The 115343-nt window shown below is 72.5% G+C and carries 95 protein-coding genes and 1 pseudogene (2 of these 96 cut by a window edge); 45 read left to right on the top strand and 51 right to left on the bottom strand.

Going from position 1 to position 115343, the window contains the following annotated elements:
* Window positions 1-827, top strand: the 3' portion of a protein-coding gene (locus tag FLL47_RS27935; RefSeq protein ID WP_246158721.1) for a glycoside hydrolase family protein. Its footprint begins 214 nt before the window's first position; the window shows 827 of its 1041 coding nt (coding positions 215-1041); its start codon lies off the left edge, out of view; the stop codon is at window positions 825-827.
* Between the two features lie 7 nt (window positions 828-834).
* On the opposite strand, the gene FLL47_RS27930 is transcribed toward FLL47_RS27935, so the two are convergent.
* The 6 genes from FLL47_RS27930 to FLL47_RS27905 form a co-directional block, all read right to left on the bottom strand.
* Window positions 835-1122: a DUF3040 domain-containing protein gene (locus FLL47_RS27930; protein ID WP_144123885.1), complete on the bottom strand. Its 288-nt coding sequence runs from the start codon at window positions 1120-1122 to the stop codon at window positions 835-837.
* 141 nt (window positions 1123-1263) lie between these two features.
* Entirely contained in the window at window positions 1264-1863 is a 600-nt protein-coding gene (locus FLL47_RS27925; RefSeq protein WP_144123883.1) for a phosphoribosylanthranilate isomerase, read from the bottom strand.
* Window positions 1864-1875: 12 nt separating this feature from the next.
* A complete protein-coding gene (locus FLL47_RS27920; RefSeq protein ID WP_144123881.1) occupies window positions 1876-2706 on the bottom strand; it encodes an alpha/beta fold hydrolase in 831 nt (276 codons plus the stop codon).
* 136 nt (window positions 2707-2842) lie between these two features.
* Window positions 2843-3682, bottom strand: coding sequence for an ABC transporter permease (locus FLL47_RS27915; protein ID WP_144123879.1), 840 nt, complete (start codon window positions 3680-3682; stop codon window positions 2843-2845).
* Between the two features lie 9 nt (window positions 3683-3691).
* The gene (gene modA, locus FLL47_RS27910; RefSeq protein WP_144123877.1) at window positions 3692-4474 is read right to left on the bottom strand and encodes a molybdate ABC transporter substrate-binding protein; all 783 of its coding nucleotides are present in this window, start codon (window positions 4472-4474) and stop codon (window positions 3692-3694) included.
* 166 nt (window positions 4475-4640) lie between these two features.
* Window positions 4641-6005 carry a metal-dependent hydrolase family protein gene (locus FLL47_RS27905; RefSeq protein WP_144123875.1) on the bottom strand — a complete coding sequence of 455 codons (1365 nt, stop codon included), beginning with the start codon at window positions 6003-6005 and terminating at the stop codon, window positions 4641-4643.
* A gap of 118 nt (window positions 6006-6123) precedes the next feature.
* Here FLL47_RS27905 and FLL47_RS27900 point away from each other — a divergent pair, with 118 nt between their 5' ends.
* Together FLL47_RS27900 and FLL47_RS27895 are read left to right on the top strand one after the other, a co-directional pair.
* Window positions 6124-6546 (top strand): DUF4259 domain-containing protein, encoded by a 423-nt coding sequence (locus FLL47_RS27900; RefSeq protein ID WP_144123873.1) that lies wholly within the window; start codon window positions 6124-6126, stop codon window positions 6544-6546.
* 35 nt (window positions 6547-6581) lie between these two features.
* On the top strand, window positions 6582-7475 hold the full coding sequence (locus FLL47_RS27895; protein ID WP_144123871.1) for a phosphotransferase family protein: 894 nt from the start codon (window positions 6582-6584) through the stop codon (window positions 7473-7475).
* A 74-nt stretch (window positions 7476-7549) separates the two neighbouring features.
* On the opposite strand, the gene FLL47_RS27890 is transcribed toward FLL47_RS27895, so the two are convergent.
* Complete coding sequence (locus FLL47_RS27890; RefSeq protein ID WP_144124053.1) at window positions 7550-8779, bottom strand: SGNH/GDSL hydrolase family protein; 1230 nt, start codon at window positions 8777-8779, stop codon at window positions 7550-7552.
* A gap of 183 nt (window positions 8780-8962) precedes the next feature.
* Between FLL47_RS27890 and hemC the strand changes: the two genes are divergently transcribed.
* Complete coding sequence (gene hemC, locus FLL47_RS27885) at window positions 8963-9886, top strand: hydroxymethylbilane synthase (protein WP_222106226.1); 924 nt, start codon at window positions 8963-8965, stop codon at window positions 9884-9886.
* Between the two features lies 1 nt (window position 9887).
* On the opposite strand, the gene FLL47_RS27880 is transcribed toward hemC, so the two are convergent.
* The 7 genes from FLL47_RS27880 to FLL47_RS27850 form a co-directional block, all read right to left on the bottom strand.
* Window positions 9888-10751 carry a HEAT repeat domain-containing protein gene (locus FLL47_RS27880; RefSeq protein ID WP_186315944.1) on the bottom strand — a complete coding sequence of 288 codons (864 nt, stop codon included), beginning with the start codon at window positions 10749-10751 and terminating at the stop codon, window positions 9888-9890.
* A gap of 42 nt (window positions 10752-10793) precedes the next feature.
* Window positions 10794-11366, bottom strand: coding sequence for a kinase (locus FLL47_RS27875; RefSeq protein ID WP_144123865.1), 573 nt, complete (start codon window positions 11364-11366; stop codon window positions 10794-10796).
* On the bottom strand, window positions 11363-11944 hold the full coding sequence (locus FLL47_RS27870; protein ID WP_144123863.1) for a dihydrofolate reductase family protein: 582 nt from the start codon (window positions 11942-11944) through the stop codon (window positions 11363-11365). The genes FLL47_RS27875 and FLL47_RS27870 overlap by 4 nt, the downstream gene beginning before the upstream one ends.
* A 72-nt stretch (window positions 11945-12016) precedes the next feature.
* Entirely contained in the window at window positions 12017-12856 is an 840-nt protein-coding gene (locus tag FLL47_RS27865) for a helix-turn-helix domain-containing protein (protein ID WP_246158719.1), read from the bottom strand.
* A gap of 98 nt (window positions 12857-12954) precedes the next feature.
* On the bottom strand, window positions 12955-13248 hold the full coding sequence (locus FLL47_RS27860; protein WP_186315942.1) for a hypothetical protein: 294 nt from the start codon (window positions 13246-13248) through the stop codon (window positions 12955-12957).
* A complete protein-coding gene (locus tag FLL47_RS43135; protein ID WP_186315941.1) occupies window positions 13227-13886 on the bottom strand; it encodes a hypothetical protein in 660 nt (219 codons plus the stop codon). Before FLL47_RS43135 ends, FLL47_RS27860 begins: the two co-directional genes overlap by 22 nt.
* Window positions 13887-13928: 42 nt before the next feature.
* On the bottom strand, window positions 13929-14399 hold the full coding sequence (locus tag FLL47_RS27850; RefSeq protein WP_144123857.1) for a GNAT family N-acetyltransferase: 471 nt from the start codon (window positions 14397-14399) through the stop codon (window positions 13929-13931).
* Window positions 14400-14662: 263 nt separating this feature from the next.
* On the opposite strand from FLL47_RS27850, the gene FLL47_RS27845 reads away from it, so the two are divergent.
* Complete coding sequence (locus tag FLL47_RS27845; RefSeq protein ID WP_186315940.1) at window positions 14663-15529, top strand: calcium-binding protein; 867 nt, start codon at window positions 14663-14665, stop codon at window positions 15527-15529.
* Between the two features lie 131 nt (window positions 15530-15660).
* Here the strand turns inward: FLL47_RS27845 and FLL47_RS27840 are convergent, their stop codons facing one another.
* Complete coding sequence (locus FLL47_RS27840; RefSeq protein ID WP_144123853.1) at window positions 15661-15858, bottom strand: SRPBCC family protein; 198 nt, start codon at window positions 15856-15858, stop codon at window positions 15661-15663.
* Between the two features lie 74 nt (window positions 15859-15932).
* On the opposite strand from FLL47_RS27840, the gene FLL47_RS27835 reads away from it, so the two are divergent.
* The 3 genes from FLL47_RS27835 (at window position 15933) to FLL47_RS27825 (ending at window position 20182) form a co-directional block, all read left to right on the top strand.
* Window positions 15933-18317, top strand: a complete 2385-nt coding sequence (locus tag FLL47_RS27835) for a glycoside hydrolase family 3 C-terminal domain-containing protein (protein WP_144123851.1) — start codon at window positions 15933-15935, stop codon at window positions 18315-18317.
* Window positions 18314-19303 (top strand): LacI family DNA-binding transcriptional regulator, encoded by a 990-nt coding sequence (locus tag FLL47_RS27830; RefSeq protein ID WP_144123849.1) that lies wholly within the window; start codon window positions 18314-18316, stop codon window positions 19301-19303. The genes FLL47_RS27835 and FLL47_RS27830 overlap by 4 nt, the downstream gene beginning before the upstream one ends.
* Window positions 19304-19549: 246 nt before the next feature.
* Window positions 19550-20182 (top strand): HNH endonuclease family protein, encoded by a 633-nt coding sequence (locus tag FLL47_RS27825; protein ID WP_144123847.1) that lies wholly within the window; start codon window positions 19550-19552, stop codon window positions 20180-20182.
* A gap of 144 nt (window positions 20183-20326) precedes the next feature.
* Here the strand turns inward: FLL47_RS27825 and FLL47_RS27820 are convergent, their stop codons facing one another.
* Window positions 20327-20845, bottom strand: a complete 519-nt coding sequence (locus tag FLL47_RS27820) for an SET domain-containing protein (RefSeq protein ID WP_144123845.1) — start codon at window positions 20843-20845, stop codon at window positions 20327-20329.
* Between the two features lie 24 nt (window positions 20846-20869).
* Complete coding sequence (locus FLL47_RS27815; RefSeq protein ID WP_144123843.1) at window positions 20870-21193, bottom strand: hypothetical protein; 324 nt, start codon at window positions 21191-21193, stop codon at window positions 20870-20872.
* A gap of 285 nt (window positions 21194-21478) precedes the next feature.
* On the opposite strand from FLL47_RS27815, the gene FLL47_RS27810 reads away from it, so the two are divergent.
* Together FLL47_RS27810 and FLL47_RS27805 are read left to right on the top strand one after the other, a co-directional pair.
* Window positions 21479-22765, top strand: a complete 1287-nt coding sequence (locus tag FLL47_RS27810; protein WP_246158716.1) for an enolase C-terminal domain-like protein — start codon at window positions 21479-21481, stop codon at window positions 22763-22765.
* On the top strand, window positions 22762-23814 hold the full coding sequence (locus tag FLL47_RS27805; RefSeq protein WP_222106225.1) for a Gfo/Idh/MocA family protein: 1053 nt from the start codon (window positions 22762-22764) through the stop codon (window positions 23812-23814). The genes FLL47_RS27810 and FLL47_RS27805 overlap by 4 nt, the downstream gene beginning before the upstream one ends.
* Before the next feature lie 111 nt (window positions 23815-23925).
* Here the strand turns inward: FLL47_RS27805 and FLL47_RS27800 are convergent, their stop codons facing one another.
* Window positions 23926-24993: a glycerophosphodiester phosphodiesterase family protein gene (locus FLL47_RS27800; RefSeq protein ID WP_144123838.1), complete on the bottom strand. Its 1068-nt coding sequence runs from the start codon at window positions 24991-24993 to the stop codon at window positions 23926-23928.
* A 236-nt stretch (window positions 24994-25229) separates the two neighbouring features.
* On the opposite strand from FLL47_RS27800, the gene FLL47_RS27795 reads away from it, so the two are divergent.
* Complete coding sequence (locus FLL47_RS27795) at window positions 25230-25943, top strand: hypothetical protein (protein WP_144123836.1); 714 nt, start codon at window positions 25230-25232, stop codon at window positions 25941-25943.
* Here the strand turns inward: FLL47_RS27795 and FLL47_RS27790 are convergent.
* Genes FLL47_RS27790 through FLL47_RS27780 form a run of 3 tightly spaced genes read right to left on the bottom strand, consistent with a single transcriptional unit; the run spans window position 25933 to window position 28968 of the window.
* Window positions 25933-26739: an ABC transporter ATP-binding protein gene (locus tag FLL47_RS27790; RefSeq protein WP_144123834.1), complete on the bottom strand. Its 807-nt coding sequence runs from the start codon at window positions 26737-26739 to the stop codon at window positions 25933-25935. The genes FLL47_RS27795 and FLL47_RS27790 overlap by 11 nt on opposite strands.
* Window position 26740: 1 nt before the next feature.
* Window positions 26741-27931 (bottom strand): FecCD family ABC transporter permease, encoded by a 1191-nt coding sequence (locus tag FLL47_RS27785; protein ID WP_246158711.1) that lies wholly within the window; start codon window positions 27929-27931, stop codon window positions 26741-26743.
* 5 nt (window positions 27932-27936) lie between these two features.
* On the bottom strand, window positions 27937-28968 hold the full coding sequence (locus FLL47_RS27780; protein WP_144123831.1) for a FecCD family ABC transporter permease: 1032 nt from the start codon (window positions 28966-28968) through the stop codon (window positions 27937-27939).
* A 143-nt stretch (window positions 28969-29111) separates the two neighbouring features.
* Between FLL47_RS27780 and FLL47_RS27775 the strand changes: the two genes are divergently transcribed.
* From FLL47_RS27775 to FLL47_RS27765, 3 genes are read left to right on the top strand one after another with little or no spacing between them, the layout of a single operon-like run.
* On the top strand, window positions 29112-30152 hold the full coding sequence (locus tag FLL47_RS27775; RefSeq protein ID WP_246158709.1) for an iron-siderophore ABC transporter substrate-binding protein: 1041 nt from the start codon (window positions 29112-29114) through the stop codon (window positions 30150-30152).
* Between the two features lie 58 nt (window positions 30153-30210).
* Window positions 30211-46365, top strand: a complete 16155-nt coding sequence (locus FLL47_RS27770) for a non-ribosomal peptide synthetase (protein ID WP_144123829.1) — start codon at window positions 30211-30213, stop codon at window positions 46363-46365.
* Window positions 46362-46580: an MbtH family protein gene (locus FLL47_RS27765; RefSeq protein WP_144123827.1), complete on the top strand. Its 219-nt coding sequence runs from the start codon at window positions 46362-46364 to the stop codon at window positions 46578-46580. Before FLL47_RS27770 ends, FLL47_RS27765 begins: the two co-directional genes overlap by 4 nt.
* Window positions 46581-46599: 19 nt before the next feature.
* On the opposite strand, the gene FLL47_RS27760 is transcribed toward FLL47_RS27765, so the two are convergent.
* The gene (locus FLL47_RS27760) at window positions 46600-47532 is read right to left on the bottom strand and encodes a phosphotransferase enzyme family protein (RefSeq protein ID WP_246158741.1); all 933 of its coding nucleotides are present in this window, start codon (window positions 47530-47532) and stop codon (window positions 46600-46602) included.
* 138 nt (window positions 47533-47670) lie between these two features.
* Here FLL47_RS27760 and FLL47_RS27755 point away from each other — a divergent pair, with 138 nt between their 5' ends.
* The gene (locus tag FLL47_RS27755) at window positions 47671-48420 is read left to right on the top strand and encodes an SDR family NAD(P)-dependent oxidoreductase (RefSeq protein ID WP_144123822.1); all 750 of its coding nucleotides are present in this window, start codon (window positions 47671-47673) and stop codon (window positions 48418-48420) included.
* Between the two features lie 31 nt (window positions 48421-48451).
* On the opposite strand, the gene FLL47_RS27750 is transcribed toward FLL47_RS27755, so the two are convergent.
* Window positions 48452-49801 (bottom strand): serine hydrolase domain-containing protein, encoded by a 1350-nt coding sequence (locus FLL47_RS27750; RefSeq protein ID WP_144123820.1) that lies wholly within the window; start codon window positions 49799-49801, stop codon window positions 48452-48454.
* 167 nt (window positions 49802-49968) lie between these two features.
* Here FLL47_RS27750 and FLL47_RS27745 point away from each other — a divergent pair, with 167 nt between their 5' ends.
* Genes FLL47_RS27745 through FLL47_RS27735 form a run of 3 tightly spaced genes read left to right on the top strand, consistent with a single transcriptional unit; the run spans window position 49969 to window position 52897 of the window.
* Window positions 49969-50313: a YciI family protein gene (locus tag FLL47_RS27745; protein WP_144123818.1), complete on the top strand. Its 345-nt coding sequence runs from the start codon at window positions 49969-49971 to the stop codon at window positions 50311-50313.
* Between the two features lie 3 nt (window positions 50314-50316).
* On the top strand, window positions 50317-51567 hold the full coding sequence (locus FLL47_RS27740; RefSeq protein WP_144123816.1) for an RNA polymerase sigma factor: 1251 nt from the start codon (window positions 50317-50319) through the stop codon (window positions 51565-51567).
* Between the two features lie 49 nt (window positions 51568-51616).
* The gene (locus tag FLL47_RS27735; protein WP_144123814.1) at window positions 51617-52897 is read left to right on the top strand and encodes a cytochrome P450; all 1281 of its coding nucleotides are present in this window, start codon (window positions 51617-51619) and stop codon (window positions 52895-52897) included.
* A gap of 113 nt (window positions 52898-53010) precedes the next feature.
* Here FLL47_RS27735 and FLL47_RS27730 read toward each other — a convergent pair whose 3' ends face one another.
* Entirely contained in the window at window positions 53011-55494 is a 2484-nt protein-coding gene (locus FLL47_RS27730) for a transglycosylase domain-containing protein (RefSeq protein WP_144123812.1), read from the bottom strand.
* Between the two features lie 178 nt (window positions 55495-55672).
* Entirely contained in the window at window positions 55673-56443 is a 771-nt protein-coding gene (locus FLL47_RS27725) for an MFS transporter (RefSeq protein WP_144123810.1), read from the bottom strand.
* 312 nt (window positions 56444-56755) lie between these two features.
* On the opposite strand from FLL47_RS27725, the gene FLL47_RS27720 reads away from it, so the two are divergent.
* The 3 genes from FLL47_RS27720 to FLL47_RS27710 are packed head-to-tail and all read left to right on the top strand — an operon-like array spanning window position 56756 to window position 60026.
* A complete protein-coding gene (locus tag FLL47_RS27720; protein WP_144123808.1) occupies window positions 56756-57952 on the top strand; it encodes a PP2C family protein-serine/threonine phosphatase in 1197 nt (398 codons plus the stop codon).
* Complete coding sequence (locus FLL47_RS27715) at window positions 57949-59577, top strand: sensor histidine kinase (RefSeq protein ID WP_246158707.1); 1629 nt, start codon at window positions 57949-57951, stop codon at window positions 59575-59577. Before FLL47_RS27720 ends, FLL47_RS27715 begins: the two co-directional genes overlap by 4 nt.
* Complete coding sequence (locus tag FLL47_RS27710; RefSeq protein WP_144123806.1) at window positions 59574-60026, top strand: response regulator; 453 nt, start codon at window positions 59574-59576, stop codon at window positions 60024-60026. The genes FLL47_RS27715 and FLL47_RS27710 overlap by 4 nt, the downstream gene beginning before the upstream one ends.
* On the opposite strand, the gene FLL47_RS27705 is transcribed toward FLL47_RS27710, so the two are convergent.
* Window positions 59995-60951 carry a phosphatase PAP2 family protein gene (locus tag FLL47_RS27705; RefSeq protein ID WP_144123804.1) on the bottom strand — a complete coding sequence of 319 codons (957 nt, stop codon included), beginning with the start codon at window positions 60949-60951 and terminating at the stop codon, window positions 59995-59997. The genes FLL47_RS27710 and FLL47_RS27705 overlap by 32 nt on opposite strands.
* Before the next feature lie 194 nt (window positions 60952-61145).
* Between FLL47_RS27705 and FLL47_RS27700 the strand changes: the two genes are divergently transcribed.
* Together FLL47_RS27700 and FLL47_RS27695 are read left to right on the top strand one after the other, a co-directional pair.
* Window positions 61146-62522: a hypothetical protein gene (locus tag FLL47_RS27700; protein WP_144123802.1), complete on the top strand. Its 1377-nt coding sequence runs from the start codon at window positions 61146-61148 to the stop codon at window positions 62520-62522.
* 46 nt (window positions 62523-62568) lie between these two features.
* Window positions 62569-63294 (top strand): class I SAM-dependent methyltransferase, encoded by a 726-nt coding sequence (locus FLL47_RS27695; protein WP_222106224.1) that lies wholly within the window; start codon window positions 62569-62571, stop codon window positions 63292-63294.
* Between the two features lie 59 nt (window positions 63295-63353).
* On the opposite strand, the gene FLL47_RS27690 is transcribed toward FLL47_RS27695, so the two are convergent.
* On the bottom strand, window positions 63354-64082 hold the full coding sequence (locus FLL47_RS27690) for a maleylpyruvate isomerase family mycothiol-dependent enzyme (RefSeq protein WP_144123800.1): 729 nt from the start codon (window positions 64080-64082) through the stop codon (window positions 63354-63356).
* Between the two features lie 559 nt (window positions 64083-64641).
* On the opposite strand from FLL47_RS27690, the gene FLL47_RS27685 reads away from it, so the two are divergent.
* Entirely contained in the window at window positions 64642-66168 is a 1527-nt protein-coding gene (locus tag FLL47_RS27685) for a S9 family peptidase (protein ID WP_246158706.1), read from the top strand.
* Here FLL47_RS27685 and FLL47_RS27680 read toward each other — a convergent pair.
* From FLL47_RS27680 to FLL47_RS27670, 3 genes and pseudogenes are all read right to left on the bottom strand, one after another.
* Window positions 66129-66827 (bottom strand): annotated as a pseudogene (locus FLL47_RS27680) (NsdA family TPR-like regulatory protein); the annotation flags it as partial. The gene FLL47_RS27685 and the pseudogene FLL47_RS27680 overlap by 40 nt on opposite strands.
* 236 nt (window positions 66828-67063) lie before the next feature.
* Window positions 67064-67489: a nitroreductase/quinone reductase family protein gene (locus FLL47_RS27675; RefSeq protein WP_144123796.1), complete on the bottom strand. Its 426-nt coding sequence runs from the start codon at window positions 67487-67489 to the stop codon at window positions 67064-67066.
* Window positions 67486-68157 (bottom strand): NAD(P)-dependent oxidoreductase, encoded by a 672-nt coding sequence (locus FLL47_RS27670; protein ID WP_246158704.1) that lies wholly within the window; start codon window positions 68155-68157, stop codon window positions 67486-67488. The genes FLL47_RS27675 and FLL47_RS27670 overlap by 4 nt, the downstream gene beginning before the upstream one ends.
* A 58-nt stretch (window positions 68158-68215) precedes the next feature.
* Between FLL47_RS27670 and FLL47_RS27665 the strand changes: the two genes are divergently transcribed.
* Window positions 68216-68578 carry a winged helix-turn-helix transcriptional regulator gene (locus FLL47_RS27665; protein WP_144123794.1) on the top strand — a complete coding sequence of 121 codons (363 nt, stop codon included), beginning with the start codon at window positions 68216-68218 and terminating at the stop codon, window positions 68576-68578.
* Between the two features lie 92 nt (window positions 68579-68670).
* Here the strand turns inward: FLL47_RS27665 and FLL47_RS27660 are convergent, their stop codons facing one another.
* Window positions 68671-70578, bottom strand: coding sequence for a Xaa-Pro dipeptidyl-peptidase (locus FLL47_RS27660; RefSeq protein WP_144123792.1), 1908 nt, complete (start codon window positions 70576-70578; stop codon window positions 68671-68673).
* Between the two features lie 140 nt (window positions 70579-70718).
* On the opposite strand from FLL47_RS27660, the gene FLL47_RS27655 reads away from it, so the two are divergent.
* Window positions 70719-71288, top strand: a complete 570-nt coding sequence (locus FLL47_RS27655; protein WP_144123790.1) for a dihydrofolate reductase family protein — start codon at window positions 70719-70721, stop codon at window positions 71286-71288.
* Between the two features lie 58 nt (window positions 71289-71346).
* Here the strand turns inward: FLL47_RS27655 and FLL47_RS27650 are convergent, their stop codons facing one another.
* From FLL47_RS27650 to FLL47_RS44255, 3 genes are read right to left on the bottom strand one after another with little or no spacing between them, the layout of a single operon-like run.
* The gene (locus FLL47_RS27650) at window positions 71347-71748 is read right to left on the bottom strand and encodes a hypothetical protein (RefSeq protein ID WP_144123788.1); all 402 of its coding nucleotides are present in this window, start codon (window positions 71746-71748) and stop codon (window positions 71347-71349) included.
* A gap of 56 nt (window positions 71749-71804) precedes the next feature.
* A complete protein-coding gene (locus FLL47_RS27645) occupies window positions 71805-72665 on the bottom strand; it encodes a class I SAM-dependent methyltransferase (RefSeq protein ID WP_144123786.1) in 861 nt (286 codons plus the stop codon).
* On the bottom strand, window positions 72665-72958 hold the full coding sequence (locus FLL47_RS44255; protein WP_246158701.1) for a hypothetical protein: 294 nt from the start codon (window positions 72956-72958) through the stop codon (window positions 72665-72667). The genes FLL47_RS27645 and FLL47_RS44255 overlap by 1 nt, the downstream gene beginning before the upstream one ends.
* A 58-nt stretch (window positions 72959-73016) precedes the next feature.
* Between FLL47_RS44255 and FLL47_RS27640 the strand changes: the two genes are divergently transcribed.
* Window positions 73017-73652, top strand: a complete 636-nt coding sequence (locus FLL47_RS27640) for a TetR/AcrR family transcriptional regulator (RefSeq protein WP_246158698.1) — start codon at window positions 73017-73019, stop codon at window positions 73650-73652.
* Window positions 73653-73668: 16 nt separating this feature from the next.
* Here FLL47_RS27640 and FLL47_RS27635 read toward each other — a convergent pair whose 3' ends face one another.
* The gene (locus FLL47_RS27635) at window positions 73669-74871 is read right to left on the bottom strand and encodes an FAD-dependent monooxygenase (protein ID WP_144123782.1); all 1203 of its coding nucleotides are present in this window, start codon (window positions 74869-74871) and stop codon (window positions 73669-73671) included.
* A 175-nt stretch (window positions 74872-75046) separates the two neighbouring features.
* On the opposite strand from FLL47_RS27635, the gene FLL47_RS27630 reads away from it, so the two are divergent.
* Entirely contained in the window at window positions 75047-75883 is an 837-nt protein-coding gene (locus tag FLL47_RS27630; protein WP_144123781.1) for a HEAT repeat domain-containing protein, read from the top strand.
* Here the strand turns inward: FLL47_RS27630 and FLL47_RS27625 are convergent.
* The 5 genes from FLL47_RS27625 to FLL47_RS27605 form a co-directional block, all read right to left on the bottom strand.
* Window positions 75860-76480, bottom strand: a complete 621-nt coding sequence (locus FLL47_RS27625) for a hypothetical protein (protein ID WP_144123779.1) — start codon at window positions 76478-76480, stop codon at window positions 75860-75862. The two genes, FLL47_RS27630 and FLL47_RS27625, sit on opposite strands and share 24 nt — an antisense overlap.
* Window positions 76481-76548: 68 nt before the next feature.
* The gene (locus FLL47_RS27620; RefSeq protein ID WP_222106223.1) at window positions 76549-78339 is read right to left on the bottom strand and encodes an ABC transporter ATP-binding protein; all 1791 of its coding nucleotides are present in this window, start codon (window positions 78337-78339) and stop codon (window positions 76549-76551) included.
* Entirely contained in the window at window positions 78336-80072 is a 1737-nt protein-coding gene (locus FLL47_RS27615; RefSeq protein ID WP_144123776.1) for an ABC transporter ATP-binding protein, read from the bottom strand. The genes FLL47_RS27620 and FLL47_RS27615 overlap by 4 nt, the downstream gene beginning before the upstream one ends.
* Window positions 80073-80188: 116 nt before the next feature.
* Window positions 80189-81382, bottom strand: coding sequence for an ArgE/DapE family deacylase (locus FLL47_RS27610; RefSeq protein WP_144123774.1), 1194 nt, complete (start codon window positions 81380-81382; stop codon window positions 80189-80191).
* The gene (locus FLL47_RS27605; RefSeq protein ID WP_144123772.1) at window positions 81379-82332 is read right to left on the bottom strand and encodes a methionyl-tRNA formyltransferase; all 954 of its coding nucleotides are present in this window, start codon (window positions 82330-82332) and stop codon (window positions 81379-81381) included. Before FLL47_RS27605 ends, FLL47_RS27610 begins: the two co-directional genes overlap by 4 nt.
* 94 nt (window positions 82333-82426) lie before the next feature.
* Here FLL47_RS27605 and FLL47_RS27600 point away from each other — a divergent pair, with 94 nt between their 5' ends.
* On the top strand, window positions 82427-83701 hold the full coding sequence (locus FLL47_RS27600) for a lysine N(6)-hydroxylase/L-ornithine N(5)-oxygenase family protein (protein WP_144123770.1): 1275 nt from the start codon (window positions 82427-82429) through the stop codon (window positions 83699-83701).
* Window positions 83702-83812: 111 nt separating this feature from the next.
* On the opposite strand, the gene FLL47_RS27595 is transcribed toward FLL47_RS27600, so the two are convergent.
* Genes FLL47_RS27595 through FLL47_RS27585 form a run of 3 tightly spaced genes read right to left on the bottom strand, consistent with a single transcriptional unit; the run spans window position 83813 to window position 86858 of the window.
* Entirely contained in the window at window positions 83813-84631 is an 819-nt protein-coding gene (locus tag FLL47_RS27595; RefSeq protein WP_222106222.1) for an ABC transporter ATP-binding protein, read from the bottom strand.
* Between the two features lie 17 nt (window positions 84632-84648).
* Complete coding sequence (locus FLL47_RS27590) at window positions 84649-85824, bottom strand: FecCD family ABC transporter permease (RefSeq protein ID WP_144123766.1); 1176 nt, start codon at window positions 85822-85824, stop codon at window positions 84649-84651.
* Between the two features lie 2 nt (window positions 85825-85826).
* Window positions 85827-86858: a FecCD family ABC transporter permease gene (locus FLL47_RS27585; protein WP_144123764.1), complete on the bottom strand. Its 1032-nt coding sequence runs from the start codon at window positions 86856-86858 to the stop codon at window positions 85827-85829.
* Between the two features lie 107 nt (window positions 86859-86965).
* On the opposite strand from FLL47_RS27585, the gene FLL47_RS27580 reads away from it, so the two are divergent.
* Together FLL47_RS27580 and FLL47_RS27575 are read left to right on the top strand one after the other, a co-directional pair.
* On the top strand, window positions 86966-88021 hold the full coding sequence (locus FLL47_RS27580) for an ABC transporter substrate-binding protein (protein WP_246158694.1): 1056 nt from the start codon (window positions 86966-86968) through the stop codon (window positions 88019-88021).
* Window positions 88022-88110: 89 nt separating this feature from the next.
* Window positions 88111-89082: a DNA polymerase domain-containing protein gene (locus FLL47_RS27575; RefSeq protein WP_144123760.1), complete on the top strand. Its 972-nt coding sequence runs from the start codon at window positions 88111-88113 to the stop codon at window positions 89080-89082.
* 125 nt (window positions 89083-89207) lie between these two features.
* On the opposite strand, the gene FLL47_RS27570 is transcribed toward FLL47_RS27575, so the two are convergent.
* Window positions 89208-90383, bottom strand: a complete 1176-nt coding sequence (locus tag FLL47_RS27570; protein WP_222106221.1) for a metallophosphoesterase — start codon at window positions 90381-90383, stop codon at window positions 89208-89210.
* A gap of 303 nt (window positions 90384-90686) precedes the next feature.
* Here FLL47_RS27570 and FLL47_RS27565 point away from each other — a divergent pair, with 303 nt between their 5' ends.
* From FLL47_RS27565 to FLL47_RS27550, 4 genes are all read left to right on the top strand, one after another.
* The gene (locus FLL47_RS27565; protein WP_222106220.1) at window positions 90687-91526 is read left to right on the top strand and encodes an NAD-dependent epimerase/dehydratase family protein; all 840 of its coding nucleotides are present in this window, start codon (window positions 90687-90689) and stop codon (window positions 91524-91526) included.
* Window positions 91527-91597: 71 nt separating this feature from the next.
* The gene (locus FLL47_RS27560) at window positions 91598-92077 is read left to right on the top strand and encodes a hypothetical protein (RefSeq protein WP_144123756.1); all 480 of its coding nucleotides are present in this window, start codon (window positions 91598-91600) and stop codon (window positions 92075-92077) included.
* Between the two features lie 154 nt (window positions 92078-92231).
* Window positions 92232-93596, top strand: coding sequence for a lysine N(6)-hydroxylase/L-ornithine N(5)-oxygenase family protein (locus FLL47_RS27555; RefSeq protein ID WP_144123754.1), 1365 nt, complete (start codon window positions 92232-92234; stop codon window positions 93594-93596).
* 88 nt (window positions 93597-93684) lie between these two features.
* Window positions 93685-94527, top strand: coding sequence for an SAM-dependent methyltransferase (locus tag FLL47_RS27550; protein WP_144123752.1), 843 nt, complete (start codon window positions 93685-93687; stop codon window positions 94525-94527).
* A 136-nt stretch (window positions 94528-94663) separates the two neighbouring features.
* On the opposite strand, the gene FLL47_RS27545 is transcribed toward FLL47_RS27550, so the two are convergent.
* On the bottom strand, window positions 94664-94924 hold the full coding sequence (locus FLL47_RS27545) for a hypothetical protein (protein ID WP_144123750.1): 261 nt from the start codon (window positions 94922-94924) through the stop codon (window positions 94664-94666).
* A 362-nt stretch (window positions 94925-95286) separates the two neighbouring features.
* On the opposite strand from FLL47_RS27545, the gene FLL47_RS27540 reads away from it, so the two are divergent.
* Together FLL47_RS27540 and FLL47_RS27535 are read left to right on the top strand one after the other, a co-directional pair.
* A complete protein-coding gene (locus tag FLL47_RS27540) occupies window positions 95287-95520 on the top strand; it encodes a DUF397 domain-containing protein (RefSeq protein WP_144123748.1) in 234 nt (77 codons plus the stop codon).
* Between the two features lie 83 nt (window positions 95521-95603).
* Window positions 95604-96485, top strand: coding sequence for a helix-turn-helix domain-containing protein (locus FLL47_RS27535; protein WP_144123746.1), 882 nt, complete (start codon window positions 95604-95606; stop codon window positions 96483-96485).
* 3 nt (window positions 96486-96488) lie between these two features.
* Here FLL47_RS27535 and FLL47_RS27530 read toward each other — a convergent pair whose 3' ends face one another.
* The 3 genes from FLL47_RS27530 to FLL47_RS27520 all read right to left on the bottom strand — a co-directional run bounded on the left by FLL47_RS27530 (window position 96489) and on the right by FLL47_RS27520 (window position 100621).
* Window positions 96489-97907, bottom strand: coding sequence for an ATP-binding protein (locus tag FLL47_RS27530; protein ID WP_222106219.1), 1419 nt, complete (start codon window positions 97905-97907; stop codon window positions 96489-96491).
* Window positions 97904-99562 carry an NAD(P)/FAD-dependent oxidoreductase gene (locus FLL47_RS27525; protein WP_144123742.1) on the bottom strand — a complete coding sequence of 553 codons (1659 nt, stop codon included), beginning with the start codon at window positions 99560-99562 and terminating at the stop codon, window positions 97904-97906. The genes FLL47_RS27530 and FLL47_RS27525 overlap by 4 nt, the downstream gene beginning before the upstream one ends.
* A 78-nt stretch (window positions 99563-99640) precedes the next feature.
* Window positions 99641-100621, bottom strand: a complete 981-nt coding sequence (locus tag FLL47_RS27520; protein WP_144123740.1) for a phosphotransferase family protein — start codon at window positions 100619-100621, stop codon at window positions 99641-99643.
* A gap of 331 nt (window positions 100622-100952) precedes the next feature.
* Between FLL47_RS27520 and FLL47_RS27515 the strand changes: the two genes are divergently transcribed.
* The 4 genes from FLL47_RS27515 (at window position 100953) to FLL47_RS27500 (ending at window position 107893) form a co-directional block, all read left to right on the top strand.
* Window positions 100953-102911, top strand: coding sequence for a cellulase family glycosylhydrolase (locus FLL47_RS27515; RefSeq protein ID WP_144123738.1), 1959 nt, complete (start codon window positions 100953-100955; stop codon window positions 102909-102911).
* Window positions 102912-103102: 191 nt separating this feature from the next.
* The gene (locus tag FLL47_RS27510) at window positions 103103-105904 is read left to right on the top strand and encodes a glycoside hydrolase family 9 protein (protein WP_144123736.1); all 2802 of its coding nucleotides are present in this window, start codon (window positions 103103-103105) and stop codon (window positions 105902-105904) included.
* A gap of 72 nt (window positions 105905-105976) precedes the next feature.
* Entirely contained in the window at window positions 105977-106510 is a 534-nt protein-coding gene (locus FLL47_RS27505; protein ID WP_144123734.1) for a hypothetical protein, read from the top strand.
* Between the two features lie 117 nt (window positions 106511-106627).
* Window positions 106628-107893, top strand: a complete 1266-nt coding sequence (locus FLL47_RS27500) for a vanadium-dependent haloperoxidase (protein ID WP_144123732.1) — start codon at window positions 106628-106630, stop codon at window positions 107891-107893.
* 47 nt (window positions 107894-107940) lie between these two features.
* Here FLL47_RS27500 and FLL47_RS27495 read toward each other — a convergent pair whose 3' ends face one another.
* Window positions 107941-109734: a glycoside hydrolase family 15 protein gene (locus tag FLL47_RS27495; RefSeq protein ID WP_144123730.1), complete on the bottom strand. Its 1794-nt coding sequence runs from the start codon at window positions 109732-109734 to the stop codon at window positions 107941-107943.
* Window positions 109735-109908: 174 nt separating this feature from the next.
* Here FLL47_RS27495 and FLL47_RS27490 point away from each other — a divergent pair, with 174 nt between their 5' ends.
* Complete coding sequence (locus FLL47_RS27490; RefSeq protein WP_144123728.1) at window positions 109909-111141, top strand: hypothetical protein; 1233 nt, start codon at window positions 109909-109911, stop codon at window positions 111139-111141.
* 30 nt (window positions 111142-111171) lie between these two features.
* Here FLL47_RS27490 and FLL47_RS27485 read toward each other — a convergent pair whose 3' ends face one another.
* Window positions 111172-111972 carry a metallophosphoesterase family protein gene (locus tag FLL47_RS27485; protein WP_144123726.1) on the bottom strand — a complete coding sequence of 267 codons (801 nt, stop codon included), beginning with the start codon at window positions 111970-111972 and terminating at the stop codon, window positions 111172-111174.
* Window positions 111973-112228: 256 nt separating this feature from the next.
* Complete coding sequence (locus FLL47_RS27475) at window positions 112229-112915, bottom strand: TetR/AcrR family transcriptional regulator (RefSeq protein ID WP_144124031.1); 687 nt, start codon at window positions 112913-112915, stop codon at window positions 112229-112231.
* Window positions 112916-112999: 84 nt separating this feature from the next.
* Here FLL47_RS27475 and FLL47_RS27470 point away from each other — a divergent pair, with 84 nt between their 5' ends.
* The 3 genes from FLL47_RS27470 to FLL47_RS27460 all read left to right on the top strand — a co-directional run.
* The gene (locus tag FLL47_RS27470) at window positions 113000-114214 is read left to right on the top strand and encodes an FAD-dependent monooxygenase (RefSeq protein WP_144123724.1); all 1215 of its coding nucleotides are present in this window, start codon (window positions 113000-113002) and stop codon (window positions 114212-114214) included.
* A gap of 45 nt (window positions 114215-114259) precedes the next feature.
* Complete coding sequence (locus FLL47_RS27465; RefSeq protein WP_144123722.1) at window positions 114260-114943, top strand: LysE family translocator; 684 nt, start codon at window positions 114260-114262, stop codon at window positions 114941-114943.
* A 153-nt stretch (window positions 114944-115096) separates the two neighbouring features.
* Window positions 115097-115343: the beginning of an alpha/beta hydrolase gene (locus tag FLL47_RS27460; RefSeq protein WP_222106218.1), read on the top strand. It continues 593 nt past the right edge of the window; only the first 247 of its 840 coding nucleotides appear in the window; the start codon lies at window positions 115097-115099; its stop codon lies off the right edge, out of view.

The raw sequence follows: 115343 nt of genomic DNA, 5'->3' as shown, positions 1-115343 counted from the left end.
CGTCGGCGGGGCCGTCGGCGAGCGCGTCCGCCACACCGCGTCCGTCGGTGTCGGCGAGTCCGAGGAGCCAGCCCGGCGGCCCGGCGAAGACGTCGGCCAAGAAGGGCGCCACCGTCTGGGACTTCGGCGGCCTCAAGGCGGCGCTGACCGACGTGCGCGCGAGCTGGTACTACAACTGGTCGTCGGGCCCGAGCAGGGACGCGGGAACCAGCGCCGCGTTCGTGCCGATGATCTGGGGCGAGAAGTCGGTGACGGACGCCGAGCTGGCCCGCGCGAAGAGATCGGGCAAGGTGCTGCTGGGCTTCAACGAGCCTGACTTCGCCAGCCAGTCCAACATGACCGTCGAGCGCGCCCTCGACCTGTGGCCGCGGCTGCAGGCGACCGGCCTGCGGCTGGGCAGCCCGGCGGTGGCGGTGGGCGCGGACAAGGCGGGCGGCTGGCTGGACCGCTTCCTCAGCGGGGCGAAGGCGCGCGGCCATCGGGTCGACTTCATCACCCTGCACTGGTACGGCGCGGACTTCTCCTCGGCCGCGGTCGGGCACCTGAAGAACTACCTGCAGGCGGTGTACCAGCGCTACCGGATGCCGATCTGGGTCACCGAGTACGCGCTGATCAAGTGGGGCGCGAACGGGGCGGTGTACCCGAGCGACGCGCAGCAGGCCGCGTTCGTCACCGGCTCGACGAGGATGATGGAGGGCCTGTCCTACGTGGAGCGCTACGCGTGGTTCGCGCTGCCCTGGCCCACCGAGGGCCACCAGGGAACCGCGCTCTACCGCGACGGCGACAGCCCGACCGCGGCCGGCCGGGCGTACCGCGCGGCCGGTTGACCGGCGCTCAGTCGCCCGGGCCCGAGAAGCCGTCGCCGATCGTGGCCAGCGCCAGCACCGCGCCCAGCGCGGCGACGAACCCGCCGCCCGGGGCACCCGCCGCGAACAGGGCCACGGCCACCGCGAACCCGGTGAGGCCCAGCGCGATCCGCAGCCCGGAGCGGCGCCGCCTGCGGTATTCGGCGGGCGGGCGCGGCTCGCCGGCACCGAGCCCGAGCGCGAAGTGCGGGTCCTCCGCGCGGGTGCGCTCGGCCAGCTCCGCGAGCCGGCTTTCCTCCTCCGGGCCGAGTGCCACCCGACCTCACCCCATCCCCGTTGAGCTGCGCTTTCGTCGTACCCGTCGCCGACGGGCCGTACACCGCAGTCCCGCGCAGCCCGACGGCGGGCCGGTGCGCGACGGCTCGACCATCATGGCCGGGGCGGGCAACCCGGGCGGTCAGCCTGCCTTGCGCGCGGCGGCGATGAACTCTCTGATCAGGGCCTCGCTCTTGACGCCACGGGCGGACTCGACGCCGCTGGACACGTCCACCCCGCCCGCCCCGGACTGCCGGATCGCGTCGGCGACCGTGTCGGCGCTGAGCCCGCCCGCGAGGATCCAGCCGTCGCCGAGGCCGCGTTCGCGCAGCATCGCGTAGTCCCACGCGCCGCCCGAGCCCGGTTCGGTCGCGTCGACCAGCAGCAAGTCCTCGCCGTACGCCCCGGTGCGCAGGTCCGGAGCTTCGTAGCTGGTCGCCCGCACCAGGGTCAGGCCGAGGTCGGCGACGGCGTCGAAGTCGGCCCGGGAGTAGTCGCCGTGCAGCTGCAGCGCCCGCAGGCCGGTGTCGCGGACCAGGTCCCGTACGGCCGCGACGTCCGCCCCGGCGACGACCGCGACGGTCAGCACGTGCGACGGGACGGCCGTGGCCAGTCGGCGTGCGGTGTCCGGGGTCACCTGGCGGGGGCTGCGGGTCAGCACGAAGCCGACCGCGTCCGCGCCGGCGTCCACGGCGGTGGCGACGGTCTCGGCAGTGGACAGTCCGCAGATCTTCACGAACACGGGTGCCTCCGGTCAGGCTTCGGTGGCGATACGGGCCAGGATCTCGCGGGCCGTGTCGTCGGGCGCCTCGTCGGGGATCCAGTGGCTGACGCCGGGCAGGGTGACGAAGCGGTAGTCGCCGGTGACGTAGGCGGCGCAGCTCTCGGCCGCCTTGGGCCCGATCGCCCAGTCGCCGTCGCTCCACAGGAACGTGGTCGGCACCGCGACCCGGCCGGCCGGGGTGAAGCCGGAGCCCAGGGTCAGCGCCCGGTACCAGTTCAGGCCGCCGGTGAGCCGGGCGCGGTCCAGCATCGGCGTGACGAAGCGCTCGACCCGTTCGGCGGGGACGCCGGTGAAGATCTCCCGCAGCCGTCGGCCGTCGTGCTCCAGCAGCGTGTCCTCGGCCTTGCCCTCCTGCTGGAACAGGCCGATGTAGGCCGAGCGCTGCTGCTGGTCGGGGTCGGTGGCGATGGTCTTGGCGAACGCCACCGGATGCGGCACGGAGATCGCGGTGAGGGTGCGCACCCGGTCGGCGTGCGCGGCGGCCAGGTGCCAGGCCACCACGGCGCCCCAGTCGTGGCCCACCACGTGCGCCCGGTCCACGCCCAGCGCGTCGAGCACCGCGAGCGCGTCGGCGACGCATTCGCCCATGACGTAGTCGGCGACCGCGGTCGGGCGCGCGCCGGGGGAGTAGCCGCGCTGGTCGAACGCGTAGGTGCGCACGCCGGCGTCGTGCAGGCGGTCGGCGACCTGCTCCCATTCGCCCGCGTGCTGCGGGAAGCCGTGCAGCAGCAGCGCCACCGGCCCTTCCGCCGGGCCGCCCGATTGGAGGTCGAACACCAGGTCCCGTGCCGCGATCTGCATACCGGTCAGCCTAGTACGGCACACGGCCCGCGGATCATGTGGCGGCATGCGCGGCGTCCGCTGCGCGAGGATGCGGCCGGGCTGGGCAAGTCCCGTCCCATCCACCGGCCCGGCGTGCAGCGGCGGCCGGACCCGGTCAGGGGCTGCTGATCCAGCGGTCGCGCAGGCTCACCAGGATGGTCACCGAGACGACCAGCAGGATCAGGCTGAGTACGATCGCCGCTTCGAGGTCGGTCTCCAGCGCCAGGTACACGGCCAGTGGCATGGTCTGCGTACGCCCCGGGAAGTTGCCGGCGAAGGTGATCGTCGCGCCGAACTCGCCCAGCGCCCGCGCCCAGCAGAGCACCGCGCCCGCCGCGATGCCGGGCGCGACCAGCGGCAGCGTGACCCGGCGGAACGTGGTCCAGCGGCCCGCGCCCAGCGTCGCGGCGGCCTCCTCGTATCGGGTGTCCGCGCCGCGCAGCGCGCCCTCCACCGCGATGACGAGGAACGGCATCGCCACGAACGCCTCGGCGACGACGACTCCGGCGGTGGTGAACGGCAGCGTGAAGCCGAAGGTCTCGTCCAGCCACGAGCCGATCAGACCGCGACGGCCGAACAGCAGCAGCAGGGCCACGCCGCCGACGACGGGCGGCAGCACCAGCGGCACGGTGATCAGCGCGCGGGCCAGCCGCCGTCCGGGAAACTCGACCCGGGCCAGCAGCCAGGCCAGCGGCACGCCGAGCAGGATGCAGAAGACCGTGGCCAGCGAGGCGGTGAGCAGCGACAGCCGCAGCGCGGCGAGGATCGCGGGCTCGGCCAGGTGCTGCGGCAGTTCCCGCCACGGGGTGCGCAGCAGCAGCGCGACCAGCGGCAGCACCAGGAACGTCAGGCCCAGCCCGGCGGGCAGGATCAGGAAGACCGGGAGGCGCCGGTGGCCGCGCCGGCGCGGCAGTCTCCCCGCCGCGCCGGCTTGCTGGAGTTCGTCGACGGGCATGGGCTCAGGTTACGGAGTCTGGAACCCGGCCGCGGTCAGCACGGCCTTCGCCGGTGAGGACTGCAGGTAGGCCAGGAACGCCTCGGCGCCCGCCTTGTTGGGCGCGTCCTTGAGGGCGACCACGGGATAGTCGTTGATCGCGCCCGCGGACTCGGGGAACTCGACGCCGTCCACATCGGCGGCTGCGGCCTTCGCGTCCGTGCGGTACACCAGCGCCGCGTCGACCTCGCCGAGCTTCACCTTGGACAGCGCAGCCTTGACGTCCTGTTCGAGGGTGACCGGGGTGACCTCGACCCCGGCGGCGTCGAGGGCTTTCTTCGCCGCCGCCCCGCACGGGACCTGCTCGGCGCACACTGCCACCTTCAGGTCGTCCCTGCTCAGGTTCCCCAGCGTGGCGATGCCCTTCGGGTTGCCCTTCGGCACCGCGATGACCAGCTGGTTCCTGACGAACACGACCGGGGTTCCGGCCGCGTCGCCGGCGTCGACGACCGTCTTCACGGTGGCGGGGCTGGCGGCGGCGAACACGTCGGCGGGCGCGCCCTGGGTGATCTGGGTGGCCAGCGCGGAGCTGCCCGCGAAGTTGAACGTCACCTTCGTGCCGGGGTGCGCGGCCTCGAAGTCCTTACCGATCTTCGTGAACGCCTCGGTGAGCGAGGCAGCCGCGAACACGGTCACCTCGCCGGAGACGCCGCCGCTGCCCGCCGGGGCCTGCCCGCCGCCGCACGCGGTGACCGACACGGCCGCGGCCAGCGCCAGCCCGGCCAGCGCCGCGCGGATCCCTCTGCTGCCCATTGCTTTCTCCCCTGGGTCCGCCGGCCCGTCCGACGCAGGGCCGCCGGGTCCAGCCTAGTGCTCGCATCCGCGAGGAATAATGCCGGGCGGGACTCTCTGATGCGTGAATGGAAGCAAGGTCGTATTCGCATCTGCATCAGGACTGAGCGCGCCTGGTTCCGGTGGGTCAGGGCAGGGTGTTCCGGACCGCCACGCCGTCCTTCATGATCACTCGGAGGTTGCCGGGATCGGCGAGCACGTCCAGGTCGGCCAGCGGGTCGCCGTCGACGAGCAGCAGGTCCGCGTACGCCCCCGCCCGCACCACACCCAGCGGAGCGGGATAGGGGTCGCGTGGCCCGGACATCGCCAGCAGCGCCGCGTTCTCCGAGGTCGCCATGCGCAGCACCGCGGCAGGGGAGAACCAGCGGCCGAGCTTCGCCAGCTGCGCGCCCTGGCGGGTGGCCAGCCGTTCGTCGAACAGGGTGTCGGTGCCCCAGGCCAGCCGCACCCCGTGCTTGCGGGCCAGCCGGTACGCGGCCTCGGTGCCGTCGGTGACCAGCAGCTGCTTGGCCCGCCCGTCCGGTGACGCGATCGGCACGGCGTCCGCGTCGTCGAGGAACGGCTGCATCGACCACCACACACCCCGCTCGGCCATCAGCGCGGCGGTCTCGTCGTCGAGCAGGTGCCCGTGCTCGACACAGCGCACCCCGGCCCGGATCGCCTGCTGCACCGACGCCGGGGTGTAGGCGTGCACCATCACGTACGTGCCCCAGTGCCCGGCCGCCTCCACCGCCGCCGCCAGCTCCGCGAACGTGTACTGGGTGACGTCGATCGGGTCGTACGGCGACGCGACGCCGCCGCCGGCCATCACCTTGATCTGGCTCGCGCCGCGCATCAGCTGCTCGCGGGTCGCCCGCAGCACCGCGTCCACGCCGTCGGCGATGGCCGCGGTGCCGGTGCGCTCCACCATGGTCAGCGGCGCGCCCGGTTCGCGCGGCACGTCCAGCAGCGACCGGAAGTCGCCGTGCCCGGCGGTCTGGCTGATGAATGCGCCGCTGGGGTAGATGCGCGGACCGGTGACGATCCCCTCGTCGATCGCCCGTTTGAGTGCGAACACCGGGCCGCCCGCGTCGCGCACCGTGGTGAACCCGCGCAGCAGGGTCCGTTCCGCCTCCCGTCCGGCGACCAGCTGGAGGTAGCCCGGGTCGGCGGTGGCCAGCACCGGCAGCGGTACGGCGGCCATCATGGCGTGCCAGTGCGCGTCGATCAGCCCGGGCATCAGCACCCGCCCGCCGCCGTCGACGACCGAGGTGCCCGGATCTCCGCCGGTCCGCCGGTCCGCTGTGCCGGTATGTTCGGCGGCCCGGCCGGACGGGTCGTCGCCCGCCGCGGTGGCGGACCGGGTGGCCCCGGCTTCGGCCTGCCCGCCGACGCCGGTGATGAGGCCGCCGGAGACGGTGACCGTGGTCGGCGGGGACAGCGCCGGGTTCACCCCGTCGAACACCCGGACGTCGCGGAACTCCGTCACCTCGGTCGCCTGATCACGTGCCATCTGTCGAGTGTCCCGGCCGCGGCCGCGCCCGCGTGGCCGAACCGGCCGGATACGCGGTCCGGGGCAGTTGTCGCATGCGGCCGGTACGGTCCCGCTGCGCCCTGCGGAGGAGGAACTGGTGGGCACATGGGACTCGGGTCCGTTCGACAACGACGGCGCCGCCGACTGGTGCGGCGACCTGGACGACGCCGATCCGGCCGACCGGCTCGGCATGATCCGGCAGACGCTGGCCGCTGCGGCGGACCACGCCGGACACCTCGACGACCGGCGGGGGGTCCGCGCCGTTGCGGCGGCCGCGGTCATCGTGTCCCAGCGGCCCGGCGCGGAGCCGCTGACCTCGCCGTACGCGCCGGACTTCCTGCTCGAAGGCGGGTCCGTGGTGGTCCCCGAGGACGTCGCGGCGCTCGCGGTGCGGGCCCTGGACCGGGTGGCCGGCGACGACTCCGAGTGGCGCGACCTGTGGGAGGACACCGGCGATCCCGCAGAGGCGCTCGCGGCCGTCGGTGACCTGCGTACGGCGCTGTCCACCGTGCCGTGGTGACGGCGCGGCTCCGGCGCCGGCAGGTAGGGTGAGGGATGTCCGGCCGCCACTCCACTGCCGACGTCCACGACGTCGTCGCTGCTCACCTGCCCGGTCACCGGATCGGCGCGGTGGTCGAGCTCGGTGCGGGCCTGGACAACGTGGCGTACGAGGTCGACGGCGAGTTGGTCGTGCGTTTCAGCCGGGAGCCTGACCCGGTGCGGCGCGCCGCGCTGGTCGAGCGCGAGGCCCGGCTGCTGGCGACCGTCGCCGAGGTCTGCCCGCTGCCGGTGCCCGAACCCGTGTTCACGGCAGCGGAGCAGGGCTGTCTGGCCTACGCGAAACTCCCCGGCGTGCCCTTGTCGGAGCTGCCCCGGCAGGGGTGGTCGGCGTACGGCACGTCGATCGCGGCGACCGTCGGCGGGATGCTCGATGCGCTGCACGCCGGGCCGGTCGACCGGTGGGCCGGTCTGTTGGAGGCCGACGACCAGCCGATGGCCGAGTGGCTTCGCGAGGCCGAGGAGTCGTATCGCTCGGTCGCGGGGCACGTCCCGGCGGCGCACCGGCGCGCGGTGGAGACGTTCCTGCGCGGACCGTCCCCGGACCAGGGCCACGTCCTGGTGTTCTCCCACAACGACCTGGGCATCGAGCACGTGCTCGTCGACCCTGTCGGGTGGACGGTGACCGGCGTCATCGACTGGAGTGACGCGGCGCTCGTGGATCCCGCGTACGACTTCGGGCTGCTGTACCGGGATCTCGGTCCGGACGCGCTGCGGGCCGCATTGCGCCGGTGCCGCGGGGACGCCGACGAGGTCGCGGTGCTCGGCGAACGCGCGGTCTTCTACGCCCGGTGCAGCCTCTTCGAGGACCTCGCCTACGGCGTCGAGACCGGCCGGGGCGGGTACATCGGCCGGTGCCTCGCGGCGATGCGCTGGCTGTTCCCGGCGTAGCAGGTCAGAGCTCGTTGGCGTTGGGAAGGGCACCTTCTACAACGCATGGCGATGTGAAGGTGCCCTTCCTTTCGTCATTGGAAGGTGAGGGTGCCGTTGGGGTTGCGGATGCAGGCGATGGTGCGGTTGGCGGTGGTGGAGGCCGCCGCGAGGCACTGGCCGAGGACGGCGTGGCCGGCCGCGTTCGGGTGCCAGGACTCCTGGCAGGTCTGGAAGTAGGTCACGCAGGTGTTCGCGAACCGCTGGATGGCGATCTTGTCGTATCCGGACAGGTTCGTGATGAAAGTGCCGGAGGGGCCGTCCATGATGCGGACCGGGGTGGCCAGCGCGCCGGTGGGGCTGTTGGCGTTCTCGCAGAGCCGGGCGCCGTCGAAGGCGCGCTGCACGTTGAGGTAGACCAGGTCCTGGCCGGGGAACTCGGCGGACAGGTTGGCGTGGGAGTTGCGCACCACGTTGCCGAGGTTGGCCGAGAAGCGGTGGCCGGGGGCGAGGCTGGCGCGGTGGATCGGGCAGCCGGCCGCGTACCGCTCGGCACCCAGTTCGCGGAACTTGTCCCGGTCGTCCTGGCGGCCGTCCTGCTCGATGAAGGAGCTGTAGACGTCGGTCGGCAGCGGGTTGGTGTAGTCCTGGAACACGATGCGGTGCTGGCCGTCGGCGTCGACCTGGTTCAGGGTCGTGATCAGCTGGCGGAGCGCGTTGGTGGTCTCGGTGGTGGCCGCGGCGACCTCGGCCGCGGTGGCCAGGTCGGCGTCGGCGCACGGTTCCTGGGGCACCGGGCCGTTGAGGTAGGCCCAGAACTCCCACCAGCCGGTCCAGGCGTCGGCGATGAACCGGTTGGCGCACAGCGTCGCCACGTCGCCGAAGGTGAACGAGCTGTTGTTGGAGCCGAGGCCGACCAGTACCAGGTCGATGTCGTGGGTCTGCGCCACGGCCCGCAGCTGGTCGAGCTGCGCGGCGACCTGGCGGCCGCTGGTGCGGGTGTTCGACGCGGCGGCGATGTCGTGCGGCTGGCCGCCCGAGCAGGCCAGGTTGAATCGGGCGGAGATGCCCGACAGCGCGGCCTTGTTCAGCGACGCGTTGGCCGAGCGGTGGCAGAAGTAGGCGTTGGCGTTCGCCCCCGACCAGCCGGGGAAGCCCTGGGCCACCCCGTTGACGTCGACGACGGTGGTGTACGCACCCGCGCCTTCGCCGCTGATGAAGCTGTCACCGACCGCGACGGCGGCCGTGGGCAGGGCGGCCGTGGCGGGGGCGGCGGCTACCGCGAACGCGGCCCAGCCGAGCGCGACGGCGGCGGTGCCGGCCATCGCCTTACGAAGTCTCAGCACTGAGCTTCCTCTCCGAAGTGGAATGTGAGAACGGTTCGCGAGATCAGATCACGCCCGGAGAAGTACGTCAATGCCGCCGTTAACGCTGAAGAAAACCTTCCGCACGACACGCCTGGATCGCTTCACGGCCTGTTCATGTCGGCTGGCCGTAGGGTTCCTGAGGTGACGACGACCGTCCGCCTCGGCACCCGGGGCAGCACCATGGCCCTGGCGCAGGCCCGCCACGTCGCCCGCGAGCTGGAGTCCGCGCACGCGGGCCTCGCGGTGCGGATCGTGCCCGTGTCCACCCACGGCGACCGCTGGACCGGCAGCCTCGCCACGGCCGGCGGCAAGGGCGCGTTCACCAGCGAGATCGACGCGCTGCTGCAGGCCGGCGACATCGACCTGGCCGTGCACTGCCTCAAGGACATCCCCGGCGACGTCGCGCTGCCCGACGGGATCTGCATCGCGGCGTACCTGCCGCGCGACGACCCCCGCGACGCGCTGATCAGCCGGGACGGCCTGCGGCTCGACCAGCTCGCCCGCGACGCGGTCGTCGGCACCAGCGCGGTGCGCCGCCAGGCGCAGCTCCAGCGGGCCCGCCCCGACCTGCGGGTCAAGCCGATCCGCGGCAACGTGGACAGCCGTATCGCGCGCCTTGACTCCGGCGACGTCGACGCGATCGTGGTCGCCGCGTGCGGGCTGCACCGCATCGGCCAGGCGCACCGCATCACGCAGCTGCTGGACGCCGAGCTGATGGGACCGGCCGTCGGCGCGGGCACGGTCGTGGTCACCACACGGACGTCCGGGCAGGCGTACACGCTGGTCATGGCGTTGGACGAGCCGGACAGCCGGGACGCGAGCCTGGCCGAGCGGGCGCTGCTGCACCGCTTCGGCGCGAGCTGCAACAGCGCCGTCAGCGGGCACGCGACCATCGAGCGGGACACGGTCACCCTGCGCGCCGCGGTGTACGCCCCGGAGGGCGACCGCCTGCTGGCGACCGTCGTCGCGGGCGACCGCACCGCCGCGCCCACGCTCGGCCGGCAGGCCGCCGACGAGCTGCTGGCCCTCGGCGCCCGCAAGCTGCTCGACCCCTACCTGCGCTGACTCAGCCGGTCTCCCCGGTCGTGGCGTAGCGGGCCAGGGCCGCCAGCAACTCCTCCGGCAGCTCCTCGTCCGGCGCATCCTGCAGCCAGTCGTCCCGTTCGGCGAGCAGGTGCGGGTACAGCCGGGGATCGGCGGTCGTGGCAGCCATCGCGTACAGCGCCTCGGTGGTGAGATCGACGCCGTGGCTCCGCGCCGGGAGCTCCAGCGCGGCCAGCAGCGCCGGCATGGCCCGTTCGTCGCCGCGCAGCGCCAGCCCGTTGACGGCCTCGGCGAGCGTGTCGGGGTCGTCGTCGGCGAGCCGGGCGGCGAGCGCGTCCCGCAACCGGGGGAAGTCCTGTTCGGTCTGTTGGCCCAGCCCGAATGTGGCCCAGTCGCGGACCTCGGGCGCGCTGTCGGAAGACAGCGTGATCAGCAGGTCCAGGGCGGCCGCTTCGGGTCGCCGGAGCAGCCCGAACACGACCCCCTCCCGGACTGTCACGTCAGGATGCGTGTGCAGCCGTGACAGCGGCGCCAGGCATCGCTCGTCCCCCAGGTGCCCGAAGCCGACGGTGATCGAGTTGAGCACCTGTGGATCGTGCTCGCGCTCGACCATGCTCAGCAGCAGATCGAGCGCCTCATCGCGGTACGGGCTGTCGAGCGGTGCCCGGCCCGGTCCGGCGCCCAGTTGGCTGAGGATGTCCGCGGCCGCCTCGCGGTGCGACGGCTCCGGATGCCGGGCCAGCCGCGCCGCGGCGTCCAGCGCATGGCGCCCGCCGTGCAGGTGCAGCCAGACGATGAGATCCCACCGTCGGTCCTCGTCGTCCTCGGCCGTCAACGGCAGCAACTCGTCGACAGCGGACGTCACGGCCAGTTCCAGCATCGGCATGGCGGTCATCCTGCTGACCTGGAGCAGACGGCCGCAACATCATTACCTCCGCTGCGGCGGAGGCGCGGATACGGCGGGCTCGCCGCCCGCGACGGGTGCGGCCGCGGCCAGGCCGGACCGGGCCGCGATCAGCGCGACGCTGTCGTCGAACGACGACTCCGGCCCGATGACGTGTTCGCCGTCGACGCCGAGCACGTCGCGCTCGCGATACCAGCCGCGCATCTGGTCGGTGGTGAAGTCGGCCGACTGGGGCCGGGTGGCGTGGCGGCGTACGGTCTCCTCGAACGGGATGTCGAGGTAGAACGCGCTGCTGGTCCCGCGGTGCGAGGCCAGCAGTGCGCGCACCATGGCTCCGTACTTGTGCTCGGCGAGGATGCCCTCCAGCACCACGTGGTAGCCGTTGTCGAGCAGGTAGCGCACGGTGTGGTCGATGAAGTCCGGGGCCAGGCCGCCGGGGCCGTCCAGCTCGCGCAGGATGATCCGGCGCAGGTGGTCCTGCTCGACGAGGGCGCAGCCCCGGCCGTACGCCAGCCGCACCGCCCGTGCGATCGAGGACTTGCCGGAACCGGAGTTTCCCCTGATCACGACCAGGATGGTGGTTTGGGGATCGGTCAACGGCGCACCCGATAGCGCAGGTGAAGCACGCGGTTGCCCTGAATCACCACGTCAGGATCCTCCAACAGGTGCTGCGCGTGGACCGAACCGAAGAAGCGCTTGCCGGACCCGAACACGACGGGTGCGACGTCCATGCGTACCTCATCGATCAGGCCCGCGGCAAGCACCTGGCCGCCGACGTCGCCGGCGGCGACCTCGACCATGCGGTCACCCGCAAGCTCCTGCGCCTTGGCCACGGCCGCCTCGACGCCGTCGACGAAGTGAAACGGCGCCTCGGGGTCCCAGCCCTCGGGCGCCGGCCGGTGCGTCACGACGACCACGTGGTCGACCCCAGCCGGAGGCTTCCCGTCCCAGCCGTCCGTCATGTCGAAGACGTGGCGGCCGGCGATTGTCACCCCGATCTGGTCCCAGTACGGGCGGGTGTAGTCGTAGGACGTCTGCGACACCTTCAAGACGCCGCTCTCGTCCAGCGGGACGTCACCGCTGGTCAACCAGTCGAACAGCGGTCCGGGCTGGTCGTTGGCGTCCGCGATGAAGCCGTCCACCGACACCGAGCTGTACATGACCACCTTGCCCACGGGGCTCTCCTCTGCTTTGGGGTACCGGGTACCCCAAATTAGCGTGTCGTGAGCTGCCGTTCTTGTAAGAAATCAATCGGCTGGCAGCGGCCAGCCGTCGAACGCGTGGCCGGGATGTTCGCGCAGGAACCGCCGCCGGACTTCGAGGTACCGGGTCGGCGTGAGCCCGGTGAACGCCCGGAAGTCGTGGCCAAAGTGGGCCTGGTCGAAGTAGCCTGCGCCACCGGCGAGGTCGCCCCAGTCGATCGGTCCGGCAGGGTTGATCGAGAACACGGCGGCGGTGAAGCGGTGGGTGCGGGCCAGCCGCTTCGGCGTGACGCCGATGAGCTCCTTGAACCGCTGTGCCAGATGAGTGCTGCTGACACCGGCTGTCACGCTCAGGTCGCCGATCGCCACCGCCCCGCTGCTCGCCGCGATGACACGGCTCGTATGGCGGACCAGCCCCAGGCCGGCGGTCTCGCACAGCCGTCGCATCAGCTCCTCTTCGAGCAGCGTCAGCATCTCGTGCGGTCCGTCCGCCGTGGCCAGCCGGTCTCGAAGCTCAGCAACGGCGGGCCGGCCCCAAACCTGCTCTACGGTCACCGGCCGGTCGCACAGCTCGGCCGCGGGCATCGGCAGGAACGGCGCCAGCCCCCACGGCTTAAGGTGAACGCCGACGGACCGGGTCCGGAGTGGGTAGCCGAACTCCCACGCCCGGGTGGGCATGGTGACCACGCAGCCGTCGGCGTACTCGGCCGTCTCGATGTCGGTGCCGGCGCGGATGCGGAACGGCGCCCCGAGGTTGACAATGAGCAGCGCCGACGGCGCCGGCGGCAGCGTCAGCCGGGCGTACGGCGGCGCACCCTCCAGGTAGTAGAGGTCGTCGATCAGGCCGTCCAGCGGCGGTCGCGGCACTCTGGACACGTACTCCACGCCCACAGCATCGCCGACGCCCCGCCGGCATCGCGCGCCGGGATAGTCCGACCGCGCTGCCGCCGGCGTGCCTCGCCCACCCGCGCGCTTCGCTCGGCTCAGGCGCCCGCGCGGCGCAGTCGCTCCTCGGCGTCGTCGGGCGACAGCCACGGGTTGGCGTCCAGAGCGAGCTTCTTCGCGTCGAAGGCGTCGACCCACAGTCCCGCCGCCCAGCTCCCCTGGACCTGTTCGGCGCTCCACCGCTGACCCGCCGCGTGCTGGTATGCCTCGACGAAGGCCGCGGATTCGGCCACCGTGGCGGCGCGGTGCACCGCGCCCGCGGGCCAGACCGCGGCGGCCAGCCCCACGATCACCGGCTCGGGCGCACTGATCACGCTGTCCCAGTCGTGCACCGCCCACGGTTGCCCGTCGCGCCAGCGCAGGTTCTGCGCACACCAGTCGCCGTGCCCGACGACCGTGGGCCCGGCCGGCAGGTCGCGCAGGCGCTGCTGCACCCGGCGGGCGACGTCGTCCAGCCAAACGGTGCCGGTTGGGCGTTGAGGTCGGCGTCGCGGTCGTCGGGCGGCGGCCAGACGCCGCCGAGCCCGTGGTCCCAGGCCGTCCACGGTGGATGCGGTGCGAGCACGCCCGCGGCCTGCGGCCGGGGCGCCCGCCGGATCAGGTCGGCGAGCAGCGCGGCGTACCGCTCGACCGCGTCGCCGCAGACGGGGAGCACCTCGCCGCCGGGGACGAGGACCTCGGCATGGGCCGCGTACCCGCCGAACGGGACCGGGCCCAGCAGCGGGCGCGGGCAGGGGAATCCCGCATGCCACAGCGCCTGCTGCACGGCGGTGCACACGGCCAGCCGAGCCGCGGCCGGGCGCACCTTCACCACCACCTCGCGGTCGTCCTTGAGCCGGACGCCGACGACGGCGGACAGGTGGGTGGCGGTGAACAGGGTCTCGGAGACGCCGGAGCCGAGCCAGCGCCGGCACCACGCGTCGAGTTCGGCGTCGGCGACGGCGGGCGGAGCGGGCATCGAATGCGCCATGGCCGGGCACGTTAGCACCCTGGCCGCTGGTGCGCGGTCCCCTCAGGCGGTGAGCTGCAGCCGTGCCACGACCTCGGTGTCCTCGGTTTCACCGGTCTCGGCGAAACCGAGGCCCGCGTAGCAGCGCCGGGCGGCGGTGTTGGCCGGTTCGTACGACAGCGCGAAGCTGCTCAGCCCGTGCTCGGCGGACAGCAGCCCGATCGCGGCGCGCACCGCGGCCCGGCCGTACCCGCGGCCCTGCCGCGCCGCGTCGATGATGATCCCGCCCAGCCAGGCCGCGCCGTCGGCGGGGTCGACGGTCCACATGAGGAAGCCGACGACATCACCTTCGGTGTCGAGCACCGCCAGCGGCCGCCAGCCCGACTCGCCGTAGTGGCACAGCGCCAGGTAGTACGCGGGCGCGGCGACCCAGTCCGACTGCGACTCGGCGACGGTGAGCGCGGTGACGGCACGCCAGTTGACGGCGTCGACGGGTGCGAGACGGATGGAATCCGGCGTGACAGGGGCGGTCATGACGGGCATCATGCCAGCTCGGACGGGTGTCGATGCCGGGGGAGCGGAGAGACGGGTAACCGGACACATGGATTTCTGCACGGAGGCCGTCGGGGGGCTGACCGCGGATCAGGAACATGATCGGCGTGGTTGCCGGGTGCCACATTTGTCCGGTCATAGCATTTGATCCCGGATTGCCTCCGGGAGTGTGCGTGCCGCCGTTCAGGGTGTGTCCGAAGTCGCGCCGGGGGGCGTACGTCCGTACACACTTGGAGGCACTGCCCATGCGTATCGCACGCACCGCCCTCGCCGTGGCCGTCGCGGCTCTGAGCCTCGCCGTCGTGCAGGCTCCTGCGCACGCCGTGGCGCTGTGCAACGAGAAGCCGGTGACCCACCTGGGCACCGCCGAGGCCGATGTCCTCGTCGGCACGCCCGGCGACGACGTGATCCTCGCGCTCGCCGGTGACGACACCATCAGCGGCCTGGGTGGCAACGACATCGTCTGCGCCGGTGAGGGCAACGACACCGTCTACGGCGAGTCGGCCGCGCTCGACGTGGCCGCGGCCGGCGGCAACGACACCGTCTTCGCGGGACCGGGCGACGACATCGTCGTCGGCGACTTCGGTGCCGCCGAGTTCCCGACGGTCGTCGGCGGCGTCGGCTGGAACGACTACCTGTACGGCGGCGAAGGCGCCGACACCCTGTACGGCGACGCGATCGACGTGTCGGTCACCGCGCTCGCCATCGGCGCGGCGTTCGCCGCCGACCGCGTCTTCGGCGGTCCCGGCGCCGACACGATCTACGGCGACGCCAGGAACTTCACGATCGACGTGGTGGGCGCGCTCGGTGTGGAGGTCGCGGGCAACAACCTGTCCGGCGGCGACGACAACGACGTCATCTACGGCAACTACGACACCGTCACCACGACCGGAACGGTCGCCGGCACCGGCTGGCGCGACGACATCAACGCCGGTCCGGGCGACGACACCGTCTACGGCGACGCCAAGACCGGCAACGACAAACTGACCGTGACCGGTGACCTCGCCTTCACCGACCTGATCAACGGCGGTGTCGGCACCGACTCCGCCGACGCCGGCCCCGGCATCGACATCTGCGCCAACTCCGAAACCCCCACCAACTGCGAAGCCTGACCCGCCGTCCCCTCCCGCCTCGCTGCGACGATCTTGCGTGAGCGGCCCCTTCGATGCCCGGTTCGGGCGTGTCGTGGGGGACACCCGTGCAAGATCGTCGCTGCGCGGGGAAGCGCGCGGATCGGTGGGTGTCAGGCGGCGAGGGCGGAGTCGATCCGGCGCAGGAGGCCGGGCCAGCCGCGGGACATGTTCTCGTAGGCGTTGCGGCCGAGCGGGGAGTCGAGGTCCAGGCCTGCCTGCTCGAAGAACAGGCGGGTGCCGGTGCCCTCAGGCTCCAGCCGGAAGGTGATGGTGTTGTTGAATCCCGACGTGTCAACTTCTTCCGACACGTTGCAGCCTTGACGGTGGTGGTTACGCGCGTAATCATCACTGCTGCCCGGTGACGACGAGGTGGGGAGCGCTCATGACGGCTACGGCAGGAACCGACCAGCTGGTGGCGTCGATGACGCTCGCGGAGAAGGCGGCGCTGTGCGCCGGCCGCGACTTCTGGTCCTTGCACGGCGTGCCCCGCCTCGGCGTGCCAGGGATCCTCGTCTCCGACGGCCCGTACGGGCTGCGCAAGGAGCACGCCACCGAGCAGGTGCAGCTCGGCGACAGCGTGCCCGCCACCTGCTTCCCGACCTCCGTCGGCATGGCCTCGACCTGGGACCCGGAGCTGATCGAGCAGGTCGGCCGGGCGCTGGGCGCCGAGGCGCGGGCTGAGGGCGTCAGCGTGCTGCTCGGCCCGGGCGTCAACATCAAGCGCACCCCGCTGTGCGGCCGCAACTTCGAGTACTACAGCGAGGACCCGCTGCTGGCCGGGCGGATGGGCGCAGCCTGGATCCGCGGCGTGCAGAGCCAGGGCGTGGGCGCCTCGCTCAAGCACTTCGCGGCCAACAACCAGGAGCAGCGCCGGTTCAGCGTCGATGCGCTGGTCGACGAGCGGGCGCTGCGCGAGGTGTACCTCGCCGCGTTCGAGACCGCGATCGCGGGCGGCGCGCCGTGGACGGTGATGTGCGCCTACAACCGGCTCAACGGCGTCTACGCGAGCGAGCACGAGTGGCTGCTGACCCGGGTGCTGCGCGACGAGTGGGGCTTCGACGGCATCGTGGTCTCCGACTGGGGCGCCGTCAACGAGCGCATCGACGGTCTCACCGCGGGCCTGGACGTGGAGATGCCCGGCTTCGGCGGCCACCATGACCAGCTCATCATCGACGCCGTGAACAACGGGGTGCTGCCCGTCGACGTGCTCGACCGGACCGTCGCGCGTTTCCTGACGCTGATCGGGCGCACTGCCGAAGCCCGTGCGGGCGGCCACGCCTACGACCGCGACGCGCACCACGCGCTGGCCGGGCAGGTCGCCGCCGAGGGCACGGTGCTGCTCAAGAACGACGGCGCCCTGCTGCCGCTGGCTGCGGGCGGGCGGATCGCGGTCGTCGGCGCGTTCGCCAAGCAGCCGCGGTTCCAGGGCGCGGGCAGCGCGCACATCAACCCGCACCGCCTCGACGACGCGTTCACCCGGCTGTCCGAACTGGCCGAGGTGACCTACGCTCCCGGCTACCGGCGCGACTCCGACGAGACCGACGCCGCGCTGCTCGCCGAGGCCGTCGCCGCGGCGCGGGACGCCGACACGGTGCTGCTGTACGTCGGCCTCACCGAGAGCTACGAGACCGAGGGCCTCGACCGCACCCACCTGCGCCTGCCCGCGAGCCACGACACCCTCGTCGCCGCCGTCGCGGCGGCCAACCCGCGGACCGTGGTGGTGCTCCACAACGGCGCGCCCGTCGAGCTGCCCTGGCACGCCGACGTGCCCGCGATCGTCGAGGCCTACCTCGGCGGGCAGGCCGGCGGCAGCGCCGTTGCCGACGTGCTGTTCGGCCTGTCCGAACCGGGCGGGCGGCTGGCCGAGACGTTCCCGCACCGCTGGGCCGACAACCCGGTGCACGCGCTGCCCACCGGCCCGCGGCAGGCCGAATACCGGGAGAGCGTCTTCGTCGGCTACCGCTACTACGACACCGCGGGCGCCGACGTGCGGTTCCCGTTCGGGCACGGGCTGAGCTACACGTCGTTCGCCTATGCGGACGTCACCGTCACCGCCACCGGCACCGGCCCGGTCGAGGTCACCGTCACCGTCACCAACACCGGCGAGCGGCCCGGCAGCGAGGTCGTCCAGGTGTACGTGCACCACCCGGCCGCCGCCGGCGCACGCCCCGAGCAGGAACTCAAGGGCTTCGCCAAGGTGCGCCTGGCGCCGGGCGAGTCGCGCACCGTGACGGTCAGCCTCGACCGGCGTGCCTTCGCCTGGTACGACGTCGCCGGCGCGACCTGGGCCGTCACCGGCGGCCGGTACGAGATCCGGGTCGGCGCGTCCTCGCGCGACATCCGCGCCACCACCATCGTCGACGTGACCGGTGACGGCCCGGCCGCCCCGGCGTACCCGGTGCCCGCCGCCGGGCGGCAGTGGGACCGGGACCGCTTCGCCGTCGTCTTCGGCCGTCCGCTGCCGGACAACACCCCGGACAGGCCCGGCGCGTTCACGCTGAACACCCCGCTCGACGACATGCGCAGCTCCCCGGTGACCCGCCTGCTGCAGGCCTTCGCCCGGCGGCAGGCCCGCGGCTTCGTCAAGGACCCGAAGAGCCCGATGGCGCTGCTCATCGGCGCGATGCTCGAGGAGATGCCGCTGCGGATGCTGTCGATGATGAGCCGCGGCAAGGTCGGCCGCCCGGTCCAGGAAGGGCTGCTCGACCTCGTCAACGGGCGCCGCCTGAGCGGCCTGCGCCGGCTCGTCCGGGCCCGGCGGCGATGACCAGCCGCCGCCCGACCAGCGCCGACGTCGCCCGCGAGGCCGGGGTGTCCCGGGCGACGGTGAGCTACGTGCTCAACGACGCCCCGGGCGAGCGCATCGCCCAGCCGACCCGGGAACGGGTGCTCGCCGCCGCCGCACGCCTGGGCTACGCCCCGTCGCTGGCCGGGCGGGCGCTGGCCAACGGGCAGAGCGACATCGTGCTGCTGGCCATGCCCGATGTGCCGTCCGGTGAGCTGACCTCACGATTCGTCGACGCGGTCACCCGTTCGCTGGCCGCGCAGGGCCTGACCCTCGTCGTGCACTTCGACGTGCCGTCCGCGCCCCGGCTGCCGCGGCTGGCCGCCATGCTGTCGGTGCGCGCCGTGCTCAGCCTGTTCCCGCTGCCCGACGCCGACAACGCCGCCCTGCGGCGGATGGGCATCCGCGTGGTTCCGGCCGGCACCGAGTCCGACGGCCTCGCCACCGCCGCCCTGCTGCGCAGGCAGGGCCGGATGCAGGTCGAGCATCTCGCCGCGGCGGGACACACCTGCCTGGCGTACGCGCTGCCCGCCGACCCGCGCCTGTCCGTCTTCGCCGACCCCCGCCACGACGGCGTACGCCAGGCCTGCGCCGAGCGGGACCTTCCCCCGCCGACGGCCTTCACCGTCCCCGACGACCCGTCCGCCGTCGTCCCCGCGGTACGCGCCCTGCTGGCCGACTTGCCGCAGGCCACCGCGATCTGTGCCTACAACGACGAGGTCGCGCTCGCGATCCTGTACGGCCTGCGCGAACTCGCCGTCGACGTCCCCGCCCGCATCGCGGTCATCGGCGTCGACGGCATCCCCCTGTCCGCCTACAGCGCACCGCCGCTCACCACCGTCGCCGTGGCCCCGGCCGCCGCCGCCCGCCACCTGGCCCGCACCGCCGTCGCCCGCCTCACCGGCGACCGCCCCACCCCCGTCCCCGTCGAAGACGTCCTGCACCTCGTCCCCCGCGCCACCACCTGAAAGGAAGGGCACCTTCTTGCCGCTATCCGTAGAGGAAGGTGCCCTTGTCAACCTCATCCCACTGTGGACCGGGACGTCGGCCGGGCTGTCGATCCCGACAGGAACGGTCTTTCACAAGTTCATGCCGTCGTACGAATCTACTATGGATCCATACATTGACCTTTGAGATGGTCCATCTGTCGTCGTCGTGACCCCAGCCGGCACCCCCCAGCCGGCCGCGGCGGCGGACAGTCGGGAGACCCTCCAATGTCCCGTGTCCTGAAGGCGTTGGCCGCCACCGCGGCCGCCCTGGCCATGTCGCTCACCCTGACCGCGACACCGGCCCACGCCACCCCGCCCAACATCCCCTCCTACAGCACCGCGGTGAGCCGCCTCGCGGCACTGACCGTCACGGCCGAGTCGCACGGCTCCACGTACAACCGTGACCTGTTCCCGCACTGGATCACGATCACCGGCGCCTGCAACACCCGCGAGCAGGTCCTCAAGCGCGACGGCGTAGGCGTCGTGGTCAACAGCAGCTGCGCCGCCACCTCGGGGTCCTGGTACAGCCCGTACGACGGCGCGACCTGGACCGCCGCGTCCGACATCGACATCGACCACATGGTCCCGCTGGCCGAGGCCTGGGCGTCCGGCGCTTGGGCGTGGACCACGGCGAAGCGCCAGACCTACGCCAACGACCTCAGCGGGCCCGAGCTGTGGGCGGTCACCGACAACGTCAACCAGTCCAAGGGCGACAAGGACCCGGCCGAGTGGCAGCCGTCGCTGTCCTCGTTCCGGTGCACGTACGCCCGCGCCTGGATCCAGGTGAAGTGGTACTACAACCTCACCGTCGACAGCGCGGAGAAGTCAGCCCTCAACGGCATGCTCGCCACCTGCTGATAGTCACGCAGCTCGGCAGTCCCCGGTCGCGGGCGGTTTGGCCGGCGGCCGGGGGATTCGTGGTGAGCGGAGTCCACTCACGACCTCGCTTCGTACCCGCCGCGGGCACGGGTGGCAGGACCATCGTGGTGGCAGGACGCGTCGTCAGGTAGCGCGGATGCGGTCGAGCAGCAGTGGAATCCAGTGGTCGCCGTAGCGTTCACGCAGGTCCGGCAGCATCCAGTCGTCGCCGGTGACCACACCGCGGCACAGCGCCGCGCCGCAGGCGCAGTCCATGCGGAAGTCCGCCACCGCGGTGCTCGTGCCGTAGTCGTTGGTGAGTTCCTCACCGGCCGCGATGTCGCGCCGGGCGGCGAGCGTGTACGCGTCGACCCACCACAGGTTCGGGTCGCAGCTGTGGTTGCCGTACCCGTTGGGACGGCGCGGCGGCAGGACCAGGTGCAGGTCGTCGGCGACGCTGATGGTGTCTACGTAGCGCTGCTCCCGGGCCGCCCGCGTGAACAGCTCTTGCAGCTCCGCCCAGTTGACGAGGTGCCCGCCCAGCCGGGACACGACGGTCCCGGCCGGGAGGGCGGCACGCGCGAACAGGCCCTTGCCGGCGATGGGGGAAGTGCCGACCTCGACGTCGGCATGCAGCCAGCAGTCGGCTGCGGGCACGGTCACGCGATTCACCGTGTACGGCGGTGGTCAGCCGGTCGGTGCGCCGACGTGCTGCCGGACCACCTCGGGAGTCGCCGGGGTGACCACGGCCAGGATCTGCCGCAGCAGCCCGTCCATCCCGTCGAGGCGACCGTCGATCCCGTCGAGCCGGGTGTCGACGCCGTCGAAGCGCTGGTTCACGGCGGCAAACTGCTCCTTGGTGTCCTGGCGGTGTTCGCGCAGGTCGGCGGAGAGTTCATCGACTGCTCCGCGGAGCAGGCCCACCTGGCCCCCGAGGTCGGAGAACCGTCCGTTGTTCCGGAACGCCTCGCTTTCGAGCGCGGTCAAACGTTGCTCGTGTGTCTGGCTCACCCTTCATCCTCCCCATGTCAGCTGCCGGGTGGCTGGCCGCCCGGCGCGCCCTTCGCTCGATATTCTCCATCGACTAAGTCGGTTTCGCCACGACGTCGACGTGCCAGGCCGAATCGTGATCTGCCGTTCGACTCGAACGGGTGATTACCTCCAGTGGCGCACTGGGTCGTCCCCACCCGTGGACCCGATCTTGCGGAAAGCCCTGCTGCGGGTAGGGTCGCGATGATCCCTGCCGGACGGCGTCCGCTCACGTCACCCGGCCTCTGACGCACCTGAAGGACAGCCATGTTGCAGGAGCAGACGGCGGACCCGCCGGCCGTGATGGAGGAGACGCAGGCGCCGTGGGCGGCGCGGGACGGTCTGCGGATCACCGGCGTACGCGCGATCGTCACCGCCCCGGAGGGCCTGCCCCTGGTCGTCGTCCGTGTCGACACCAGCGACCCCGGCCTGTACGGCTACGGCTGCGCCACGTTCACGCAGCGCTACCACGCCGTCGTGGCGGCCGTCGACCAGCACGTCGGCCCGATGCTGATCGGGCGGCACCCGGCCGACATCGAGGACATCACCCGGATGGTGCACCTGTCGTCGTACTGGCGGGGCGGACCGGTGCTCAACAGCGCGCTGTCGGGAGTGGACCAGGCGCTGTGGGACATCGCCGGCAAGCGCGCCGGGATGCCGGTGTACGAGCTGCTCGGCGGCCGGGTGCGCGCCGCCGCCGACACCTACCTGCACGCCGCGGGCGCGACCATCGAGCAGACCCTGGAGCACGCGCAGGCGATCCTCGACTCCGGCTACCGGCACGTACGCCTGCAGGCCGGCGGCCCGGGCCTGGGCACCTACGGCGCTCCCGGCACCGCGGGCGGTTACCCCGACGCGCCCTATCCGGACGGCTGGGACGTGCAGCAGTATCTGCGCGACACCCCGAAGCTGTTCGCCGCGGCCCGCGAGGTGCTCGGCGAGACCCCGAACCTGATGCACGACGTACACCACCGGCTCACCGTGAAGCAGGCCGTGGCCCTGGCCCGCGCGCTGGAGCCGTACCGGCTGTTCTTCCTGGAGGACCCGATCCCGCTGGAGCTGTACGACCGCCTGCCGGAGCTGCGAGCAGCGGCGCCGATGCCGATCGCGGTCGGCGAGCAGGTCGCCTCGGTCGCCGACGCGGCCCGGCTGGTCACCGGCGGCGGGGTGGACCTGCTGCGGCTGCACATCTCCGCGATCGGCGGCCTCACCCCGGCCCGCAAGCTGGTCGCCCTGTGCGAGCTGACCGGCGTCGGCACGGCCTGGCACGCGCCCGCGGACGTGTCGCCGATCGGCGCGGCCTGCAACGTCGCCCTCGACGTGAGCAGCCCCGCGTTCTCCATCCAGGAGGGCCACCTCTGGCCCGACCCGGTGCGCGAGGTGTTCCCGGGCACGCTCGACCCGCGCGGCGGCTACCTCTACCCGAACGACGCCCCCGGCTGGGGCATCGAGGTCGACGAGAAGGCGGCGGCCGACTACCCGGCCGTCACCCACCTGCACGAACGATGGTCGGCACGGGTACGCCGACCCGATGGGGGGATCGAGGCGCCGTGACCAGACTCGCGATCGTCGGCACCGGCAACATCGCCGCCGGCTACCTCACCGACCTGCGTACCTATCCCGGCATCGAGGTCGCCGGCGGCTACGACAGCGATCCGGCGCGGTCCGCGGCGTTCGGGGCCGCGCACGACCTGCGCAGCTACGGCAGCCTCGACGAGCTGCTCGCCGACGACAAGGTCGACGTGGTGGTCAATCTGACACCCCTGTCGGCGCACGTGCCGGTCACGAGGGCGGCCCTGCGGGCGGGCAAGCACGTGTTCAGCGAGAAACCGCTCGCGCCGACGGCGCACGAGGCGCGGGCGCTGATCGCCGAGGCGGCGGCGTGTGGGCGGCGGCTGGGCTGCGCGCCGTTCACGTATCTCGGCGAAGCGATCCAGACCGCGTGGAAGCTGGTCCGCGACGACGCCGTCGGGCCGATCAAACTGGTGTACGCCGAGGTCAACCACGACCGGATCGAGTCCTGGCATCCGGCGCCGCAGGGGCCGTACCGGGCCGGGCCGCTGTTCGACGTGGGTGTCTACTCGCTGACGGCGCTGACCGCGATGCTCGGGCCGGCGCGGCGCGTGTGGGCGTACGGGACGGTCCTCAAACCTGACCGGATCACCCTGTCCGGCGAGATGTTCTCCCCGCAGGCCCCCGACTTCTCCGTCGTCGTCCTGGAGCTGGCCGGCGGCGCGACGGTGCGGCTGACCGCCAACTTCTACGTCGGCGCGGGCACCCGCCAGTCCGGCATCGAGCTGCACGGCGAGCGCGGCTCCATCCACATCGCCGACTGGACGAACTTCGACTCCGAGATCCGCGCGGGTCTGCCCCCGGAACCGGTCGCGCTGCTCGGCGATCCCTACCCGGGCATCCCGTGGGGCCGCGGCATCGCCGAGTTCGTCGCGGCGATCAACGAGGGCCGCCCGCACCGCTGCTCGGCCGAGCACGCCGCGCACATCGTCGACATCCTCACCGCCGCCGCCCACTCCCAGCAGGCCGGCACGCCTGTTGACGTGACCTCCTCCTTCCCGGCTCCGCTGCCCATGCCCTGGGCCGCCTGAAGGAAGGGCGCCGTCCCACCGCCGCCCGGATTGACGACGTGTCGCGGTGAAGCTCAGGTCTGGTGCCCGGCAGGCGGGGAGGACGCCTGCCGGGCACCGGTGCGGACTGCCTCAGCGCGCCTTGTACGCCTTGGGCAGCCGCATGCCTCGCTCGGCCATGAGCTCGCGGACCAGGTTCGGATAGTCGGTGATGATGCCGTCGACGCCCATGTCCATCAGGGCCGCCACGGTCGGCATGTCGTCACACGTCCACGGGATCACCTTGAGGCCCAGGGCGTGCGCCCGCTCCACCATCGCCCGGTCGGGGTAGAACCGGAAGCCCGGGTCACCGATCTTGCCGTTCTGCGGGAACCCGTAGTTGGGCGACAGCGCGGTCACCCCCGGCACGGCTGCGGCCGCGAGCACGAAGTCGCCGCCGAAGTCGTCGGCGTCGACACCGCCCAGCCACGGTGACGCGCCCGGCTGGCCGACCTGCAGGAAGTCGTAGTTGGTCAGCGCGACCAGCGGCCACCGCGGCGCGAGGCGGTGCATTGCCATGAGCGCACCCCAGTCGAAGGACTGGATGCTGATCTGCTTCTCGATCCCCGACCGGCGGATCTCCTCGAACACCCGGCGGACGAACAGTTCCCGGGGCGCGGTCTGCTCCGGCGCGCCCGCCTCGACCTTGGTCTCGACGTTCAGCGTGACCTGGTGCGCGCGGTACCGCTTGACCAGGTTCAGCACGTCACGCAGCTCGGCCATGCGCTGGCCCTTGATCTGCTCCTGCTGCGGGAAGCCCGGCAGCTGCTGGAAGCCGCAGTCCATCGTCTTGACCTGAGCCAGTGTGAGGTCCTTGATGTACTTGCCGACGTACGGGTACATCGGGTCGCCGGGCGTCACGGGCGCGGTGTCGGCGCACTTCTGCGCGCTGACCTTGCGGTCGTGCGTGACGACGACCTTCTCGTCCTTGGTGATCTGGGTGTCCAGCTCAAGCGTGCTGACCCCGAGGCGCAGCGCCTTGGCGAAGCCCTCCAGGGACTCCTCGGTGGTCATGCCGATGCCGCCGCGGTGGGCCTGCAGGTCGAAGTGTGTCTTCTGGGGGCGCGCCCCGGGGCCGCCGTCCGCCGACGCATGGGCGACCGCCGGAACGGCGAGCACCGGCACCAGGGCCAGGCCGGCCAGGACATGACGTAAGGACATGGGGGCACCTCGGTTTCGTCAAGATCTACTAACGAATCGACCGTAGATGTCCGGCCGATACCCGTCGTGACCTGGGCATGAGGTTGTCGTGAACGTTCGCGTACACGCCGGTGCCGGGGTGCGGCGCGCATCAGCCGTGCGACACCCGGCTCAGGGAAGCCCTGGGCGGCACCTCGGGGTCACCGTCCGGGGGCGGCCCGGAGGCGGGACGCGCCGTCCCGGCAGAGGATCGATACGTGAAGAAACCTGCCGCTGTCGCGCTGTTCGCCGCGCCGCTCCTGCTCGCCGCTTACGGGCTCGTCCGTCTCGTCGGCAAGTCCGACGGCATGTACGGGCCGGGCTTGGACTGGCAGGCCGCGCACCTGCTCGCCCTCGCCGGTGTGCTCCTGTTCGTGCCCGGCGTCCTGCACCTGGGCGGGCTGCTGCCCCGGGGGCCGTGGCGGTCCGGTGTCGTGGGCGTGACCCTGTTCGGCCTCGCGGCCTCGATGGTCCAGTTCGGAGCCGACATCTGGTTCGCGCTGCGCGCCGACGACAAGGCCGGTATGCAGGCGCTGTCCGGTGACTTCGGCGACATCCCAGGCGTGGACCTGGTCGTCTACCAGGTGGGGCCGCAGCTGTTCTTCGTCGGATTGCTCGTGCTGGCGATCCTGGCGGCCCGGGCCCGACGGCTGCCGTGGTGGAGCCCTGCCGTACTGCTCGTCGGCATCTTGCTGCCTCCCGTGACGCTGGACCTGCTGCCGCTGTCCGGCCTGCTGATCCTGGCGGCCCTGTGGCCGGCGATCCGCGGTGGACGCGCCATCGCGGGCCACGGCGCGGCCGGGTCGAAGGGCACCCCTGCAGCCCCCGGCACCAGGGACGCAGGCGGGGCTGGGACGTCCAAGGGCAGCAGGGGATTCGCGGACAGCCGGGACGAGGTGTACGCGGGACCGCCCCCGCGCGTCACGCCGTGACGGCCCGGGCGGGATGGTGGCGGCTCAGCGGGATGACCATCGGGGTGGCGGTGACGGGGTCGGGCACGACCCGACAGTCCAGCCCGAACACCTCGGTGACCAGCTCCGCCGTCACCACCGCGGCCGGGTCGCCCTCGGCCGCGATCCGCCCGTCGCGCATCACCACGAGATGGTCGGCGTACCGGCAGGCCTGGTTGAGGTCGTGCAGCACCATCACCACGGTGCGCCCGTCGCGCCGGTTCAGGTCGGTGACGAGGTCGAGCACGTCGACCTGATGGGCCAGGTCCAGGTACGTCGTCGGCTCGTCGAGCAGGAGCACCGGGGTCTGCTGGGCCACGGCCATCGCGATCCAGGCCCGCTGCCGCTGTCCGCCGGACAGCTCGTCGACCGGCCGGTGAGCGAGGTCGGTCATGCCGGTGGCGGCCAGCGCTGCGGCCACGGCCTGCTCGTCGGCGGTGGACCACTGCCGCCACCAGGTCTGGTGCGGCGAGCGGCCCCGGCCGACCAGGTCGAGCACGCTGATGCCCTCGGGGGCCACCGGCGCCTGCGGCAGGATGCCCACCTGCCGTGCGACCTGCCGGGTCGGCAGCGAGTGGATGGCCCGCCCGTCGAGCAGCACCGCGCCGTGCACGGGGCGCATCAGCCGGGCGAGTGCGCGCAGCAGCGTCGACTTGCCGCAGGCGTTGGCCCCGACGACGACGGTGACGCGTCCCGGCGGGATCTGCAGGTCCAGGTCGGACACGACGGTGCGGTCGTCGTAGGCGAGGGTCAGGCCCTCGGCCCGGATTGCCGTCATGTCAGCCTCCACTGCCGGCGCGGTTGGAGCGGATCAGGAGCCGGAGCAGGAACCCGGCGCCGATGGCCCCGGTCACCACCCCGACCGGCAGGTCCACGTCGGGGAGCAGGTGCCGGGCCAGCAGGTCGCTGCCCGACACCAGCAGGGTGCCGGTCAGCGCGGACAGCAGCACCGGCGGCGCGGACAGCCGGGCCAGCCGCTGCGCGATCTGTGGCGCGGCCAGCGAGACGAACAGCACGGGCCCGGCCGCGGCGGTGGCGAACGACACCAGCGCGACGCTGACCAGCAGCAGCAGGCCACGGGCGAGCTGCACGGGTGTGCCGAGGCCGCGGGCGACGTCGTCGCCGAGCTGCAGGTTGCGGTTCCATCCGGCCAGCAGCAGCGCCGCGGGCAGCAGCACGGCGACGGCGATACCCAGTGGGCGTACGGCCTCCCAACCGCGTCCGTTGAGGTTGCCGACCAGCCAGCCGACCGCCTCCTGGGCCTGGTGCATCTTGGCCCGGGTGAGCAGGTAGTCGGTGGCGCTGGTGCACATCCAGGACACGCCGATGCCGACCAGCACGATCCGGAACCCGGTGCTGCCCCGCCGCCAGGCCAGCAGGTACACCGCGAGCGCGCCGAGCAGGCCGCCGGCCAGCCCGAGGGTGGGCGTGCCGAGGGTGTCGCCGAAGCCGAGCACGATGCCGGCGACGACCGCGGTGGTGGCTCCGGCGTTGATGCCGACCATGTCGGGGCTGGCCAGGGGGTTGCGGGTGATCGCCTGCAGCACCGCGCCGGAGGCCGCGAACGCCGCGCCCACCAGCACGCCGGTCAGCGCACGGGGCAGCCGCACCTCGTGGACGATGAAGACGGTGCCGCGTGCGCCGGAGCGCCACAGCGCCGGAACCACGTCGGCCAGCGGCACGGGATAGTCGCCGAGGGCCAGCCCGAGACAGAACACCCCGAACGCGGCGAGCGCGGTGATGACGCACATGACGACCAGGCGCGGTCGCAGCGGCAGGCCGAGCACCGCGGGCCGCAGGGCGCGAGCGGGCCGCTCGGCGGGACGGCTCGCGCCGACCTTGAACGGGCCTGCGGTGTCCGGCGCCTTCGCGCGGACCGGTTCCGGTGTGGCGGTGGTGACCGCCCTGACGGCGGCAGGGGTGACCGGTTCGGGTGCGGCGGCCGCGGCGCCTGGGGTCGGGGGAGTCACGGCGGTCACATCTCGGCCAGGCGTCGGCGGCGGGCCAGCGCGATGAAGAACGGCCCGCCGAGGAACGCCACGACGATGCCGGCCTGGATCTCCTCGGGCCGGGCGACGACGCGGCCGAGGACGTCGGCGGCGATCAGCAGGCTCGGCGCGCCGAGCAGGGTCAGCGCGAGGATGCGCCGGTGATCGGGGCCGGTGACCATGCGGGCAAGGTGCGGGGTGACCAGGCCGATGAAGACGATCGGCCCGGCCACGGCGACGGCGGTGCCCGCCAGCACGGTGATGGCGAGGGTGGCCCGCAGCCGGATGAGGCCGACCCGGCGGCCCAGCGCCACGGCGACGTCCTCGCCGAGGGCGAGGCTGTTCAGCGCGGGCGCGGTGGCCAGCGCGAGCACCGCCGCGGCGGCCAGCAGCGGGGTCACCTGCCACAGCGTGGCGGCGTCGGCGGAGGTGAGGGATCCGGCCGCCCAGAACCGGAACCGGTCCAGTGCGAGCGGGCTGCGCAGCACGAGGGCGCTGGTGAAGGAGCCGAGCAGGAACGTCACCGCGATACCGGCCAGCGCCGTCTTGACCGGGGTCGCGCCGCCGCGGCCGAGGCCGCCGAGCAGGTGGACGCTGACCGCGCCGGCGAGCGCGCCCGCGAACGCGTACCAGATCAGGTTGGTGGGTGCGGTGCTCGCGCCGAACGCCGCGACCGCGAGCACGATGGCGAACGACGCCCCGGCGCTGACCCCGAGCAGGCCGGGGTCGGCGAGCGGGTTGCGGGTCAGGCCCTGCATCAGCGCGCCGGCCAGGCCGAGCGCCGCGCCGACGAGCAGCCCGGCGGCGGTGCGCGGCATCCGCACGTTCCAGACGATCGCCTCGATCTGGGGATCGGCGCCGGCGCGGTCGAACAGTGCGTCGGCGACCTGTGCAATGGGGACGGCGCGGCTGCCGAAAGCCAGTGAGAGCAGGCACAGCACGGCCAGCAGCACCGCGGCCGCGGGCAGGTACGCGGCAGCGTGCCGTAGCCGGGCGGGTGGCGGGGGAACCGGGGTCACCTCGACCTCATGGTCATCATCTTAAGGTGAGCCTTGCCTTACCGGAAGGCGGGGCCTGACCAGGGCAAAAGCCGTGAATCTTGAAATTAGGTTAGCCTTACTTTACCATCCCCTCAGTTGCCCACCCTAGTCGAGGGGAAGTCATGTCCACCCTGCCGAAGCACGCCGGCCCCGTGCGCGCACGTCGCATGTGGTCGGTCACCAGCCGGTTGTCCGCGGCGCTCGCCGCGGCCACGCTGGCCCTCACCGCCTGCGGCGGTGACCCGGCCGCGACGCCCGCGCCGAGCGGCTCCGCAGCTCAGGGCGCCGCCTTCCCCGTCACCGTGTCGCACAAGTACGGCGACACCGTCATCGACAAGGCACCGGCCCGGGTCGTCACGCTCGGTCTCAGCGACCAGGACCCCGTGCTCGCCCTCGGCGTGGTGCCGGTCGGCTCCATCGACTGGTTCGGTGAGCGCCCCTACGGCAAGTGGCCGTGGGCGCAGCCGCTGTGGGGCGGCAAGGCCCCCGAGGTCGTCGGTGAGCGCGACGACTACAACCTCGAGAAGATCGCGGCCCTGAACCCCGACCTGATCATCGGCATGTACTCCGGCATGAGCCAGGAGCAGTACACCAAACTCACCCAGATCGCGCCGACCGTGGCGCAGGTCAAGGGCTACGACGACTACAGCGCGCCGTGGCAGGAGATGACCATGCACGCCGGCCGGGCGCTCGGGCAGCCCGGCAAGGCCGCGGAGCTGATCGCCGCGATCGACAAGCGGCTGACCGACCTCAAGGCCAAGAACCCGCAGTTCGCGGGCAAGACCGTGGCCGTGGTCGAGCCGTACGAGCCGGGCAAGTACGCCGTGTTCGCGCCCAGCGACCCGAAGGTCGTGCTGATGACACAGCTCGGCTTCACCGTGCCGGAGGCCATCGTCAAGGCCGCGGGCAGCGAGTACGCCGCCGAGATCGGCTCCGAGCGGCTCGACCTCATCGACGTCGACAAACTGGTCTTCCTCACCGCCGACGCGTCGACCGAGAAGACCGTGAAGGCCGACAAGGTCTACACCACGCTCAAGGTCGCCAAGGAGAACCGGGCGGTGTTCCTGCCGTACGAGACGCCGCCGGTCGGCGCCGCGCTGTCCTTCGGCACGGTGCTGAGCATCCCGTACGCGCTGGACCAGATGGTCCCGCTGCTCGGCTGAGCCCCCGTATCACCGCTACCACCGCGCCACCCGTACCGCCCCCGAAAGGTGTCTCCCCGTGACCGAGACCGTGTCCCAGCCCGTATCGGACGAGGAGCTGCACCGCATCCTCGTGGCGTGGAACGACACCGCTTGCGGGCAACCGCCGGCGACCTGGCCGGAGCTCTTCGCCGACCAGGTCGCCCGGCGGCGCGACGCGATCGCGCTCGTGTACGAGCAGACCAGCCTCACCTACGGCCAGCTCGGCGCGGCAGCCAACCGGCTCGCGCACGCGCTGATCGCGCGCGGCGCCGGTCCGGAGCGGGTGGTGGGCCTGTGCCTGCCCCGATCCGCGGAGATGATCGTCGCGCAGGTGGCCGTGCTCCAGGCCGGCGCGGCCTACCTGCCGCTCGACCCGGACTACCCGGCCGACCGCATCGCCTACATGCTGGACGATGCGCGTCCGGTGTGCCTGGTCACGATCGCGGACCTCGCCACCGCCCTGCCGGGCCAGGCCGACCCCGCGCGGCCCGCGGCCTCGGCCGGGCCGACGCCGTCGGCCGTGCCGGTGCTTCTGCTCGACGATGCGGCCACCCGGGCCGAGCTGGTCGCCGCGCCGGAGACGGCGCCGTCCGATGACGACCGAGGCGGCGCGCTGAGCCCGCTCGGGGCGGCTTACGTGATCTACACATCAGGCTCGACCGGGCGGCCCAAGGGTGTCGTCGTGTCCCATGCCGGTGTGGTGAAACTGCTGGCCACGGCAACCGAGCGGCTCGGCGTCGGACCGGACAGCAGGGTGCTGCAGTTCGCCTCGCCGAGCTTCGACGTGGCCTTCTTCGACCTGTGCCTGGGCCTGCTCACCGGCGCGCGGCTGGTCGTGGTGCCCGCCGAGCGCCGCGTGCCCGGACCGGAGCTGACCGACTACGCCCGCGCCCACGGCATCACCTTCATGATCCTGCCCCCGGCGCTGCTGGCCGCCCTGCCCGAGGGCTGCGACCTGCCGGAGGGTGCGACCCTGCTGGCGGGCACCGAGCGCATCTCGACCGCGCTGGTGGCGCGCTTCGCCCGCGGCCGCGAGATGTTCAACGCGTACGGCCCGACCGAGGCGACCGTGAACTCGACGCTGGGCCTTTGCGACCCCGACATGGACCCGCTCGGCACTGTGCCGATCGGCGTGCCCGACCCGGGCACCCGCTGCTACGTGCTCGACGCCGAACTGCGCCCCGTGGCCGTCGGCGAACTGGGCGAGCTCTATCTCGGCGGGCCCGGCCTGGCCCGCGGTTACCTGAACCGCCCCGGCCTCACCGCGGCGCGTTTCGTCGCCGACCCGTTCGGCGCGCCAGGCGAGCGCCTCTACCGCACCGGGGACCTGGTGCGCTGGCTGCCCGACGGGCGGCTGGACTTCACCGGCCGCACCGACGACCAGGTGAAGATCCGCGGGTACCGGGTCGAACTGGGCGAGGTCGAGTCGGTGCTGCTGCAGCACGAGTCCGTCGGCCAGGCCGTGGCCGTGGTCCGGCAGGACCGGCCCGGCGACACCAGGCTCGTGGCGTACGTGGTGGCCCGCGACGGGCAGGCCGTGGCACCGGCCGAGGTGCGGGCGTACACCCAGGGCTTCCTGCCCGAGCACATGGTGCCCGCGGCCGTGGTGGTGCTGGACCGGCTTCCGGTGACGACCAGCGGCAAGCTGGACCGGGCCGCGCTGCCCGCGCCCGACTTCGCGACGATGACCGGCGGGCAGGCCGCCCGCGACGCCCGCGAGCAGCTGCTGTGCGACCTCTACGACCAGGTGCTCGGACTGGCCGGGGTGGGTGTCGACGACGACTTCTTCGCCCTCGGCGGCGACAGCATCGTCTCCATCCAGCTGGTCATCGCGGCCCGCCGCGCCGGGCTGACCGTCACCCCGCGGCAGGTCTTCGAGCAGCGCACCGTCGCCCGGCTGGCCCTGGTCGCGGCCGCCGTGGACCCGGCCCGCGCGGACGACCCGATGGCCGGTGTCGGCGAACTGCCGCTCACGCCGATCATGTCCTGGCTGGACGGCTGCGGCGGCGAGATCGACGCGTTCAGCCAGTGGCTCGCGGTACGCGTGCCCGCCGGCGCGACCCGCGCGACCCTGGCCGCGGCCCTGCAGGCCGTCACCGACCGCCACGACGTGCTCCGCTCCCGCCTGGACCGGGCCGTCCCCGGCCGCGCCGGACGGCTCGCCGTCGCCGCGCCGGGTGCCGTCGCCGCAGCCGCTCACCTGCACCGCGTCGACCTGACCGGCGCGTCGGAGGCCGTCACCTCCGCTGGCGAGCCCGCCGACACCCACCGCCGGGGTGCCGACCATGCCGAACCGGTGGGCCCGCTGTCGGACGACAGGCTGCGCGCGCGGCTGGACGCGGCCGCGCGAGAGGCCGGGCAGCGGCTGGACCCGACCGCGGGCGTGATGTTCCAGGCGGTATGGCTCGACGCCGGGCCGGACCGTCCCGGCCACCTGGTGGTCATGCTGCACCACCTGATCGTCGACGGCGTGACCTGGCGCATCCTGCTGCCCGACCTCGCCGCCGCGTACGCCGACGCCGTCGCGGGCCGCCTGCCCCGACTCGCCCCGGTCGGCACCCCGCTGCGCACCTGGGCGCAGCAGCTCACCGCCGCCGCCGAACACCCGGACCGGCTCGCCGAACTGGACCTGTGGACCGGCATGCTCGACGGCGACGATCCGGCGCTGTCGCACCGCGCCCTCGACCCGGTCGGCGACCTGGCCTCCGTCCGCCACCTCACCCTGCACCTGCCCACTGCGGCGACCGCGCCGCTGCTGACCACCGTGCCCGCGACCTGGCACGCGGGCGTCAACGACGTGCTGCTCACCGCGCTGGCCACCGCCGTCAACCGGTGGCGGACAGCTCGGCAGATGCCGACCCCGCCGGTGCTGGTGGCCCTGGAAGGCCACGGGCGCCAGGAGGAGATCGTGCCCGGCGCGGACCTGTCGCGCACCCTGGGCTGGTTCACCAGCATCTTCCCGGTGCGCCTGGACCTCGGGCCCGACCCGGACGATCTCGGTGCGGGGCTCAAGCACGTCAAGGAGCGGCTGCGCGCCCTGCCCGACCACGGCATCGGATACGGACTGCTGCGCCACGCCAACCCGGAGACCGCCCCGGTGCTGGCCGCGCTGCCGCAGCCGCAGCTCAGCTTCAACTACCTGGGCCGCTTCGGCGTCGACGAGGCCGGCGACTTCACCGCGCTGCCCGGCGTCGGCATGCTGGCCGGCGGGTACGACGCCGCGATGCCGGTCGCGCCGTACACGCTGGAGATCAACGCGTTCGCGCAGGAAGGCCCGGACGGGCCGGCGCTCGGGGTCACCTGGGCGTTCCCGGCGGACCTGCTGAGTGAGGAAGCGGTGCGCGAGCTGGCCGAGGGCTGGTTCGCCGCGCTCGGCGAGCTGGCCGACGCCGCCGCCGCGCCGGGCGCGGGCGGGCACACCCCGTCGGACTTCCCGCTGGTCGAGCTGTGCCAGGCCGATGTCGACGGACTCGCGGCGCTGGTGCCGGGGCTCGACGACGTGCTGCCGCTGTCGCCGCTGCAGGAGGGCCTGCTGTTCCACGCGTACGCCGGGGACGGCAGCTACCAGGTGCAGCAGGTCGTCGAGCTGCACGGGCCGGTCGACGCCGACGCGGTCCGCCGCGCCGTGGACACGATCGTCGCCCGGCACGCGCCGCTGCGCGCGTCGTTCCACGAGCTGGCCGACGGTCGCCTCGTCCAGGCGGTGTCCGCGACCGCGACCGCCCCGTGGCGGCAGGTGGATCTGTCGCGCATGGACGCGGGCTCCTCGGCGGAGCTGTTCGCGCAGCTCCTCGCCGACGAGAAGGCGGCCGTCTTCGACGCGGCCGTCGCGCCGCTGGTCCGCCACCTGCTGGTCGACCACGGCGGCGACCGGCACACGCTGGTCTTCACGCACCACCACATCGTCACCGACGGCTGGTCGGCCACGGTCGCGCTGCGCGAGCTGATGGCGCTGTACGCCACCGGCGACGTCGCCGTCCGGCTCCCGTCGGTGACGCCCTACCGCGAGCACCTGCGCCGCCTCGCCGACCGCGACCGGGCGGCCGCGGAAGACGCGTGGCAGGCGGCACTGTCCGGCGTGGACGGCGCGACCCTGCTCGGGCCGGAACCCGCCGTGCACGCGCAGGCCCTGCCGGAACCGGCCTCGGATGCGCAGGCCCTGACGGCGGCCGAGCACCTCGCCGCGGCGCAGACGCGATCGGCCACCGCCCCGGCGGCCACGGACGCCGAGGCGATCCAGGTCACGGTACCCGTCGCCGACGGCACGGGCGTACGGCTCGCCGCCGCCGCGCGGGCGCACGGCACGACCGCGAGCACCCTGCTGTACGGCGTCTGGGGCCTGCTCCTCGGCCGCCTCACCGGACGCCGCGACGTGCTGTTCGGCAGCACCGTGTCCGGCCGCGACAGCGACACCCCCGGCGTCGAGTCGATGATCGGCCTGTTCATCAACACCGTGCCGGTCCGCGTGAGCTGGGCTCCACACGAGCCGCTGCGCGAGGTCGTGTCCCGGCTCGCGCGGGCGCAGACCGCCCTGCTGGACCACCAGCACCTGGGCCTGACCGCGATCAGCCGCCTCGCGGGCGGCGGCGAGCTGTTCGACAGCCTCGTCACCGTCGAGAACCTGCCCGCCGACGGCGACCTGCGCGACGCCTCCAACACGGTCCGGGTGGCGGGCGTGTCCTACCGCGAGGCCACGCACTACCCGGTCAGCCTGCTCGCCACCCCGGGCGGCGAGCTGTCGCTGGTCATCGAGTACGACCCGGCGCGCCTACCCGCCGCGACCCTGGCCCGGCTGCGCACCGGGCTGCCCGCGCTGCTCGACGCCCTACTGGCCACGCCGGACCTGGCCGCCGGTGCCGTCGACCTCGGCGGCGCGCCCGAGCCGCTGCGCGGCGAACCCGCCGCGCAAAGCGGTGCGGGCCTGGCCGCGCTCGTCGCCGAGCAGGCGGCCCGCAACCCGCACGCGGTCGCCGTCATCGCAGCCGACGAGCAGCTCACCTACGCCCGGCTCGCCGGTCGCGCCGCCGCGCTGGCGGCGCGCCTGACCGCCCGTGGCGCCGGGCCGGAGCACGTCGTCGCCGTTGCGCTGCCGCGTTCGGCCCGCCAGGTCACGGCCATGCTCGGCGTGCTGTACGCCGGAGCCGCGTACCTGCCGGTCGACCCCGCCGCGCCGAACCTGGACGCGCTGCTCGCCGACGCCGGGGTCACCACCGTGGTGACGACCCCGGACCTGCTGTCCCGCCTGCCCCGCCGGGCCGGGCTGTCCTACGTGCTCGCCGGTGTCGAGGAGGCGGCGGGCACGCCCGCGGCCGTGGACCCCGAGCACCCCGCGTACGTCATCTACACCTCCGGCTCGACCGGACGCCCCAAGGGCGTGCTGGTCACGCACCGGGCGATCGGCAACCAGCTGGAGTGGTCGCAGCGCACCTTCGGGCTGCACGCCGCCGACCGGATGCTGCAGCTGGCCCCGGCGACGTTCGACACCTCGGTCTGGGAGCTGTTCTGGCCGCTGACCGCCGGTGCGGCGGTCGTGCTGCCGGAGCCCGGCGCGCAGCACGATCCGGCCGAGCTGGCCGCGCTCATGCGGGCCCACCGGGTCAGCGCCGCGACTTTCGTGCCGTCCATGGTGGAGGCGTTCCTGCTCGCCGACGACGTGCTCGCCGACCCCTCGTGGGCCGCCGACCTGCGCTGGGTCTCCTGCGGCGGCGAGGCGCTGACCGGTGACCTGGCCCGCCGCTGGGCGCAGGCGACCGGCACCCGCCTGGACAACTTCTACGGCCCCACCGAGACCGCCGTGCAGGTCACCTGGTGGCCCAACGACGGCGAGCACGGCTCGGCCGTGCCGATCGGCGGCCCCGTGGCCGACACCGGCCTGCACGTGCTCGACGACTGCCTGCGCCCGGTGCCCGTCGGCGTGCCCGGCGAGCTGTACGTCTCCGGCGTGCAGCTCGCCCGCGGCTATCTCGGCCGCGCCGCGCTGACCGCGTCGCGCTTCGTCGCCGACCCGGCCGGCGCACCCGGCGAGCGCATGTACCGCACCGGTGACCTCGTCGTCCGCCACTCCGACGGCACCCTCACCTACCTGGCCCGCACCGACCACGAAATCAAGATCCGGGGGGTACGCATCGATCCCGCCGACGTCGAGTCCTGGCTGACCAGCCGCCCCGACGTCGCCCAGGCCGCCGTCATCGCCCGCGCCGACGGCCCCGGCAGCGTCCAACTCGTCGCCTACGCGGTCCCGGCCGCCGGACGCGCCCTCGACCCCGCCGCCCTCCGCGACGCGGCCACGTCCGCGCTGCCCCCGACCCTGGTCCCGGCCGCCTTCGTCATCCTGGGCACGCTCCCGCGCACCGCCAGCGGCAAACTCGACCGCGCCGCCCTGCCCGCCCCCCGCACGGCGTCCCTCGATCACCCGACTTGCCAGGCATGTGGGCGTAAGCACGCTCAAGATACGCACGAGTGCCAGGCAACTCCGACGATCACCGGCGAGGCCGTGACCGGACCGGTGGCGGCGCTGTGCGAGATCGTCGGGGCGGTCCTCGGGGCCGCGGCCGTCGGGCCGGACGACGACTTCTTCGCCCTCGGCGGGGACAGCATCCTGTCCATCGGGGTCTCCAGCCGCGCCCGCCGGGCCGGGCTGGCGGTCAGCCCGCGCGACGTGCTCGCCGCCCGCACCCCGCGCCGGCTGGCCGACCTCGCCGCCGCGGCAGCCGTATCGCCGCCGCACCACATCGAAAATGATGTGGCCACGTCAAAAATGATGTCGCCGCACACGGACATGTCCGCCGCGGCGGTCACCGGTCCGGTCGTGACCGCTGGTCCGGTCGTGACCGCTGGTCCGGTCGTGACCGCTGGTCCGGTCGCGACCGCTGGTCCGGTCGCATCGGCGGTGCCGGTCGCGGTGGTGCCGGGTGACGGGGTCGGCGATGTGCCGCTGCTGCCGATCGTGCACTGGCTGCGCGACACCGGCGCGGCCATCGACCGGTTCACCATGCCGATGCTGCTGGTCACCCCGGCCGGGGCGGACCAGCGGTCCATCGCGGCGACGCTGCAGACCGTGCTCGACCACCACGACGGCCTGCGGCTGCGCCTGCAGCGCATCGCGTCCGTGCTGTGGACCCTGCGCACCGAGCCGAGCGGCCCCCTGACCGCGACGGACCTGCTGGTCCGCGTGGACATTGCCGGCGTCGACGAAAACGCGCTGCCGGATCTGCTCGCCGAGCATGCGGCGACAGCCACTGCGCTGCTCGACCCGGACACGGGCAGCATGCTGCGCGCGGTCTGGTTCGACGCGGGCAACCGTCCGGGCCGCCTGCTGCTGGCCGTGCACCACCTCGCCGTCGACGGCGTGTCCTGGCGCATCCTGTTCGAAGACCTGGCCACCGCCTGGCATGCCGCCGCCTCCGCTGCCGCCACGGCACTGCCGCCGGTCGACACCTCGCTGCGCCGGTTCGGGCAGGCCATCACGGCCCAGGCCCAGCAGCCCCAGCGCCTCGCCGAACTGGAACACTGGGCACGGACCCTCGCCCCCGGCGCGGACCTGCTGCCGGGCGTGCAGGTGACTGACGCCGCGGCCCCCGCGAGCCGGATCACGACGCTGCCCGCCGACGTGACGGCGTCGCTGCTGGCGGCGGTGCCTGCGCTCGGTGGCGAGATCACCGACGGGCTGCTGGCCGCGCTGGCCACGGCGGTGCGCGGCTGGCAGGAGCGGCACGGCCGGGCGGCCGGGGAGCTGCTGGCGGACGTGGAGCGCCACGGCCGTGAGCAGCTGGAACCGGACCTGGACCTGTCCCGTACCGTCGGCTGGTTCACCAGCGTGCAGCCGGTCCGCCTGCCGGTCGCTGACGCCGAGCCCGCCGCGCTGATCGAGGCCGTCGGCGAGCGGCTGCGGGCGGTGCCCGACGGTGGCATCGGCCACGGCATGCTGCGCCACCTCAATGCGCAGACCGCACCCCTGCTGGCCCGCCTCGCCACGCCGCAGGTCCTGTTGAACTACTTCGGCCGCTTCCCGGCGGCGACCGGCGCGCCCTGGACACCAGCCCCGGAATCCGCCGCGATCACCCCGGTCAACGGCGGCCTGCCCGCAACCCACCTGCTCCAACTGGACGTCGTGGCCGCCGAGGGCCCGCACGGCACCACCCTCACCACCACCTGGACCTGGCCCCCCAACGCCCTCACCGACACGGACATCACCGACCTCGCCACCCTCTGGCACGACGCCCTCACCGCCGTCGCGACCGCCGCAGGCGACCTGCAGTTTCAGGGAAACAGCACGAACAACGGACCCCTTTCAAGCAGTTTCCCCGAAACCGCACACGCAGACGGTCCGGGGCCGCTGTTGGAGCTGACCGCGGAGGAGATGGGGCGACTGGCGGAGGTCAGCCCGGGGCCCGTGTCGGATGTGTGGCCGTTGTCGCCGCTGCAGGAGGGGCTGTTCTTCCACGCCAGCTATGACACCGCGGCGCTGGACGTCTACACCGGACAGGATGCGTTCGACCTCGGGTATCGGGTCGACGCGGACCGGCTGGAGCGGGCGGGGCGGGCGCTGTTGGCCCGCAACACGGCTATGCGGGCGGGCTTCACCAGCGAAGGGCTGTCCCGTCCGGCGCAGTTCGTCGCCGATGGGCTGGATCTGCCGCTGATCGAGGCCGACCTGTCGGACCTGACCGCCGAGCAGGCCGCGGCGCGTACCGCCGAGTTGATGGCCGCGGACCGGGTGGCCCGGTTCGACCTGGCCCGGCCGCCGCTGTGCCGGATGCTGCTGATCCGGATGCCGAGCGGCCGCGACCGCCTCGTCATCACACACCACCTGATCCTGTGGGACGGCTGGTCCGAGGAGCTGTTCGTCGAGCAGCTGTTCACCCTGTACGAGCGCGACGGCGACGCGACCGGCCTGCCCGCGCCGGGCTCGTACCGCGACCATCTGGCCTGGCTGGCCGCCCAGGACGGGCAGGAGGCCGACACGGTGTGGCGTGAGTCCCTGGCGGGGCTGGCCGAGCCGACCCTGATCGGCCCGGCGGACCGCACTCCGGCCCCGGCCGTGCCGCAGCGGGTCGAGGCCCGCCTGCCCGAGGGCGTCAGCGACCGGGTGCGCCAGGTGGCCCGTGCGCAGGGCCTCACCCTGAACACCGTGCTGACCACGGCGTGGGGCCTGACCCTGGGCGCGCTGACCGGCCGCCCGGACGCGGTGTTCGGCATGACCGTCGCCGGACGGCACAGCGAGGTCGAGGGGGTCGAGGACGTCATCGGCCTGTTCCTGAACACCGTCGCCGTGCGGATCGCGCCGTCGCCCGGTGAGCGGGTCGGCGACCTGCTGCGAAGGGTGCAGGACCAGCGCCTGGCGCTGATGCCGTACGACCACGTCGGCCTGGGCCAGGTGCAGCGCGACAGCGGGCACGCGACCCTGTTCGACACCCTGTATGTGCTGCAGAACTTCGTGGACGAGGACGGCAGCGCCGACCTGCGCGCCCGGCACGGCATCGAGGCCGTCGACGGTGTCGATGCCACGCACTACCCGCTGACGCTGGTGGTGACGCCGCAGCGGGCGATCCGGGTGGCGCTGGACCACCGCCCCGACATCGTGGACGGCCCGGCCGCGCAGGCGGTGCTGGACCGGCTGCTGACGGTGCTGGACCGGCTCGTGTCCGACGTGTACGCGCCGGTGCGGGAGTTGGATCTGCTGCTGCCCGCCGAGCGGGCCGCGCAGACCGCCGAGCGGGCACGCACCGGGCACGACATCGGCGAACTGACCGTCGCGGACCTGCTCGCCGAGCAGGCCTCCCGTACACCGGACGCCGTCGCGCTGGTCGACGGGGCGCTGAGCCTGACCTACGCCGAGTTCGACGCGCGGATCAACCGGATGGCGCGGCTGCTGCTGTCCCGTGGCGCGGGCCCGGAGACCGTGGTGGGGCTGGCCCTGCCGCGCACCGTGGACATGGTGGTGGCGCTGTTCGCGGTGCTGCGCACCGGTGCGGCGTACCTGCCACTGGAACTGGACCTGCCCGCCGAACGCCTCGGCTTCATGATCGAGGACACCGCGCCGATGTGCGTGCTGAGCACCTCAGCGGTGGCCGGTCGCCTGCCCGAAGGCCTGGACCGGCTGGTGCTGCTGGACGACCCGCAGGTCAGCGCTGAGCTGGCAGCCTATGCGGGTGGCGACCTGGCCGACGCGGAGCGGCCGCTGTTCGCGCCGGGGGTGGCCGGGCGGCTGGACCACCCCGCATACCTGATCTTCACGTCGGGTTCGACCGGCCGTCCGAAGGGCGTCGTGACGGCGTACCGAGGGCTGACGAACATGCAGCTCAACCACCGCGAGGCCATCTTCGACCCGGTGATCGGGGCCGCGGGCGGACGCCGCCTGAAGGTGGCGCACACCGTGTCGTTCGCCTTCGACATGTCGTGGGAGGAGCTGCTCTGGCTCGTCGAGGGCCACGAGGTGCACGTCTGCGACGAGCAGCTGCGCCGCGACGCGCCCGCGCTGGTGGCGTACTGCGACCGGCACGGGATCGACGTGGTCAACGTGACCCCGACCTACGCACAGCACCTGATCGAGGAGGGGCTGCTGGCCGACGGGCCGGGCCGGCACCGGCCGCCGCTGGTGCTGCTCGGCGGTGAGGCGGTCTCCGACGCGGTCTGGGCCGCGCTGCGCGACACCCCCGGCACGCTGGGCTACAACCTGTACGGGCCGACCGAGTACACCATCAACACCCTCGGCGGCGGCACACTCGACAGCGACAGCCCGACCGTCGGCGCGCCGATCTGGAACACCCGGGCACACGTGCTCGACGCGATGCTGCGCGAGGTGCCGCCCGGCTCGCCCGGCGAGCTGTACATCGCCGGCATCGGCCTGGCCCGCGGCTACCACCTGCGCCCGGACCTGACCGCGGAGCGTTTCGTCGCCGACCCGTTCGGCGCGCCGGGCGAGCGCATGTACCGCACCGGCGACCTGGTGCGACGGCGTACGGACGGGAACATCGACTTCCTCGGCCGCACCGACGACCAGGTGAAGATCCGCGGCTACCGGGTCGAGCTGGGCGAGATCGAGTCGGCGCTGGGCACGCACCCGGCCGTCGCGCACGCCGCGGTGATCGTGGACAGCTCCGGTGACGGCGCGAAGCGGCTGGCCGGGTATGTCGTACGCGGTCCCGGCTGGGACCGTGCGGACGAGGTCGTGCTGCCCGCGCTGCGCGAGCACCTCAAGCGGACCCTGCCCGACTACATGGTGCCTGCGGCCCTGACGGCCGTGGAGCGGCTGCCGCTGACCGTCAACGGCAAGCTCGACGTACGCGCCCTGCCGAAGGCGACCGTGGTCACCGGCGCGGCGAGCCGCCCGCCGGCCACGCCCGCCGAGCAGACGCTGTGCGAGCTGTTCGCGCAGCTGCTGGGCCTGCCCGCGGTGGGCGTCGAGGACAGCTTCTTCGACCTGGGCGGCCACTCGCTGCTGGCGATCCGCCTGGTCAGCCGGGCGCGCACCGCGCTCGGGGCGCAACTGTCCATCCGGGACCTGTTCGAGGCCCCGACGGTGGCGCAGCTCGCCGCCCGGATCGACCCGGCCGCGTCCACCACACGGGCCGAGCTGGTGGCCCGCCCCCGCGAGGGCGCGCTGCCGCTGTCGGCCGCGCAGCAGCGGCTCTGGCTGCTGGAGCAGCTGGCGGGGCCGTCGGCGGCCTACAACTTCCCGCTGGTCATGCGGCTTCGTGGCGAGCTGGACCGGGCCGCGCTGCACGACGCCCTGCACGATGTGGTGGCTCGGCACGAGTCCCTGCGCACCGTGTTCACCGCGGTCGAGGGCGAGCCGTTCCAGCGCATCCTGCCCGCAGACCAGGCCCGGCCGGTGCTGGACCTCGTCGCAGCCGACGGGGCGGCCGTGGCACGGCTGGTCGACGAGGCGTCGGCGCGCCCGTTCGACCTGGCTGCCGAGCTGCCGCTGCGCGGCACGCTGATCGAGGCCGGGCCGGACGAGCACGTGCTGGTGCTGCTGCTGCACCACATCGCCACCGACGAGTGGTCCGACGGCCCGTTCCTGCGCGACCTGGCCGCCGCCTACCAGGCCCGCCTGTCCGACGACACGCCTGACTGGGCACCGCTGCCGGTGCAGTACGCCGACTACACGCTCTGGCAGCGTGACCTGCTCGGCGACCCGGCCGACGCGGACAGCCTCGCCGCGCGCCAGCTCGCGTACTGGACGAAGACACTGGCCGGAGCACCCGAGGAGCTGACCCTGCCCACCGACCGGGCCCGCCCGGCGGTGCCGGACGCCCGCGGCGGCTCGGTCTCCCTGGACCTGCCCGCGGCCGTCGCCACCGGCCTGCGGGACCTGGCCGCCCGGTCGGGCACGAGCATGTTCATGGCCGCACACGCGCTGACGGCAGCGCTGCTGCACCGCGTCGGCGCGGGCGACGACCTGCCGCTGGGCGCCCCCATCGCGGGGCGTGGCGAGGAGGGCCTGGACGACCTCGTCGGGTTCTTCGTCAACACGCTGGTGCTGCGCACCGACCTGACCGGTGCACCGTCGTTCACCGACCTGCTGACCCGGGTGCGCGAGACCGACCTGGCCGCGTTCGCCCACGCCGACGTGCCGTTCGACGCCGTGGTGGAGGCGGTCAACCCGGCCCGCTCGCCGGGCCGCAACCCGCTGTTCCAGGTCATGGTGGTGCACCGCAACCACCTCGGCGACTGGTCCGGCCTGGCCGGGCTGGATTGCACGGACCAGCCGCTGGACACCACCACCGCCCGGTTCGACCTGGTCGTGGAGCTGCTCGACGGCCCCGACGGCGAGCTGGAGTGCCTGCTCACCTACCGCAGCGCGCTGTTCGACCGGGCCACGGTCGAGCTGCTCGGGCGGCGGCTGGCGCGGCTGGCCGGGGCGGTCTGCGCCGCGCCCGACCAGCCCCTGGCGGACCTGGACCTGTTCGTCGACGGTGAGCTGGACCAGGTGCTGCGCGGGTTCAACGCGACCGCGCGGCCGGTGGCCGAGCTGACCCTGCCCGAGGCGTTCGCGCTGCGGGTGGCCCGAGCCCCCGAGGCCGTCGCCGTGATCGACGGCGAGCGCGAGGTGTCCTACGTGGAGCTGGCCGCCCGCGCCGGGCGGCTCGCCCGGGTCCTGGCCCACCGGGGCGTACGCCCGGAGAGCGTGGTCGGCGTCGCCGTGCCCCGCTCGCTGGAGACCATCGTGACGGTGCTCGCCGTCAACCGGCTTGGCGCCGCGTTCCTGCCGCTGGACCTCAACCACCCGGCCGACCGCCTCGCGTACATGATCGAGGACTCCGGCGCGGCGCTGGTGGTGACCACCGGCAAGGCCAAGGGCCTGCTGCCCGAGACGGCCACGCCGATGCTGGTGCTCGACGACATCACCGACGCGACCCCGGTGCGCCCGGTGCTGCCCGCGCCGAAGGGCCTGGACCACGCCGCGTACGTCATCTACACCTCCGGCTCCACCGGCCGCCCCAAGGGCGTGACAGTGTCGCACGAGGGCATCGGCAGCCTGGTCGAGACCGCGGTGGACCCGATGGGCGTCACGGCCGACAGCCGGGTGCTGCAGTTCGCCTCGATCGGCTTCGACGTGTTCGCGTTCGAGGTGTCGATGGCCCTGTGCACCGGGGCCGCGCTGGTCATCACCCCGGACGAGGCCCGCACGCCGGGTGCGGCGCTCAGCGAACTGCTGTACGCCCACGGGGTCACCCACGCGATCCTGCCGCCGTCGCTGGTCTCCATCCTGCCGCCCGACGCCGACCTGCCCGAGGGGCTGTGCGTGCTGGTCGGCACGGAGACGGTGCCCGCCGGCCTGATCAACCGCTGGGCCGGGCACCTGAAACTGTTCGCCGCGTACGGCCTCACCGAGGCCACGGTCAACTCGACCCTGTGGCGGGCCGTACCCGACTGGGACGCGCCGGTGCCGATCGGCCGCCCCGACCCGAACACGCTCGCCTACATCCTCGACGAGCGGCTGCGGCCGGTGCCGGTCGGCGTCGTCGGCGAGCTGTACGTCGGCGGCCGTGGCCTGGCCCGCGGCTACCTCGGCAAGCCCGGCCTGTCCGCGCAGCGCTTCGTCGCCGACCCGTTCGCCGCGCCGGGAGCGCGCATGTACCGCACCGGCGACCGGGCCCGCTGGAAGGCCGACGGCGACATCGACTTCCTGGGCCGGTCCGACAACCAGGTGAAGATCCGCGGCTTCCGGATCGAGCCGGGCGAGATCGAGGCGGTGCTGGCCGGGCATGAGACGGTGCGGCAGGCGGCCGTGGTGGCCGACCGCACCGGCGACACGACCAGGCTCGTCGCGTACGTGTCGCCCGACGGTCCCGCCGACCCGGCCGTACTGCGCGCGCACGTCGGCGTGGTGCTGCCCGAGTACATGGTGCCGTCGCTGGTGGTGGTGCTCGACGGGCCGCTGCCGGTCAACCCGAACGGCAAGGTCGACCGCCGGGCGCTGCCCGCGCCGGACTGGGGCTCGCTGGCCGGTGACGCCAAGCCGGTCACCGCTCGGCAGCACCAGCTGGCGGAACTGTTCGCGGAGGTCCTCGGCCTGCCCGAGGTCGGCGTCCACGACAACTTCTTCCACCTGGGCGGCCACTCCATGGCCTCGATGCGCCTGATCGGCCGGGTACGCACCGCGCTCGGCGCGGACCTCGCCATCCGCGACGTCTTCGACGCCCCGACCGTCGCCGAACTGGCCGAACGCCTCGACCGGGCGGCCGGAGCCGCCCGGCCGCGGCTCGTCCGCGCAGCGACCGCCTCCGCGACGGAACACGGGTCCGCCGGTGCGGGCGTCGTCGGCGAAGCGGCGATCGACCGCACCGCCACCGATGAAGGCTTCGCCGCAGACCTGGCCGAGCGGCTCGCGCCGGTGCAGCTGCACCCGTGGCGCCTGCACCGCATCGTCGGCCAGCCCGGCTGGGACATCGCCTTCGCGGTGCCCGCCTCCGAGCTGGACCTGGTGGCGCTGGAGGCGGCGCTGCGCGACGTGGTGGCCCGGCACCAGCCGCTGCACACGGTGATCGGGGCCGACGGCACGGTGCGCTGCGCACTGGGCGAGCGGGTCCTCGAACCCGTCGCCGACGACGGCACGCCACTGGCCGCGCGCCTGGAGGCGCTGGCCAGGGAGACCGTCGACCTGAGCGAGCGCCCGCCGCTGCGGGCCCGGCTGGTCATCGGTGCGGACGAGCACGGCACGCCGCGGCGCGCCCTGCTGCTCACGACGCACCACCTGGGCGTGGACGAGTGGTCGGTGGTCCCGCTGCTGCGCGACCTGCCCGCCGCCTACCTGGCGCGGCAGCGCGGCGAGGCCCCGGACTGGCGGCCGCTGCCGGTCGACTACGCCGACTACACGCGGTGGGCGTACGCGCTGCTCGGTGACCCGCAGGACCCGGCGAGCCGGCACGCGCGGCAGCTGGCCTACTGGCGCGACACCCTGGCGGGGCTGCCCGACCTGGACCTGCCCGCGGACCGCGCCCGCGACGGCGTCGTGTCGCGGCGCGGCGAGACCGTCGAGTTCCTGCTCGACGCCGACCTGCACCGCGGCGTCGACGAGCTGGCCCGGCGCACCGGCACCAGCATGTTCATGGTGGTGCAGGCCGCGTTCGCGACGCTGCTCACCGGGTACGGCTGCGGCACGGACCTGCCGATCGGCAGCCTCGTCGCGGGCCGGACCGAGGAGGCGCTGACCGACCTGGCCGGATGCTTCTACAACACCGTCGTCATGCGCACCGACACCTCCGGCGACCCGGCGTTCACCGGGCTGCTCGACCGGGTCCGGGCGACCGACCTGGCCGCGCTGGACCACCAGGACGTGCCGTTCGCGGCCGTGCTCGACGCCGTCGCGCCAGGGCTGGACGGGCCGCGGGTGATGGTGGTGCACCACGAGGAGGCGAGCCTGGGCGACGGCGTGCTGCGCTTCGACCAGATCCCGACCGGCACGGTACGGGCCGACCTGACCGTCAGCTTCTACGAGCCCGCCGGGGACACTCCGGTGCACGTGGAGCTGGAGTACGCCACCGCCCGCTTCGACCGGGCCACCGCGCAACGGATCGCCGCCGACCTGCTGCTGGTGTTGTCGACCGCGGTGGCACGACCCGACCTGGCCCTGTCCGGGCTGTTCCCGCCGGCGGCCGCCGGCACCGAGACGTCGCCGAGCCCGCTCGGCGTCGAGACCCCGCCGGCCCCGGCCGGCACCGATGTTCAGGAGAAGAAGCGATGACCAACCCGTTCGAAGACGCCGACGGCCGCTACCTCGTGCTCGTCAACGACGAGGACCAGCACTCGCTGTGGCCCGCGTTCGCGGCCGTCCCGGCGGGCTGGCACACCGTGTTCGGCGAGGACACCCGCGAGGCGTGCCTGGCCTACGTCGAGACGAACTGGACCGACCTGCGCCCGCGCAGCCTGCGCGAACGCATGGACGCGGCGGCGGGCTGAGTCGTGCCGGGCGGCCGCGTCAGTCGACGCGGCCGTCCCGCAGCAGGGAGTCGAGCAGTTCGCGGGTGTGCGGCTCGTCGAGGACCTCGCTGATCCACGCGGCGGATTCGGCGCGCCGCGTGGAGCGTGCGCTGGGCTGAAGCCAGTCGGTGGCGGCGATCTCCGTGATGTGCCCGAGCTGCGCGATCAACATCGAGAAGTGCCCGCGCCGGCTCACCGCCCCCGGCCCGCCCGCCTGCCGGTAGGCGTCGGTCAGCGCCCGGACCCGGCCCGGGTCGGTGCGGGCGAACTCGAACAGCAAGCACCCGAGTTCCTGACTCGGGTCGGCCGGGCCGCTGTTCTCCCAGTCGATGACGCACACACCGCCGTCCGCGGCGGGCAGGACGTTGTCTGCCCACAGGTCGCGGTGACAGGTCCGCAGCGCCAGCGGCGGCTCCAGCCACGACTCCAGCGCCACCAGCTCGTCGCGCAGGTCGGCCAGCCGTCCGGCGAACGGAGCCCCGGCCGCGAACAGCTGCCGGACCAGCTCGTCCCAGCGGCCGGCGCCGACGGGTTCGCGATACCACGGGTCCACCGGCCCGTCTTCGGTGAACGGCACCCGGTGGACGGCGGCGACCACCGCACCCACCAGCGCTGGATCGAGGCCGGGGTCGGGCGCCTTCAGATCCACCCACTCATACACTCTGACCTGCGTGTTCCCCACGATGGCGAACACGGTCCCCGCCACCGTCCGGCGCACCTGCGGTGTCGGCACCCCGGCAGCGTGGGCGGCCTCATGGAACGCGGTCGCCGAACGCATCCTGTCCTCGCTGGTCGGGTGGAAGGGCACCTTGACCGCCCAGCGGCCTTCGGACGTCTCCAGCCGCCAGACGGCACCCTGGCGGCCCTTCGCGACCGGACCGTCCGACAACTTCGCACCCGTACCGAGATCGAACCGCGCGGCGATGTCCATGGCATCCACGGGTCCACTCCAGCACACCGACGCGCCGCCCGCAGTCTCGCTGCGCCGAGGACCGCGGTGACGGACGTCGCAGGGTCCAGGCCGCCGGCTGGTTGGTCGACCAGCGCGTGCCCTGGCAGGATGATCGACATGACTGGGCGCGCAGTGCTGGTGACAGGAGCCTCCCGAGGTATCGGAAAGGCCGTGGCGGAAGCGTTCGCGGGCGGCGGGGACCGGGTGGCGATCCATTGTCGAGAGTCGGTCCGCTCGGCGGAGCAGCTGCGGGACTCGCTGCCCGGCGACGGCCACGTGGTGGTCCAGGCCGACCTGGCGGACCCGGAAGCGGTCCGCGCCATGGTCGACGGTGCGGCGTCGGCACTCGGCGGACTCGACGTGCTGGTCAACAACGCCGGTGTGTTCACCCCGCACCCGATCTTCGACACGTCGTACGAGGACTGGCAGCAGCAGTGGCGGGTCACCCTCGACACCAATCTGGTCGGCGCGGCCAACGTGATCTGGTGCGCCGCACGGCACATGCGGGAGGGCGGCGGCCGGATCGTCAACGTCTCCTCGCGCGGGGCGTTCCGCGGCGAACCAGGCCAGGTGGCTTACGGCGCGAGCAAGGCCGGGCTCAACTCGCTGACCCAGTCGCTTGCGGTGGCGCTCGCCCCCTACGGCATCGCCGTCGCCGCGGTCGCGCCCGGATTCGTCGAGACGGACATGGTCAGCGACCACCTCAAGTCCGACCGCGCCGACGAGATCCGGGCGCAGAGCCCGTTCCGCCGGGTCGCCCAGCCGGAGGAGATCGCCGCCGCCGTGCACTGGCTCGCCTCGCCGCAGGCGGAGTGGGCAGCAGGCACGATCATCGACCTCAACGGCGCGTCGTACCTGCGTACCTGATCCGCGCGGCCCACCGGCCGGGCTCCGGCGGTCAGCCGACGGCCTTGGCGAGGGCGTCGGCCACGGCGACGCGGGCCGGGTCGGGATCGGCCCAGCTCCAGTTGGGGTGGGCGCGGTTGGTGAGCAGGGCGAGCACGAGCCTGCGGGTGGGGTCGACGACGAGTGAGGGTCCGGCGAAACCGGTGTGGCCGAAGCTGCGGGCACCGGCGAGCCGACCCATGAACCAGCGCTGGTCGAGCACGACGCCGAGGCCGTGCGCGGAGGTCCGGTTGGGGCGTTCCGGGTCGACGGCCGGCTTGCCGGTGTTGGCGTTGGTGAGCATCTTGCGCACGGTGGCTTCGGCGAGGATGCGTCTGCCCCGGTGGACGCCGCCGTCGAGGAGGAGCTGCCCGATCGCGGCGACGTCGGCGGCGCTGGCGAAGATGCCGGCGTGTCCGGCGATGCCGCCGAGCTGGTTGGCGACGTCGTCGTGGACGGTGCCGCGCAGCAGGCCGCGGGACGAGCGGGCGTCGGTGGCCACGAGCCGGGTGCTGCGCGCACCGGCCGACAGCCAGGTGTTCGGCATGAAGCCGGTGTCGCGCAGCCCGAGCGGGCCGCTGAGGTTGGTCTTGAGCGCCTGGTCGAGACGTTGGCCGGTGACCTTCTCGACGATCTTCCCGGCGACCATGAGGCCGACGCTGGAGTAGCGGAACGTGCTGCCGGGGGTCGCCCCGGAGACCAGGGGAGTGGCCAGCACCGCCTTCCACCGCGCGGCGCTGTCGGGCAGGCCGGCGACCTTCGCGCCGACGGGCAGGCCGCCGGTGTGGGTGAGCAGCATGGCGACGGTGACCGCGTTCTTGCCGGTGCCGGTGAACCCGGGCAGGTACTCGACGACGGGTGCGTCGAGCGCGACCCTGCCCTTGTCGACCTGCTGCAGGAGCAGGATCGCGGTGTAGACCTTGGTGATCGAGGCCAGGTCGAAGATGGAGTCGGGGCGCATGGGCACCCGCCGGTCGGCGGGGAGCAGTTTCGGCCCGGCGTCGTAGCGCACGGCCTCGCCGACGGCGGTGTGCACGGTGGTCCTGCCGTCGACCAGGACCAGGGCGACCGCTCCGGGGAAGCCGTGGTGCTGCACGGTCTGCGAAGTCGCCGGCAGATGGCGGCGAAGTGCCCTGGTGACGTCGGCGGCGTACGCGGCCTGGTTCGAGGGTTTTGCCGAGACCGAGGGGCTCGGTGAGCTCGTCGGGGTCGCGCTCGGTGGGATCAGGTCGGCGGCTTCGGGCGCGACGTCGGGCTCGACCCAGGCGGGTGTCCTGCCCGGCTCGGGCCCGCCGCATCCGGTGACGGCTGCGCCCACCGCGGCCAAACCGGCTCCCAGCAGCGTACGCCGATCGACGAACATGAGGAGATGATGGCACTTCGACCGGAACCACGCCAGTTCTCCAAGGGCAGGGTTCGTTGCACGATCGGGCCCTGCCCGGAGAGTTTCGGGGTGGGTGTCGATCCGGGATCACCCGGATCATCGGAGTTGTGAGGGACCTCCTCAGCCACCGTTCGAAAGGCATCGTCATGACCCAGTACCTGATCCTCATCTACAACAACGAGGCGCAGCTCAACGCGGCGGACGCCGCTGAGGTCGAGCAGATCCACCAGGCGCACGGCCGCTTCGCCCGGGCCCACGGTCCGAGCTTGCGCGGCGGCGCCCGCCTGGCCGACAGCGTCGCCGCGACGACGATCCGCACCGACGGCACCGGGGCGCAGACGGTGACCGACGGGATGTTCCCCGAGACGAAGGAGGTGCTCGGCGGCTACTACGTCGTCGAGGCCGCCGACCTCGACGAGGCGATCAGGATGGCCAGGCTCCTCCCGTCCACCGGCGGCGGCGTCGAGGTCCGCCCGATCGTCCCGTCCTGACCCGTGCCCGCGCTTCCGTCCCAGGCCGAGGTCGAGAAGGCCGTCGCCACCGCGCACCACGAGGAGTGGGCCTACGTCCTGGCGGCCACGACCCGGGTGGCGCGCGATCTCGACCTGGCCGAGGACTGCGTGCAGGACGCCTACGCCCAGGCGCTCGTCCACTGGCCGTCGACCGGCATCCCGGCCCGGCCCGGCGGGTGGCTCACCACCGTGGCCACCCGCCGGGCCCTGGAGATCCAGCGCCGCTCGGGGGTGCTCGCCCGCAAGCTGCCGTTGCTCGTCGTCCGGGAGGAGGCGGAGCAGGACACGGCCGACGGGTATCCCGATGACCGGCTGCGTCTGATCTTCACCTGCTGCCATCCCGCCCTCGCCCGCGAGACGCAGCTCGCCCTCACCCTCCGGCTGGTCGCCGGGCTCGCCTCCGCGGAGGTGGCCCGGGCCCTGCTGGTCAAGGAGACGGCCCTGCAGGCCCGCATAACCCGGGCGAAGAAGAAGATCCAGCAGGCCCGGATCCCGTACACGGTGCCGGGGCCCGAGGAGCTGCCCGAGCGGGTCGACGCCGTGCTCGACGTCATCCACCTCGTCTACGTCGGCGGGCACACCGCGACCGATGGGCCGCAGCTCGTGCGCGACGGCCTGTCCGCCCGCGCCGTCGAGCTGGCCCGCATGCTCGACATGCTGCTCCCCCGGCGCGCCGACGTCCAAGGGCTGCTCGCGCTGTTGCTGCTGAGCGAGGCGCGCCGCCCGGCTCGTGTCGACGCCGACGGGCGCCTTGTCCTGCTGGAGGATCAGGACCGTGCCCGGTGGGACCGCGGGCTCGTCGACGAGGGCACGGCACTGCTGCGTACCGCGCTGGAGCATGTCCCCGTGCACCGCCATACCGTGCTCGCGGCGATCGCCGCCGTCCACGATGAGGCCCCGACCTGGGCGGCGACCGACTGGCCGCAGCTGCTCGGCCTGTACGACCTGCTACTCGCGAGGTGGCCGTCGCCGGTCGTCGCGCTCAACCGCGCCGTGGCGGTCTCGTACACCGATGGACCGGAGGCCGCACTGGCGATCGTCGAAGACCTCGCCGCCTTCCCGGTTCTGGCCGCGTATCCCTATGCCGCGGCAACACGCGCGGACCTGCTGCGCCGACTCGGACGCCGGGCCGACGCGGCCACTGCGTACCGGGAGGCCGCCCTGCTCACCGCCAACGCGGTCGAGGGGAGGTTCCTGCTCGAGCGTGCCGCCGCCTGCGAGGCGAGGCCATGACGTCCGCTCGACAAGAGTCCATGATGGACGGTGACAGAAGGAGGATGCCATGGAGGCACACCACCCGGACGCCGTCCGCGACCTGACCTCACGACCGACGATCGAGCTCGACCATCACGGCGCGGACTACCGCGACCGGTGGCAGGAGATCTCCGACGGCAACGTGGCGTCGTGCCCGGTCGCGCACACCGCCGCCTACGGCGGGACCTGGGTCGTGTCCGGCTACGAGCCGCTGGTGGAGGCCCTTCGCGACCACAGCGTGTTCTCCTCCTTCCAGGACCACACCGACCCGACCGGACCGATGCGGGGCACCAGCAACCCGCCGATCCCGTATCTGAACGTCCCGCAGGAACTGGATCCGCCGCTGCACACCGTCTACCGGCGGCTGCTCAACGGACCCCTGTCGCCGGAGCAGTCCCGCCGCCGCGAGCCGTTCATCCGCCAGGTCACCGCCGCCTGCCTGGACCGCTTCACCGAGAAGGGGCAGGCGGATCTGGTCGGCGAGCTGACCAACCCCGTCCCGGCGATCGTCACCCTCGGCATCCTCGGAATGCCGCTGTCGGACTGGGAGCGTTATGCCGGGCCCATCCACCTGCTGACCTACTCGCCGCCGGGCAGCCCGACCTGGACGGAGGCGATGGCCGCGGTCGGCGAGATGATGGCGGTGCTGGGTGCGCTGGTCGTGGCCCGCCGTGCCGAGCCCGCCGACGACCTGGTCAGCGTGCTGGCCACGGCCACCGGCGACGACGGCGAGCTGCTGCCGCTGGACCACGTCATCTCGACCGCGGGGCTGGTCGTCGCCGGGGGAGTGGACACCACCACCGCCCTGGTGTCGCACGCGCTGCACTGGCTGCACCGCAACCCCGCCGAGCGGGACCGGCTGATCGCCGATCCGGTACTGCTGCCGACCGCCGTGGACGAGTTCCTGCGCGTGCTGGCCCCGGTGCAGTTCATGTCGCGTACGGCCACCCGCGACGTGCAGCTCGGCGGTCAGCGCATCGCGGCGGGCGAGCGGGTGATGCTCGCCTTCGCCGCCGCGAACCGGGACCCGGCCGCCTTCGACCGCCCTGCCGAGATGCGGCTGGACCGCACCCCGAACCGGCACGTCGCGTTCGGTTCGGGGGTGCACCGCTGCGTCGGCGCGCACCTGGCGAAGGTGGAGGCGGTGGTGATGCTGGACGAGATCCTGCGCCGCATCCCCGACTACGTCATCGACGAGCAGGCCACCCGGCGTTACCCCTCCATCGGCGCGATCAACGGCTACATCGGCATGCCGGCGGCCTTCACGCCGACCCCCGCGGTCGGCGCGGCCTTCCCGGAGGGTGCTTGAGGCGGGGTCCGAAACCGCGCCGACCGATGACGTGATCGAGATGTCGGCTGCGCTGCCGACGGGGTCGAGACGCGGCGGGCCGCTCACCGGGACCGGGGAGCGGCCCGCCGCCGTCATCCGTCGAACGCCGCCGCCGTGTTCGGCGGCGGTGGCGAGGTCGGCCCGTTGCCGGGGTTGCCGGGGCTCGGCGGCGGTCTGGGCGGGGCGCTCGGCTTGGCCTTGCTGCCATTGCTGATCTCGATCACCACGACGCCGTTGCGGATCGTCCGGCCCGCCGGGCTGGTGCCGGCCGCGGTGCCCTTCGGGCAGTCCGAGTCGACCTGCTTGGGCGCGACCTCGGCCTTGAAACCCTTGCCGTTGAGGATCGACCGCGCCTGGGGCAGGGTCCGGCACCTGACCGCCGGGATGGCGACCTGCGATCCGGTGATCAACCGGCTGTTGCTGGGCCTCAGGAACGGGATCGACTGCTTGCCCTTCATCGCGTCGCGCAGTGCGTACTGCACCGCCGGGTTGATGACGCGGTGCGACATGGCGTGGTTGACCTGCGCCCAGTCGGGGTCGGTCTGGAAACCGGAGATGGCCAGCTGCTTGGTGGTGATGGTGAGCGTCACCGACTTGGAGTTGTCGGTGGTGCCGGTCTTGCCGGCGATGTGCTTGCCGATGATCTCGCGGGAGTCGCGGGCGGTGGCGCCCTGGCACTTGCCGTAGAGCGACCGGTCGCCGACCGGGCAGCGGGCCGCGTCGATCGCGGCGCGCGCCACGTCCACGGGGATGTTCTGCCTGCAGCGCTTGTCGCCGACGGCGAGCCTCTCGCCCTTGCTGGTCGTGATCGACTCGACGGGGGTCGGCTCGCAGTAGACGCCGTCGGCGGCCAGCGTGGCGAAGGCGTTGGCGATCTGCAGCGGGGTGTGGTCGGAGGCGCCGAGGGTGAACGGCCCCCAGCCGTCGGCGGCCTGGGTGGAGTAGTAGAAGTCGTCGAGGGTCGCCCGCGGGTTGTCGTAGAAGGTCAGGCCCATCCGCTTGGCGGTGTCGATGACCCGGGACCCGCCGGTCATCTCGAACAGCGGCACGAAGAACGTGTTGATGGAGCTGCCGAAGCCGTTCCACATGTTCTGCGGGCCGAAGTTGCGCCCGCCCGAGTTGGTCGGGCACCAGTAGCCGCCGCAGTTCGGCGAGCCGGTGATCCTCGTCCGGGAGACGTACGGCGCGCGGGTGTTGATGATCGTGGACAGCGGGTAGCCCTTCTCCAGGGCGGCCACCAGCGTGAAGATCTTCATGACGGAGCCGGGCTGGTAGCCGCCGATGTCGGGGCCGCCGGTCAGCAGCGGGTTGGTGGTGTTCGGGTAGCTGCCCCGCAGGCCACGGCGGGCCAGCGCCGGATTGGACGCCTTGCCGTTCTGCGGCTTGGTCTTGCTGTCGATCCGGAAGTTGCGGTTGGCCGCCAGCCCGCGCACCTTGCCGCTGCCGGGTTCCACGGCGGCGAGCAGCACCGCGTCGGACTTGTACTTCCACTTGCCGCCCGGCAGGTCCGGGTTCTTGTTCACCGAGCGGTCGATGCCGCGGTCCATCGCGGTCTGCGCGGTGACGTCGAGCGACGTGACGATGCGGAACCCGCCCGACTTCAGTGAGCGCTCGCGGTCGTACGGCGTGACCCCGAACACCGGCTGCTGGTTCCACCAGCGCTGGAAGAAGTCGCAGAAGAAGCCCCACTTGATGTTGGTGGACTGCACGCAGCCGTTCGGGGTGAACTTGCCGGTGACCTTCAGCGGCTCGAGCTGGGCCACCGCGCCCTGCTGCGCGGTGAGCGCGCCGATCTCCACCATCTCGGCGAGCACGTAGTTGCGCCGGTCCACGGCGAGTGACTGGCCCTTGAGGCTGATCACGTCGAAGTCGCCCGGAAATTTGACCAGCGCGGCCAGGAAGGCGGCCTCGGCGGCGGTCAGTTTGGCCGGCTCCTTGCCGAAGTACACCTGCGCCGCGGCGAAGATGCCGTACGCCCGGTTGCCGAAGTAGACCGTGTTGAGGTAGCCCTCGAGAATGTCGTCCTTGCTCATCCGCTGTTCGATGGCCATGGCGTAGCGCATCTCGCGGACCTTGCGCTTGGTGGTGTCCTCGGTGGCGTCGACGACCTCCTGCGCGGTGTCGGCCGAGTACGAGATGGACAGCCGGACGAACTGCATGGTCAGCGTGGACGCGCCCTGCTCCACGTCGCCGGCCTTCTTGTTGGCGATGTAGGCGCGGGCGATGCCCTTGATGTCGACGCCGTTGTGCTCGTAGAACTTCTGGTCCTCGGCGGCGAGCACGGCCTGGCGCACGACCAGCGGGACGTCGGCCAGCGGCAGGTCGCGCCGGTTCTCGTCGTACATGGTGGCCAGCAGGCTCTTGCCGTCGGACGCGTAGAGGTAGCTCAGCTGCGGCGAGCGCTTGACGATCAGTTCGTCGGGCAGCTTGCCGAAGGCGTCTCCGCCGACGATCGCGGCCATGCCGGACAGCGCCACGGCCGGGAAGACCGCCGCGGCGACCACCACGCCGGCGAGCAGGCCGCAGACCAGCATCGACGCAATGTTGAGCAGTGGGTTGCGGTAGCGTGAGTTCATCGGGTCACCACCTCAGGTCAGGTGCGTTGGCCCGCGCCCCCGCAAACCATGCCAGTTCGGGTGATCGGCGGGCAGCGCAGCGCACGGCCGAGGGTTTGCGCGCCGACGATCACTTTGAGAATGCGTCTGTCGCGCAAGTCACACAAGACTTTTCGGCGGGTCGCCGAAGACGGGCCGATCAGCTGAGTGCGTCCGCCTCCGTGCGCGCCCGCCAGCCACGCAGCAGCACCGCCGCGGACAACACACTGAGCCCCGCCAGCGCCCACCACAGGGCCGAGGGCATCCCGGTGAGCAGCGACGTCGCCAGTAACGGGGAAAGCGCGGTGGCGCCTCCCACGAAGAACTGGTTGAAGGCCAGGTAGGAGCCCTTCTGCCGGTCCGGCGGCAGGCCGGTGAGCATGACCAGGGCCGCCTGGGAGACGGCCAACTCGCCCAGCGTGTAGACGGCGATGCCCCCGACCAGCAGGGCGATCCGGACCCCCGGGTCGGCCCCGCCGGCGAGCAGGAGCGCCCCGTGCAGTGCGGTGTACGACAACCCGCCGAGGGCGAGCACCACCGCCGGGCGGAACAGGTCCAGCACCCGGCTCACCGGGAGTTGGAGCAGCGCCAGCATGGCCGTGTTGACGGCGAACAGCAGACCCACCGTCCACGACGGCATGGCCAGCTCGCGCAGCACGAACACCGGCATCCCGGTCTCCACCGCGAGTGCGGCCGTCAGCAGCACGGCGTTGGCCACCGCGACACGGATGAACGCGACGTCGCCCCACGGCGGGGCCGGCCGGCTCCGTGCGGGCCCGGCCGGTGCCGGGCCGGCGGGGATGACCGCGCCGGTGCTGAAATAGAGGCCGGCGGTCAGCGCCATGCCCGCCGCGTACACCGCACCCAGCGCCACGAAGCCCGAGGTCGTGTCCACGATGAACACGCCGGCGATGAGGGCGCCGAGTCCCATGCCCGCGTTTGAACACCACCCGGGACAGGGCGAGCCACCGGCTGGACTGGCCTGCCGGGGCGAGCCGCAGCGCGAGCAGCGGAGCGGCGGCGTTGTCCGCCCGGTTGCCCAGGGCGAGCAGGAAGCTGAAGATCGCCAGCGGAACCACGCCCGGCAAGGCGATGAATCCCACGAAGCACAGGCACCGGCGGGCCCGGCCGTGGGCCCGCTCCCGGCGGGTTGTGTTCCAGGGCTCGGCGCAGGCATGATCTGCAGTGCGGTGGAGGAAACCGTATTCATTGCCGACCTGGGGCACCGGACGTGAGGGCATCCATGTTCACCGCTGCATCCCTGCCGACCCAGCCGCGGGGACCGGCTCGGCTGACCCGGTTGCGGGTGCTGCTGATCGAGGACGACGAGGGCGACGCGTTCCTGGTCGAGGAGCTGCTGCGGGAGCAGGACGCGGCGATCCAGCTCACCGTTGCGCGCACCCTGCGCGACGCGCGGGCGCTGATGGGCGAGGTCGACTGCATCCTGCTGGACCTGGGTCTGCCCGACGCGCAGGGCATCGACGGCCTGCGCCGCGTGCTGGCCGACGCGCCCGGCACCGCGGTGTGCGTGCTCACCGGCCAGCAGGACACCCACATCGGCATCACCGCGGTCGCCGAGGGGGCACAGGACTATCTGGTCAAGGGCCAGGTCGACGGCGCGCTGCTGGAACGCGCGGTGCAGTATGCCGTCGAGCGCAAGTACGCCGAGGAGAACGCGCGCCGGCTGCGCGAAGTCGAGCTGCGCCAGGCCGAGTCGGCCCGGCTGGAACGCGGCCTGCTGCCCCAGCCGCTGATGACCACGGACAAGCTCGCCGTGCACACGTTCTACCGGCCGGGCCGGTATGAGGGGGTGCTCGGCGGGGACTTCTTCGACGTGGTGCAGACCAGCCCCGAGACGGTGCACGTGATGATCGGCGACGTGAGCGGCCACGACGTCGACGGCGCGGCGCTGGGCGTCGAGTTGCGGGTCGCCTGGCGGGCGCTGACCCTGGCCGGGGTCGCCCCCGAGCAGACGCTGACCGCGATGGAGCAGGTGCTCAGCAGCGAGCGCAGCCACCCGAGCACGTTCGCGACGATGGCGTTGGTACGCATCGACCTGGGCGCCTCGCGGGCGTCGTGCTGGCTGGCCGGGCACCCGCCGCCGCTGCTGCTGGTCGGCGGCCGGGCCGTGCCGCTCGACGTGCCGTACGGGCTGCTGCTCGGGGTGGGCGACGCGCCCCGCGAGCGGGCCGACACCGACCTGCCCGCCGACTGGTCGCTGCTGCTCTACACCGACGGCCTGGTCGAGGGCCGCCTGGGGGACAGCCCGGACCGGCTCGGCGACGAGGGCCTGGTCGGGATGTGCGCCACCCGGCTTGCCCGCGGTGACACCATGGAACGTCTGCCCGCGAGCCTGGTCGAGTCGGCCGAGACGCTCAACGGCGGGCCGCTTGCCGACGACGTCGCCATCGTCCTGCTGAGTAAGGAACCAACCTCGTGATCAAGCGCGTGCAGTTCACCCACCCGCGGACCTGGTCCCTGCGTGCCCGGGTGACGGCGCTGGCCACCGCCACTGCCGCGCTGCTGGCCGTGCTCGCGGTCAGCGCCGCGCTGCTGGCCACGGCAAACCTGGACCAGCTCGACGTGGTGCTCAACAAGACCGGCGTGCTGCGCCTGTCGGGCGAGCAGCTGGGCATGGCCCTGGTCGACCAGGAGACCGGCGTGCGCGGGTATGCGCTCACCGGAGACTCCGCGGACCTCGGCCCCTATCGCACCGGCCGGGAGGCCGAGGAGCGGCTCTACGAGACGATGATCCCGCTCCTGGCGGACGAGCCCGAGATCCGGGCGCAGCTGGAACGAGCCCGTGCCGCGGCCACCACCTGGCGTGCGACGGTCGCCGAGCCCGCCGTCACGGCCACCCGTGACCAGGGCCCCGAAGCCGGCCAACAGCTGCTCAACCAGGTCGGTGGGCGGGAGCGGTTCGACCAGGCACGCGAGCAGATCGCGACACTCCAGCAGGAGATCGTCACGCTGCGCAACGCCGCCGTCGCCGGCGTCCAGTCGGGCAGCGAGAACCTGGTCGTGCTGCTCATCGCGGCCGGCCTGGTGGTGCTGGTCATGGGTGCCAGCCTGGCCGTCCTGATCAACCGGATGGTCAGCCGGCCGGTGTCGGACCTCGCCGAGCAGATCCGGCACGTCGCCGACGGCGCGTACGACACGGAGATCGTCGCCACGGGTTCGCCAGAGTTGGAGCGACTGGGCCGCGACGTCGACGCGATGCGCCGCCAGATCGCCGCCGACCTCAGCGAGGTCCGCGAGGCCCGGCAGGCCGTCGAGGCGATCAACCAGCAGCTCCAGTTGCAGGCGTCCGAGCTCACCCGCTCGAACCGCGACCTGGAGCAGTTCGCCTACGTCGCCTCGCACGACCTGCAGGAGCCGCTGCGCAAGGTGGCCAGCTTCTGCCAGTTGCTGCAGCGCCGCTACGCCGGGCAGCTCGACGAGCGCGCCGACCAGTACATCCTGTTCGCGGTCGACGGCGCACAGCGGATGCAGCGCCTCATCAACGACCTGCTGGCCTTCTCCCGGATCGGCCGCAACACCAGCGGCTTCCAGCAGGTCTCCCTCGACACCGTGATGCGCGACGTCGCCGAGCAGCTCAACATCGAGGAGAAGTACGGCGCGGACGCCGTCACCTGGCACGACCTGCCGACGGTCGCGGGTGAGCAGGCGCTGCTGGAGACGCTGCTGGCGAACCTGGTCGGCAACTCCCTCAAGTTCCGCCGCACCGACGTGCCGGTACGCATCGAGGTCAGCGCGGTGCGCGCGGACGACTCATGGGACATCACGGTCAGCGACAACGGCATCGGCATCGAGGCCGAATTCGCCGAGAAGATCTTCATCATCTTTCAGCGGCTGCACGCCAAGGACGCGTATCCGGGCACCGGCATGGGACTGGCCATCGCCAAGAAGATCGTGGAATATCACGACGGCCGCATCTGGGTGGACGACTCCCGGGCCGAGGGCGCGGCGATCACGTTCTCGCTGCCGATCAGCGAGAATTCCGGCACGGCGACCCTGCCCGCCGTGCCGACCCAGCAGAACCAGCACGAGGAGCTGACCGCATGATTGGCGACGACAAGGGCGGCCGCCCCATCGAGGTGCTGCTGGTCGAGGACGACCCGGGTGACGTGCTCATGACGCGGGAGGCGTTCGAGGAGTACAAGATGCGCAACACCCTGCACGTCGTCAGCGACGGTGTGGAGGCGCTGGCCTACCTGCGCCGCGAGGGTGCGTTCGCCGAGGCCAACACCCCTGACCTGATCCTGCTCGACCTCAACCTGCCGCGCCGCGACGGCCGCGAGGTGCTCCGCGAGATCAAGAACGATCCCGACCTGTGCCGCATCCCGGTTGTGGTGCTGACCACGTCGCAGGCCGAGGAGGACGTGCTGCGCAGCTACCAGCTGCACGCCAACGCGTACGTCGCCAAGCCGGTCGACTTCGAGCGGTTCATCTCCGTCGTCAAGCAGATCGACGACTTCTTCGTCAGCGTGGTGCGCCTGCCCACTCGCCGCTGACCGGTCCGCGCATCCTGCTCACCAGCGCGTCGGCGGCCAGCGCCACCACCAGCCCGGCGGCGACGTCGGCCGTGTAGTGGTAGCGCGTATACACCACCGACACGGTGAGCAGGACCGTCGGCAGCAGCAGGCGGCGGAAGGCGGCCCGTCCCCATACGCGGCGGATCGCCAGCACGGCGGCCCACGCCCCGGCGACGTGCGCCGACGGGAAGCAGGTGCCGGCCGGGTCGGCGTGCGCCATCAGGAACTGCTGTGCCGGAGCCAGGACGTAGCCGGTCAGCACGGGCGGATCGAGCTGTCCGGCCAGCGAGTGCACCGGCCCCCGCACCGGCAGCACCAGGAAGCCCAGGTAGCAGGTGTACACGGCCGCGCTCACCGTGGTGACCAGCCGCTCCAGAGCGTCGAGCCGCCGGCGCAGGATCAGCAGCACCGGTGGCACCACGATGTACAGGTAGTAGCTCATGTAGGCGGCGTAGAGCAGCTCGGTGAGCGGCCGCCGAACGAGGCCGTCCAGCCACAGCGACGGGTGGCTCCCCCACACCGCCGCCTCGAAGGCGTTCATGGCGGTGTCGAGATACCTGCCGTGCACGACCAGCACCGTGGGTCCCACCAGGCTGTACGCCAGCGGCGCGAGGACCACGGGATAGGCCGTCCGCAACACGGACAGCGCCGTGACATCGGGCCGCCGGGCCTGCGCGGCGATCAGCAGGAGCACCGCGGCCGCCATCGCCGTGTACGCGAGCAGGTATGCCCACCAGTGCGGTACCCGGTCGTGTCCGGCCGCGACCAGGGTTGCCGCGACCGCCAGGTAGCCCAGCACGATCGCGTCGGCAGGACGCGGAGCGGAGGCGAGCCCGGGTGGTTTCCGAGGCTCGCGCCGAACGGTGGCGGTACGGACCGTAGCCGCTTCGTGAACGATGGCCACGGTTCGACAGTACGCCTAAACGACGCAACAAACGACGCAACTTAAGCCTACCGGGACAGCCCCTTATCGGGCATTAATCCATAAAACGCCAATTGACGTCGAAAACACTCGACCTCTCGGTAGGCAAGAGCTGCTATCCGCAATGGACGGACGGCCCGTCGGCGGATTCGATGGCATGGACTAGGGTCGCGCCCGTGGCGAACTGCGCGCAGTGCTCGAACGAAGCCGTCGTCGATGACCGGTGCCTGGCGCATCACATCGAGAACTGCCCGACCGACGAGCGGGGCCGGCACGTGCTCGCCGACCTCGACCTCAGCGGTCGGCGACTCGACGACGTCCAGCTCGCCGACCTGACGATCACCGGCGACCTGCGGTGCGCCGGCACCACCTTCCGCGGATCGCTGCGGATCAGGAACGTCGACGTCGGCGGCGCCGCGATCTTCGACAGTGCCGGGATGCAGGGCTACGTCGCCGTCGCGGCGCTGACCGTCGGCGAATTGCTGCGTATGCGGGACGTGGCCTTCGAGCGCGACGTGTCGATCACCGACGTGACCTGCGGCGGCACGGTGTCGCTGGCCCGCTCCACGCTCGCCGGGTCCGTCGAGATCGCCGACCTGCGGGCCGCCCACCTCGACCTGCGCCGCACCACCTTCCAGCACCGGGCCCTCATCCAGCTCGCCGACGTGGCCCGAGCCGACCTGCACCGCGCCGGCTTCCACCGCGGCGTACGCCTCACCTGCGCCGGGCCGACCAGGCTCGACCTGCTCGAAGTCGACCTCGGCGGGCCTTCCGCGATCGCCGCCGCCGCGTCGACCGTCGAGGCCTGGCGCATGCAGGACCGGCCTGTGCTCGGACGGACGCTCGGCACCGACCTGAGCCAACTCCGGCTGTCCTACGTAGACCTGTCCGAATGTTCCTTCTCCGGCGCGCACCACCTGGACAAGCTGACCGTCGACGACTGGCACAGCTGGCGAACCTCACCGCGCGGTCTCTCGGTCACCCATCGTGTCACCCTCGCCGACGAGCACCGCGTACGCGGCCACGCCCGGTGGGCGCTGCCCGGCGACGCGCGTGAGGCCCCCTCGTTCGACAGCGTGCAGAACGACTACCACTCGCTGCGCAGCATGATGCAGGACCGCAAGGACCAGCGGGCCGCGTCCGACTTCTACTACGGCGAGATGGAGATGCGCCGCATCGGCCTGCGTCGCAGCCTCCGCACCGACCTGCGCGCCCGCGACTGGCGGGCGGCGTTCAGCACCTTCGGGGAGTGGCTGCTGCTGTGCCTGTACTGGCTGCTGTCCGGATACGGCCAGCGGGCCTGGCGGGCCTTCGCGACGCTGGGGCTGGTCGTCGCCGGGGCCAGCGCGGCCCTGGCCCGCTGGGGCTTCCAGACCCCCACCGGGTATGGCGACTCCCTGCGCTACACCCTGCGCGCCGCATCCACGCTGCTCCGCGGCTCGGATGTGGCGCTCACTCCGACCGGCGACTGGATCGAGCTGGTGCTGCGCCTGATCGCACCGCTGCTGCTGGCGCTGGGCCTGCTCGCCATCCGCGAACGCGTACGCCGTTAGTGCCGGAGCAGAGTCCCTGATGGGTCGAGGCGGACGGGATCATGAAGTGACACAGTGGACCAACGATGCCGCGATCCGGCGATGGGGCGCCATGCCCCGGGCCGTGCTGGAGACGATGGAGCACGACGGCGACTTCGCCAAGCGGCACCTGGTCAATCCCGTCCTGCTGCGGATGCTCGGCGACGTGCGCGGTCGGCGGGTATTGGACGCCGGGTGCGGCAACGGCTATCTCAGCCGGATGCTGGCCGAGCGTGGCGCGCAGGTCGTCGGTGTGGAGCCGGGCCGATCATTGTTCGACTTCGCCGTGGAGAAGGAGACAGCGCAGCCTCGCGGGATCCGGTACGTGCAGGCGGACCTGTGTCAACTGCCGGATCTCGGGAGGTTCGACGCCGTGGTGGCCAGCATGGTGCTGCCCGCCATCCCTGATTGGGCTCCGGCCATGCGCGCGTGCGTGGCGGCGCTCTCACCGGGCGGGCTGTTCGTGTTCACCGTCAACCACCCCTGCTTCGAGCAGCTGTGGCCGTCATGGCGCGAGCACGGCGAATACCGCACCAGGCGGTACCTCGCCGAATATGAGATCGAGGGACCGCACGGTGTCGACTTCCACCGGCCCTTGTCTGCCTATCTCAACGAGCTGACGAGCCTAGGCTGTCGGCTGCGGGAGATCGCCGAACCGGGTCTGGACCCGACGGTTGCCGATGCCGGCCCGGAAGGCATAGATGCCTACGTACATTTGCCGAACTTCCTGGTCGTGGCTGCCGAGCGCGCGTAGCGCCCAGGACTGGAGTCCGGGAAGCCGGTGCGGTGCACGGCGGCCCGACGTGCTGCGGCTCAGCGGTCACGGCCCCAGCCGGGGAAGGGTGGTTGTGGCCATGCCGGTGGGATCGGCAGAGCCGTCGGCGGGTCGTCGGACACGAGCCCATGAGTGGTCGACCTGCCGCTCAGCCAGCCCAGCAGGACGTGTCCCGGGGCGGAGATCGCCGTGCCGTCGCCACCCATGTCCCAAGCCCGGCCGAGATCGGTGGCGTGGACGGAGGCGAGGGGAAAGCTTCGCGCTTTCAGCGCGGCGAGCGTCTCCTCGAGCGCCCAGGCGACGTAAGCCGTCGGCCAATCTGCTGTTCGATAGTCGGCGTTCAGGTCCACGTGATGGGTCTCGAGTTCGCGTAGGCACCGGCGGAGGGTGTACCAGGCAGGGTGGCGCCAACCCGCCATGGCCGTGACCATGCCGTCCCACGCCTGTGTGGACATGGACCGAGCCTCCTGCGCGAACCGCTCCAGGCTGGAGCGCACCTGTCCGGCGAGTTCGGCGGCAGGCAGGGCGGCACCTTCCTCGACCGCACGGGTCAGGGCCGCCGCATCCGCCGCCGGGCCGGCCGCACGGTGGTCCGTGCGGGCCGAACGCAACAGGCGAACGTAGGCATCGGCGCTGTGGGCGACGTGGGCCAACACATGGCCGCGCGTCCACTGCGTCAGCCCTGAAGGAGCCAAAACGTCAGCGTCGGTCAGCGCATCGGCGGCCTGGCTCAACCGGGTGCTCGACCGGCCGACGTCGTCAACCATGCTGCTGATGGCGGCGAATGTCGGGGCGTCGGGCGGGCGCGTCACCCCTCGATCTTTACATGGTCGACACCTCAGCGTCGGCCGTCGAGGGCCGGCTCGTGTCGTGGAGGGCGGGCTCGCCGGCCGCTGGGAGATGGTTCGCGAGCCCGCCCGGCGCTCATCGCCGCAGCCCGTTCGGCGGTACGTCGGTGAGGCCACATGTCCATTGACGTCGACAGCAGCGGGTATCTCCAGGGATCCGGAGCGGACGCGGCGGCGGTCCTCATCAGGCCAACCCGACAGCGACGTCGATGACGACGGCTGGATGTGATCGGATGGTCCGGTGAGTGACGAGCCGGGCATTTCCGCTGGGCGGGTGGCCTTGCGGTCGACCTCGTATGACGGCCTGTCGGCCTACGGTGGCCGCCTGCACTGGCTGGAGTCGCTGCCTGCCACGGGTGACCGCGTCATGGCCACGTGGAGACCGGCGCACGCAGTGACGCTCGGCGCGCTGTCCGTCGGCAACAGCGTGCACGCGTACGGTGGCGGTGCGATCGTCGCCGCCGACCGGGGAACGTGGGTGGTCGGTGAGGCCGACGGGCAGATCAGGCGGGCCGACGACGGCATCGTCTTCACGGATTCACCTCATCAGCATGGAGATCTGACGTTCGGCGACGGACGCCTGCTTTGCGTCCGTGAGGCCGCGGCAGGTGATCAGCTGATCGCGATCAGCCCGGAGACCGCACGCGAGAAGATCCTTTGGCAGGCTCCATTCCTGGCCTCCCCGGGCTTGACCGCCGGTCGACTCACCTGGACGCAGTGGGCGGACGATGCGATGCCGTGGGACTCCAGCGAGGTCTGGACCGCCGCGTACGACGGCCGCCGTGTGCACGATGCGCGGCGGCTAGCCGGCGGACCGGACGAATCGGCTGTCCAACCACGGTGGGGCCCGGACAGATACCTGTACTTCATGTCCGACCGGACCGGTTGGTGGAATCTCTATCGCCACCGCGGCGGGCTCACCGAGGCTGTTGCACCCGTCCGGGCCGAGTGCGCGGCTGCACCTTGGGAGCTGGGCTACACCGACTACGTCTTCCTGCCAGGTGGCCGGTTCGCCATGACGGTTCAGCGAGGCCCGTCGTGGAGCCTGATCGTGGTCGAGCCTGGCGGACGGCTCCGGCCCGTCGAGCTGCCCTACACCTCGCTGAAGCCCTACCTGGCCGTGGTCGGCAAGCGGGTGGCACTTATCGGCGGATCGCCGACCCGCGCACCGGAGGTGGCCACGGTGGCGGTCGACGGTCGCGGCGAGATCGAGGTGCTGCGGCGTGCCGAGCCGGTTGCCGAGATCGCGGCCATCACCTGTCCGGAGGTGATGCAGATCCGCTCTGAAGGGGGCGAGGTGACCGCGTTGTTCTATCCGCCAGCCGGGCACGTGGCAGGGGCCGTCCCGCTGATCCTCCGCCCGCACGCCGGGCCGACCCACCACAGCGACCGGCGTCTCGACGGGCAGGTGCAGTACTTCACCAGTCGAGGTTTCGCCGTGGTGGACGTCGACTACCGGGGCAGCACCGGATACGGTCGGTCGTTCCGCCAGGCCCTGGACGGGCAGTGGGGGATCCGCGACGTCGAGGACTGCCGCAATGTGGCGTGGCATCTGCTCGCCATCGGTCGGGCCGCGCCGGGCGGGGTCTTCATCTCCGGGGCGAGCGCAGGCGGCTACACGGCACTGCGCGCGGTATGCGAGGACGGCCCATTCACATTGGCGGTGGCCCGGTCCGCGATTGTCGACCCGCGGCGCTGGACGACGACCGCGCCACGCTTCCAACGACCGCACGCTGCCCGCCTGGCGAACGCTGAGGCGGCCGTGCGCGCCCATCTGTTCAGGGCGCCCGCGCTGCTCATTCACGGCGAGCGAGACGAGATTGCGCCGATCGACGACGTGCTGGCGCTCGCCCATGGTCTACGCCAGCACCACCGGCTGGCTGGACTGGTCAGTTTTCCCGAGGTCGGCCATTTCCTGTCAGCGCCGGCTGCGCTGGCGGCGGCGTTGGAGGCGGAACTGGCCGCCTACCGTGCCGTGCTCGACGGCCGCCGAACCGACGCATAGGTGGCAGGGGCCATATCCGCCGAGCGCGACACCGCATATTCCACCAGGTCGTGCACGGCAGGCAGGTCCCGGTGCCGGTGCAGTTCGGCCATCATCAGCGCGATTCGGTGCGCGGTCCGGAAGGACGCCGTCTGGACGGCGTGGTCGACGGCCTGACGTGCCTGTACGCAGGCCTGTTCGAGGTGGCCGGCGCGGGCCAGCGCGGACGCGAGCAGCGCGGTGTCGATGCCGAGGCGACGCACGCGATGGGGACTTAGCAGGGCGACGGCCCGCGCGGCTTCGCGTCGAGCGGGCTCGTACCAACCTAGATCGAAGAAGCAATGCGCCTTCTCGTCGGCGACGTCCGCCTCGCCGAAGTAGCCGAGCCAGGCAGGTTCGGCGGCTGGGTCGCGCCGTTCCAGATCCGCGTCCGCCTGCCGTAGTGCGGCGCAGCAGGCGAGCTTGTCGCCGCGGCGCGCGTGAGCACGTGCCAGCACCAGCCGGAATGCGGCACTGACACCGGGGCTCGCGTGGGGTTCGGAGCCGTGCAGCGCGGCGGTCGTCAACCTGACCGCCTGGCTGGCGTCGCCGCAGTGCAATGCGAGGTGACCGAGGCTGACCGCGATGAGGTAACCGCCGTAGAGCTGCTGGCCGGAGGTGACGGCGAGGTTCAGGGCCCGTACGTAGTGCTTTGGTGATCGGCAGCAGGGTTCGCACCGATCTCGACCCGCATGTGCACGGCACGGTGACCGGCGTCGACGCCCACCACGGCCTGCCGATCGTGCGACTCGACTCCGGTCCGCTTGCTGGGCAGGAGCACAGACTGTGGCCGGGTCAGCTGTTCAGCTCGCGCAGTTGAGGACGTGCGCAACCGTCGCCGGTGACGGTCGTGCCAGGGCTGGCCGTCACCGGCGTATCAGATGGTCGGCTCAAGTATGACCACCGGGATCTGTCGCTCGGTCGTCTCCTGATACCCCTGGTAGTTCGGCATGGTCTCGACCATGAGCTGCCACAGTCGCGGCCGCTCCGCCGCCGCGGCGGTGCGGGCCGTCGCCGCGAACGTCCGTGCCCCGATCTGGACGGTGACGGCCGGATCGGCGACCAGGTTGAGATACCAGGCCGGGTGGCGGTCAGCTCCGGCGTTGGAGGCGACGACGAGGTGGCGCTCGCCGTCGCGGGCGTACACGAGCGCGGTGCGGCGCAGGGTGCCTGTCCTGCGTCCGCGGGTGGTCAGCAGCAGGTCGTTCATGCCGGGCCGGGATTGGCCGCCGGTCTCGACGAAGCGCCGGATGTGCCCGGCCACCCAGGGGACCGGGCTGTCGGTGACCTCCTCGGTGCTCATCCGGCCTCGACGCCCAGGTGGACGCGGTGGTGCGTGGGGTTGTCGATCTCGTCGAGGACTGCGACGGCGAAGTCGGGGTAGCTGATGCGACTGGAGGCGTCGGCCGTGGCGGCGCGGTGCAGGCCGGTGCGTCCGGCGGTGTGGTCGAAGTCCCCGGCCGGGCTGAGGACCAGCCAGTCCAGGTCGGTCGTCGCCGCACGCAGTACGGCTGTGCCCGCCGCGTGGCCGAGGTAGAAGGACCGGTACTCCTGCGGGTAGCCGGGCGTGTCCATCAGCGGTGTGCCGGACGCCGTGTCCAGCACCGATGCCAGTCCGACCGTGACGAGCCTGCTGACCCCGGCCCGGGGCAGTCCGTCGAGCAGGGCATCGGCTGCGGCCGGGAAGAACGTGCGGGGGTCCGCGGCGAGGTCGGCGGAGGCGTTCACCGCCGCGTCGTGCCCGGCCGCGACCCGCGCGATGTGGGCGGCGTCGGTCACGTCACCGGCCAGCACCTCGTCGGCGGCGAGGCCGAGGTGGCGCCCGGGATCGCGTACCACCGCGGTCACCTTGTGTCCCCGCTGCCGTGCCTCGGCCGCGACGGCCCGGCCTGCCCGGCCGCCGGCTCCGAAGACCACGATCCTGCTCATGCGCCACCCCTCGACGGTGTCGGCCGGGAGTGTCCCGACCACGCCGTGGACGCTATCCGGGCGGATGGTTTCCGTTCGGATACCGGCTAACATCGCCCAGGTGACCGCACCCCTGGCACCGGACATGTTCGATGAGATCTGCCCGTCCGACCTGTCGCCGATCCGGTTCGGCGACAAGTGGACCGGCATGGTGATCCGCTGCCTGGAGGGCGGCCCGCGCCGCTTCTCGGAGCTGCGTGTCCCGCTGCGTGGCGTCACCGCCAAGGTGCTGACCAAGTCGCTGCGCACGATGGAGCGCGACGGCCTGGTCGCCCGCCGCGCGGCCGACCGGCAGGTCGTCTACGAGTTGACCCCGCTCGGCCGCAGCATGATCGCCCCGATGGACGCGGCGTGCGCCTGGGCGCGGGAGCACTGGGACGAGCTGCTCGACGCCCGGGAAGCCGTCCCCGCCCACCACACCTGAGCAGGCCCGGCCGAGGTCGGCGACCCAGGGCAGTTAAGAAGGGCACCTTCTACTACGGAATCCGATAAGAAGGTGCCCTTCCTTTGCCTCTGTTACTGGAAGCGGGTGCCGGTGGTGGGGCTCGAGGTGCCGTCTACGACGACGGGGGGAGTGGGCTGCGGGGACAGGGACTGGGCGGCGAAGCCGGCGGCCGGGGCGATCGGCAGTTTCAGGACGCTGCCGGTCAGGTCGACGGTGACCGTGGCGCCGGTGGAGTGCGAGGTGACGAACTCGGCGTCGGAGAGGGTCAGGACCACGCCGAGCCGCTGGCCGGCGGGGATGATCTGGTCGATCGGGCGCAGCTTCCAGGTGATCGTGTAGTAGGTGCTGGTGTTCATGGCGGTGGTGGTGGTCAGCGAGGCGCGGTGCTGGCCGTCCATCCAGCCCCGGGACAGCACCTGGTAAGCCGCGCTGGACACGACCTTCGCGGTGTCCTTGTAGCAGGCGTCGTCGGTGCTCGACGACGATCCCCAGCACGACTGGCTGGTCAGCGTACTGATGCCCTCACCGGAGGCGCGGTAGTTGACCCGGGTGGCGGTGCCGTATGTGACGAGCTTCGCGGTCAGCGTCGTGGTCGCCTTGCTCGACCGGACCCGCAGCGTGATCGTCGGCGTGCCGGAGATGCGCAGGTCCGAGGCCAGCACCGGGGTCTGGTAGACCTTGCGGCCGGTGCGGGCGGTCGTCGGCGAGCTGACCGCGTTGGCCTCGCTCAGCGACGGCGCGTCGGTCAGCGACAGGCTGCCCGAGCCCGCGCCGGACGATGCCAGCACGCCCGGGTTGCCGGTGCCCTGCAGCACGTAGTTGGCCGTGGCGGTGCCCGACGGCGGCCACAGAGTGCTGGTCTGCCAGACGTCGGCGGCCCGTTCGACGTCGGCCATCGGCTCGCTCATGATGCCGTTGTCGATGTCCATCAGCCAGAAGTCGAACCAGCGGTGCAGGGTGTCGACCCACTTGGCGCGGCGGAAGTCGAACGGGTCGACATGGCCCTCCTGGGACAGCCAGATCTTGCGCGGCACGTTGTTGGCCGCGAGCGCGTCCCACCACTGTCCGAAGTGCACGCCCTGCACGTTGAGATCGTTCATGCCGTGTACGACGAAGACGCTCGCGTGCACCGACGCCGCGGAGGTGACGTAGTTGCGGGCGGCCCAGAACGAGTTGTAGTTGCCGTTGCTGACGGCGCCGCTGCTCAGCGCGCTCGACACCGCCGTGCAGGTGCCGGACGGGCGGCCGTTGACCGTGTTGTGCAGGCTCGGCACGGAGCTGACCTTCGGGTTCACCATGCCGTTGACCCGGTTGTAGTCGTACCAGCTGGAGATCGCGCCGATCGGCACGATGGTCTCCAGTCCCTCGACGCCGGTGGCGGCGACGGCGTTGGCGACGGTGCCGTCCCATGACTTGCCGATCATGCCGACCTTGCCGGTGGTCCAGGTCGTCGCGTTGACCACGGTCCCGCTGGCGGTGCGCCCGACGGCGCGGCCGTTGAGCCAGTCGACGACCGCCTTGGCGCCCTGCACCTCCTCGGTGCCGCCGACGTCCTCGCAGCCGGTGGAGCGGCTGGTGCCGGCCAGGTCGGCGGCGATGAAGGCGTATCCGCGCGGTACGAAGTAGTTGTCGTAGTACAGCGGGAACTTGGTCACCGTGCCGTCGGCGGCGTAGACCTTCTTCTCGGACTCGTTGCCGCGCCCGCAGCACTGGTAGTAGGGCGAGGCGTCCATGATGACCGGCACCTTCACGCCGGCCGTGGCGGCCTCGCGGGGCCGGATGATGTCCGCGACGACTCTGTCGGGGGTGCCGTTGCCGTCGTTGTCGAGGGTCGTCTCGACGTACACCGTCTCGCGGATGGCGGTGGTGTAGTCGTAGACCGGGTCGCTGAGCAGCGCGACCGGTGCGGCCGAGGCGGGTGCGGCCAGCGCGGTGGTGCCGAGCAGGGCGAGCACGCAGAGGAGGGGTATGCGACGCATCGACATATGGTGTCATCGCAATGTATCACTGTCCATGTGCCCGCGGCGGTCGCGTGAATCCGTTCCCCACCGGGCCTTCCGTGCTCGCCGCACGGCCCGGTCTACCGGGTGATGCCGGTCGCCCGTGGCAGGCTGGCCAGGTGACGAAGACGCAGTACTACACGGCGACCAGCGCCGACGGTTTCATCGCCGACCAGGCGAACTCGCTGGACTGGCTGTTCGTCGTCGACCGCAGCGACCCGGACCGGTTCAAGGAGTTCTTCGCCGGGGTCGGCGCGATGTGCATGGGCGCGACGACGTACGAGTGGGTGCTCGACCACGACCGGTTGCTCGAGCATCCCGAGCGGTGGCAGGCCTCCTACGGCGATACGCCCTGCTGGGTGTTCAGCCATCGCGACCTGCCCGCGATCCCGGGCGCGAACCTGCACTTCGTGTCCGGTGACGTCGCCCCGGTGCACGAAGCGATGGTCGCGGCCGCCGGTGCTGCGAACGTGTGGCTCGTCGGCGGCGGCGAGCTGGTGGGCCGGTTCGCCGACCAGGGCCGGCTCGACGAGATCATCATGGGCGTCACGCCGGTGTTCCTCGGCGGGGGAGCACCGCTACTGCCACGACGGCTGCTGTCGTCCCAGGTGCGGCTCGCCCGGATCGTGCAGGACGGCCAGATCGCCGAGCTGACGTACGAGCTGATCCACGAGCCGCACCGCGCCTGACCGCGCCACGTGGCAGACGGTGCTCCGCACACAGGTGGAGCACCGCCTGCCAGGCATCTCAGGCCGAGGCCATGCACTTCGCGCCGGAGATGCCGATGGCCAGCTCCGCGCCCGAGGCGGCCAGCACGGTGACGGCGTTGACGTCGCCGGTGTAGGCGATCTCGGCGGCGGACTCGCAGAACCGGAGGGCCGCCGCGGCGGCATCGTCGCCCAGGGTCGTGGTGATCACGACTGAGGTGCACTGGCCGTTCACGACGACCGAGCTGACCTCGGCGCTGCTCAGATGGTTCTTCACCCGGTCGCCGGCCCCGTCGCAGGAGTCAGGCGGCAGCACCGCGGCGGACGTGCCGGCCGCCGCCGGTGGCGCGGTGTCCGCCTCGTCGCCGCAGGCGGTCAGGCCGAGGGCCAGGAGGAGCATCGTCGACGCGAGCAGGGGAGTGGTTCGGCCGCTGGTTCTCATGTGGTCAACCGTTCTGGAGGAGTTCGACGTGCGTGGAGGAGTGGTCCCGGGTGGTGTCACGGTGCCGTCGCCGTGATGAGCCAGAGTCCGGCCGGGAGCCGGTAGCCGGTCCCGCGCTCGCGGAACCGGTCGAGCAGCCCGGCCGCAGCGGCGCGGGCGGCCGTCTGCTGCGGAGCCGGTGCCGCCCGGTAGGCGGCGCCGGCCGGTCCGATCTCGATCAGCCACTCGGCCACGGTGTCGGGGTCGTCGGGTGCGGTCATGACCACGTCGTGCGGTTCGGCGGTGACAGCGTCGAAGCCCGCCGCGGTCAGGATCCGGCGCACGCGGGCCGGGTCGGCGAACGCGAACGGGCCGGGCTCGTCGCCGACCGGCAGCGGCGGCAGCGCCGCCACATGTGGCGCGGCGCCGAGCACCGCGAGCGGTAGCCACGGGTTGGTCCGGCCGTCCCGGAAGACGGTCGCGGCCAGCCGTCCACCGGGACGCAGCGCGCGCCGGAGGTTGACGCAGCCGGCGACCGGGTCGGCGAGCAGCATCAGCGCCATCCGGGAGTACGCCGCGTCGAACGGCGCCCCTGGAAGGTCCTCGACGGTCTCGATGTCGGCGGCGGCGAACCGCAGACCCGGATGGCTGTCCTGCGGGAAACGCGCGGCCGCCGCGGACACCATGGACTCCGCCAGGTCCACGCCGAGCACCGCGCCGGTCGGCCCGACGGCCGTCGCCAGCTCGGCGGAGGTGCCGCCGCAGCCGCATCCGACATCGAGGACACGCTCGCCGGGCCGTGGGCTCAGTCGGGACATCGCGATCGCGCCCAGCGGCCCGCCGAGTTCGTCCTGGCGGTCGGCGTGCCGGATCCAGCCGGGTGCGGCCTGCGCCCAGAACGTGCTGTTGCGGGCGCGCAGCTCGGCCGTGTCGGCCATCAGAACGGCAGCTCTGCGCCGTCGACGGTCATCGCCCGGAATGCGGCGCTCTTGCCGGCGTCGAAGCCCTCCGACTGGGCGGCGAGGCCCGCGGCGCGCACCAGCCGCTCGGACTGGAAGCGCCGGAACGCCGCCTCGTCCTGCCAGACGTTGATGATCCGCCAGCCGTCCTCGGTCGGCCCGGCGACGTGGGCCAGCAGGCCCGGCGGCCGGTCCGGGCCGAGGTGCTGCTCGACCAGCCGGTACTCGGACTCGCTCACGCCGGGCATCTCCTGGAGCACACCGAACGGCATACGATCACATCCTTTGGTTAGAGTGACACTCTATCTAATAGAGCACTACAGTGAGGCGGTGGCTGTCAAGAGGCGGTACGAGTCCGAGCGGCGACAGGAGCAGGCCCGCCAGACCCGGCGCGCGATCCTGGACGCGGCAGGCCGGCTGTTCGCCGAGGCCGGATACGCGGCGACGCCGCTGACCGCGGTCGCCGCCGCGGCGGGAGTCGCGGTCCAGACCGTCTACGCGGTGTTCGGCAACAAGCGCCAGCTGCTGTCCGATCTGGTCGACGTGACGACCGCCGGCGACGACGAGCCGGTGGCGCTGCCCGATCGCGCCTTCGTCGCCGAGATCCGGGCGCTGGCCGACCCGCGGGCCAAACTCGTCCGCTACGCCCGGCAGCTCACCGAGGTCCACCAGCGCAACGTCGCGGTGATGGTCGCGCTGGCTGGGGCGGCCACCGCCGACGCCGACGCCGCCGCGATCTGGCGCAAGAACGTCGAGGAGCGGCGGCGCGGCATGGGCATGTTCGCCGCGGAACTCGTCGCGACCGGCGGGGTGCGCCCCGAGCACGACGTCGACAGCGTGGCCGACGTGCTGTGGCTGGCGATGGACTCGCGCAACTACGACTGGCTGGTACGCACGCGCGGCTGGTCCACCGAACGGTTCGAGCGCTGGTACGTCGACACCGTCAGCGCCGCCGTGCTGGCGTGAGCCTCGGTGCACCGACTCAACGCGGGCGGAGGCGGGCGTAGTCCGGCAGGTCGATCTTCTCGGCGGGTGGCGTCAGCACACGCCGGGCGATGCGGTGCAGGGCGGGATTGGCAGCCGTGGCCAGCAGCGCGTTGAGCACTCCGATGCCGAACCGGCTGCGCGGGTGGGCGACGCGCGGCACGAACGGCGGCAGGTGCTGGGCCTGGGCCACGTACGGGCGCATGATGCGCTCGTACGACCGGAACGCGTCGCGGTGCGAGGCGTGCGCCGCCAGTTCACCGGCCAGCACGTACGCCCCCACGAGCGCCAGGCTGGTGCCCATGCCGCTGATCGGCGAGGCGCAATAGCCGGCGTCGCCGACCAGGGCGACCCGTCCCCTGCTCCAGCGCGGCGCGTGCACCTGCCCGACCAGTTCGAGGTAGAACTCGTCGGCGGCGTCGAGCGCGCGCAGCACCCGGGGCGCCTCCCAGCCGACGCCGTCGAACACGCGGCGCAGCAGTTCCTTCTGCTCGCCGACCGGGAGGCGCTCGTAGCCGCGCGGCGGGCACAGGAACGACATCAGGGCCCGGGTCGTGCCGAGGTTGTCCGGGCGCAGCGCGACGACCCGGCCGCCGGGCCCGTTGTGCCAGCGCGCCCACGAGCCGTCCGAGGCGGCGCGGGGGATGGTCAGGTAGGACATGTAGAGGCCGAGCGGCACCACCCGCGCCTCGGTGCCGAACACCAGCCCGCGCGTCGTGGAGCCGATGCCGTCGGCCGCGACGACCAGGTCGAAGGCCCGGTCGGGGCCGTGCGCGAACGAGACCCGGACCTCGTCGTCGCGGTCGTCCACGGCGGTGATGCGGTCGCCGAAGACGTACTCGGTGTGCACGCGGGTGCACCCGTGCAGCAGCCGGGCCAGCTCGCCGCGCAGGATCTCCGACTCGGCGACGAGGCCCTCCCCGCCGAACGCCTCCGCGGCGAAGGCCGCCTTGACGCGGTCTCGCGCGTCGACGAAGGCGACCCCGTCCTCGCCGGTGGAAGCGGCCCGGACGGCGTCCTCGATGCCCATCCGCCGGGCGACGGTGCGACCCGCCCCGCGCAGGTCGACGGTCTGACCGCCGGGACGTATACCGTCGTGCCGCTCGACGACGACCGACGTCATCCCGTACACGTGCAGCCAGTGGGCCAGCGCGGGACCCGCGATGCTCGCGCCGGAGATCAGGATCCGGCGGCCGGTCATCTGTCTCCTCCCTCGCTCGCACGTGTCTGCAGTGTCGCGGAGCCGCTGCCGATGATCCAGTGACGCGGCCGATACGCTCGGTAGTAGTCGCAGTTCGCAGGCGGGGGCGAAAGGTGTCGGCCGACAGGGCGCACGTGATCGCGAGCGGCGCGGGCCCGGGGACTACCGTTATCGGGTGAACCCTGATCAGCGCGCTCTGAAGGACGGCGACCTCGACACGCGCGAGGAGCACCTGTACCGCCTCCTGGAACGCGCGAAGGCGGGCGGCGACGAATCCGCACTGGCGGCGCTGCGCACGCTCGCGCGCGACTACCCGAACTACCACCGCTCGCTCTACAGCCGGGCGATGAACCAGGCCGACGTCTTCGTCGACGCGTCACTGGCGGAGCCGCTGCTCGCCGCGCTGGCCGACACCCGCTACAACTGCCAGGCCTGGGCGGCGATGGGCTGTGCCGCGCTGCGGCTGCCCGCCGCGGTGCCCGGCCTGCTGACGCTGCTGGAACGCGGCGACTGGATGGGCCAGGAGCAGGCCGTACGCGCGCTGGGCCGGATCGGCGATGAATCCGCGGTGCCCGCGCTGGTCCCGGCGCTGTGGTCCGAGCCCGAGTGGCTGCGCGAGCGCGCCGCCGAGGCGCTGGCCGAGATCGGTGGCGAGGAGGCGCTCACGGCCCTGTGGGAGGCGTTCGAGCACCGGGGCTTCACCCGGATCGGCTACGTCGCCAGCGCGCTGTCGAAGTTCGCGCCCGACATCATCCCGAGGCTGCTCGCCGCGGCCGACGACGAGGACCCGGACCTGCGGTACTGGGCGGCCGTCGCGCTCGGCTCGACCGGCGACGAGAGCGTGGTGCCGACGTTGGAGCGCCTGATGGCGCAGGACAAGGGCCAGACGGTCTTCGACGGCTGGGTCAGCGTCGCGGCGAAGAAGGCCCTGCGTACGCAGCGCCGTATCCAGGCCGCGATCGCCGCCCGGACCGAACCGGGCAGTCCGTCAGAGGTAGTCGAAGAAGCGTGAGTACCACGTCGCCGTCGGCTCCAGGGCCCAGGTGTTAGGCCCGTCATAGGGCGAGTACAGCACGTGGTCGGGCACGTGGACGTAACCGGCGTCGGCGATCGCCTGCTCGATCCGCTGCCGGTCGTCGGGGTGCACGGCGGGCGCAGGATGCTGCCGCGAGCGTGACGCGTAGGTGGCCAGGCGGCCGAACCTGCTCACGGACACCTGCAGATACGGATGCTTGCGGGTGCGGTTCTGGTGGGTGCGGGTGGCCTCGCCGGGAACGGCCACGCTGCCGAAGCACGCGGAATCCTGCGCGTGGCCGGGGTCGCATGGGTGGCCGAAAGCCTCGCTCAACAGCGTGGTGAGCCGGTCGAGCCGGTCTTGCGCCGCGTCGTGGTCGAAGCCGGTCGGGCGCTCGAGGTCACCCTGACCAGGCACCCTTTCCAGCTGCCAGGCCCGTAGCGCGGCCAGGGCGCTGGACACGTCGAGGACCACCTCGTCGGTCGTGCCTTCCACCGGTCGCAGAAACGATTCGATCCGCAGCGGGTTCTCCGGCGGAGCGACCGGCTCGTCCGCATCGTGAAGGATCGCCCGCCAGCGTGCGCTCATTGCCACATCGGCACAGTAGTGGCCGCTTCAGCAGGCGACCAGCGGATTGCCGGTCCGCACGATTCCGTCGGCGGTCACGCGTCCTGCTCGCGGCGGCCGGACCAGGCGCGCCAGAGTTCGGCGTAGCGGCCGTCGGGGGCCTCCCGCAGCTCGTCGTGGGAGCCGCTCTCGACGATGCGGCCCGCGTCGAGCACCACCACCCGGTCGGCGAGCGCCGCCTGGGTGAGCCGGTGCGCGACCAGCAGGCCGGTGCGTCCGTGCAGCGCGGCGGCGACCGACGCCTCCAGGACCCGCGCTCCGGCGCTGCCCGCCTCGGCGGTGGCCTCGTCCAGCACCGCGACCGCGGGATCGGCCAGCACCAGGCGGGCCAGGGCGAGCTGCTGCGCCTGCGCGGCGGTGAGCCGGTGTCCGCCCTCACCGACCACGGTGGACAGCCCGTCCGGCAGCGCGGCGGCCCACTCGGCGGCCCCGACCCGCTCCAGCGCGGCGGTCAGTTCGGCGTCGGTCGCGTCGGGGCGGGCCAGGCGCAGGTCCTCGGCCAGCGTGCCCGCGAAGACGTACACCTCCTGGGTGATCAGCGCGACGGCGCGGCGGCCGGACGGGTCGAGGTCGCCGATGCCGACCCCGCCGACCCGGATGCTGCCCGACGTCGGCTCGTGCACCCCGGCGACCAGCCCGGCCAGGGTGCTCTTGCCGGCGCCGCTCGCACCGACCAGCGCCACCCGCTGCCCGGCGGGTACGGCGATGGTGACCTCGTGCAGCACGGGACGGTCGGCGGTGTACGCGTGGCTGACCGCGTCGGCGTGCAGGGACGCGTCGGCGGGCGTGCGCGGCGCGGGCGGCGCCACGGGTTCGGGCAGGTCGGCGACGCCGACGATGCGCACCAGCGCGGCGGTCGCCGCCTGCACGTCGTCGATCAGCCCGAGCGCGATGTTGACCGGCGTGAACAGGTTGTGGAAGTACAGCGCCGCGGCCGTGGCCGCGCCGATGGTGACCTCGCCCGAGCGCACCAGCAGGAACCCGGTGGCCAGCACCGCGGACAGGCCGATGAACTCGGCCAGGTTGAGCCGGGCGTAGAAGCGGGTGACCAGGTTGACCCCGCGCATGGTCAGGTCGACGGCGTCCTGCGAGCGTGCCGTGACCCGGCCCAGGTGCTGCTCGCGGCGGCGCAGCGCGCGGACGGTCGGCGCGCCGCCGATGGTCTCCAGCAGCTGCTGCTGCTGCGCCCCGACGGCGATGCGCTGGCGGGCGTAGAGGGGCAGGGCCCGGCCGCCGTACCACCAGACGGTGTAGAGCTGCACGGGTGCGGCGAGCAGCGCGGCGAGCATGAAGCGCCAGTCGAGCACGGCCAGCCCGGCGATGGTCAGGCCGATCGCCAGCAGCGACCGGGCCAGCTCGGGCAGGCCGGAGCGGACCACGGAGGCGACCGCGTTGAGGTCGTTGCCGGCGCGGGAGGTCAGGTCACCGGAGCCGGCCCGCTCGACCTGCCCGAGGGGCAGCCGCAGCGCCCGGTCGAGGAAACGTTCCCGCAGCTCGGCTAGGGCTCCTTCGCCCAGCCGGGCGATCAGGGTGAGGCCGTACGCGGTGGCGGCTCCGGACAGGACGGCGACCACGGCGAGGGCGACGACCGGAGTGGTGATCGAGGACGCGGGTGCGCCGCTGGTGACGAGGTCGACCACGTGCCCGAGCAGCGGCGCGACGGCCAGCCCGACGGCAGTGGCGGCGGTCAGCACGAGCAGGCCCGCCGCGGCGAGCCACCGGCGCGGGCGCAGCAGCGCGCGCAGCGCCGCGGCGGTCTGCCGGCCCGTGGCGGTGGGCAGCAGTTCGCGCTGCTCGGTCATGGGGGTTGCCTCCTGGCCGGTCATGCCAGCACCGTCGCGCGGTAGCCGGTGTGCTCGCGGACGAGCTGCTCGTGGGTGCCGGATGCGGTGAGCGCGCCGTCGGCGACGAAGTGGACGGTGTCGGCGGCGGCCAGCAGCGCGGGGCTGGTGGTGATGACGATGGTGGTGCGGCCTTCGCGCAGGCGGCGTACGCCGTGCACGATGTGGAGCTCGGTGACCGCGTCGACGGCGGTGGTGGGTTCGTGCAGCACCAGCACCGGGGCGTCGGCGGCCAGCGCGCGGGCCAGGGCGACGCGCTGGCGCTGCCCGCCGGACAGCGACCGGCCGCGCTCGGCGAGCGCCCCGTCGACGCCGCCGTCCAGGGTCGCGGCGACCTCGTCCGCGCCGGACGCGGCCAGCGCGGCGCTGAGCAGGCCGTGCGTGTCGGCCGGGCTGGTGCGCTGGTGCGGCAGGCCGGGACCGTTGCCGTTCGAACCGGCCGGGGCGACGACGTTGTCGCGCAGGGTGCCTTCGAACAGGTCGGCGTCGTGGGCGGCGACCAGCAGCGCGCCGCGTACCGCCTCGGGGTCCAGGGTGGACAGGTCGTGGCCGTCCAGGGTGATGGTGCCGGAGTCGGGTTCGCGTTCCCGGCCCAGCAGGTCGACCAGCGCCTCGGCGTGGGCGGGGTCGGCGGTGACGAGGCCGACGAGCTGGCCCGCGGTGACGTCGAGGTCGAGGCCGCGCAGCCCGGCATGGGTGAGGCCGCGTACAGCGAGACGGCCGGTGACCGGGCCGGGCAGCGGTGCGTCGCCGCCGACGGCCGGGGCGGACGCCAGCACCTCGGCGATGCGGACGGCGCTGCCGCGACCCTGGGCCAGCTCCCCGTTGACCCAGACCAGCATGGACAGCGGCCCGATCAGGTACTGCGCCATGCCGACCGCGGCGATCAGCGCGCCGATGCTGATCGTGCCGTCGGCGGCCAGCCGACCGCCGACCAGCGCGACGACGGCCAGGAACAGCCCGTTGACGGCGAGCAGGGTGCCGTCGTGCCAGCTCTTGGCGCGGGCGGCGTGCACCGTCGCGGTGAGCGCGGCGCGGCTGCTGAGCCGGTAGCGCTCGGCCGCCGCGCGTTCCGCGCCGATGCCCTTGAGCACACGCAGGCCGCCGACCATGTCCGCGGCGAGCCCGGCCGTGTGCGCGATCCGGTCCTGCTCGACCTCGCTGCGCCGCTGCAGCGGACGGCCCAGCACGTGTGCCAGCCCCATCATGAGCGGGGTGCCGAACAACACCAGCAGACCGAGCGGCAGCGACACCCGCAGCAGTGCCACCGCGCCGACGACCAGGCCCAGGATCCCGGCCACGCCGAGGGGCAGCACGAGCGCGATCATGCCGACCCGCGCGGCGTCGCTGGTGGCGACGCTGGCCAGGGCACCCGGCAGCCGCCCGGTGTCGGCCCCACCGCGCCGGTCGAGGACCCGATCGGTCAGGCGTACCCGCAGTAGGTGTCCCGCCTGCTCGGCGGCGCGTTCGCCCAGCCGCGCGCCGAAGCGGAAGCTGAACGACAGCGTGAGGAACACCGCCCCCAGCACGGCGAGCCACAGCAGCAGCTCGGAACTGGAGCCGGTGCCGACGGCGCGGTCCACCACCATGCCGATCACCACGGGCACCATGGCCTCACCTGCCTGGTGGCCGGTGCTGAGCAGCGCGCTGCCGGTGATGCGGCCCGCCTGGCCGCGCAGGGCTTCGCGCAGCACACGGCCGCCGGTCAGCTGTGGCATGTCCCCTCCTGGGGGTCTGGTCGTCGGGGTGGCGGCGATCGGGGGACGGCCGGTCGGCGCGCCGGTGTCCCGGGCGGTGGTCGGGCGCCGTCCGTGGGGGAGCGGTATGGATCAGGTCAGTGGCAGTGCGCCGCCGCGAGCCGGGCCAGCGTCGCACTGGCGGTGACCACCTCCGAGATCGGCACGTACTCGTCGGGGGCGTGGGCCAGCTCGATCGCGCCGGGACCGTACTGGACCGTAGGGATGCCGGCTCCGGCGAGCAGCCGCAGGTCGCTGCCGTATGGCGCGCCCCACTGCTCCGGCGTGACCCCGGTGGCCCCGACCAGCGCCGCGGTGAACGCCGGGTCGGGGTTGCGGCCGGGCAGGAACTGCCCGCCCCACCACTCGACGGTGACCGGGTGCGCGGCGAGCCAGCCGTCTTCGGCACAAGCCGCCGCGACGGCGGCCTCCAGGTCCGCCTTGGCCTGCTTCGGGGACTCGCCGAGGGCGACGCCGTAGCGGCCCTCGGCGATCAGCTCGCCGGGCACCGACGACGACCAGTCGCCGGCGTGCACGGTGCCGATCTCCAGGGCGTACGGCACGTCCCAGCGCCGCATCAGCGGGTCGACGTCGCGGTTGCGGGCCGCCTCCAGCTCGCGGAGCGCGCTGAACACCGGCAGGAACTTCTCGATCGCGCTGACGCCCGCGGTGCGCCGGGACGCGTGCGCGGACAGGCCCGGCACACGCAGCCGGAACGTCAGCGCGCCCGCGTTGGCGGGCACCACGGCCAGCCCGGTCGGTTCGGGGATGACACACGCGTCCGCCCGCCAACCCCGGTCCAGCAGCCCGTACGTGCCGAGGCCGCCGTCCTCCTCGCCGGCCACGCACGCGATCAGGACGTCGCCGCGGGGACGGTCGTGCTTCAGCTCGCGCATCGCGAACAGCGCGGCGACCAGGCCGCCCTTCATGTCGCAGGCGCCCCGGCCGTAGAGGCGGTCGCCGTCGACCCGGCCGCTGAACGGGTCGTCCGTCCAGGCGGCCAGGTCACCGGGCGGCACCACGTCGACGTGCCCGTTGAACATCAGCGACCGGCCGCCGCCGGTGCCGGGCAGCCGCCCGACCAGGCCGTACGCCCGCTCCCGGGGGACCTCCATGCCGGGGAAGGCCGGCTGGGCGGTCAGCTCCGGCAGTGCCAGCTCCCACAGGTCGACCTCCAGGCCCTCGGCGCGCATCCAGTCGGCGAGCACCGCCTGGATACCGGCCTCGTGCGGCGAGCCGCCGACGCTGGGGACGCGGACCAGATCGGCCAGCAGCTCGGTCAGTTCCGTCATGCGGGAGAGTGTCCCAGGTAGCCGCCCATGGTGCGGAACAGGTCGGTGGCCGCCAGCTCGGTGCCGTCGTCGAGGCGTACCCGCTCGATGACCAGGCCCTTGCTCTTTCCGCGCCGGGCCTCGGCTCCGGCGACGATGGCGACGCCGTCGCCCTCGCGGTAGAAGATCCGGCCGGGGGTGCCGCCGTACACGGCCTGCGAGACCGAGGCCTTGATCACACGGATGCGCTGTCCGCGGTAGTGGGTGTAGGCGTTCGGGTACGGGTCGCACTGGGCGCGGACCAGGCGGTCCAGCTCCTGCGCGGTCCACGTCCAGTCGATGCGCAGGTCCTCGTCGGCGCGTTTGTGGAAGAAGCTGGCCTGGGAGCGGTCCTGCGGGGTCCAGTCGGTGCGGCCCGACGCGATCAGGCGCAGGCCGTCGACCGTGATCGGCCCGAACAGGGCGAGCGTCTTGTGGAACAGGTCGGCGGTGGTGTCGCGCGCGCCGACCGGCACCGAGCGCTGCAGCACGATGTCGCCCGCGTCGAGGGTGTCGTCCATCATGTGCGCGGTCACGCCGACCTCGGGCTCGTCGTTGAGCAGGGCCCAGATCAGGGGCGAGAAGCCGGCGTACTTCGGCAGCAGCGAGTCGTGGATGTTGAGGGTGCCGTGCCGGGGCAGGTTGAAGACCTGCGGCGGGATCCAGGTGCGCCAGTTGGTGGCCACGATGACGTCCAGGTCGGCTTCCTTGAGCGCCGCCATCAGCTCCTCGTCGTCGGGACGCTCGCGGATCAGGACGGGCACACCGTGCTCGGTGGCGAGGTCGGCGACGGAGTCGCTCCAGATGCGCTCGTACGCGTGGTCGCTCTTCGGATGCGTGACGACGAGGACCACCTCGAGGTCTGGTGCTTCCAGCAGCGCCTGGAGCGTGCGGTGCCCCCAGGTCTGGTAACCGAACATCGCGACCCGCATGGGTGCCCTCCTCTGGACCGGAACGAAAGGCAAGGCTTACCTTGCTAAGGTAACCCTAATGTAATCTTCGGGGGCCGTACACGGAAGGGGTCATATGTCCACGTCGGACGCACATCTCCACGATCTCGCAGGGATCGGCTTCGGCCCCTCCAATCTGGCCCTGGCCATCGCGTTACGCGAGCTGGACCGTCCGGTGGACGCGGTGTTCCTGGAGAAGCAGCAGCGGTTCGGCTGGCATCGCGGCATGCTCATCGAGGGCACCACGATGCAGGTCTCGTTCCTCAAGGATTTGGCCACCATGCGCGACCCGGCCAGCGAGTACAGCTTCCTGAGCTACCTCAAGGCCAAGGACCGCCTGATCGACTTCATCAACCACAAGACGATGTACCCGTCGCGCGTGGAGTTCCATGACTACCTGGAATGGGCCGCCGCAGGATTCACCGACCAGGTCGAGTACGGCTCGGAGGTGGTCGCGGTGCGGCCGCTGCGCGACGGCGGCGTGATCACCGGCTGCGAGGTCGTCGCCCGGCAGGGCGGTGACCTGGTCACCCGCCAGGCCCGCAACCTGGTCGTCGCCACCGGTCTGGAGCCGCGGATGCCCGACGGCATGCGCCCCGGCCCGCGCGTCTGGCACAGCCGTGACCTGCTGCGCCGCCTGCCCGACCTGCGTGACCCGCGCCGGGTGCTGGTCATCGGCGCGGGCCAGTCCGGCGCCGAGGTCGCCGACCATCTGCACCAGACGTTCCCGCAGGCCGAGGTGTGTGCGGTGTTCGCCAAGTACGGCTACACCCCCGCCGACGACAGCCCGTTCGCCAACCGCATCTTCGATCCCGAGGCCGTGGACCACTTCTTCGACGCGCCCGAGCACGTCAAGCGGATGCTGATGGCCTACCACGGGTCCACCAACTACTCCGTCGTCGACCTGGACGTCATCCAGGGTCTATACCGGCGGATGTACCAGGAGAAGGTGCTCGGCCGGGAGCGGCTGCGCATCATGCACGCTTCCCGGGTGGTGGAGCTGGTCGAGGAGGCCGACCGGGTGCGGGTGATCGTGGAGTTCCTGCCCACCGGCGAGCGCACCGTGCTGGAGGCCGACGCGGTGGTGTGCGCGACCGGCTACCGCAGCAGCGACCCGCTGCAGCTGCTCGGCGAGCTGGGCGAGCACTGCGCGCGCCGCGACGACGGGCAGCTCCAGGTCGAGCGCGACTACCGGGTCGCCACCACCGGCGACGTGCGCTGCGGCATCTACGTGCAGGGCCCGACCGAGCACACCCACGGCATCAGCTCGACCCTGCTCTCCAACACGGCCGTCCGCGCCGGTGAGATCGCGCGCTCGCTGACCCGGATCACGTCGCCGGCCCTGGCCTGACCGCCCGCCTCAAGCCCGCCCAGCGGGAATGTGGCGCGTTGGTGTGCTCGTTTCGGGACGCTCACGCGTCCCGAAACGAGCACACCAACACAGTCACATGTGCTGTCGCGGCTACCCGACGGAAGTCGCGGTCCGAGCGGTGCGGCGGCGCTGACGATCCGCTGGTACGACCATCGGGGTGCCCGTCTGCGGGTCGGTCATCACCTGGCTGGCCACGCCGAACACATGCTCGACCAGCTCGGCCGTCATGACCGCCTCGGGCGCGCCCTGGGCGACGATCTCGCCGCCGCGCATGACGACCAGGTCGGTGGCGTAGCGGCAGGCCTGGTTGAGGTCGTGCAGCACGGCGACCACGGTGCGGCCCTGCTCGTGCAGCTCGGCGCACAGGTCGAGGACCTCGAACTGGTGCGCCAGGTCCAGGAACGTGGTCGGCTCGTCGAGCAGCAGGATCGGCGTCTGCTGGGCCAGCGCGACGGCGAGCCACACCCGCTGGCGCTGCCCGCCGGACAGCTCGTCGACATACCGGTCGGCCAGGTCGGACACCTCGGTCACGGCCATCGCGTCGCGGACCGCGGCCTCGTCGTCGGCGGACCACTGGCGCAGCAGGCGCTGGTGGGCGAACCGGCCCCGGGCGACCAGGTCCTCGACCACGATCCCGGCCGGGACCACCGGCGACTGCGGCAGCATGCCCAGCTGCTTGGCGACCTGCCTGGAGGGCAGCGAGGCGATCGCCGCCCCGTCGAGGAAGACCGTGCCCGCCTGCGGCTTCAGCACTCGCGCCAGTGCCTTGAGCAGCGTGGACTTGCCGCAGGCGTTGGGCCCGACGATGACCGTGAACGACCCGTCGCCGATCTCGACACCGAGGTCGCGGGCCACCACGCGGCGGTCGTACGCCAGGGTCAGGTCCTGCGCCCGCAGCCGTGCCTGCATCGCGTGCTCCTTCGCGCTCATCGGCCGCGCCGCCATTCGCGGGCCAGCAGCCAGGTCAGGTAGAGGCCGCCGATCGCGGCGGTGACCACGCCGGCGGGGATGTCGTTGTCGGGCAGCACCCGCTGCGCCGCCCAGTCGCTGCCGGCCAGCAGCACCGCGCCCATGCCCGCCGCGGGCAGGATGCCCGGTCCGGGGGAGCGGGTCAGCCGCGCGGCCAGCTGCGGCGCGGCCAGCGCCACGAACGCGATCGGGCCCGCCGCGGCGGTCGCGCCCGCGGCCAGCCCCACGCTGGCCAGGGCGAGCACGGCCCGGCTGCGCTCGACACGGATGCCGTGCAGGGTCGCGGTGTCGTCGCCCAGCGCCAGCATGTCGAGGTGCCGTCCGTAGTGGAGGACCACGGGCAGCAGCACGGCGAGGGTGACCGCGACGATGGTCACCTCGGTCCAGCCGCGGCCGCCGAGACTGCCGATGAGCCAGACCTGCGCGGCGAGCGCCTCGTCGAGGCGGCCCTTCACGATGAGGTAGGAGTTGAACGCCTCCAGCAGCGCGGACACCCCGACACCCATCAGGATCAGGCGGAACGCCTGGGTGCCGCCCCGGAACGCGAGCAGGTAGATGGCGATCGAGGTGAGCACGCAGCCGGCGATCGCGCCGGCCGCGACCTGCAGGCCGCTGCCGTCGAGCAGCAGGATCACCACGAGCGCGCCGGTGGCCGCGCCGACCGTCATGCCGACGAAGTCGGGGCTGCCCAGCGGGTTGCGGGTCAGGCCCTGGAACACCGCGCCGCTCGCCCCCAGCGCCGCGCCGACCAGCAGCGCGACCAGCGCACGGGGCAGCCGCAGCTCGTGCACGATGAAGTCGGTGCCGGGGTCGCCCTGCCCGATCAGGCTGCGCAGCACGTCGGCGACGGGGATCGGGAAGTCCCCGCTGGACAGGTTGACCACGGCGATCGCGGCGGCCGCCAGGAGCAGCACGACGCCGACCAGCAGGGCGCGGGCGCGTACCCGCAGAGACAGCGCGCCACCGGGGCTGCGCAGCACGAACTGCCGTGCCCGGCGGCGGGGGCGGTTGGACGCGTCGGCCGTGGTGGCAGGACGTGGCGTGGGGACGGCGTCGGTGTCGGCGACCGTCCGCTGCGCCGTGGCCGTCGCTGCCGGGCGCTGCCCGGGGGCGGGGTCAGGTTCGGTGATCATGTTCACGGGGCACCCAGCTTCCGGCGGCGGCACAGCGCGACGAACACCGGCGCGCCGAGGAACGCGGTGACGATGCCGACCTGCAGCTCCGACGGGGCGGTCACCACCCGGCCGAGCACGTCCGCGCCGAGCAGCAGGATCGGGCCGAGCACCACGGCGTAGGCGAGGATCCAGCGGTGATCGGGTCCGGTGATCAGCCGCGCGATGTACGGCACGGCCAGGCCGAGGAACCAGATCGGGCCGCAGGCGGCGGTGGCCGCTCCGCACAGCAGCGTGATCGCGGCCACGCCGACCAGGCGGACCCGGCCCGGGTGCGCGCCCAGCGCGGTGGCGGCCTCGTCCCCCATGCTCAGCGCGTTGAGGCGGCCGCCCAGTGTCAGCGCCAGCAGCACCCCGACGATCAGGAACGGCGCGACGCGGACGAGCGTGTCGCCGTCGCGGTCGGCCAGCGAACCGACGTCCCAGTGCCGGTAGCGGTCGAATGTGCCGCGGTTGGTGACCAGCACCGCCCAGACCAGCGCGCCGAGCACGGCGGTGATGGACACCCCGGCCAGCACCTGGCGTTCCGGAGTGGGGAAGCGCCCCGACCCGCCGAGGGCGAACACGGCCGTCGCGGTCAGCGCCGCCCCGCCGAAGGCGAACCACACGTACGCGCTGGGCGAGGTCAGGCCGAGGAACGCGATCGCGACGACGACGCCCGAGGAGGCGCCCAGGTTCACGCCGAGCAGGCCGGGTTCGGCCAGCGGGTTGCGGGTGAGTGCCTGCATCAGCGCACCGGCCAGCCCGAGCGCCGCCCCGACCCCGAGGCCGAGCAGCGTACGGGGGATACGCAGCTGGTGCACGATGTCCGACTGCGCGGAACCGTCGTCGTGCCAGAGCACCTGCCACACCGTGTCGAGGGGGATGGTGCGGCTGCCGACCGCGATGCTCAGCGCGAACACGCCGGCCAGCGCCAGTACGCCGAGCACCAGCCCGCCGCGCCGCCAGGCGTGGCCCGCGCGCGGCGCGGGCGGCACGCCGGTCGTCTGGGTCATCACCGCTCCTTGAGATCAACCCCGAGTTTGAGATTAGGGGAGGCTAACCTATGCTCCTCGGCGGGACCCGCCAGGGGGCGGTCCCACCAGCACAGAAAGGACCAACCGTGCGGCTTCTCTCTCCCGTCCGTACGCTGACGGCCACCGCCACCGCGGTGCTCCTCGGCCTCGGCCTCGCCGCGTGCGGCACCGACCAGGAGCCGTCCGGCACCTCCGGCAGCCAGGGCGCGACCTCGGCGGCCTTCCCCGTCTCGATCGAGCACAAGTACGGCACCGCCGAGATCAAGGCCGAGCCCAAGCGGGTCGTCGTGGTCGGCCTCGTCGAGCAGGACGCCCTGCTGGCACTGGGTGTCGTACCCGTCGCCACCACCGAGTGGTTCGGCGGCCACCCCGGCGCGGTCTGGCCCTGGGCGACCGACGAGCTCGGCACCGCCGCGAAGCCCGAGGTGCTCACCAACACCGACGGCATCAAGTTCGAGAAGGTCGCCGCGCTGCGCCCCGACCTGATCCTGGGCCTCTACTCCAACCTCACGGCCGAGGACTACGCCACCCTTTCGAAGATCGCGCCGACCGTGGCCCAGCCCAAGGACGTCATCGACTACGGCGTCTCCTGGCAGCAGGCCACCCGCATCGTCGGCACCGCCGTCGGGCGCAAGGAGCAGGCCGAGAAGGTCGTCGCCGACGTCGAGGCCAAGTTCGCCGCGGCCAAGGCAGCCAACCCGAAGTTCGCCGGCGCCACCGCGCTCGTCGCGACGCAGTGGGAGGGCTACTACGTGTACGGCGCGCAGGACCCGCGCGGCCGCCTGATGCAGGACCTGGGCTTCAAGATGCCCGAGGGCCTCGACGCGATCACCGGCAAGGAGTTCGGCAAGAGCATCAGCCGTGAGCGCACCGACCTGCTCGACACCGACGTGATGGTCTGGCTGGTCGACAAGCACGACGCCGACAAGGCGAAGATCCACGCCGACCCGCTGTACGCCAAGCTCGACGTGAAGACCCAGGCCCGCGAGGTGTTCCTGGAGAACGGCGAGCTGCTCGGCGGCGCCACCTCGTTCATCACCCCGCTCAGCCTGCCGTACCTGCTCGAGGGCCTGGTGCCGCAGCTGGCCACGGCCGTCGACGGCGACCCGGCGACCGAGGTCGAGCGCGCCCCCGCGAAGTGACCCGCTGACGGAGAACGGGGTGGACATCCGTCCGCCCCGTTTTCCGTCTTCACGTTGACGTGCCGTCACCGTCGGGTAATGGTGATCACATGCCGAAAGACGGTGAGACCCGCGACGGGGTGGCGCTGACCAACCTCGACCAGCCCCTGTTCGACGAGTCCGGGGCGACCAAACGCGACCTGGTGGACTACCTGGACGCGGTGCACGAGCGGATCATCCCCGCACTGCGGAACCGGGCCCTGTCGGTGATCCGGATCCGCCCCGGGCAGCCCGCGTTCATGCAGAAGAACCTGCCCAAGTACACACCCGACTGGGTGCCGCGGGCCGCGGTCTGGGCCGAGGCCTCGCACCGCGAGGTGACGTACGCCCTGGGCAACGACCGGCGCACGCTCATCTGGTTCGCCAACCAGCGGGCCGTGGAGTATCACGCGGCGCTGGGCCTGGTGGAGTCACCGCTGTCCCCGACGCACCTGATCCTCGACCTCGACCCGCCCGAGGGGGAGAACACCTTCGGCAAGGCGGTGCAGGGCGCGCTGCTGGTGCGCCAGGCGCTCGCCGACTGCGGGCTGGACGGCGCGGTCAAGACCAGCGGCAGCAAGGGCGTGCACGTGTTCGTGCCGCTCGACGGCGAGGCCGACCCGGAGCAGGTCGCCGCGGCGACCCGGGCCGTGGCCGCACGGGCCGAACGGCTCGACCCGAAGCTCGCCACCACGGCGTTCATCCGCGAGGACCGGCACGGCAAGGTCTTCCTCGACGCGACCCGCTCCGGTGGCGCGACCGTGGTCGCCGTCTACAGCCCGCGCATCCGGCCCGGCCTGCCGGTGTCCTTCCCCGTGGCCTGGCCGGACCTGGAGAACGTCACGCCCGCCGACTTCACCATGCGCACCGTGCCCGACCTGGTCGCAAAGACCGACCCGTGGGCCGACCTCATGCCCGCCCCGCAGGCCCTGCCCGCGGACCTGATCGCCGAGGGCCACACCATCCCCATCGCCCGCGTCCAGGCCATGCACGAGGGCAAACGCCGCGCCAAGGCCCGCCGCGAAGCCGACGGCGAAGCCTGACCGCGCGCTCCGACCGCCCCGCCCGACGCTCATGATCATCGGATTTGCCTGGCACCTGTGCGTATCAACGCTCAAGATACGCACAGGTGCCAGGCAAGTCGGGCGATCTTGACCGGCGCGGCGGGTCAGGCCGCGCGGAGGGTGAGTTCGGTGATCTCGCTGGGGGCGAAGACGCGCAGGGGCGGGCCCCAGAAGCCGGTGCCGCGGCTGGTGTAGAGCTGGGTGCGCTCGCCGTGGCGGGACAGGCCCTGCACCGCGGGCTGGTCCAGGCGCACCAGGTAATGGAACGGCCAGATCTGGCCGCCGTGGGTGTGCCCGGAGATCTGCAGGTCCACTCCGTGTGCGACGGCCGCGCGGATCTGCTTGGGCTGGTGTGCGAGCAGCAGCACCGGCAGGTCCGGGTCGGTTCCGGCGAGCGCGGCCGCGTGGTCCATGGAGTGTCCGGTGCGGGAGTGCTCCGCGGTGATGTCGTCGACCCCGGCCACCACCAGGCGGTCGCCGCCGCGCTCCACGACCAGGTGGCGGTTGTGCAGGCACTCCCAGCCCAGGTGCTGCATGTGCGCGAGCCAGCCCTCGGCCTCGCCGTAGTACTCGTGGTTGCCGGTCACGTAGGTGCGGGCCAGTTTGGCGCGGATGTCGCCGAGCGGCGCAGCCTGCGCGGTCCGCTGGGCCACGGTGCCGTCGGCGATGTCGCCGGTGTGGCAGACGATGTCGGGGTCCAGTGCGTTGACCGCCCTGGTAACCCCGGCTGACCAGCGGGAGCGCTCGATCGGGCCGTAGTGCGTGTCGGTCAGCAGCACCACCTTCAGGCCGTCGAGACCCTTGCCCAACCTGGGCAGGACGACCTCGACGCGGCGCACGCGCGGCACGCGCATGGCTTCGGCGTACCCCCAGACGACCAGCACCAGGGCGACCACCGCGACCGCGGCCGCGGTGATGCGGGAGCGCAGCGGGTCCGCGACGCCGCCGATGGCCAGCGCGGCCCGCAGCACGTTGCCGAGCAGCGCCCACACGAACAGCACCCAGATCACGCCGAGGGTGGTGTCGGCGATGCGGGACGCCCAGTCGCGGCCGCGGGCGTGTCCCTGGAACATCAGCACCGGGAACGCCAGCACCGCCGCACCGAACAGCACGGTGCCGGCGGCGACCACCGGCGCGGGCCAGTGCGCGCCGCTCAGCAGCAGCGTCCACCACGGGACGCCGAACAGCAGCGCCAGGACGGTGGTCAGGGTCAGGCCGAACAGCAGCGGTCGCAGGGACCGTCGCGCGGGAGCGGCCTGTACGGCCTCGCCAGCGGACACCGTCGAACTCCTCGCTCCAGGATGAGACTGCCAAGCATGCCACGCACGGTCGAACGGCCGCCCGATCCGCAGGTGCGACGCGTCCCGAGCATGCGCCCACCGAGCGGAAGCCCTCGATGGAGAACCGCACACGGGCGTCACGGAAAGCCCCGACCGGGTGGAAAACACCCGCACGCCCGCAGACCCGGCGGTTCGGATGCACGCCCGATCGGTGGCCCTGCGGCGGGGTAGGGGTGGGAGGAGCGGGTGGGCAGAGTAGAACCGAGGGATGACCATGCGCCACGACGACATGACCGACCGCCGGTGAACCGGGTGCTGGTGACCGGGGCGGCGGGCCGGCTCGGCCGGGCCACGCTCGACCTGCTCGCGCGGGAGGGGGTCGCCGCCACGGCGCTGGACCTGCACGACCCCGGTGATCTGCCGGCCGTTCGCGTCGTCGTGGGCGACACGGGAGACGTGACGGTGGTCCGCAAGGCGCTGTCCGGCGTGGACGCGGTGGTGCACTGCGCCGCCATCCCGTCGCCGACGCTCGGCACGCCCGAGGACGTGTTCTGCGGCAACACCCGCAGCACGTTCGTGGTGCTGGAGGAGGCGGCGCAGGTGGGGGTGGCCCGGGCGGTGCTGGCCGGCAGCCAGTCCGCACTGGGGTTCGCCTGGTCGCCGCTGCCGACCCCGCCGCTCTACCTGCCCGTCGACGAGGCGCATCCGCTGCTGGCCGCGGACCCGTACGCACTGAGCAAGCAGGTCGACGAGCAGATCGGCCGGATGATCGCGCGCCGCTACGGGATGACGGTGGTGACGCTGCGGTTCCCGCTGCTCGGCGGCTTGACCGAGCGCCTGCCGACGTTCGCCGAGCGCTATCGGGCCGATCCGGGGGAGGGCGCCCGGTCGTTGTGGGCATACCTGGAGGACCGTGACGCGGCGACGGCGAACTGGCTGGCGCTGACCCGGCCGCTGAGCGGCGCCCGGGAGATCTTCGTGGCAGCCCCGGAGACGCTGGCCGCGCTGCCGACCGAGGAACTGCTCGACCGTTTCCATCCGGGGGTGCCGCGGCGCGCGGCGCTGCCGGGCCGCGCCGTCCCGTTCGACCTTTCCCAGGCCGACCGCCTGCTCGGCCTGGTCCCGGAGCACCTGTACGGCTGAACCGGGGGCGTTGTGTGCAGGTTCGGTGACGAGGGCGCCGCCGCCGCCCCCCGTTGATCAAACTGGGCGCCATGACACCGGAAGAGATCAGCACCGCCGCCACCGCCGACCGCGCCCTGGCCTATGCGGCGCGTGGCCTGCTGATCGGCCTCGCCATGACCGTGCTCCTGGTCGTGGCGGTGGAGTCCACCGGCGCGATGCTGTCCGGTGACGATGCGGACTCGCCGCTGGCGGCCGCGGCCGCCCTGCTCATGATGGCGCTGTCGGGTGTCCTGGTCGGCCCGCTGGTCGGCCTGCTGCTGGCCTGGGCGCTGCGGTTGCCCAGGCCGTGGGCCGTCTCGTTGGCGGGCGCGGCGGCCGGTGTCCTGCTGCTGTGCGGTGGGGCCCGACTCGGCATGACCGATGCCGAGCCGTACTGGCTGCTGCCCGGATTCCTGCTCACGGTCGTCTACGCCGGGGCCGCCGCGCTGTCGGCGTTCGGTGGCCGGTCCGTCGATGCGGCCTCCGATGCGGCCGAGCGTGAGGGAATGCCGGCACGCCTTGACAGCTGAGGGTATGCCTTGCCTAATTTACGGACGTGGATCGGAAATCCATTCACGACCTGCCTTGATGGCCGCCCCGTATTGGCAAGCCCAATGGTGTAGGTTAGCCTAACCTAAGTGCTGGCGAGGAGGCGCGCCGGCGATGCTTAGGAACGGGACCGCAATGACAGAACAATCGTTTGGCGGGGACGTCGTCCATGACATCGTGGGCGTGGGATTCGGTCCGTCCAACCTGGCCCTGGCCATCGCCGCCGCGGAGAGTCCGGCACCGGTCAGCGCGGTGTTCCTCGAACGGCAGGCCGCGTTCGGCTGGCACCGGGGCATGCTGCTCGACGACGCGACGATGCAGGTCTCGTTCATGAAGGACCTGGTCACCCTGCGCGACCCGGCGAGCCGGTTCAGCTTCCTGTGCTACCTGCACAGCCGCGGGCGGCTGATCGACTTCATCAACCACAAGAGCCTGTACCCGCTGCGGGTCGAGTTCCACGACTACCTCGAGTGGGCGGCGGAGCAGGTCAGCGGGATGGTCCGGTACGGGCACGAGGTCGTCGACGTGCACCCGGTGTACGAGCGCGGCCGGGCCGACCACCTGATGGTGGTGGCACAGGGTCCGCGTACCGCGACGGCGCTGCGGGCGCGCAACGTGGTGTTCGCGACCGGTCTGTCCCCGCAGCTGCCCGACGGCGTCGCGCCGTCGCCGCGGGTCTGGCACAGCCAGGACCTGCTGCACCAGGTCGGACAGTGGTCGGGCGCTCGGCGCTTCGTGGTGGTCGGCGCGGGCCAGAGCGCGGCCGAGGCGACCGCTTTCCTGCACGAACGCTTCCCGGCGGCCGAGATCTGCGCGGTCTTCTCCCGGTACGGCTACAGCCCGGCCGACGACAGCCCGTTCGCCAACCGCATCTTCGACCCGGCCGCGGTCGACGACTTCTTCGCCGCTCCGCAGCAGACCAAGCAGATGCTGCTCGACTACCACCGGAGCACCAACTACTCGGTGGTCGACCTCGACCTCATCAACGACCTCTACCGGCGCGTCTACCAGGAGAAGGTGCTCGGCCAGGAGCGGCTGCGCATCTTCAACGCAAGCCGGATGACCGCGGTGCGCGACTGCGGCGACCGGGTCCAGGTCGAGGTGTCCTCGCTGCTCACCGGCGAGCGGACCGCACTGGACGCGGACATCCTGGTCTGTGCCACCGGCTACCGCCAGGCCGATCCGTCGGGCCTGCTCGGCGATCTCGCCGGGCACGTGCGCCGGGACGGCGACGGACGGCTGACGGCCGGGCGCGACTACCGGCTGGCCACCGGGTCCGATCTGGCCTGCGGCGTCTACCTGCAGGGCGGCACCGAGCACTCGCACGGCATCACGTCCTCGCTGCTGTCGGCGACCGCGGTGCGCGCGGGGGAGATCCTGCAGTCCGTTCTCGACCACCGTGACGGGCCCGCGGCCACGCTCACCGCGGAGGTGCCCGCTCTGATCACCCGCCCGCGGGCTGCCGCGGCGCAGCCGGCCGTCCTGGGTGGAGCACTCTGATGATCTGTCAGTAGCACTTCCGTGGCGCTGGGTGTGGCCCGGCACGACCGTGCCGGTCTATGCTTCCGCTGCATCACCACGACGGTCAATGGAGGCGTCAGTGTCGCAGGACGGCGGTCCGGTTGCGGGTGGCGAGGAGGTCGCGCCGCCGGGCGTCGACACGAGCACGCCGCACTCGGCGCGGATGTACGACTGGTGGCTGGGCGGCAAGGACAACTTCGCCGCGGACCGGGCCATGGGTGACGCCTTCATCCAGGCGATCCCCACCATCAAGACGATGGCCAAGGAGAACCGGAAGTTCCTCGGCCGCGCGGTGAAGTACCTCGTCGCCGACGCGGGCATCCGGCAGTTCCTCGACATCGGCACCGGCATCCCGACCCGGCCCAACCTGCACGAGGACGCGCAGGCCATCGCGCCGGAGACCCGGGTGGTCTACGTGGACAACGACCCGATCGTGCTGGCCCACGCGCGGGCGCTGCTGGTCAGCTCGGAGCAGGGCCGCAGCGAGTACATCCACGCCGACCTGCGCAAGCCGCAGGAGATCCTGTCCGACCCGGCACTGCTGCAGACGCTGGACCTGAGCAAGCCCGTGGCGCTGATGATGGTCGCGGTGCTGATGCTGCTCAAGGACACCGAGGACCCGTGGGGCCACACCCGCGAGCTGATGGACGCGCTGCCCTCGGGCAGCCACCTCGCCATCACCCACCCGGGTCGCGAGTTCGACGAGCAGGCGATGGAGGTCATCCGCTCCTCTGCCGAGCGCGGCGGCATGACGGTCATCCCGCGCACCAAGGTGGACGTGGCGCGTTTCTTCGAGGGTTGGGACCTGGTCGAGCCGGGCGTCGTGCCGGTGATGGCCTGGCACCCCGACAGCGAACTCGAGGACCCGAACGGCGCCTTCTACTGGGCGGGCATGGCCCGCAAACGCTGAGCCGCAGACCGTATTGCCGGTCGTCGAGGACGACCCCGCCGCCGGGCGGGCTGAGCTGCAGGACCCGCCGCCGGGCGGCGGAACGGACAACTCGCACCGTTGTCGGTTCCGCCGCCCGGCGGTGACCTGAGGAGGGTCAGACGTAGCTCAGCGCGTCGATCGACAGATCGATGCGGTCACGCCGGGCCACGTAACGCGCGGTTCTGATCTCGACTTCCGTGCCGCGCGCCGTGCGCGAGCAGCAGATGACGGTGGCGGCGTGGCTGCTGGCCTCGTAGACGATGCCGGCGCGCCACTGGCCGTCGCGGTACACCCAGACCCGGTCGTGGGGCGCGTACGCGTCGGTGGGTACGACGTCGGCCACGGCTCGCGAGTCGGGGTGTGTTTTCGGTGCCATGGATCGGGTGTCCTCCTGTGGGGCGGAACATTCCGACGTGGCTCGTGCCGCGCGTGCCGGCGACTCCCCACGTCCGTGGACAGGCTGCCTTCGGTCACACCGCGTAACGCGACGCGCCCGGGAGGTAGCCGCATCCCGAGAAGGCTGAGCCTGCCGGTCCGGGAGGGGGTCCGTGCCGTCTGCCCAGGTGGAGGGGGTAGCGCCGCCGAAGGGATGGCCGACGGTAGCGCTTCCATTGACTGTGTTCGCTTAGCCGACCCCATGATGCACAGCTATCCTGTGCAAAAGCAAGCGCTGATGCACGTGCAGATGATCGTGTCATCTGCACGCGGCGTTTTTCTCTCTGGGGGCGGAGGATCGCGATGACGCACATCCACGGCGGTGCACCCGAGCTCGCCGCGATCGCGTGGCGCAAGAGCGTACGCAGTGGAGCTGACGGGAACTGTGTCGAGATCGGCCGGCTGCCCGGGGGGTCGGGCTTCGCCGTACGCCATTCGCGGGACCCGCAGGGGCCGGTGCTGCTCTACACGAGAGCGGAGATGAACGCGTTTCTGCTGGGTGTGTATGACGGGGACTTCGACGATCTACTTTCTTGACCGTTGATTCTCGACAGTCGGCCCGCGCTTTGCGACAGTATGCGCAGGAGATCACGCGGGCGGGGCAGGCGGAGGGCGCACGAATGGCGGCAGACCCGGAGAGTGGGTCGGGCGGCGGTCCTACCGTGCTGCGAATGCTCCTCGGAGCGCAGCTGCGGCGGTTGCGGGAGTCCCGCGGGATCAGCCGGGAGGACGCGGGCTGGCAGATCCGCGCCTCGGAATCGAAGATCAGCCGGATGGAACTGGGCCGGGTCGGCTTCAAGGAGCGTGACGTCGCCGACCTGCTGACCCACTACGGGGTGACCGACGAGGCCGAGCGGGAAGCGATGGCCGCCCTGGCCCGGCAGGCCAACGAGCCGGGCTGGTGGCACCAGTACGGTGACGTCTACCCGGCCTGGTTCCAGTCCTATCTCGGCCTGGAGTCCGCGGCGCAGGTCATCCGGACCTACGAGGTCCAGTTCGTGCCCGGCCTGCTGCAGACGGCCGATTACGCGCGGGCCGTCATCATGCTGGGCCACGGCGGCAAGCCGGAGCCCGAGGTGAGCCGCCGCGTCGAGCTGCGGATGACCCGTCAGCAGATCCTGCACCGGCAGCATCCGCCGCACCTGTGGGCCGTGGTCGACGAGGCGGCGCTGCGCCGGCCGGTCGGCGGTCGCGCGGTGATGCGCAGCCAGATCGCGGCGCTGCTGAAGTCGACCAAGCAGCCGAAGGTCACGCTGCAGGTGATGACGTTCGACAAGGGCGGCCATGCCTTCAGCAGCGGCGCGTTCTCGCTGCTGCGCTTTCCCGACCACGACCTGCCCGACGTGGTCTACCTGCAGCAGCTGACCAGCGCGCTCTACCTCGACAAACGCGAGGACGTCGAGCAGTACGTCGCCGTCATGGAGCAGCTGTGCGTCGACGCGGCACCGCCGCAGGAGACCCCGGCCATCCTGGAGGGCATCCTGCGCGACCTCGATCGCTGACGTCTACTCGACCGGCGCCTCGACGGGCAGCAGCACCCGGAACCGGGTGTCGCCGGGCTCCGAGGTGACCCGGATGTCGCCGTGGTGCTTGTTGACCACGATGCGGTACGAGATGTCCAGGCCCAGGCCGGTGCCCTCGCCGACCGGCTTGGTGGTGAAGAACGGCTCGAAGATGCGCGGCCGGATCGCCGGGTCGATGCCGCCGCCGGTGTCGCCGACCTCGACGAACACGCAGTCGTTCTCGCGTCCGGTGCGGATGGTCAGCGTGCCGGAGCCCTTCATCGCGCCCAGCGCGTTGTCGATGAGGTTGGTCCAGACCTGGTTCAGCTCGGCGGCGTACGCCGGGATCTTCGGCAGGGTCCGGTCCAGTTCCTTGACCACGGTGAGGTCTTTGGAGACCTTGCCGGAGAACATCGCCAGCGTCGCCTTCACCAGGTCGTTGACGTCGACCTCCTGGTACGGCGCCCGGTCCAGCTGCGAGTACTGCTTGGCCGCGGCGACCAGGCCGGAGATGCGGGAGACCGAGTCCTCGATCTCGCCCATCAGCAGCTCGGTCTCCAGGGTGTAGGTCAGCCAGCGCACCGCGGACTCGAAGTTCTCCGCGCCGACCGTGCTGGACACCTGCTCCAGCCACTCCTGGTCGACGCCGCCCGCGACCAGCGTCGGGGCGATGTCCCATGCGCCCGTGATGTCGCGGTCCTCGAGCCAGTCGGCCAAAGCGTCCTCGGCGTCGGAGGTCTGCACCGGGGTGAGCTGGGCAGCGCCGTCGATCCGCTTGACCGCCTCCTCCTGCAGGTCGACGAGCTGGCGCAGCCGGGTGCCGTCGAGCCGGCCGTCGGCGATCAGCGACAGCTTGTGCCGCATCCCGGCGACGCGCTGGCGCAGCACCGCGGTGGCGCGTACGGCGGCCGCGGCGGGGTTGTTCAGCTCATGGGTGAGCCCGGCCGACAGCGAGCCCAGGGCCAGCAGGCGTTCGCGCTCGCCGACCAGGGTCTGCATGCTGCGCATGCCGAAGAACAAGCCCTCCAGTAGGTGCATCGCCATCGGGAACCAGTCGCGCATCACGATGCCGAAGTCGGCGGCGGGCAGCACGAAGAACTCGGTGTCGGAGACCGCCAGCATGGAGTGCACGTAGCGCTGGGGCACCCGGTCGCCGAGGTAGGCCTGGGTGGCGCCCGCGTACACGCCGCGCTGGTCGGTGCGGCTGACCTCGATGCTGTCGCCGTGCACCTGGCGGCTGAGCGCGATGGTGCCCGACAGCAGCACGTAGAAGCAGCTGGCCTCGTCGCCCTCGGCGAAGACGGGACCGGCGGGGATGCATTCGATGCGGCCGTGTTCGGCCAGCCAGGTGAGCTGGCCGTCGTCGAGCGCTTCGAACAGGAACAGCTCGCGCAGCAGCTCGGGGGTGAGTTCGATGGTCACTGCCCCTCCAGGTATCGGTGTACGAGTGAGATGGCCATGGCGCCCTCACCGACGGCGGAGGCGACGCGCTTGACCGAGTCGGACCGCACGTCGCCGGCGGCGAACACGCCCGGCACGCTCGATTCCAGGTGGTAGGGGTCGCGGGACAGCGGCCACCCGGCCGGGCGCTTGCCGCCGCTGAGCAGATCTGGCCCCGTCAGCACGAACCCGTGCTCGTCGCGGGCGACCACGCCGTCCAGCCAGCCGGTGCCCGGCTCCGCGCCGATGAAGATGAACAGCCAGGACGCGTCGACGGTGCGCTCCACCCCGGTATTGGTGTCGAGCAGGGTGATGTGCTCCAGATGCTCGCTGCCCCCGCCTGCACAGACCTGGGTGTGCGGATGCACGGTGATGTTGTCGATCGCCTCGATCTGGTCGATCAGGTAGCGCGACATGGACCGGCGCAGGTCGTCGCCGCGGATGAGCATGTGCACGTGGCGGGCGTAGCGGGAGAAGTAGACGGCGGCCTGGCCGGCCGAGTTGGCCCCGCCGACGATGTAGACCTCCTCGTCCTTGCAGCCGGGCGCCTCGGTGGCCGCTGAGCCGTAGAACACGCCGCGGCCGGTAAGGTCCGCGCAGCCGGGCACGTCGAGCATCCGGTACGACACGCCGGTGGCCAGCACCACGCTGTGCGCGGCGATGCGGCTGCCGTCGGCGAAGTGCACCACCCGGGCCGAGCCGCAGGTCTCCAGCGCGGTGACCTCGCGGGCCGACAGCAGCTCCGCGCCGAACTTGAGAGCCTGTCGGCGGGCCCGCTCGGTCAACTGCGCGCCGGACACGCCGTCGGGAAAGCCGAGGTAGTTCTCGATGCGGCTGCTCTGCCCGGCCTGCCCGCCGGTGGCGCGCCGCTCGACGAGCACGGTGCGCAGGCCCTCTGAGGCGGCGTACACGGCCGAGCCGAGCCCGGCCGGTCCCGCCCCGACGACGATCACGTCGTAGAAGTCCGAGGCCGGGGTGGTGGTCAGGCCGATGTTGCCGGCCAGCTCGGCCTCGTTGGGCTGGACCAGTGTCTTGCCCTCGGCGGTCACCACCAGCGGCACGTCGTCGGCGGTCAGCCCGGCCGCGGCCAGCAGGCGCGCGCCCTCCGGGTCGTCGGCGACATACCAGCGGAACGGGACGAGGTTGCGGGCCAGGAAGTCGCGGACCTTGTAGGAGTGGGCGGACCAGCGGTGCCCGACCACGCGCAGCTCGGCGGTGGCCGCATCCGGGGTCGCCAGCCAGGACTGGAGCAGGTCGTCCACGACGGGGTAGAGGTGCTCCTCCGGCGGGTTCCACGGCTTGAGCAGGTAATGGTCCAGGTCGACCAGGTTGATCGCGTTGATCGCCGCGTCGGTGTCGGCGTACGCGGTCAGCAGCACCCGCCGGGCCCGCGGGTAGAGGTCCATCGCCGATTCCAGGAACTGGATGCCGTTCATCTGCGGCATCCGGTAGTCGGCCAGCAGCACGGCGACCTGCTGCCCGCGCAGCTTCAGCTCACGCAGCGCGTCCAGGGCCTCGGCGCCCGAACTCGCCCGTACCACCCGGTAGTTCTCGCCGTAGTGGCGGCGCAGGTCACGCGCCACCGCGCGGGAGACGTTCGGGTCGTCGTCCACGGTCAGGATCGCGGGAGTGCTCATGTCACCTATCAAACACCTTTACCGGCCCGCTCCATGGCGAGTCGATCACAAGGGCATCACCGGTCCCGCCTGTAACTTTCATGCCGCGGCGAGCCGGTCGAGATCGGCGGCGAGCTGTCCGCCGGCCGAGGCCAGGAGTTCCCCGTTCTCCTTCTCGGGGTAGCCGCGCACGGCCGTCTCCGCCACCAGGATCAGCCACAGGTAGACCCGGTACAGGGTGAGGCGGGTCTGCTCGTCGGCGGTCAGCGGCCGCCCGAGGAAGCCGTCGAGCACGGCCGCGGCCTGCTCCTCGGGGACCCACGTGGCCAGCGAGACCAGCTCGGCGATCGGGTCGCCGTAGAACGCGCGCTCGCCGTCGATGATGGCCTCGACCCGCCAGCCGTCCCCGTCGGGCAGCACGAACACGTTGCCGTCCCACAGGTCGAAGTGGACCAGCGCGGGCGCCGTCACCACGTCGAGCAGCGGCGCGTGCCGCACGACCAGCTCGCGGATCTCGTCGGCGGGCCGGGCCAGGGGCCGGTCGGTCGCCGTGGCGTCGGCCAGGATGTCGTCGACGAAGTGCAGGAACGACTCCCGCCAGGACGACGAGCGGGTGCGCCCGTCGCGGCGAGGGTAGCCGAAGCGCTCGCCGGTGACGGCGGTGACGGCGGCGGCGATGCGCCCCAGTTCATGGCGCACCGCCAGCACATGCTCGGCTGCCATCGTCTGCTTGGCCTGCTCGAAGGAGACTCCACGCAGGCGGTCCATGACCATGACCCCGCCTTCCGGGTCGGCGTGCCACATCCGCGGCAGCGGCACGCCCGCCCGCGCGGCCCGCTCGAAGAACTCGATCTCGGTGTGCATCAGGTCGACCTCGTAGGTCAGCATCGTCAGGCCCTTGTCGGGCGCCACCTTCAGCACCACTTCACGGCCGTCGGCCAGGCGCACGGCGTGGGCGGCGTTGAAGAAGCCGTCCGTGAACTCCTCCTGCCCGGCGACGACGGCGGTGTCGCCCAGGCCCTGCCGGATCAGGCGGGCGATGTCGGCGTCGGACAGCACGGGCTTGGTGATACTGCGCATGGGCCAGATGATGAAGTGAGAGCGCTCTCCGATGCAAGGGCCGTCGGGCCGGTCGGGGACACGGGATTGACGCAGACTGTTGCGTCCGGGTTACGGGAGCCTTACGCTCCAACACAAATGGGAGCGCTCCCGTCCACTGTCGTCGATGTCTGATCCACTCTGGATGATCGTCGGCAGGGTCGGGAGCCGGGTGAACCCGCTTGGGCGGGCCACCCGTGTCACCCCCGGTGCCCGCCGGGGGCGAGGGCCTGCCCGGCCCGTGGCTGGGAGCGCTCCCGACCTGCGGCGGCCACCGATCGCCGACCGCACCACCGCTTCCGGAAGGTTCTCCATGGCACTCACCAGGAAGGCGGGGATCCGCAGGCGACTGCGCATCCCTCTCGCGCTGGCCACGCTGGCCACCACGCTGGCGGCCGGCGCGGCCGTGCTCGCCCCGACCACCGCCGCCGCCGCGGTGCCGGAGAAGGACTGGCTGCACGTCCAGGGCAACAAAGTGGTCGACGAGGCCGGCAACGAGGTCTGGCTGACCGGCGTGAACTGGTTCGGCTTCAACGCCTCCGAGCGGGTCTTCCACGGCCTGTGGTCGGGCAACATCACCACCATCACCAAGGGCATGGCCGACCGCGGCATCAACCTGGTCCGCGTGCCGATCTCCACCCAGCTGCTGCTGGAGTGGAAGAACGGCCAGACGGTCGCCGCGCCGAACGTGAACACCTACGCCAACCCCGAGCTGGCCGGCAAGAACAACCTGCAGATCTGGGACTACTGGCTGCAGCTGTGCGAGCAGTACGGCATCAAGGTCATGCTCGACGTGCACAGCGCCGAGGCCGACAACTCCGGCCACATCCACCCCGTGTGGTGGAAGGGCACGATCACGGTCGAGCAGTTCTACCAGGGCTGGGAGTGGGTGACCAACCGGTACAAGAACAACGACACCATCGTCGCGATGGACATCAAGAACGAGCCGCACGGCACCCCCAACCAGCCCCCGCGGGCCAAGTGGGACAACAGCACCGACCAGGACAACTTCAAGTACGCCTGCGAGACCGCGGGCAAGCGCATCCTGGCGATCAACCCGAACGTGCTGATCCTGTGCGAGGGCATCGAGGTCTACCCGCGGGCGGGCGAGACCTGGAGTTCCCCGAACACCGATCCCGACCTGTCGCCCAACTACTTCTACAACTGGTGGGGCGGCAACCTGCGCGGGGTGCGCCAATACCCGGTCAACCTGGGCGCCAACCAGGACCAGCTGATGTACTCGCCGCACGACTACGGCCCGCTGGTCTACGAGCAGCCGTGGTTCCAGGGCACGTTCGACAAGACCTCGCTGACCAACGACGTATGGCGGCCGAACTGGTTCTACATCCACGAGGACGGCATCGCGCCGCTGCTGATCGGTGAGTGGGGCGGCCGGCTCGGCCAGGACGCCCGGCAGGACAAGTGGATGACCGCGCTGCGTGACCTGATCGTGCAGTACCGCCTGCACCAGACGTTCTGGGTGCTCAACCCGAACTCCGGGGACACCGGCGGCCTGCTGCTCGACGACTGGGCCACCTGGGACACCGCCAAGTACAACCTGCTCAAGCCGGCGCTGTGGCAGCACCAGGGCAAGTTCGTCAGCCTCGACCACCAGGTCCGGCTCGGCGGCGCGACCAGCACCACCGGCTACAACCTCGCCGACGTGTACGGCGGCGGGGGCACCGGCGGCGACACCATCGCCCCGTCCGCGCCCGGCAACCCGAGCGTCACCGGCGTCACCAGCAGCTCGGTGTCGCTGTCCTGGGGCGCGGCCACCGACAACGTCGGCGTCACCGCGTACGAGGTCTACCGCGCCGGCACCAAGGTGGCGACGGTCTCCGGACTGACCTACACGGACACGGGGCTGTCCGCGTCGACGGCGTACCAGTACACGGTGCGGGCACGTGACGCCGCGGGCAACGTCTCGGCGGCGTCGGCCGCGGTCACCGGCACCACGTCCGGCGGCGGCGGGGGCGGCGGCAGCGGCTGCACGGCGACCATGCGGGTGATCGGCTCCTGGCAGGGCGGCATGCAGGGCGAGGTGACCGTCACCAACACCAGCACCATGACGTCGGCGGCGTGGTCGGTCGTGCTGAACATCCCGGCGACGCTGACCATCAGCAACCTGTGGAACGGCACCCGGACCGGCAACACGGTCACCAACGCCCCCCACAACGGCTCTCTCGCCCCGGCGGCGAGCACGACCTTCGGGTTCGTGGCGAGCGGCACCGGCTCGGTCACCGTGACCAGCTGCGCCATCGCCGTGCCGTGACCACCCCGGCCGGCGGTGGGCCCCTCCCCGCCGCCGGCCGGTCCCGCCGCCTGTCCGAAGCGGCCCGTCAGAGCTTCGCGCCCTGATCCGTGGCCCGGCCGGGCCGCCCGGCCCGCGGAACGCGCCGTCCTCCCCGGCGCGTTCCGCGGGCGCGGGACCGCCGACCATCCAGCCGATCACTGGAGTCATCGATGAGACGTCCCACCTACCGGCGGATTCGCCTGGTGCTCGCCACCGCGGCCGCCGCCCTCCTGCTCCCGCTCCCCGCCGCGCCCGCGGCGGCCGACGTCGACACCAGCCCGGTCCGGGTCAACCAGATCGGCTACCTCACCGGCGCCGACAAGATCGCCACCGTCGTCACCACGGGCGGGGCCCGCGCCTGGCAGGTGCGCCAGGTGAGCGGCGGCGCCGTCGTCGCCTCCGGCACCACCACCGTGTACGGCAGCGACCGCGCCTCCGGCGACACCGTGCAGCAGGCCGACTTCAGCGCGCTGAGCACGCCCGGCGACTACGTGCTCTGGGTCGACGGCGTCGGCACCAGCGTGCCGTTCACCGTCTCGGCGTCCTCGCTCTACCCGGCCCTGGGCCGCGAGGCGATGCAGTACTTCTACTTCCACCGCATGGGCGCGGCCGTCGAGGGCCAGTTCCTGCAGAACGCCGGGCACGCGCACGCCGCACTGCACCCCGGCGACGAGTCGGTGCCCTGCTACAACAGCTGGTGCGGCAGCCAGCGGCTGAACGTGCGGCACTCCTGGGCCGACGCCGGGGACTTCGGCATCTACGCGGTCAACCACGCCGTGTCGGCGTGGACGCTGCTCAACCTGCTGGAGCGGGAGCCCGCCGCGTACGGCGACGGGTCGTTGTCGATCCCGGAACGGGCCAACGGCCGCCCGGACATCCTGGACGAGGTCGAGTTCGGCTCGCGCTGGATGGCGGGCCTGCTGCCGTCGACCGGCCTGGCCTCGCACAAGGTGCACAACCACGCCTGGAGCGCGTTCCCGGTGACCTCGGTCGATCAGGAGAACGGGCTGGCCCGCTCGGCGATGGGGCCGTCGACGAACGCGACGTACGCCGTGGCGCGAACCAACGCGCAGCTCGCGCGGGTGCTGGCGCCGTACGACGCGGCGCGCGCGGCGACGCTGTGGGGCATCGCCAAGGACGCGTGGACCAGGGCCGAGGCGCAGCCGAACGTGGACTACAACACCACCTCCGACGCCGAGGGCGGCGGCGACTACGGCGACACGAAGAACAGCGACGACCGGTACGCGGCCGCGGCGGAGCTGTACCTGACCGCGCTCAAGCGCACCGACGCCGCCCTGTCGGGCTACCGCACCGCGGTCACCGGGTCGCCGCACTACCGGGAGATGGGGCAGTTCGACTGGGCCGAGGTCGCCGCGACCGGGACCCTGTCGCTGGTCAGCGTCGCCAGCGACCTGCCCGCCGCGGACCTGGCCACGATGCGCGCGAACGTGCGCGGCTTCGCCGACCAGATCGTCGCCACGTTGCGCGGCGAGGGCTATCCGTCGCTGATCGGCGGCGCGTCGGCGTACCCGTGGGGCTCGAACTCGTTCATCGCCAACCGGATGCTGGTGCTCGGCGTGGCCTACGACGACTCGGGCAGCCTGGCCTACCTCAAGGCGACGAACCGGGCCATGGACTACCTGATGGGCAACAACGCGATGCGCCTGTCGTACGTCACCGGCTACGGCGAGTACGCCGAGACCGACCTGCACGACCGCTGGGCGTGGGGCAGGTATCCGGGGCTCGCGTACCCGAAGGGCTGGCTGGCCGGCGGGCCGAACAACGAGCTGATCAACGATCCGGCCACGCCCACCGGCCGCCCGGCGGCCAAGTCGTACGCGCCGAAGAACACCGCGCCCGACGCGTGGGGCTCCAAGGAGAACACGATCAACTGGAACGCCCCGCTGGTCTGGGTGGCCACCCACCTCGACCGCAACGCGGCCGACCTGACCGGCGGCACGCCGCCGGTGGACGTCACCCCGCCGACCGTGCCCGGCAACCTCCGGGTCACTGCGACGTCGCCGACGTCGGTCTCGCTGGCCTGGGACGCGTCCACCGACAACGTCGGCGTCGTGGGCTACGACGTCTACCGCGGCACGGCCAAGGTCGGCACGCCGACCGGCACGTCCTACACCGACACCGGCCTGACCCCGTCGACTTCGTACCAGTACACGGTGCGGGCCCGGGACGCGGGCGGCTACGTCTCGGCCGCGTCCGCGGCGGTGACCGCGACGACCCAGGGCGGCGACGTCGTGCCGCCCGCGACACCGGCGAACCTGCGGGTCACCGCGACCGGCAGCAACTCGATCACCATCACCTGGGACCCGGTGCCGACCGCGGTGAGCTATGTTGTGCGGCGTGGCAGCGTCCAGGTCGCCGTGGTGACCGGGACGTCGTACACGGACACCGGGCTGAGCCCGAGCACGTCGTACACGTATACGGTGCAGGCCCGCAACGCCGCCGGCGACGCGTCGGTGTGGTCACCGCCGATCACCGCCACCACGTCCGCCCCGCCGACCGGCGGCGGGCTGACCGTCCGCTACAAGAACAACGACGGGTCGCCGACGGACAACTCGATCCGGTTCGGCCTGCAGGTGGTCAACAGCGGCACCGCCGCGATCGGCCTGACCACGGTCACCGCCCGCTACTACCTGACCCGCGACGGGTCGGCGGGCGTGACGGCGTACTGCGACTGGGCCCAGGTCGGCTGCGCCAGTGTGCGTACCACCGTGGTGAGCCTGCCCAGCCCGGTGGCCGGTGCGGACACCTACGTCGAGGTCGCCTTCACCGGCGGCACGCTCGCCGCGGGCGCGTCGACCGGGGAGATCCAGCTGCGGCTGCACAAGACCGACTGGAGCCCGTTCAACGAGGTCGGCGACTACAGCCGCGGCACCAACACCGCGTTCACGGACGCGCCCGCCATCCCCGGGTACGCGGGCGGCGTGCTCTCCTGGGGCACCCCTCCAGCGTGACCGGCCCGCCCGAGGGCTCCCCCGCCAGGGAGCCCTCGGGCAACCTTGCCCACATCCCCTAGGGTCTGCGCCATGGGCCTGACCGACCCCTTCACGGGCACCCTCTACCTGCCGGACAAGGCGATGCCGACCGGGACGTCCCCGGTCATGCTCGCCGACGGGCAGACCGTCGCCCACGTGCAGTACCACTTCTGGACGGTGCGGCAGCGCTTCGGCATCCTCGACCCGGCGGGCAACCTCGTCGCCGAGGGCATTTCACGGGGCATGATGGCGCGGACGTACGAGGTGACCGCCCCATCCGGGGCCCGCGTCATCGAGCTGCGGCTGGGGTTCTGGCGCCCGATCGACGGCGCGGTCGTCACCCTGGCCGGCGGGCGCACGGTCGAGGTGTTGAAGACCAGCATCTGGTCGGACCGCCGGTTCGAGTTCGCCGCGGCCGGGCGGCCGTTCGCGCGGATCACGCCGACGACCGGGGCGCTGTCGTTCCACCCGGACTCGTACGCGTTCGAGCTGACCGCGCCGGTGATGTCGGCCCTCGAAGCCATCTCCCTGGCGCAGGCACTGCGCACGGCGGTCCGTGCGATGCGGGCGGCGGCAAGCGGCTGACCTGCATCTTTCCGGTGAACCATCGGTGCGGCCGGTTCGTTTTGCGGTCATAAGGCTGCACAATGGACACGTTGCTGCCGGCCCATCCGGGGCGGGCACCTGCCCCCAGGAGTGTCCATGCGGCTCCGAGCCCGCCGTTCCGGCGCTGTCCTCACCGTCCTCGCCGCGGCAGGTGCGGCCCTCGTCCCCGTCGGCGCGCCCGCGGTCGCGGTGTCCGCGGCCAACGCCGTCGTGGTGTGGAACCAGCACACCGAGGACACGATCCGCAACGCCGGCCCGTTCGTGCCGCACGTCGCCCTGATCAACCGGGCCATGGTGCACGGTGCCGTATACGACGCGGTCAACGGCATCGCCCGCACCCACCGGCCGTACCTGGTGCAGGTCGGCGCGCAACCGGGCGACTCGGTGGACGCCGCCGCGGCCACCGCCGCCTTCCGGATGCTGAAGCACCTGTTCCCGGCCCAGACCGCGGCGCTGCAGGCCAAATACGACACCGCGCTGGCGGCGGTGCCCGACGGTCCCGCGAAGCTGGGCGGCATCACCGACGGCGAGCAGGCCGCGACCGCGATGATCGAGGCACGCACCGGGGACGGCCGCGGTGGCCCGGCGGACGTGGTGATCGGCACCGAGCCGGGGCAGTGGCGACCCACGCCGCCCGCGTTCGCGATCGACCCGGCACCCTGGGCTGGCGATGTGAAGCCGTTCCTCGTGCCCGACGTGGCGGCGCTGCGCTCGGCTGGCCCGAACCCGCTGACCAGCGCGGCGTACGCGGAGGAGTTCAACGAGGTCAAGTCGGTCGGCTCGCGTACCAGCACCACCCGCACCGCCGACCAGACCGATGCGGCCCGCTGGTGGGCCGCGGTGCCGCAGGAGGCGATGCTGCGCGCGCTGGCCACCGGCCACGGGCTGTCCGCGGCCGACAGCGCCCGGCTGTTCGCGCAGGTCGGCCTGTCCACCGCGGACGCCGTGATCGCCTGCCACAACGACAAGGCGCACTGGAAGTCCTGGCGGCCGGTCACCGCGATCCACGAGGCGGCGAACGACGGCAACCCGGCCACCGAGCCGGACCCGACCTGGACCCCGCTGCTGGACACCCCGCCCTGGTACGAGCACTCGTCCGGGCACTCCTGCAACGTCTCCGCCTGGAGCTACGCGCTGACCGACTTCTTCGACACCGACCAGGTCGCCTTCTCCGGCTTCAACGCCGTCACCGGCACCACCCGCAGCTTCACCCGGTTCTCCCAGGCCCGCAAGGAGATCATCGACGCCCGGGTGTGGGCCGGCATCCACTTCCGCACCGCCGACCACCACGGCGCGGTCATCGGCAAGAAGGTCGCCTTCTACGGCGCCAAGCACTACTTCCAGCCGGTCCAGGCGTCCTGACCCCCCGGGTCCCTCATCCGGTCACGGCCGGATGAGGGACACCCGGGTCACTCGCGGGGCCGGTTCTCCGTCGGCCCCATCTCGATGGCGAGGTGGCGCGCGGTATCGATCAGCGGCACGTGGCTGAACGCCTGCGGGAAGTTGCCGACCTGCCGGCGCGCGTGGGTGTCGTACTCCTCCGCCAGCAGTCCCACGTCGTTGCGCAGGGCGAGCAGCCGTTCGAAAAGCTCGCGGGCCTCGTCGACGCGTCCCATCAGGGCGTAGTTCTGCGCCAGCCAGAACGTGCAGGCCAGGAACGCGCCCTCACCGGGCGGCAGGCCGTCCACCGTGGACCCGGGGTGCTGGGTGTAGCGCTGCACGAAGCCGTCCTTCATCAGCTCGCGCTCGATCGCGGCGACCGTGCCGCGCACCCGCTCGTCGGTGGCGGGCAGGAAGCCGACCAGCGGCATCATCAGCAGCGACGCGTCCAGCTCCGCAGACCCGTAGAACTGGGTGAACGTCTCGCGGCGCGGGTCGTAGCCCTTGTCGAGGATGTCGGCCCGGATCTGCTCGCGCAGTTCGCGCCATTGGTCCACCGGCCCGGACTGGCCGAACTGCTCCGCGTCCTTGACCGCGCGGTCGGCGGCGACCCATGCCATGAGTTTGGAGTGCGTGAACTGCTGCGCCCCGCCGCGCACCTCCCAGATGCCGTCGTCGGGCCGGGTCCAGTTCTCGGACACGAAGCTCATCAGGGCCCGCTGCAGGTCCCAGGTGTGCTGGTCGTACTCCAGCCCGGCCTTGCGGGCCTGGTGCAGCGCGTCCATGACCTCGCCGTACACGTCGAGCTGGAACTGCTCGGAGGCGGCGTTGCCGATGCGCACGGGCTTTCCGCAGTAGCCGGGCAGCCACTCCGCGATGCGCTCGGTGAGCAGGCGCTCGCCCGCCACGCCGTACATGATCTGCAGCTGGGACGGGTCGCCCGCGATGGCCCGCAGCAGCCAGGCCCGCCAGGCCCGGGCCTCGTCGACGAACCCGGCGTACATCAGCGACTGCAGGGTGATGGTGGCGTCGCGCAGCCAGCAGTAGCGATAGTCCCAGTTGCGGACCCCGCCGAGCTCCTCGGGCAGCGAGGTGGTCGCCGCGGCGACGATGCCGCCGGTCGGGCCGTAGGTCAGGGCCTTGAGGGTGAGCAGTGAGCGGACCACGGCCTCTCGCCAGGGCCCCTCGTAGGTGCAGCCGGCGATCCACTCCTCCCAGTACGAGACCGTGCCCTCCAGGGCCACGATCGGGTCCACCGGGTGCGGGGTGGGCAGGTGCGACTCGCGCCAGGTCAGCACGAACGGCACGTGGAAGCCCGCGCCGACGCTGAAGTCGGCGACCGTGGCCAGGTTCTCCCCGTGCAGCGCGACCGGGGTGCGCAGCCATACCGCGTCCGGCCCGGCGATGGCGACCGTGTCGGTGTCGACGCGGCGCACCCACGGCACCACGTGCCCGTAGTCGAAACGCAGTCGCAGGTCCATGCGCATCGGCACCCGGCCGTGCACGCCCTCGACGATGCGCACCACGTCGGCCGCCTCGCCGCGCGGCGGCATGAAGTCGACGAGCCGCACGGTGCCCTCGTCGGTGTCGAACTCCGTCTCCAGCACCAGCGTGTCGCCGCGGTAGCGCCGCCGCACCGCGCGCACCGGGGTCGCCGGGGCGATCTGCCAGCGGCCGTGGTCGGGGTCGCCCAGCAGCGCCGCGAAGATCGCACCGGAGTCGAACCTGGGCAGGCAGAGCCAGTCGATCGACCCGTCGTTGCCGACTAGCGCCGCGGTCTGGGTGTCGCCGATGACCGCGTATTCCTCGATGCGAAGTGGCATGGCAACGACGTTACCCGTGTGCGCGCCGGTGTAACGGTTCCGATCCCGACAGCGGTTGTCGCATTGTCGTCGCAGGTCAAGATGGACTTGAGCGAACGCTCAAAGAGCACTATCCTGCCTCTTGAGCGAGTGCTCAAACGGCCTCGCCGCCCCTCTTCGACCACGGAGACCGCCATGAGCCAGCTGCCCGAGCCGACCGCATCCCCAGGCCCGGAGGCCCTGCCGAAGCAGGACGCCCTGCCCGCCCCGGGCGGCGTCGCCGCACCAGCTGCCCCCGTGTCGCGCCGCCGCAGCGCGGCCCGGTGGGGGATCGCGGGCGTCGCCGCGCTCGTCGTGGCCGGGGTGACGGTGGGCGCGGTGCGGGTTGGCGGCGCCGTCTCCGGCCCGGAGGCGGCGTTGCCCGGCGCCGCGGCCGCCGCACAGCCCGGTGGCGACCTCGCCGCGGCCGATGCGCCGGTCGCCCCGATCGCGTTCACCGCGACGCCGCCCGCGCAGGCCCCGGACTCCTTCGACCCGCTGGTGCGCTTCGCCCGCTTCGGCCGGCTGCCGGCGGGCATGGTGCCCCGGACCACCGTGGTCCAGGCGGGCGACCAGGGCGGATACACCATCGAGGCCGGCCTGCCGGAGCGCAGCATCGGCGCGCAGGTGGCGGTGACCTTCTTCCCCCGCGGCGTCACGCCACACCGCGAGTGCCTGGCCACCGCGAACCTGGTCCGGCCGATGCGCGGCATGGCGTCCACGCCTACCGCCGCCGCGGCACCGGCCGTTCCGGCGGTGCACGGCAAGCCCGTGAAGGCGGTCGACGGGCGTATGCGCTGGGAGTACGCACCCGGCGCGTGGGCCGAGGCGGTCGGCAAGGACCTGGTCGACCGGGAGGGCGAGGATCCCGCCGCGAACCTGCGCGCCCTGGCCGACATCGCCGCAGACCTGCGCTACGGCGTCGAGGCGCTGCGCTTCCCGCTGGTGGTCGGCGGCGTCCCGCGGAGCCTGCGCCTGGCCGTGGCGTCGGTGACCGAGCGATCGAAGACCGGGTGGAGCAGCGGCCTGGTGTTCACGGCAGGGCCTTACTGCGGCGGCGAGAACGTGGCGCCGAAAGACGCGCTCGCCGTGCGGGTCGACGCGATCATCCCCGGGTATGGCTGGACCGGCGACCACAGCAACGCGACCGTGGACGGCCGCCACGCCGTCAAGCAGGAGTTCCCGACCGGAGCGACCGGCCTCGCCGTGTACGACAACCCCGGCCCACATGTAGCCGTCACCACGAGCGACGCGGCCACGACGCAGCTGGTGGGCGGCGACGGGCTGGTCGGCCTCTACCGCCGCATCCAGGTGCTCGGCGCCACCGACCTGTCCACCATCGCCCAGCCTGCCGACCAGGGCGGTTGGACGACGGACCCGGTCCGCTGACGTCGCCGTGGCCTCGTCGGCGTCGCCGCGTCACCGGTCGGGGGTCAGCAGGACGGCGCGGGAGTCCACGTTGACCACGTGCCCGTCGCCCAATGTCGACAGCGGCTCCGGCCAGTGCACGTGGCCGCAGACGGTCAGTGGCGGCGCGGCGCGGCGGATCCGCTCGCCGAGTGCGGCGTTGCCGCGCTGGTCAGGCCGTCGGCCGGTGGGGCCCTCGTGCAGGACGAGCAGGTCGGGTGCGGTGGCCAGGGCGCGGTCGAGGCGGGTGAGCTGGTCGGCCTCGGCGCGGCGGCCCGGCCGGGCGGGATCGCCGACGATGCCGCCCACTCCGGCGAAGCGCACCCCGCCGCATGCGACCGCGTCGCCGTCGAGCAGGGCCGGGGCCGGGTCGAGCCCGGCCAGATCGGACGGCCGGAGCGCGTCGTGGTTGCCCAGTACGCCGGTGACGAACCGGCATCCGGCGGCGGCGAAGGCGAGCCAGACGTCGGCGACGTCACCGGACGCGCCGCGAACGTCGGCCGTGGGAGCGGAGTAGAGGTCGCCGGCGAGCACCACGGCGAGCCGCTCCGGTGGCGGCATGAGTCCCTGCTGTGCCCATCCGGCCAGGTGGTCGGCGAGCGCGACACCGAGCAGCACGGCCGCGCCGCCGTACGGCGACGGGGCGACGCCCTGCAGGTCACCCGCGACCAGGACGGCGTCGCAGCCTTCGGGCGCCCGTTCCACGGCCAGCCGCTGCACGGGCAGCCGCGCCGACTCGGTGCCGCCGCCCGATCGGGCCTGCCGGTAGGACAGGCCGGTCACGGTCGTCAGCTCGGTTCCGGTCACGCGCATCGCCTGACGGTAGCGGCCGTCTGGCCGGCGGAGCAGCCTGATTTCAGCGTACCGGTGGTTCTCGGCACCCGCTCGTGAAGCTGCTCGACGCTGGGCGGATGAGGCGATCGGCACGGCAACCCGGGCCTACCGGGTGGGCGACGAGCAGTTCGAAGCCCAAGGCGACCGCATGATCGAGGCGCTGTCGCTCGCCTGACCCGGCGTACGCCGCTCGATCCGCACCCGCCCTGACGGCAGCGGTTCGCGCGCGGACGCGTCAGCGCAGCGCCTTGCGCCTCGACGCGATCAGGGTCTGCAGTCCGTCGAGGATGCGGTCCAAGCCGAACTCGAAGGCCTGGTCCTGGCCGCCCTCGGCGGCGACCGCGGCCATCGTCTCGGCCAGCAGCGGAAAGCGGTCGCCGTGCTCGGCCAGCACGGCGACGACGCCGGCGCTGAACTGCGCGTCGGGATCGTGCATCGCGGCCGCCTGCTGAGCCATCATGCGGACGTGCCCGGCCAGCACCGCGATGGCGTCGAGGCGTTCGCCGCCGGACAGCCCGGTGTCCGCCAGCGCGGTCAGCGCGCACTCCATCCAACCCAGCTCGTGCGGGCCCAGCGGACGCGGTCCCACGGTCGCCTCCAGCGCCCAGGGGTGCCGCAGGTATGGCGTCAGCAGCCCGTGCGCCCATTCGCGCAGCGCCGCGCGCCAGTCACCGGGGTTCGGCGGGGGCGGCCCGCCGATCGCTCGCTCGACCATGAGCGCGACCAGCTCGCCCTTGCCGGGGAGATACCGGTAGAGCGACATCTTGGTGAAGCCGAGCTCGGCCGAGACGCGCTGCATGGAGACCGCGGCCAGGCCTTCGGCGTCGGCGACCGTGATCGCCGCGTCGGTGATCTGGAGCAGTGTCAGCGAGGGCTTGGGCCCGCGGGTGGGCTGGGCGCGTGCGCCCCAGAGGAACTCCATCGACACCGGCTTGCCCTCCTCCGAAAACTGTGTCTAGCATACACAGTTGAAACAGTGTCCGGTGGACACAATTAGGGGGGCGTCATGCGCAGCGTGCTCATCTCGGGAGCCGGCATCGCCGGTCCGGCTCTGGCGTACTGGCTGGGCCGGGCGGGCTACCGGCCGACGGTCGTGGAGATCGCGGCGGCTCCACGCCGTGGCGGCAGCGCCGTCGACTTCCGCGGCGGGCACCTGACCGTGCTGGAGCGCATGGGCGTGCTCGATGCGCTGCGCGAGGTGCAGACCGGCGGCAGCCCGATGCGCTTCGTCGACGCGGACGGCCGGCGGCTGATGGAACTGCCGGGCGACTTCGCCGGGGGAGAGGTGGAAGTGTTACGGGGCGACCTGGCCCGTGTCCTCTACGAGCACAGCCGCCCGCACGCCGAGTACGTCTTCGGCGACACGGTGACCACGCTGACCCAGACACCGGACGGCGTCGACGCGACGTTCGCCCATGGCCCGGCGCGCACGTTCGACCTGGTGATCGGAGCCGACGGGGTGCGCTCCACGGTGCGTCGGCTGGCCTACGGCCCGCACGGGCGGTACGTGTCGCACCAGGGCTACCACGTGGCGAGCTGGGAGGTGCCCGGCTTCTCCGGGCTGGGCCGCGGCAGCCTGCTCTACAACGAACCCGGCCGCATGATCAGCGTCGGCGGGGACCACCGCGACCCCGACCGGGCGTACGCCTTCGCCGTGTTCGCCTCGCCGTCGATCGACCACCCGCGCCGCGACCTCGATCGGCAGCGCGCGATCATCACGGCCGCCCTCGACGGCGTGGGCTGGCAGGCGTCGCGGCTGCTCGCCACCCTGCCGCAGGCGTCCGACCTTTACTTCGACGCGATCTGCCGGGTCGACGTCACCCCGTGGTCGCACGGTCGGATCGCGCTGCTCGGCGACGCCGCGTGCGGGGCGACGATCGGCGGCATGGGCGCCGGGACCGCGATCGTCGGCGCGTACGTGCTGGCGGGCGAGCTGGCCGCCGCGGGCGGCGACCACACCGTCGCGTTCGGACGCTACGAGGCGCTGCTCGGCGACTACGCCCGGCGCGGGCAGCAGGGCGGCGAGAACACCGGCAAGTTCCTCGCACCACGCAGGGCCTGGACGGCGCGCGCCCGCAACGCCCTGCTCAACCGCCCGTACTTCATGAACCTGCTGCTGAAGGCGGCCGACGACCGCACCAATGCGCTGGACCTGCCGGACTACCCGGCCCTGCGCGACGGGCAGCCGCACGGCACCAGGGGAGGGCATCCGGCGGGGTGAGACCGCGGCACGTGCCAGACCGCGCCGCGTGAGAGACTGCGGCGCGTGACCGTCACCTCGGCTGTTGTCTCGTTCGCGCTCGTCGCCGGAGTGCTCACGATCATCCCGGGCGTGGACACCGCGCTGGTGCTGCGCGTCGCGGTGGCCCGGGGACGCCGACACGCCTACGCCACCGCCGCGGGCATCTGCACCGGCGCGCTGGTCTGGGGCGCGGCCGCGGCCGCCGGCGTCTCCGCCCTGCTGCTGGCCAGCACCACCGCATACGCGGTGATGCGCGCGGTCGGCGGGCTCTACCTGGTCGTCATCGGCACGCTGATGCTGCGTGACGCCTGGCGCTCCCGCCGCGCCGGGCCCACCGCCCAGGACACGGTCCCCGCTCCCGGCCGCACCGCCACGACGTCGTCGCCGCTGACCGGCTCGACCTGGCGGGCGTTCGGCGCAGGGTGCCTGACCAACCTGCTCAACCCCAAGGTCGGCCTCTTCTACGTGGCCATGCTGCCCCAGTTCCTGCCCGACGACGTCGCCGCACTCCCCATGGGCCTCCTCCTGGCCCTGGTCCACGACATCGAGGCGATGATCTGGTTCGCCCTGCTGATCGGCGGCATCGGCCTGGCCCGCCGCTGGTGGACCGGCGACACCGCAGGTCCCGCCCGCATCCGCCGCATCATCGACGCCCTCGCCGGCACCCTCCTCCTCACCCTAGGCCTACGCCTAACCACCGACTGCTGAAAGGAAGGGCACCTTCCCATCGCTATTCGTAGAGGAAGGGCACCTTCTTAACGCGGAATGCGCCGCCTGCTGCGATAAGGGGCATGGCGTGGCAGGCCCGGTCGGCACGGGGCGGCCGTCACGCGGCAGTGGCCGCCGGGTGAGAATGGAACGGTGCTGAAGGCCTCGTCGCTGGTGCGCCCGGCGCTGATCGTGCTGCTGGTCATCGCGGTGCTGGTGACCGCGTTGTGGCTGCTGCAGCGTCGGCTGATCTTTCTGCCCGACACCGCGCACCCCGGCCCGGCCGCCCAGACGATCGCGGGGGCGCGCGACGTCACCCTGCGGACCGCAGACGGACTGGCGCTGACCGCCTGGCTGGTGCCGCCGACCGGCCCGAGCCGCGACATGACGGTGCTGGTCG

Origin of the sequence: Catellatospora sichuanensis, assembly GCF_007483665.1 — a bacterium.
Taxonomy (GTDB): domain Bacteria; phylum Actinomycetota; class Actinomycetes; order Mycobacteriales; family Micromonosporaceae; genus Catellatospora; species Catellatospora sichuanensis.
Note: the sequence above shows the minus strand (reverse complement) of the source record. Positions and strands in the feature narration are given on the sequence as shown.

Bases quoted from the DNA above. Each gene is read 5' to 3' on its own strand.
- FLL47_RS27540 (WP_144123748.1), top strand. From the start codon at position 95,287: ATGACGCACATCCACGGCGGTGCACCCGAGCTCGCCGCGATCGCGTGG.
- FLL47_RS27720 (WP_144123808.1), top strand. From the start codon at position 56,756: ATGTTCACCGCTGCATCCCTGCCGACCCAGCCGCGGGGACCGGCTCGG.
- FLL47_RS27520 (WP_144123740.1), bottom strand. From the start codon at position 100,621: ATGCGCAGTATCACCAAGCCCGTGCTGTCCGACGCCGACATCGCCCGC.
- FLL47_RS27760 (WP_246158741.1), bottom strand. From the start codon at position 47,532: ATGGACATCGCCGCGCGGTTCGATCTCGGTACGGGTGCGAAGTTGTCG.
- FLL47_RS27545 (WP_144123750.1), bottom strand. From the start codon at position 94,924: ATGGCACCGAAAACACACCCCGACTCGCGAGCCGTGGCCGACGTCGTA.
- FLL47_RS44255 (WP_246158701.1), bottom strand. From the start codon at position 72,958: ATGCCGTTCGGTGTGCTCCAGGAGATGCCCGGCGTGAGCGAGTCCGAG.
- FLL47_RS27835 (WP_144123851.1), top strand. From the start codon at position 15,933: ATGACGGCTACGGCAGGAACCGACCAGCTGGTGGCGTCGATGACGCTC.
- FLL47_RS27535 (WP_144123746.1), top strand. From the start codon at position 95,604: ATGGCGGCAGACCCGGAGAGTGGGTCGGGCGGCGGTCCTACCGTGCTG.
- FLL47_RS27800 (WP_144123838.1), bottom strand. From the start codon at position 24,993: ATGTCCTTACGTCATGTCCTGGCCGGCCTGGCCCTGGTGCCGGTGCTC.
- FLL47_RS27490 (WP_144123728.1), top strand. From the start codon at position 109,909: ATGAGCCAGCTGCCCGAGCCGACCGCATCCCCAGGCCCGGAGGCCCTG.
- FLL47_RS27595 (WP_222106222.1), bottom strand. From the start codon at position 84,631: ATGCAGGCACGGCTGCGGGCGCAGGACCTGACCCTGGCGTACGACCGC.
- FLL47_RS27825 (WP_144123847.1), top strand. From the start codon at position 19,550: ATGTCCCGTGTCCTGAAGGCGTTGGCCGCCACCGCGGCCGCCCTGGCC.
- FLL47_RS27845 (WP_186315940.1), top strand. From the start codon at position 14,663: ATGCGTATCGCACGCACCGCCCTCGCCGTGGCCGTCGCGGCTCTGAGC.
- FLL47_RS27675 (WP_144123796.1), bottom strand. From the start codon at position 67,489: ATGAGCACCGAGGAGGTCACCGACAGCCCGGTCCCCTGGGTGGCCGGG.
- FLL47_RS27505 (WP_144123734.1), top strand. From the start codon at position 105,977: ATGGGCCTGACCGACCCCTTCACGGGCACCCTCTACCTGCCGGACAAG.
- FLL47_RS27690 (WP_144123800.1), bottom strand. From the start codon at position 64,082: ATGGTTGACGACGTCGGCCGGTCGAGCACCCGGTTGAGCCAGGCCGCC.
- FLL47_RS27560 (WP_144123756.1), top strand. From the start codon at position 91,598: ATGACACCGGAAGAGATCAGCACCGCCGCCACCGCCGACCGCGCCCTG.
- FLL47_RS27475 (WP_144124031.1), bottom strand. From the start codon at position 112,915: ATGGAGTTCCTCTGGGGCGCACGCGCCCAGCCCACCCGCGGGCCCAAG.
- FLL47_RS27610 (WP_144123774.1), bottom strand. From the start codon at position 81,382: ATGACGGAACTGACCGAGCTGCTGGCCGATCTGGTCCGCGTCCCCAGC.
- FLL47_RS27605 (WP_144123772.1), bottom strand. From the start codon at position 82,332: ATGCGGGTCGCGATGTTCGGTTACCAGACCTGGGGGCACCGCACGCTC.
- FLL47_RS27905 (WP_144123875.1), bottom strand. From the start codon at position 6,005: ATGGCACGTGATCAGGCGACCGAGGTGACGGAGTTCCGCGACGTCCGG.
- FLL47_RS27890 (WP_144124053.1), bottom strand. From the start codon at position 8,779: ATGGCCGGCACCGCCGCCGTCGCGCTCGGCTGGGCCGCGTTCGCGGTA.
- FLL47_RS27730 (WP_144123812.1), bottom strand. From the start codon at position 55,494: ATGAACTCACGCTACCGCAACCCACTGCTCAACATTGCGTCGATGCTG.
- FLL47_RS27525 (WP_144123742.1), bottom strand. From the start codon at position 99,562: ATGAGCACTCCCGCGATCCTGACCGTGGACGACGACCCGAACGTCTCC.
- FLL47_RS27515 (WP_144123738.1), top strand. From the start codon at position 100,953: ATGGCACTCACCAGGAAGGCGGGGATCCGCAGGCGACTGCGCATCCCT.
- FLL47_RS43135 (WP_186315941.1), bottom strand. From the start codon at position 13,886: ATGGCGCATTCGATGCCCGCTCCGCCCGCCGTCGCCGACGCCGAACTC.
- FLL47_RS27500 (WP_144123732.1), top strand. From the start codon at position 106,628: ATGCGGCTCCGAGCCCGCCGTTCCGGCGCTGTCCTCACCGTCCTCGCC.
- FLL47_RS27470 (WP_144123724.1), top strand. From the start codon at position 113,000: ATGCGCAGCGTGCTCATCTCGGGAGCCGGCATCGCCGGTCCGGCTCTG.
- FLL47_RS27600 (WP_144123770.1), top strand. From the start codon at position 82,427: ATGTCCACGTCGGACGCACATCTCCACGATCTCGCAGGGATCGGCTTC.
- FLL47_RS27590 (WP_144123766.1), bottom strand. From the start codon at position 85,824: ATGATCACCGAACCTGACCCCGCCCCCGGGCAGCGCCCGGCAGCGACG.
- FLL47_RS27755 (WP_144123822.1), top strand. From the start codon at position 47,671: ATGACTGGGCGCGCAGTGCTGGTGACAGGAGCCTCCCGAGGTATCGGA.
- FLL47_RS27895 (WP_144123871.1), top strand. From the start codon at position 6,582: ATGTCCGGCCGCCACTCCACTGCCGACGTCCACGACGTCGTCGCTGCT.
- FLL47_RS27645 (WP_144123786.1), bottom strand. From the start codon at position 72,665: ATGGCCGACACGGCCGAGCTGCGCGCCCGCAACAGCACGTTCTGGGCG.
- FLL47_RS27765 (WP_144123827.1), top strand. From the start codon at position 46,362: ATGACCAACCCGTTCGAAGACGCCGACGGCCGCTACCTCGTGCTCGTC.
- FLL47_RS27920 (WP_144123881.1), bottom strand. From the start codon at position 2,706: ATGCAGATCGCGGCACGGGACCTGGTGTTCGACCTCCAATCGGGCGGC.
- FLL47_RS27745 (WP_144123818.1), top strand. From the start codon at position 49,969: ATGACCCAGTACCTGATCCTCATCTACAACAACGAGGCGCAGCTCAAC.
- modA (WP_144123877.1), bottom strand. From the start codon at position 4,474: ATGGGCAGCAGAGGGATCCGCGCGGCGCTGGCCGGGCTGGCGCTGGCC.
- FLL47_RS27650 (WP_144123788.1), bottom strand. From the start codon at position 71,748: ATGAGAACCAGCGGCCGAACCACTCCCCTGCTCGCGTCGACGATGCTC.
- FLL47_RS27775 (WP_246158709.1), top strand. From the start codon at position 29,112: ATGTCCACCCTGCCGAAGCACGCCGGCCCCGTGCGCGCACGTCGCATG.
- FLL47_RS27790 (WP_144123834.1), bottom strand. From the start codon at position 26,739: ATGACGGCAATCCGGGCCGAGGGCCTGACCCTCGCCTACGACGACCGC.
- FLL47_RS27550 (WP_144123752.1), top strand. From the start codon at position 93,685: ATGGAGGCGTCAGTGTCGCAGGACGGCGGTCCGGTTGCGGGTGGCGAG.
- FLL47_RS27850 (WP_144123857.1), bottom strand. From the start codon at position 14,399: ATGACCGCCCCTGTCACGCCGGATTCCATCCGTCTCGCACCCGTCGAC.
- FLL47_RS27750 (WP_144123820.1), bottom strand. From the start codon at position 49,801: ATGTTCGTCGATCGGCGTACGCTGCTGGGAGCCGGTTTGGCCGCGGTG.
- FLL47_RS27710 (WP_144123806.1), top strand. From the start codon at position 59,574: ATGATTGGCGACGACAAGGGCGGCCGCCCCATCGAGGTGCTGCTGGTC.
- FLL47_RS27735 (WP_144123814.1), top strand. From the start codon at position 51,617: ATGGAGGCACACCACCCGGACGCCGTCCGCGACCTGACCTCACGACCG.
- FLL47_RS27830 (WP_144123849.1), top strand. From the start codon at position 18,314: ATGACCAGCCGCCGCCCGACCAGCGCCGACGTCGCCCGCGAGGCCGGG.
- FLL47_RS27575 (WP_144123760.1), top strand. From the start codon at position 88,111: ATGCCGAAAGACGGTGAGACCCGCGACGGGGTGGCGCTGACCAACCTC.
- FLL47_RS27495 (WP_144123730.1), bottom strand. From the start codon at position 109,734: ATGCCACTTCGCATCGAGGAATACGCGGTCATCGGCGACACCCAGACC.
- FLL47_RS27635 (WP_144123782.1), bottom strand. From the start codon at position 74,871: ATGACCGGCCGCCGGATCCTGATCTCCGGCGCGAGCATCGCGGGTCCC.
- FLL47_RS27485 (WP_144123726.1), bottom strand. From the start codon at position 111,972: ATGCGCGTGACCGGAACCGAGCTGACGACCGTGACCGGCCTGTCCTAC.
- FLL47_RS27915 (WP_144123879.1), bottom strand. From the start codon at position 3,682: ATGCCCGTCGACGAACTCCAGCAAGCCGGCGCGGCGGGGAGACTGCCG.
- FLL47_RS27810 (WP_246158716.1), top strand. From the start codon at position 21,479: ATGTTGCAGGAGCAGACGGCGGACCCGCCGGCCGTGATGGAGGAGACG.
- FLL47_RS27510 (WP_144123736.1), top strand. From the start codon at position 103,103: ATGAGACGTCCCACCTACCGGCGGATTCGCCTGGTGCTCGCCACCGCG.
- FLL47_RS27555 (WP_144123754.1), top strand. From the start codon at position 92,232: ATGACAGAACAATCGTTTGGCGGGGACGTCGTCCATGACATCGTGGGC.
- FLL47_RS27615 (WP_144123776.1), bottom strand. From the start codon at position 80,072: ATGCCACAGCTGACCGGCGGCCGTGTGCTGCGCGAAGCCCTGCGCGGC.
- FLL47_RS27725 (WP_144123810.1), bottom strand. From the start codon at position 56,443: ATGGGACTCGGCGCCCTCATCGCCGGCGTGTTCATCGTGGACACGACC.
- FLL47_RS27585 (WP_144123764.1), bottom strand. From the start codon at position 86,858: ATGACCCAGACGACCGGCGTGCCGCCCGCGCCGCGCGCGGGCCACGCC.
- FLL47_RS27660 (WP_144123792.1), bottom strand. From the start codon at position 70,578: ATGCGTCGCATACCCCTCCTCTGCGTGCTCGCCCTGCTCGGCACCACC.
- FLL47_RS27880 (WP_186315944.1), bottom strand. From the start codon at position 10,751: ATGCCGATGCTGGAACTGGCCGTGACGTCCGCTGTCGACGAGTTGCTG.
- FLL47_RS27620 (WP_222106223.1), bottom strand. From the start codon at position 78,339: ATGACCGGCCAGGAGGCAACCCCCATGACCGAGCAGCGCGAACTGCTG.